Origin of the sequence: Shewanella sp. SM32 (genome assembly GCF_025654235.1) — a bacterium.
Classification (GTDB): Bacteria; Pseudomonadota; Gammaproteobacteria; order Enterobacterales; family Shewanellaceae; genus Shewanella; species Shewanella oncorhynchi.
On the sequence record NZ_JAKKRO010000008.1, the window covers coordinates 1 to 115,343 of the forward strand.

The 115,343-nt window shown below is 45.7% G+C and carries 90 protein-coding genes, 11 tRNA genes and 1 pseudogene; 39 read left to right on the forward strand and 63 right to left on the reverse strand.

Features of this window, described 5'->3' with window-relative positions; all coding sequences use genetic code 11:
• Together L5M10_RS04910 and L5M10_RS04915 are read right to left on the reverse strand one after the other, a co-directional pair.
• Positions 1–155, reverse strand: a pseudogene (locus L5M10_RS04910) (IS4 family transposase); the annotation flags it as partial.
• A gap of 201 nt (positions 156–356) precedes the next feature.
• Positions 357–3,176: a TonB-dependent receptor gene (locus tag L5M10_RS04915; RefSeq protein ID WP_263185560.1), complete on the reverse strand. Its 2,820-nt coding sequence runs from the start codon at positions 3,174–3,176 to the stop codon at positions 357–359.
• Positions 3,177–3,671: 495 nt separating this feature from the next.
• Here L5M10_RS04915 and L5M10_RS04920 point away from each other — a divergent pair, with 495 nt between their 5' ends.
• From L5M10_RS04920 to L5M10_RS04935, 4 genes are all read left to right on the forward strand, one after another.
• Positions 3,672–5,294, forward strand: coding sequence for an alpha-glucosidase (locus L5M10_RS04920; protein ID WP_263254948.1), 1,623 nt, complete (start codon positions 3,672–3,674; stop codon positions 5,292–5,294).
• Positions 5,295–5,435: 141 nt separating this feature from the next.
• Positions 5,436–6,707: a sugar MFS transporter gene (locus L5M10_RS04925; protein WP_173496672.1), complete on the forward strand. Its 1,272-nt coding sequence runs from the start codon at positions 5,436–5,438 to the stop codon at positions 6,705–6,707.
• Positions 6,708–6,850: 143 nt separating this feature from the next.
• Positions 6,851–8,065, forward strand: a complete 1,215-nt coding sequence (locus tag L5M10_RS04930; RefSeq protein WP_173245073.1) for an RsmB/NOP family class I SAM-dependent RNA methyltransferase — start codon at positions 6,851–6,853, stop codon at positions 8,063–8,065.
• A gap of 148 nt (positions 8,066–8,213) precedes the next feature.
• Positions 8,214–10,478 (forward strand): EAL domain-containing protein, encoded by a 2,265-nt coding sequence (locus tag L5M10_RS04935; RefSeq protein WP_263141869.1) that lies wholly within the window; start codon positions 8,214–8,216, stop codon positions 10,476–10,478.
• Between the two features lie 206 nt (positions 10,479–10,684).
• Here L5M10_RS04935 and L5M10_RS04940 read toward each other — a convergent pair whose 3' ends face one another.
• The gene (locus L5M10_RS04940; protein WP_263254949.1) at positions 10,685–11,698 is read right to left on the reverse strand and encodes a D-alanine--D-alanine ligase; all 1,014 of its coding nucleotides are present in this window, start codon (positions 11,696–11,698) and stop codon (positions 10,685–10,687) included.
• 321 nt (positions 11,699–12,019) lie between these two features.
• Between L5M10_RS04940 and L5M10_RS04945 the strand changes: the two genes are divergently transcribed.
• Positions 12,020–12,490 (forward strand): GNAT family N-acetyltransferase, encoded by a 471-nt coding sequence (locus tag L5M10_RS04945; protein WP_263254950.1) that lies wholly within the window; start codon positions 12,020–12,022, stop codon positions 12,488–12,490.
• Between the two features lie 164 nt (positions 12,491–12,654).
• Here the strand turns inward: L5M10_RS04945 and L5M10_RS04950 are convergent, their stop codons facing one another.
• The 10 genes from L5M10_RS04950 to rmuC all read right to left on the reverse strand — a co-directional run bounded on the left by L5M10_RS04950 (position 12,655) and on the right by rmuC (position 32,011).
• A complete protein-coding gene (locus L5M10_RS04950) occupies positions 12,655–13,050 on the reverse strand; it encodes a hypothetical protein (RefSeq protein WP_263254951.1) in 396 nt (131 codons plus the stop codon).
• A gap of 62 nt (positions 13,051–13,112) precedes the next feature.
• Positions 13,113–15,329 (reverse strand): exodeoxyribonuclease V subunit alpha, encoded by a 2,217-nt coding sequence (gene recD, locus L5M10_RS04955; protein ID WP_263254952.1) that lies wholly within the window; start codon positions 15,327–15,329, stop codon positions 13,113–13,115.
• Positions 15,326–19,123, reverse strand: coding sequence for an exodeoxyribonuclease V subunit beta (gene recB, locus L5M10_RS04960; protein WP_263254953.1), 3,798 nt, complete (start codon positions 19,121–19,123; stop codon positions 15,326–15,328). Before recB ends, recD begins: the two co-directional genes overlap by 4 nt.
• Positions 19,120–22,908 (reverse strand): exodeoxyribonuclease V subunit gamma, encoded by a 3,789-nt coding sequence (recC, locus tag L5M10_RS04965; protein WP_263254954.1) that lies wholly within the window; start codon positions 22,906–22,908, stop codon positions 19,120–19,122. Before recC ends, recB begins: the two co-directional genes overlap by 4 nt.
• 155 nt (positions 22,909–23,063) lie before the next feature.
• Positions 23,064–25,223, reverse strand: a complete 2,160-nt coding sequence (locus L5M10_RS04970) for a DUF3488 and DUF4129 domain-containing transglutaminase family protein (RefSeq protein ID WP_263161076.1) — start codon at positions 25,221–25,223, stop codon at positions 23,064–23,066.
• Positions 25,220–26,317, reverse strand: coding sequence for a DUF58 domain-containing protein (locus L5M10_RS04975; protein ID WP_263161078.1), 1,098 nt, complete (start codon positions 26,315–26,317; stop codon positions 25,220–25,222). Before L5M10_RS04975 ends, L5M10_RS04970 begins: the two co-directional genes overlap by 4 nt.
• Before the next feature lie 71 nt (positions 26,318–26,388).
• Positions 26,389–27,300, reverse strand: a complete 912-nt coding sequence (locus tag L5M10_RS04980; RefSeq protein WP_028760026.1) for an AAA family ATPase — start codon at positions 27,298–27,300, stop codon at positions 26,389–26,391.
• Positions 27,301–27,485: 185 nt separating this feature from the next.
• Positions 27,486–28,190, reverse strand: a complete 705-nt coding sequence (locus tag L5M10_RS04985; RefSeq protein ID WP_263254955.1) for an EAL domain-containing protein — start codon at positions 28,188–28,190, stop codon at positions 27,486–27,488.
• A gap of 239 nt (positions 28,191–28,429) precedes the next feature.
• Positions 28,430–30,355: a transglycosylase SLT domain-containing protein gene (locus L5M10_RS04990; RefSeq protein WP_028760024.1), complete on the reverse strand. Its 1,926-nt coding sequence runs from the start codon at positions 30,353–30,355 to the stop codon at positions 28,430–28,432.
• An 81-nt stretch (positions 30,356–30,436) separates the two neighbouring features.
• Positions 30,437–32,011, reverse strand: a complete 1,575-nt coding sequence (gene rmuC / locus L5M10_RS04995) for a DNA recombination protein RmuC (protein WP_263254956.1) — start codon at positions 32,009–32,011, stop codon at positions 30,437–30,439.
• Positions 32,012–32,264: 253 nt separating this feature from the next.
• On the opposite strand from rmuC, the gene msrP reads away from it, so the two are divergent.
• Positions 32,265–33,299 carry a protein-methionine-sulfoxide reductase catalytic subunit MsrP gene (msrP, locus tag L5M10_RS05000; protein ID WP_028760022.1) on the forward strand — a complete coding sequence of 345 codons (1,035 nt, stop codon included), beginning with the start codon at positions 32,265–32,267 and terminating at the stop codon, positions 33,297–33,299.
• Between the two features lie 46 nt (positions 33,300–33,345).
• The gene (gene msrQ / locus L5M10_RS05005; protein ID WP_113939639.1) at positions 33,346–34,008 is read left to right on the forward strand and encodes a protein-methionine-sulfoxide reductase heme-binding subunit MsrQ; all 663 of its coding nucleotides are present in this window, start codon (positions 33,346–33,348) and stop codon (positions 34,006–34,008) included.
• 158 nt (positions 34,009–34,166) lie between these two features.
• Here msrQ and gloA read toward each other — a convergent pair whose 3' ends face one another.
• From gloA to L5M10_RS05075, 14 genes are all read right to left on the reverse strand, one after another.
• On the reverse strand, positions 34,167–34,577 hold the full coding sequence (gene gloA, locus L5M10_RS05010) for a lactoylglutathione lyase (protein WP_006087315.1): 411 nt from the start codon (positions 34,575–34,577) through the stop codon (positions 34,167–34,169).
• Between the two features lie 490 nt (positions 34,578–35,067).
• Positions 35,068–35,709: an endonuclease III gene (gene nth / locus L5M10_RS05015; RefSeq protein ID WP_113939645.1), complete on the reverse strand. Its 642-nt coding sequence runs from the start codon at positions 35,707–35,709 to the stop codon at positions 35,068–35,070.
• A gap of 192 nt (positions 35,710–35,901) precedes the next feature.
• Positions 35,902–36,600: an electron transport complex subunit E gene (locus L5M10_RS05020; protein ID WP_028760019.1), complete on the reverse strand. Its 699-nt coding sequence runs from the start codon at positions 36,598–36,600 to the stop codon at positions 35,902–35,904.
• Positions 36,593–37,231: an electron transport complex subunit RsxG gene (gene rsxG, locus L5M10_RS05025; protein WP_105252444.1), complete on the reverse strand. Its 639-nt coding sequence runs from the start codon at positions 37,229–37,231 to the stop codon at positions 36,593–36,595. The genes L5M10_RS05020 and rsxG overlap by 8 nt, the downstream gene beginning before the upstream one ends.
• Positions 37,232–37,303: 72 nt before the next feature.
• Positions 37,304–38,353 carry an electron transport complex subunit RsxD gene (gene rsxD, locus L5M10_RS05030; RefSeq protein ID WP_263145747.1) on the reverse strand — a complete coding sequence of 350 codons (1,050 nt, stop codon included), beginning with the start codon at positions 38,351–38,353 and terminating at the stop codon, positions 37,304–37,306.
• Between the two features lie 26 nt (positions 38,354–38,379).
• Positions 38,380–40,986: an electron transport complex subunit RsxC gene (gene rsxC, locus L5M10_RS05035; protein ID WP_263254957.1), complete on the reverse strand. Its 2,607-nt coding sequence runs from the start codon at positions 40,984–40,986 to the stop codon at positions 38,380–38,382.
• Positions 40,980–41,579, reverse strand: a complete 600-nt coding sequence (gene rsxB, locus L5M10_RS05040; RefSeq protein ID WP_263254958.1) for an electron transport complex subunit RsxB — start codon at positions 41,577–41,579, stop codon at positions 40,980–40,982. The genes rsxC and rsxB overlap by 7 nt, the downstream gene beginning before the upstream one ends.
• 1 nt (position 41,580) lies before the next feature.
• Entirely contained in the window at positions 41,581–42,159 is a 579-nt protein-coding gene (rsxA, locus tag L5M10_RS05045; RefSeq protein WP_006081543.1) for an electron transport complex subunit RsxA, read from the reverse strand.
• 125 nt (positions 42,160–42,284) lie between these two features.
• Positions 42,285–44,189 (reverse strand): GGDEF domain-containing protein, encoded by a 1,905-nt coding sequence (locus tag L5M10_RS05050; RefSeq protein ID WP_263254959.1) that lies wholly within the window; start codon positions 44,187–44,189, stop codon positions 42,285–42,287.
• A gap of 211 nt (positions 44,190–44,400) precedes the next feature.
• Positions 44,401–44,476, reverse strand: a tRNA-Asn gene (locus tag L5M10_RS05055).
• Between the two features lie 50 nt (positions 44,477–44,526).
• Positions 44,527–44,602, reverse strand: a tRNA-Asn gene (locus tag L5M10_RS05060).
• 43 nt (positions 44,603–44,645) lie between these two features.
• Positions 44,646–44,721: transfer RNA gene (locus tag L5M10_RS05065), tRNA-Asn, on the reverse strand.
• 32 nt (positions 44,722–44,753) lie between these two features.
• Positions 44,754–44,829, reverse strand: a tRNA-Asn gene (locus tag L5M10_RS05070).
• Between the two features lie 57 nt (positions 44,830–44,886).
• Positions 44,887–44,962 (reverse strand) — tRNA-Asn (locus tag L5M10_RS05075).
• Between the two features lie 610 nt (positions 44,963–45,572).
• Here L5M10_RS05075 and L5M10_RS05080 point away from each other — a divergent pair.
• Complete coding sequence (locus tag L5M10_RS05080) at positions 45,573–45,725, forward strand: hypothetical protein (RefSeq protein ID WP_158497640.1); 153 nt, start codon at positions 45,573–45,575, stop codon at positions 45,723–45,725.
• Between the two features lie 305 nt (positions 45,726–46,030).
• A complete protein-coding gene (gene uvrB, locus L5M10_RS05085) occupies positions 46,031–48,037 on the forward strand; it encodes an excinuclease ABC subunit UvrB (protein WP_173496685.1) in 2,007 nt (668 codons plus the stop codon).
• 76 nt (positions 48,038–48,113) lie between these two features.
• Here uvrB and rrtA read toward each other — a convergent pair whose 3' ends face one another.
• Together rrtA and queC are read right to left on the reverse strand one after the other, a co-directional pair.
• Positions 48,114–48,710 carry a rhombosortase gene (gene rrtA, locus L5M10_RS05090; protein WP_263254960.1) on the reverse strand — a complete coding sequence of 199 codons (597 nt, stop codon included), beginning with the start codon at positions 48,708–48,710 and terminating at the stop codon, positions 48,114–48,116.
• Positions 48,707–49,429: a 7-cyano-7-deazaguanine synthase QueC gene (gene queC / locus L5M10_RS05095; protein WP_263254961.1), complete on the reverse strand. Its 723-nt coding sequence runs from the start codon at positions 49,427–49,429 to the stop codon at positions 48,707–48,709. Before queC ends, rrtA begins: the two co-directional genes overlap by 4 nt.
• Before the next feature lie 171 nt (positions 49,430–49,600).
• Between queC and queE the strand changes: the two genes are divergently transcribed.
• Complete coding sequence (gene queE, locus L5M10_RS05100) at positions 49,601–50,269, forward strand: 7-carboxy-7-deazaguanine synthase QueE (RefSeq protein ID WP_113939680.1); 669 nt, start codon at positions 49,601–49,603, stop codon at positions 50,267–50,269.
• A gap of 98 nt (positions 50,270–50,367) precedes the next feature.
• On the opposite strand, the gene L5M10_RS05105 is transcribed toward queE, so the two are convergent.
• From L5M10_RS05105 to L5M10_RS05120, 4 genes are all read right to left on the reverse strand, one after another.
• On the reverse strand, positions 50,368–51,513 hold the full coding sequence (locus tag L5M10_RS05105; RefSeq protein WP_263254962.1) for a PLP-dependent cysteine synthase family protein: 1,146 nt from the start codon (positions 51,511–51,513) through the stop codon (positions 50,368–50,370).
• A gap of 227 nt (positions 51,514–51,740) precedes the next feature.
• A tRNA-Tyr gene (locus tag L5M10_RS05110) sits at positions 51,741–51,825 on the reverse strand.
• Positions 51,826–51,968: 143 nt separating this feature from the next.
• Positions 51,969–52,053 (reverse strand) — tRNA-Tyr (locus L5M10_RS05115).
• Between the two features lie 71 nt (positions 52,054–52,124).
• Positions 52,125–52,209 (reverse strand) — tRNA-Tyr (locus tag L5M10_RS05120).
• 125 nt (positions 52,210–52,334) lie between these two features.
• Here L5M10_RS05120 and L5M10_RS05125 point away from each other — a divergent pair.
• From L5M10_RS05125 to L5M10_RS05135, 3 genes are all read left to right on the forward strand, one after another.
• A complete protein-coding gene (locus L5M10_RS05125) occupies positions 52,335–52,823 on the forward strand; it encodes a VC2046/SO_2500 family protein (protein WP_131524165.1) in 489 nt (162 codons plus the stop codon).
• Positions 52,824–53,031: 208 nt separating this feature from the next.
• Positions 53,032–53,319 carry a DUF406 family protein gene (locus tag L5M10_RS05130; RefSeq protein ID WP_219233569.1) on the forward strand — a complete coding sequence of 96 codons (288 nt, stop codon included), beginning with the start codon at positions 53,032–53,034 and terminating at the stop codon, positions 53,317–53,319.
• Between the two features lie 254 nt (positions 53,320–53,573).
• Positions 53,574–55,757 carry a putative bifunctional diguanylate cyclase/phosphodiesterase gene (locus L5M10_RS05135; RefSeq protein ID WP_263254963.1) on the forward strand — a complete coding sequence of 728 codons (2,184 nt, stop codon included), beginning with the start codon at positions 53,574–53,576 and terminating at the stop codon, positions 55,755–55,757.
• A gap of 173 nt (positions 55,758–55,930) precedes the next feature.
• On the opposite strand, the gene L5M10_RS05140 is transcribed toward L5M10_RS05135, so the two are convergent.
• The gene (locus L5M10_RS05140) at positions 55,931–56,446 is read right to left on the reverse strand and encodes a YchJ family protein (protein ID WP_263254964.1); all 516 of its coding nucleotides are present in this window, start codon (positions 56,444–56,446) and stop codon (positions 55,931–55,933) included.
• A gap of 104 nt (positions 56,447–56,550) precedes the next feature.
• The gene (locus L5M10_RS05145) at positions 56,551–57,126 is read right to left on the reverse strand and encodes a DUF4440 domain-containing protein (RefSeq protein WP_028760004.1); all 576 of its coding nucleotides are present in this window, start codon (positions 57,124–57,126) and stop codon (positions 56,551–56,553) included.
• Positions 57,127–57,244: 118 nt separating this feature from the next.
• On the opposite strand from L5M10_RS05145, the gene smrA reads away from it, so the two are divergent.
• Positions 57,245–57,835 carry a DNA endonuclease SmrA gene (gene smrA, locus L5M10_RS05150; RefSeq protein ID WP_263254965.1) on the forward strand — a complete coding sequence of 197 codons (591 nt, stop codon included), beginning with the start codon at positions 57,245–57,247 and terminating at the stop codon, positions 57,833–57,835.
• An 84-nt stretch (positions 57,836–57,919) separates the two neighbouring features.
• Here the strand turns inward: smrA and L5M10_RS05155 are convergent, their stop codons facing one another.
• Positions 57,920–59,785, reverse strand: coding sequence for a M2 family metallopeptidase (locus L5M10_RS05155; RefSeq protein WP_263254966.1), 1,866 nt, complete (start codon positions 59,783–59,785; stop codon positions 57,920–57,922).
• Positions 59,786–60,005: 220 nt separating this feature from the next.
• On the opposite strand from L5M10_RS05155, the gene L5M10_RS05160 reads away from it, so the two are divergent.
• Together L5M10_RS05160 and L5M10_RS05165 are read left to right on the forward strand one after the other, a co-directional pair.
• The gene (locus L5M10_RS05160) at positions 60,006–60,644 is read left to right on the forward strand and encodes a TetR/AcrR family transcriptional regulator (protein WP_028760001.1); all 639 of its coding nucleotides are present in this window, start codon (positions 60,006–60,008) and stop codon (positions 60,642–60,644) included.
• 16 nt (positions 60,645–60,660) lie between these two features.
• Entirely contained in the window at positions 60,661–62,940 is a 2,280-nt protein-coding gene (locus tag L5M10_RS05165; protein ID WP_028760000.1) for an acyl-CoA dehydrogenase, read from the forward strand.
• 243 nt (positions 62,941–63,183) lie between these two features.
• Here L5M10_RS05165 and pyk read toward each other — a convergent pair whose 3' ends face one another.
• Together pyk and L5M10_RS05175 are read right to left on the reverse strand one after the other, a co-directional pair.
• Positions 63,184–64,623 (reverse strand): pyruvate kinase, encoded by a 1,440-nt coding sequence (gene pyk, locus L5M10_RS05170; protein WP_263236379.1) that lies wholly within the window; start codon positions 64,621–64,623, stop codon positions 63,184–63,186.
• 187 nt (positions 64,624–64,810) lie between these two features.
• On the reverse strand, positions 64,811–65,665 hold the full coding sequence (locus L5M10_RS05175) for a MurR/RpiR family transcriptional regulator (RefSeq protein WP_006081563.1): 855 nt from the start codon (positions 65,663–65,665) through the stop codon (positions 64,811–64,813).
• Positions 65,666–65,977: 312 nt separating this feature from the next.
• On the opposite strand from L5M10_RS05175, the gene zwf reads away from it, so the two are divergent.
• Genes zwf through L5M10_RS05195 form a run of 4 tightly spaced genes read left to right on the forward strand, consistent with a single transcriptional unit; the run spans position 65,978 to position 70,671 of the window.
• A complete protein-coding gene (gene zwf / locus L5M10_RS05180) occupies positions 65,978–67,450 on the forward strand; it encodes a glucose-6-phosphate dehydrogenase (RefSeq protein ID WP_028759998.1) in 1,473 nt (490 codons plus the stop codon).
• Between the two features lie 9 nt (positions 67,451–67,459).
• A complete protein-coding gene (gene pgl, locus L5M10_RS05185; RefSeq protein WP_105252460.1) occupies positions 67,460–68,158 on the forward strand; it encodes a 6-phosphogluconolactonase in 699 nt (232 codons plus the stop codon).
• A 24-nt stretch (positions 68,159–68,182) separates the two neighbouring features.
• Positions 68,183–70,009, forward strand: coding sequence for a phosphogluconate dehydratase (edd, locus tag L5M10_RS05190; RefSeq protein WP_263182370.1), 1,827 nt, complete (start codon positions 68,183–68,185; stop codon positions 70,007–70,009).
• A gap of 20 nt (positions 70,010–70,029) precedes the next feature.
• A complete protein-coding gene (locus L5M10_RS05195) occupies positions 70,030–70,671 on the forward strand; it encodes a bifunctional 4-hydroxy-2-oxoglutarate aldolase/2-dehydro-3-deoxy-phosphogluconate aldolase (protein WP_028759995.1) in 642 nt (213 codons plus the stop codon).
• 186 nt (positions 70,672–70,857) lie between these two features.
• Here L5M10_RS05195 and L5M10_RS05200 read toward each other — a convergent pair whose 3' ends face one another.
• The 3 genes from L5M10_RS05200 to L5M10_RS05210 all read right to left on the reverse strand — a co-directional run bounded on the left by L5M10_RS05200 (position 70,858) and on the right by L5M10_RS05210 (position 74,280).
• Positions 70,858–72,207, reverse strand: coding sequence for an anti-phage deoxyguanosine triphosphatase (locus L5M10_RS05200; RefSeq protein WP_263254967.1), 1,350 nt, complete (start codon positions 72,205–72,207; stop codon positions 70,858–70,860).
• A 25-nt stretch (positions 72,208–72,232) separates the two neighbouring features.
• Positions 72,233–72,820: a 5'-deoxynucleotidase gene (gene yfbR / locus L5M10_RS05205; RefSeq protein WP_263141958.1), complete on the reverse strand. Its 588-nt coding sequence runs from the start codon at positions 72,818–72,820 to the stop codon at positions 72,233–72,235.
• A gap of 245 nt (positions 72,821–73,065) precedes the next feature.
• The gene (locus L5M10_RS05210) at positions 73,066–74,280 is read right to left on the reverse strand and encodes a pyridoxal phosphate-dependent aminotransferase (RefSeq protein WP_263254968.1); all 1,215 of its coding nucleotides are present in this window, start codon (positions 74,278–74,280) and stop codon (positions 73,066–73,068) included.
• Between the two features lie 753 nt (positions 74,281–75,033).
• Between L5M10_RS05210 and L5M10_RS05215 the strand changes: the two genes are divergently transcribed.
• Both L5M10_RS05215 and L5M10_RS05220 read left to right on the forward strand, forming a co-directional pair.
• Positions 75,034–76,416, forward strand: coding sequence for a Na+/H+ antiporter NhaC family protein (locus tag L5M10_RS05215; RefSeq protein WP_113939692.1), 1,383 nt, complete (start codon positions 75,034–75,036; stop codon positions 76,414–76,416).
• Between the two features lie 296 nt (positions 76,417–76,712).
• Positions 76,713–78,047, forward strand: coding sequence for a glutamine synthetase family protein (locus tag L5M10_RS05220; protein WP_263182336.1), 1,335 nt, complete (start codon positions 76,713–76,715; stop codon positions 78,045–78,047).
• A 145-nt stretch (positions 78,048–78,192) separates the two neighbouring features.
• On the opposite strand, the gene efp is transcribed toward L5M10_RS05220, so the two are convergent.
• From efp to L5M10_RS05250, 6 genes are all read right to left on the reverse strand, one after another.
• On the reverse strand, positions 78,193–78,753 hold the full coding sequence (gene efp / locus L5M10_RS05225; RefSeq protein WP_105252465.1) for an elongation factor P: 561 nt from the start codon (positions 78,751–78,753) through the stop codon (positions 78,193–78,195).
• Between the two features lie 45 nt (positions 78,754–78,798).
• Positions 78,799–79,980 carry an elongation factor P maturation arginine rhamnosyltransferase EarP gene (gene earP, locus L5M10_RS05230; protein WP_263254969.1) on the reverse strand — a complete coding sequence of 394 codons (1,182 nt, stop codon included), beginning with the start codon at positions 79,978–79,980 and terminating at the stop codon, positions 78,799–78,801.
• Between the two features lie 111 nt (positions 79,981–80,091).
• Complete coding sequence (fldA, locus tag L5M10_RS05235) at positions 80,092–80,619, reverse strand: flavodoxin FldA (RefSeq protein ID WP_006081576.1); 528 nt, start codon at positions 80,617–80,619, stop codon at positions 80,092–80,094.
• A gap of 54 nt (positions 80,620–80,673) precedes the next feature.
• Entirely contained in the window at positions 80,674–80,946 is a 273-nt protein-coding gene (gene ybfE / locus L5M10_RS05240) for a LexA regulated protein (RefSeq protein WP_006081577.1), read from the reverse strand.
• Between the two features lie 10 nt (positions 80,947–80,956).
• Positions 80,957–81,178, reverse strand: coding sequence for a DUF2788 domain-containing protein (locus tag L5M10_RS05245; RefSeq protein WP_006081578.1), 222 nt, complete (start codon positions 81,176–81,178; stop codon positions 80,957–80,959).
• A gap of 101 nt (positions 81,179–81,279) precedes the next feature.
• Complete coding sequence (locus tag L5M10_RS05250; protein WP_173496693.1) at positions 81,280–82,056, reverse strand: alpha/beta fold hydrolase; 777 nt, start codon at positions 82,054–82,056, stop codon at positions 81,280–81,282.
• A 298-nt stretch (positions 82,057–82,354) separates the two neighbouring features.
• Between L5M10_RS05250 and seqA the strand changes: the two genes are divergently transcribed.
• Together seqA and pgm are read left to right on the forward strand one after the other, a co-directional pair.
• The gene (gene seqA, locus L5M10_RS05255; protein WP_105252468.1) at positions 82,355–82,897 is read left to right on the forward strand and encodes a replication initiation negative regulator SeqA; all 543 of its coding nucleotides are present in this window, start codon (positions 82,355–82,357) and stop codon (positions 82,895–82,897) included.
• 73 nt (positions 82,898–82,970) lie between these two features.
• Positions 82,971–84,623 carry a phosphoglucomutase (alpha-D-glucose-1,6-bisphosphate-dependent) gene (gene pgm, locus L5M10_RS05260; RefSeq protein WP_131524180.1) on the forward strand — a complete coding sequence of 551 codons (1,653 nt, stop codon included), beginning with the start codon at positions 82,971–82,973 and terminating at the stop codon, positions 84,621–84,623.
• Between the two features lie 113 nt (positions 84,624–84,736).
• On the opposite strand, the gene msrA is transcribed toward pgm, so the two are convergent.
• Positions 84,737–85,216: a peptide-methionine (S)-S-oxide reductase MsrA gene (gene msrA, locus L5M10_RS05265; RefSeq protein WP_028759985.1), complete on the reverse strand. Its 480-nt coding sequence runs from the start codon at positions 85,214–85,216 to the stop codon at positions 84,737–84,739.
• 331 nt (positions 85,217–85,547) lie between these two features.
• Between msrA and astE the strand changes: the two genes are divergently transcribed.
• The 5 genes from astE to nadA all read left to right on the forward strand — a co-directional run bounded on the left by astE (position 85,548) and on the right by nadA (position 91,751).
• A complete protein-coding gene (gene astE / locus L5M10_RS05270; RefSeq protein ID WP_173496696.1) occupies positions 85,548–86,582 on the forward strand; it encodes a succinylglutamate desuccinylase in 1,035 nt (344 codons plus the stop codon).
• A 162-nt stretch (positions 86,583–86,744) separates the two neighbouring features.
• Complete coding sequence (locus tag L5M10_RS05275) at positions 86,745–87,923, forward strand: thiamine pyrophosphate-dependent dehydrogenase E1 component subunit alpha (RefSeq protein WP_263254970.1); 1,179 nt, start codon at positions 86,745–86,747, stop codon at positions 87,921–87,923.
• Between the two features lie 3 nt (positions 87,924–87,926).
• The gene (locus L5M10_RS05280) at positions 87,927–88,904 is read left to right on the forward strand and encodes an alpha-ketoacid dehydrogenase subunit beta (RefSeq protein WP_014610632.1); all 978 of its coding nucleotides are present in this window, start codon (positions 87,927–87,929) and stop codon (positions 88,902–88,904) included.
• A 9-nt stretch (positions 88,905–88,913) separates the two neighbouring features.
• Entirely contained in the window at positions 88,914–90,536 is a 1,623-nt protein-coding gene (locus tag L5M10_RS05285; protein WP_263254971.1) for a dihydrolipoyllysine-residue acetyltransferase, read from the forward strand.
• Between the two features lie 132 nt (positions 90,537–90,668).
• On the forward strand, positions 90,669–91,751 hold the full coding sequence (nadA, locus tag L5M10_RS05290) for a quinolinate synthase NadA (protein WP_028759980.1): 1,083 nt from the start codon (positions 90,669–90,671) through the stop codon (positions 91,749–91,751).
• Positions 91,752–91,913: 162 nt separating this feature from the next.
• Here the strand turns inward: nadA and gap are convergent, their stop codons facing one another.
• Positions 91,914–92,924, reverse strand: a complete 1,011-nt coding sequence (gene gap / locus L5M10_RS05295) for a type I glyceraldehyde-3-phosphate dehydrogenase (RefSeq protein WP_006081590.1) — start codon at positions 92,922–92,924, stop codon at positions 91,914–91,916.
• Between the two features lie 201 nt (positions 92,925–93,125).
• Entirely contained in the window at positions 93,126–94,025 is a 900-nt protein-coding gene (locus tag L5M10_RS05300) for a DUF2989 domain-containing protein (RefSeq protein WP_263254972.1), read from the reverse strand.
• A 203-nt stretch (positions 94,026–94,228) separates the two neighbouring features.
• Here L5M10_RS05300 and L5M10_RS05305 point away from each other — a divergent pair, with 203 nt between their 5' ends.
• The 5 genes from L5M10_RS05305 to L5M10_RS05325 all read left to right on the forward strand — a co-directional run bounded on the left by L5M10_RS05305 (position 94,229) and on the right by L5M10_RS05325 (position 97,931).
• A complete protein-coding gene (locus L5M10_RS05305) occupies positions 94,229–95,662 on the forward strand; it encodes a glyceraldehyde-3-phosphate dehydrogenase (RefSeq protein WP_263254973.1) in 1,434 nt (477 codons plus the stop codon).
• A 373-nt stretch (positions 95,663–96,035) separates the two neighbouring features.
• Positions 96,036–96,111 (forward strand) — tRNA-Gly (locus tag L5M10_RS05310).
• Positions 96,112–96,135: 24 nt separating this feature from the next.
• Positions 96,136–96,209 (forward strand) — tRNA-Cys (locus tag L5M10_RS05315).
• Between the two features lie 49 nt (positions 96,210–96,258).
• Positions 96,259–96,345, forward strand: a tRNA-Leu gene (locus L5M10_RS05320).
• A gap of 392 nt (positions 96,346–96,737) precedes the next feature.
• Positions 96,738–97,931 (forward strand): amino acid aminotransferase, encoded by a 1,194-nt coding sequence (locus L5M10_RS05325; protein WP_263161140.1) that lies wholly within the window; start codon positions 96,738–96,740, stop codon positions 97,929–97,931.
• Positions 97,932–98,044: 113 nt separating this feature from the next.
• On the opposite strand, the gene L5M10_RS05330 is transcribed toward L5M10_RS05325, so the two are convergent.
• On the reverse strand, positions 98,045–98,965 hold the full coding sequence (locus L5M10_RS05330; protein WP_113940492.1) for a YvcK family protein: 921 nt from the start codon (positions 98,963–98,965) through the stop codon (positions 98,045–98,047).
• Between the two features lie 310 nt (positions 98,966–99,275).
• Between L5M10_RS05330 and L5M10_RS05335 the strand changes: the two genes are divergently transcribed.
• On the forward strand, positions 99,276–100,088 hold the full coding sequence (locus tag L5M10_RS05335; RefSeq protein ID WP_113940491.1) for a glucosaminidase domain-containing protein: 813 nt from the start codon (positions 99,276–99,278) through the stop codon (positions 100,086–100,088).
• Positions 100,081–100,704 (forward strand): DUF2987 domain-containing protein, encoded by a 624-nt coding sequence (locus tag L5M10_RS05340; protein WP_263161146.1) that lies wholly within the window; start codon positions 100,081–100,083, stop codon positions 100,702–100,704. The genes L5M10_RS05335 and L5M10_RS05340 overlap by 8 nt, the downstream gene beginning before the upstream one ends.
• A gap of 184 nt (positions 100,705–100,888) precedes the next feature.
• Here the strand turns inward: L5M10_RS05340 and ttcA are convergent, their stop codons facing one another.
• The 11 genes from ttcA to ccoN form a co-directional block, all read right to left on the reverse strand.
• The gene (gene ttcA / locus L5M10_RS05345) at positions 100,889–101,857 is read right to left on the reverse strand and encodes a tRNA 2-thiocytidine(32) synthetase TtcA (protein WP_181800873.1); all 969 of its coding nucleotides are present in this window, start codon (positions 101,855–101,857) and stop codon (positions 100,889–100,891) included.
• A gap of 78 nt (positions 101,858–101,935) precedes the next feature.
• Positions 101,936–102,868 (reverse strand): universal stress protein UspE, encoded by a 933-nt coding sequence (gene uspE / locus L5M10_RS05350; RefSeq protein ID WP_028759972.1) that lies wholly within the window; start codon positions 102,866–102,868, stop codon positions 101,936–101,938.
• A 222-nt stretch (positions 102,869–103,090) separates the two neighbouring features.
• The gene (gene etrA / locus L5M10_RS05355; RefSeq protein ID WP_006081599.1) at positions 103,091–103,843 is read right to left on the reverse strand and encodes an electron transport transcriptional regulator EtrA; all 753 of its coding nucleotides are present in this window, start codon (positions 103,841–103,843) and stop codon (positions 103,091–103,093) included.
• 55 nt (positions 103,844–103,898) lie between these two features.
• Positions 103,899–104,591, reverse strand: a complete 693-nt coding sequence (locus tag L5M10_RS05360) for a sulfite exporter TauE/SafE family protein (protein WP_168827705.1) — start codon at positions 104,589–104,591, stop codon at positions 103,899–103,901.
• Positions 104,588–104,836, reverse strand: coding sequence for a cbb3-type cytochrome oxidase assembly protein CcoS (ccoS, locus tag L5M10_RS05365; RefSeq protein WP_263161149.1), 249 nt, complete (start codon positions 104,834–104,836; stop codon positions 104,588–104,590). Before ccoS ends, L5M10_RS05360 begins: the two co-directional genes overlap by 4 nt.
• Before the next feature lie 38 nt (positions 104,837–104,874).
• Positions 104,875–107,274 (reverse strand): heavy metal translocating P-type ATPase, encoded by a 2,400-nt coding sequence (locus L5M10_RS05370; RefSeq protein WP_263161152.1) that lies wholly within the window; start codon positions 107,272–107,274, stop codon positions 104,875–104,877.
• Positions 107,275–107,296: 22 nt separating this feature from the next.
• Positions 107,297–107,776, reverse strand: coding sequence for a FixH family protein (locus tag L5M10_RS05375; protein ID WP_028759968.1), 480 nt, complete (start codon positions 107,774–107,776; stop codon positions 107,297–107,299).
• Between the two features lie 110 nt (positions 107,777–107,886).
• On the reverse strand, positions 107,887–108,855 hold the full coding sequence (gene ccoP / locus L5M10_RS05380) for a cytochrome-c oxidase, cbb3-type subunit III (protein ID WP_263161156.1): 969 nt from the start codon (positions 108,853–108,855) through the stop codon (positions 107,887–107,889).
• Positions 108,855–109,031 (reverse strand): CcoQ/FixQ family Cbb3-type cytochrome c oxidase assembly chaperone, encoded by a 177-nt coding sequence (locus L5M10_RS05385; protein WP_028759966.1) that lies wholly within the window; start codon positions 109,029–109,031, stop codon positions 108,855–108,857. The genes ccoP and L5M10_RS05385 overlap by 1 nt, the downstream gene beginning before the upstream one ends.
• Before the next feature lie 11 nt (positions 109,032–109,042).
• Positions 109,043–109,669, reverse strand: coding sequence for a cytochrome-c oxidase, cbb3-type subunit II (ccoO, locus tag L5M10_RS05390; RefSeq protein WP_028759965.1), 627 nt, complete (start codon positions 109,667–109,669; stop codon positions 109,043–109,045).
• Positions 109,670–109,682: 13 nt separating this feature from the next.
• Entirely contained in the window at positions 109,683–111,119 is a 1,437-nt protein-coding gene (gene ccoN / locus L5M10_RS05395; protein WP_028759964.1) for a cytochrome-c oxidase, cbb3-type subunit I, read from the reverse strand.
• A 224-nt stretch (positions 111,120–111,343) separates the two neighbouring features.
• Between ccoN and L5M10_RS05400 the strand changes: the two genes are divergently transcribed.
• Positions 111,344–111,829, forward strand: a complete 486-nt coding sequence (locus L5M10_RS05400) for a hypothetical protein (RefSeq protein ID WP_206766122.1) — start codon at positions 111,344–111,346, stop codon at positions 111,827–111,829.
• A 60-nt stretch (positions 111,830–111,889) separates the two neighbouring features.
• Here the strand turns inward: L5M10_RS05400 and L5M10_RS05405 are convergent, their stop codons facing one another.
• Positions 111,890–113,461 carry a DUF3369 domain-containing protein gene (locus L5M10_RS05405; protein ID WP_113940482.1) on the reverse strand — a complete coding sequence of 524 codons (1,572 nt, stop codon included), beginning with the start codon at positions 113,459–113,461 and terminating at the stop codon, positions 111,890–111,892.
• A 180-nt stretch (positions 113,462–113,641) separates the two neighbouring features.
• Between L5M10_RS05405 and L5M10_RS05410 the strand changes: the two genes are divergently transcribed.
• Positions 113,642–113,860: a hypothetical protein gene (locus tag L5M10_RS05410; RefSeq protein ID WP_263161160.1), complete on the forward strand. Its 219-nt coding sequence runs from the start codon at positions 113,642–113,644 to the stop codon at positions 113,858–113,860.
• A gap of 61 nt (positions 113,861–113,921) precedes the next feature.
• Entirely contained in the window at positions 113,922–115,217 is a 1,296-nt protein-coding gene (locus L5M10_RS05415) for a tyrosine-type recombinase/integrase (protein ID WP_263254974.1), read from the forward strand.
• The last annotated feature ends 126 nt before the right edge of the window (positions 115,218–115,343 follow it).

Here is a 115,343-nt window from a genome sequence, read left to right on the forward strand (position 1 = left end):
TTTCGACCTAACTCAGTCAAGGTCAGTGTCTTACATTCAATCGTCTTACATTCAATCAGTGCCTTAGAGGCCAGCATCAAGCTGTTTAATCGTTTTAGGTGAAGTTCTGGGCAGTATTGGTGTAAAGAATGTTGTAGGATATTGGCTTCGCGCATCTTGTTGTCCAAGTGTAGTTTTTAGCGAAACCATTTGATCATGCAACAAGATGCGCTTCCACCCTAATTTGATGATTTATTTGTAAATCATCAGGGGATTCTTCAGAGTAAAACGTGCTGGCATGATGAATGTTAGAAATGCTGAAATCTGCATAAGCAAAAGCCTGCTTCTTAATTGAAGCAGGCTTTATTTGGGGTAGTTTATAAAGAGTAACTTAACCCTAGGAAGTACTGTCTACCGAAGTATTGGATTGTTCCTGTTTGATGTTCTTCACCAAAATAGGTTTTGTTCGGCTCATCGGTTAAGTTATTAATTTGGAATAAGAACTTAAGTCCATTTTCCAGTGCGTATGAAGCTTGATAATCCACAATTGTTTCGGCATCGAAGAAAGCAAGTTGTGATTCAACTGCCACTTGTTCTGAAACATAGCTACTACGATATCTCATGCTGACGCGAGTATCGAAACCATCCAGAGTATAGAACAAGGTGGTGTTGAGTACGCTTTCTGATAAACCTGGTAATGGAATGGTTAAGTTTGAACCACTTAAATCTGTGGTAAATTCCACTTCACTGTCTGAATACGAGTAGCTGCCAGTGAAGCCAAGACCGCTGAGTGGCGAGGGCAAGAAATCAAATATTTGGGTATAACCTAACTCAACACCACGAATGTAGCCGCCATTGTCGTTGTTGATTGCAGTTTGATATTGACCCAAATTTTTATTAACAGGATAAGTGACGCCATTATCAACTACTGTATCTGGGACAATAAAACCTTCAGATTCAAAATCAAATTCAGTGATAGTGAAATCGTTGATGAAAGACTTGATGTCTTTATAGAACAGAGCTATCACCACGGCGCCTTCACTGTCTTCGAAATAATGCTCGTAAGACAGATCGAATTGATCGGCATAGAAAGGATCAAGCAAAGGGCTGGTGTTACCCCAGGCATTGTATGTCTTATAGCCTTTGTTTTCGTCGGAATACCAGTTGCCTCGTCCTGACTTCAGCTTATTGATCGGTGGACGAGCCATCACAGAGGCTGCGGCGAAACGCAGTTGATCATTTGACGTCAAGTGGAAGTTGAGGTTGAGTGATGGTAAGTAGTCTGTGTAGGTCTGACCGATTTCATTGCGGATATAGTCAGTGCTGATAACACCCTTTTCGTCCGCGATAGGCTCGCCCAAACCGAAGCCGATTTGTTGCAGACCTGTGCTGTTCTGATCCGTGTGAACCACTCGCAGCCCTAGGTTACCTGTTACTTTGACATCACCCAGATCAAACTCTAGATTGCCCTGTACATATCCTGCCAGTATATCTTCATTAACGGCACCGCTTTGGATCATGGTCCAGTTATCCGACCAGTTAGCCGTCGGATTAAATGGGCCTTGACCCGTCGCTGCCAATTGATTGTTGACCAGCTCCACAGCCTTGTCGAAATCGATCGATAGGAAGCTGGGGTAGCCTGAAAGTTCACCACCGAAATTGACTATATTTGTCATGTCATCATTTAACACCAACACTGGTTGATTGGCGGGGTTAGTGTCAAATTCGAAGCCGTAGCCTGCTTGAGAGCGCTGGGCGTTGAATTCACGTTCTGAGTAGCGCAGACCAAAATCAACTGAAGTTAAGAAACCAGAATCTAATGCATAGTTAAAGTCTAACTTGTAGGCGACAAGATCATTTTGTTGATCGTATGGCCACATACCCACTTCTTTTAAACCCAAGGTCGCGGTATTGGTATAGTCGTTTGAAAAACTGACATCGGCTGGGCTTAAACCATGTAGTTGATAATTAATTGATTCGGCTGAGCGTACTTCATTACCTATATCATCATATAAAACGGCACGAGTACCGCCGTTGACGAACTCACCATCGGCTTTTGAATAGCTCACATCACCTGCGACAGTTAATGCGCCGCCATTGTTCCACTCAATATTGACTGAGCCTGATGTCAGTTCTGAATATTTTGAGTCGTTATCATTGATAACAAAAACGGCAAAGTTATCAGTACCATCAGTTGATACCGTTCCGCCTGTCATAGAACCATTTTCGACAACCGCATCACTAATAGTACCGTTTTTTAATGACTTAACGCGAAAGCCTCGGGCAAAGTTTTCGGAAGTGAATTTTGAATGGAATAAATCACTTTTTACACTGAGATTGTCTGTTGGTTGCCAATGGATAGCCGCCATATAACCATCACGTGTATCATCACCGCCTTTTTGCTGTAACTCAAAACCTTCACTGATTGATTCGGCAGCACCGTCGCCATTGACATCTTTTTTATCGTCGTTGAAACGTAAACCAATGAATTGACTGGCAACATAAGGTTGGTACAAATGGGCATAGCCTAGCGCCACACCGAGTGTATCTTCAAGGAATTTGCCTTGATAGGCAAAGCTAAGACGGTTGCCATATTGATCGGCATCGGAAATCTCATCCGCTCTGTCATTAAAACTGCCGCGAGCATTGATATTAAATGATTGGTCTTTGTCGCTTTTTAAGGGATCTGCGGTTTTTAATTCTACCGTACCGGCGACGCCACCTTCAATCAGCGAGGCTTTTGGTGTTTTATAGACGGCGGCTTGACTAATTAATTCGGATGGATATTGGTCAAACTCAATCGCGCGTTTACCGCCCGTTGTCACTTGTTCGTGTCCATTAAGCGTTGCAAAGACGAAATCACCATCAAGACCTCGAATATTGAGGCCGCTTGCTTGTCCACCAGTGCGCACTGCGGTCACGCCTGGTAAGCGAGTCAGTGCATCAGCGATTGACTGATCGGGAAGGGCGCCAAGATCATCTGCTGAAATCGATTCAGAGACAGTATCTCCAAAGCGTTTATCATTTAGTGATTTGATGACACTGGTTCTAAAGCCTTTAACTTCAATAACCTCAATAGCAGCTTCTTTTGCTTTTGCTTCCTTATCTGTGGTCACTTCATCTGCCGCATAGGAGTGCATACTGGCACCTGCGGCGATGAGCGCTAAGGTTAGCAAACTGGGTTTAAATCGCATCATATCTCTCTTCCCCTTGGAGTCGCTTTATCGCTTTGTAGAGCGTTTTATCGTTATCACCGCGTTATTTTTGCGGCCTTTTTTTGGTATATGGGCGCTTAATTGACTGCATAAGTGCTGCGTTTATGACCAAATTGTTATGCAACGGTGAAGATACTACTCCCGAGTTTCTTAGCTGAACAACAGAGTGCATACGTATTCAATACCTAGCAGAGTTAAGAATAGACTGTGATAGAGGGTGAACTCAGGGAATAAAATGATTTTATTTTGTAATCAAGTGACTGTTACTAAAAAGTAAATTTCATTGTGATGCCATGTGACTATTGGCTGCATCTTCTGCATACGTATGCAGGTGTATTGAACCTTATTTCCCTCTTCACGTATGCTCGGTAACACAAAAGAAGCCGCGATGACTTTACTCTGCAGTAACAAAACGATAACTGTTTGCTTGAGTGTGTTAGGGAAAGTTCGCTGTAGAATAATGATAAAGGGGCAACAATGAGTGAGTTAACGTGGTGGCGTGGTGCAGTGATTTACCAAATTTATCCGCGTAGCCTTTTAGATACCAATGGTGACGGCGTCGGGGATTTACGCGGCATTATTATAAAGCTGGATTACATTGCGAGTCTCAATGTCGACGCCATCTGGATTTCACCTTTCTTTAAATCTCCTATGGCAGATTTTGGCTACGACATCAGTGATTACCGTGAAGTTGACCCTCTTTTTGGCACTATGCATGATTTCGATGAATTGATTGAAAAAGCCCACGGTTTAGGTATTAAGGTCATTATTGATCAAGTATTAAGTCATACCTCGGACCAACATGCGTGGTTTATCGAGAGTCGCGAAAACCGTTCGAATCCCAAGGCGGATTGGTATGTGTGGGCCGATCCTAAGGAAGACGGTACAGCGCCTAACAACTGGCTCGCGATTTTTGGCGGTTGTGCTTGGGAGTGGGAACCGCGCAGACAGCAATACTATTTACATAACTTCCTGCGTAGTCAGCCCGATATTAATTTCCATCATCCCGAAGTGCGCCAAGCTGTGCTGGATAACGTTGAATTTTGGCTTAAAAAGGGGGTAGATGGCTTCCGCTTAGATGCCATTACCTTTTGTTATCACGATGAACTGCTCAGGGATAATCCGGCAAAACCTAAGGATAAACGTCAGGGCCGTGGTTTCAGTGAAGATAACCCTTACGCATATCAATACCATTACTACAATAATGACCGTCCGCAAACCATCGCTTTTATTGAAGATTTACGAAAGCTCATCAATCGCTATCCAGGAGCGGTGACCTTAGGCGAAGTCTCTGCCGAAGATTCTTTGGCTGTAATGGCTGCCTACACTAAGGGCGAAGATCGCCTACATATGGCCTATAGTTTTGAGCTATTAACCGACGATTACAGCGCAAGTTATATTCGCCAAACCGTAGAGGCTTTGGAAGCGAGCATAGGTGATGGCTGGCCATGTTGGGCTATCGGCAATCATGATGTGCAGCGTGTAGCGAGTCGTTGGGGGCAAGGTAAGCAGAATTCAGACATGGTCAAAATGCTTAATGCCATGCTAAGTTCGCTGCGCGGCAGTATATGTAGTTATCAAGGTGAAGAACTCGGTCTAACCGAGGCGCCAATTGAATACCATGAGCTGCAAGATCCCTTTGGCAAAACATTTTGGCCTATGTTTAAGGGGCGTGATGGTTGCCGTACGCCAATGCCGTGGCAGCAAGGCGCTGACTTTAGTGGTTTTAGTGATGTTTTTCCTTGGCTGCCAATTGCACCTGCGCACCAAGCGTTAGCTGTGGATCTACAAGAATCTGATGCTGATTCCATGCTCAATGGTTATCGACGTTTTCTGGCTTGGCGTAAGTTACACCCAGTGTTAGTTGAAGGTGATATTAAATTTGTTGATGCAAAGGAGCCCATTTTGGCCTTTGTTCGCACCTTAGGCGATATAAAAGTGTTCGTGGGATTCAATTTAGGTGATACCGAGGTCGAGTTTGATTTCTCTGCATTTGAACTCAATGAACCGCTGACGGGACACGGCCTTAAAACCGCACAAATAGAACACAATCAGCTGAAGTTTTCGGCATTTACCAGCTTTTATGCAATGTTAAAGTGAAAATGATTCATTTTTATTCGGTTGAAGTGTTATAGATACGGGATCCCAAGCCCACAGTTCGATATAAACCCGCCCACGGGCACCATGGGGAATGTAACCTTAATTAGTTCCTGATAATAAAAACATACAGAGAGAATAACTATGGCGTCATCAATTAATACTGGTAGCTACACGAGCAGCACTGGCGAAAATGGGTCGGGCAGTTATCGTTTTGCCTTGATCTCATTGACTTCACTGTTTTTTATGTGGGGTTTTATCACCTGCTTGAACGATATTCTAATCCCGCATCTTAAAGCTGTGTTTTCACTGAATTATACTCAAGCCATGTTGATCCAGTTTTGTTTCTTCGGTGCTTATTTTCTAGTCTCAATCCCTGCGGGTAACTTAGTGAAAAAGCTGGGTTATCAAAAGGGAATTGTTACAGGTCTCGTGATTGCAAGTATTGGTTGTGCGCTGTTTTATCCTGCGGCGGCCCTCGCTACTTACAACTTGTTCCTCGGTGCATTATTTGTTTTGGCATCCGGTATCACAATCCTGCAAGTGGCAGCTAATCCTTATGTCAATGCCTTAGGCAGTCGCGAAACTGCGTCGAGTCGTTTGAATTTAACGCAAGCGTTCAACGCCTTAGGCACAACGGTTGCGCCGTTTTTTGGTGCTATGTTAATTCTGTCTGTCGCCAGTTCAGTATCAGGCGATTTAGCCCAAGCGAGCGCTGAAGCAGAAGTAGTTAAACTGCCATACCTGTTACTTTCTGGCGCCTTGGCAATTTTAGCGCTGATTTTTGCGAAGTTAGATTTACCTGTGATCCGTGAGCATGATGAAAGTGTTCAAGGTGAAGTTCAGACCCATCTAGGTAAAACCAGTGCCTTACAAAGCAAGCACTTAGTGCTCGGTGCTGTGGGTATTTTCGTGTATGTCGGCGCAGAAGTGTCTATCGGTAGCTTTTTAGTTAGCTTCTTAGGTGAAAGCCATATAGCGGGTATGCCAGAAGCCGAAGCCGCCCATTACATCGCCTATTATTGGGGCGGCGCTATGGTGGGACGTTTCATTGGCTCTGTGGTGATGCAAAAAGTACCAGCGGGCTCAGTGCTTGCATTTAATGCTTTTATGGCGGCACTACTTGTGGTTGCAGCGATGACAACCAGTGGCAGCATTGCTATGTGGGCAATCCTTGGGGTGGGGTTATTTAACTCGATTATGTTCCCAACGATCTTCAGCTTAGCACTTCGTGATTTAGGTCCACACACTTCACAGGGCAGTGGCATTTTGTGTTTGGCGATTGTGGGCGGCGCGATTTTGCCTTTATTCCAAGGCATGTTAGCGGATAATCTTGGCGTTCAGCTCGCCTTTATTCTGCCCGTGATTTGTTATGGTTTTATCCTGTTCTACGGGGCTAAAGGCTCAAAAATGTAATGGGTTAAACTGACTGTGGCAAAAAAGCGATCTTAGGATCGCTTTTTTTATGGCTTTAACCTTAACTCGGCGCCAGCGCGCTTGCGTATTAGGGCCTGACCTCCTATGATCCTCCGGTTTTATCATTCATGGTGACCTTTTAAATGTTGAATTCTCCGCTTTCTGCCAGCTCGAACGAATTAGTGATCAGTATCTTAACTATGGTGCTGAGCCAAGGAAAACCCTTAGATCGGGCCTATTCTCAGCATTTTTCTGGGTTGCAATTGGTACCCGCCGAGCAGGCGCGTATCGCATTAACGACGGGTGATATCCTACGTCGTTTAAATTTATATTGTTATCTGGCGGAAATTAGTCCAGATGAGATGGAGCGTTTTGGCTCTAAATTGCTTAATGCCTGGCATTTATTTCATGGGCTTGAACTGCCTAAAATGCAATATTCGCTGCAAGTTGATGAGGTGCGTTTAGCTGAGCGTATCGAGCAAGCGAAAACTAAGCCTGTGTTGTGGGACGGTTGCCCTGAGTGGCTCGATGTTATGGGCCGTGAGCAACTAGGTGAGTCTTGGGAAAAAGAGCGCGCCGCGTTAAGTACAGCGCCGAAACGTTTTTTACGCGCTAATAGCCTTAAGGTGACTCGTGATGAACTGGCCGCTAAGCTTGCCGCTGAGTTTGTGAGCACGCTCTGTGTTGATGGGGTTGATTCCGCCCTTGAAGTGACCTCCGATTCTGCCTTGTTCCGTACCCAAAGCTTTAAAGATGGCTTATTCGAGCAGCAGGATGCGGGCTCTCAGCGCGTAGCTGCGGCGCTTGATGCCAAGCCGGGGATGAAAGTGATCGATGCTTGCGCGGGTGCGGGCGGTAAAACCTTACACATAGCTGCGCAAATGCAGGGTAAAGGACGCTTGTTGGCCATGGATGTGGAGCAATGGAAACTCGACAAACTCAAAGAGCGTGCCCGTCGTAATGGGGCACACAATGTCGAAACCCGTGTTATCGCCAGCAGTAAAACCATTAAACGCTTAAAGCTCAGTGCCGATAGAGTATTGCTTGATGTGCCTTGCTCTGGTTTGGGTGTATTAAAGCGTAATCCCGATGCAAAATGGCGTGATACCGTAGAGCGTTTACCCGTGTTAATGGAACTGCAAAAACACATTTTGAGCAGTTACAGCCGCATGGTCAAAGTCGGTGGCATAGTCGTCTATGCGACTTGTTCTATCTTCCCTTGCGAGAACCGCGGTCAAGTGGATGCGTTTTTAGCCGAGAACCCCAACTTTCGCCTGATTGAGGATGAAAGTATCAGCCCAGCCGATAGCGGCTTTGATGGCTTTTACCTTGCCAAACTTGAACGTATTCAAGAATAAAGCATTGCTTTTTAGACTAAAGTAAACCTTTTACCGCGCAGGTAAAGGGTTTACTTAATTAACATTAGTGCCTAGAATTTCTTATAAGTTATAAATATTTAACATTGTTAATCAGTATTTATATTGCAACTTTGCTCTTAAGGAAATTATGGCGTACGGCGTTAACCTTCCAGATCTGCTCGATCATGCAGACGTTAAACTCGCCCACAATGTCAGCATAGCTTGTTATAGCAGTATTCTTTCTATGCTGCTCAATGGCGCACCGCTACATGAAATCTTGCACGCCTTAGTCTTAAAAATCGAAGCTCAAAAAGTAGGAACCAGAGGGTCTGTGTTACTGCTCAGTGCTGACGGTAAACGTCTGTTATTAGGTGCCGCCCCCAATTTACCCGACAGTTACAATCAAGCCATTAATGGTGTCGAAATTGGCCCCAATGTGGGTTCTTGTGGCACGGCTGCCTATTATGCGCAGCGTGTCATCGTTGAAGATATCGCCCAACATCCTTACTGGGTTAATTATAAAGAACTGCCATTACGTGCAGGTCTTAAATCTTGCTGGTCAGAACCTATCAAAAATACTCACGGTAAAGTGCTAGGCACATTTGCCATGTACTATGATACGATAAAGTCCCCAACAGAGCAGGATTTAGGACTCATTTCAGAGGCGGCAAGACTGGCGAGTTTAGCCATTGAACGCAGTCGTGCAATGGAATTTCAGCATTTAGCTGTGAAAATTTTTGATCGGTTACCCCTTGCTCTGGTTATTTCCAATTCTGACGATGCAGTTCTCTATGCTAATCCTGCTTTCAGACATATAGTTATCCCTCAAGATACTGATATCGCTAACTTTCATCCTAAGATTTTTTTAGCATCATCCCAATCTAATGAATTAGTGGGGTTATTTGAGCATTTAGCTCAGGACAGAATGTGGCAGGGTGAGTTGGTGGGTCTTAGGGGAAATGGTGAGGAGTTTTATCTTGACCTTATCGTCACGACCTTCCGAGAGTCCAATGGTCAGCAACCCTGTTTTGCATGGCTATTTTCAGACATTAGTGAACGTAAGAAAGCGGCGCAGCTGATTAAGTATCAGGCCAATAATGACTCTCTTACGGGACTTGCTAACCGCAATGCGTTATTCAAGCAGATCCAGGCGTTAATTACCTCCGATAGTTTGACACCCGGCTTTAGTTTTATGTTGATGGATTTAGATAACTTTAAGCAAGTCAACGACACCCATGGCCATGACAAAGGTGATGCACTGTTAGTGCAAGTGGTTAAACAGATCAGCGAGTGTGTCGATGACACTATGGTGTTTGCACGCTTAGGAGGGGATGAGTTTGCCTTGCTATTACCTGGGGTTGTTAACCAGAAAGAATTGGCACAAATTGCAGATACAATTAACAAAAATGTGGCAAAACATTATGTGCTAGCCGATGGAAAAGGTGTTTATAGCTCGGTAAGTATAGGGATTGCACGTTTTCCTGAAGATGCCCTCGATCTTGAACAGTTGTTAAATTGTGCCGATCAGGCCATGTATATTTCTAAGGCAAATGGTCGTAATCGATATCATTTTTTTACTGAACAAATGCAGCTAAATGCCGAGCGTGTTGCTAGCCTTCATAATCAGCTTAAGCAGGCATTAGATCAGCATACCTTCGAGCTTTATTACCAACCTATAGTCAATGCGACCACTGGCCTGATTGTCCGTGCTGAAGTGCTGCTGCGCTGGCAGCATGAGGGAACGTTTATTCCACCCGATGAATTTATTCCCATCGCTGAAAACAGTGGTTTAATCGTTGATATTGGTCGAGATGTTCGCCTTGGTGCTATGCAGACTATTTTAGAGATGCAGGAGCGAAATTGGCCCATTAATTTATCCGTGAATGTCTCGACCTTTGAGTTTTGGTCCCATGAACTACAAGATGCCTTTGTGGAGTCCTTTGCTGCGATTACTGAGCAACTTGAGGTGACAGATTTCCCCTATGACAGATTAACCCTTGAGATCACTGAATCTTTATTGATGAAGCAACATACGTATCTTATTGATGTACTTAATAGTTTGCGAGTTAAAGGGATTAAAATTTCCTTAGATGATTTTGGGACGGGTTACTCATCTCTATCTTATTTAGCTAATTTCCCTATCGATCAAATTAAAATCGATAAGAGCTTTATCGACAGATTAGATGAAGGCAAACGTCACGAAGCGTTGGTGGAGGCCATAGTGCGTTTAAGCCATGCGTTAGATTTAACTGTGACGGCAGAAGGGGTAGAAACTGAGTCCCAGCTTAAATTTGTAATGGCGAATCATATTCAAGAAATTCAAGGCTATTTATTTTATAAGCCTATGCCCAAAGCTGCATTCTTTGCCCTGTTGGCAAAGCAAGCTGAGCTGCATAAGGGTTTTGACGTTTGACCTTGATGTTTGACCTAGATGTGAGGGCGGCTTAATCAGTGATAGTCTGATTTTAATCTAGGGTTTAGATGTAAGGTAAGAATTCAAGTTTTAGATATAAAACATTGAAAAATAATAAATAAAAAGAGCGCCGAGGCGCTCTTTTTATTACTGGAAACAGGTGCAGCACTGAGTCTCTGAGTTTACATTGAGTCAGGTGGCGAGCGCTAAGATTTAGCGGTTATCTGGCTGTTAATCACTAGACTCAAGTATTCAGTAAAGTCATGACCGTGATTTTGCAGCATTTTGGGGAACATAGAAATCGGCGTAGAACCTGGGAAGGTATTGATTTCATTTAGTAAAATTTCATTATCCGCGGTTAAGAAAAAGTCGATGCGCGACAGGTGACGCAATTTCATACCTTTAAATGCCTTGATTGCATAGGCGCGGATTTGTTCACTGATCTCAGTTGACACATGCTGTGCCACCACATCGGTGCGTGCTTTACTGTTTTTGGCATATTTCTCATCGAAGGTGTAGAAGGTGTTGGTATCACAGATGATTTCACCTGGTACTGTCGCCACCACTTCACCGTTGTACTCGTATACTGCGACTTCTAACTCACGGGCTTTAATGGTTTTTTCAACGATAACATAGGGCGCATAGCCGAAAGCATCTTTAAGCACGCCAGCGACTTTATCGCTGTCATCGACTTTATAACAACCAACAGAGGAACCCTGTGAGGCCGCTTTGACGAAGATGGATCCCCATAGTGCTAATGCGGCTTGGGTTTGCTCTATTGCTGCATCATCGAATTGGTTTAGAAAAATATACGGAGTATTCGGAATACCTAAGGCCGAGAACCACATTTTAGCGGTGATCTTATTAAAGCAGTTACTGCTAGCCTCGGATTCACAGCCAAAATAGGGCAGTTGGATCAGGTTAAAATAGGATTGAATGTCACCTGTTTCGCCGGGATAGCCATGAATGCAGGGAATGACGTAATCGACCGGCCATGGGGCTTTGCTCTCATCGCGGAAGCGAATTTCACGGCTATTGGTCAGTTCACAATCATCACCCGCAGCGGTGCGGTATTGACCAAATTTATCCAGTTCGACTCGCAATACACAAAACTGCTCGGATTTTGCCAGTGAGGTTTCAAAATAATTGGCCGACATGAGTGAAATATCGTGTTCGGCACTTCCGCCGCCGCACAGCAAAAGCAGGTTGATCTTAGACATTGTGAGTGATTCCTCAAAGTGAGCAAAATCGGATGACATCGGCCTGTGGCAATACGAATATCATCCTATAGTACAGCCGCTGTCATCTTAGTTTTCTTGCCCCTATGAGTGCAAGGTTTTGCTGACTGATGGCTATTAAGTGGTGAATTTTAACGCATTACATCGCATTGCAAATATGGGGTTGTGCCTTTGTCGGGTTTATTTTGATTTTTGTGGCGTGAGATGGCAATGTCGTTGGACTATTGCTTCGTTACCGTCATCTAAACTGTGCAACCCAGTACGAGTGACATTGACTTTAGGCAGATTACAGCATGGTATCTCATGGTGAATAAAAACATTCGGTTAGCCCGCTTAAAGGATACAGATAGTGTGCAGGTATTACTTGAGCAACTCGGTTATTCTTTGCCCCATGCCGCTTTAGCCCAGACGTTAAGCCAATATCAGCATGACTCTTTGCGCCGCAGTGATGAATTACTGGTGTATGAGCAACATAATGCGCAGGGTGACCTGCAAGTTGTCGCTGTGATGGCCTTAATGTTCTTTGATTATTTCCCCGCCTTGAGTCGTATCTGTCGTATAACCGCAATTGTGGTGGATGCCGACATGCGGGGTCAGGGCGTTGGCTCTCAGTTGATTGCCTTTGCGAAAGAAAGGGGAATGCAAGAGAATTGCCAGTTACTCGAACTCACTACATCGATGCAGCGCATTGCCACACAGCAATACTATGAAAGTATAGGGTTTACCAAAACATCTTTTCGCTACAGCTTAGTTTTGAGCGAACCAAACGGCTAATTCTTGGCTCGAGCGAGCATAATCAGATCCGTTGTCCTTGTGCCTTCGGGTACCGGAAAAACGTTGCGGGTGACATTGATAATTTCAAATTGGTTTTAGCAACTGATAATGTCTGGCCTATAACCGATATTCAGTCATGCGAATTTGTACATTAATACAAAAGCTCAGAGTAAATAGTTCAGATCAAAACAGATGTTTAGCCCTAAGTTATAGGCATGATTTTTATGTAAATTCACCATTAACTCTACATCCATCAGTTGCGCTAAGGTCACTGGTCTCGCTTCCCCGCGCGGTGCGTGGCCAGCATCATTACAGTGTGCTAGGTATAAACGTCGCGTACTTTGATGTATGCCAAAATACGTCATATTACAACGCTGGCTAATCGTTAAATAGGGCTCAAAGTCGAGTGCATATACCTGCATGTCTTGAAATACTGACCACTGGATATAGCGGGTTTTTTCATAATAACGTTTAGGTAAAGCGGCATCTGGTGCTATGGCGTCAAACAAGGCAATAACGGCTTGTAGATCCTTAAGTGTAATAATGTCCTTTTTAATCAATGTTTAAATCCTTAGTTTCATGGTTAGAGTAAATCTAAAAGCCATATCTTAAAATGTAGTTCCTAAAGTGTTCCCCATTGACCACAAAGCTTCATTGACCCCCAAAGGCGGTCGGCAAGACCCGATGCGCGTTGGGTTGCTTGGCTACTGGCCCGCTCGAATACGTGCTGGGTGCCTAAGCAGGTAAAGTGGACTTTAGCGCGGGTGATGGCGGTGTAGACCAACTCTTTGGTCAGCAGTTGCCACTGGGCTAGGCTGGGGCTCGGCGGCAATACTAAGGCCACACGGCTAAATTCGCTGCCTTGGCTCTTGTGTACTGTCATGGCGTAACAGGTTTCATGGCTGGGCAAACGGGCTGGCAAGACTTTTAACAGGCTGCCATCGGCCTTGATAAAGTGCGCCATTAAACGTTCGGGTTTATCTTCATCCTGCAAAATCAATCCGATATCACCGTTAAACAGGCCTAAGTTATAGTCATTGCTTTGGATGATAATGGGCCGACCCAGATAAAACTCCTGTAGCGGTTTAATCAGCTTGGCATTGGCCAGTGCTTGAGTCACATACTGATTAATGCCTTCAACCCCATAATCGCCCGAGCGCATAGCACATAGAATACGGTACTGGTTAAAGCGTTCAATGATGTCAGCTGTGCTTGGATGCTTGCTTAAATCACTATTACTCGTATCGCTATTCAAGGCGCTGAGATAAGTGCCATATTGCTGGCAGGCTTGCTCCAGTAGTAAATTGAGTCCCATATTATTAGCAGGCTCGCTTACTTTGGCTTGGGTTTGGCTTACGACCATACTGTGTTCTAACCAGCTCAATTCTGCAGGTCCCTGTTGCCATACCTGCAAAATACCTTGAAGATCTGCGCGATTGACGGCACTGGCGAGCAGTCCAATCCCTGCATCGCCTTTAAATCTGTGGCTGTGCATTAGCATACATAAGCTATCGCCAAGCTTAGGGGCGTCGCTGGTATAGGGCGTTAACTCAAAACCTGTTAAAGCACTCAGACGCTCGGCTTGTTCCTTGGAATAGCGCATTTGCCACAGAGCAGGGCTGTTTGACGCTATGTTGTTCTGAGCAAGGTTATTGGGATCTACTGGTATTTTAAGTCCCGCACAAATATCGGCGAGCACAGCGCCAGCCTCAACCGAGGCGAGTTGGTCTTGATCGCCGAGTAAAATCAAACTGGCGTGCTCAGGCAGTGCGCTGAGCAGTTTGTACATCATGGGCAAATCGACCATAGAGGCTTCGTCGACGATTAATAAGTCGAGCCTAAGCGGATTACCTTGATGGTGGCGAAAGTGCGGCGAATTGGGGATCACCCCAAGCAGCCTGTGTAAGGTTGATGCCTCCTCTGGAATACGTCCCAGAGCCGTTAAAAAGTCTTGGCTATTTCTATTGCGAGCTTCATCAATAACATTAGCATGGGCGCTGAGTTCCTTCGCCAGACGCGCTTTTGAGGCTTTGATTGATTCGCTTAAGCGAGCCGCAGCTTTTCCCGTTGGCGCGACTAAACGGATTTCCTGCTGTGATTCCATTTGTAGCAATAACAAAAGTTTAGTTACAGTGGTGGTTTTGCCCGTCCCTGGGCCGCCAGTGATCACCGACAGTTTTTTACCCAGCGCTGTGGCCGTGGCGACCTTTTGCCAATCAATAGGTGCTGTGTATTCACTGTTAGTGAGTGAATGGGGATCGCTCACATTGGCAGGGAACAGTTGATCTAACAGTGACCTCAACTTAGCGATTTGCGGTTGCTTTTGGTGGCTTGCTTCTTCAGATAAGTGCTTAGATACGCTTCCTGATAGGCGGATTAAAGAAGCGGCGACTGAGGTTTCAAATTGATGATAACGTTGTAAATAGAGTCTGCCATTATCAAAAATAAGCGGTTTGTTACTGCCCGCTTGGCCGACGGCATCAAAGGTTTGCAAGGTCTCTGTGAGCGCTTCGAGACTTAAACTGATTTTACAATGGCTATTTTGCTCGGCCATGGGATTAAGCGGCACAATATGAGCTAGCACTAGGCAGCTGTGCTGTGAAGATAATTGCTGGCTTAATAGCGCACACAGCAAAATAAACAAGGGCTGTTGGCTGTCGCTTGGATGCAAGTGACTCATTTCGAGTGCGAAATGCCGATCGAGCGGTGTGAGCAGTCGTTCTTGCTCCCACTGTTTTAACAGCTCTGGCAGCGGCGCTGTAAGCTGAATTGCGCCATGATCTATCCATTTCGCCGCTGTGAGTGAATGTGCATTTAGCCCTTGGGTTGAGCGCATCATGCCGTGACTCCTGTATCTATTGCACCAGCCAATCTGCTGTGAAATAAATTGTCATTAAAAAGTGAATCTAGCGCGAGAATAAGTGCCTTCGGCGGCTTGTCGTAGTAAATACCATAGCCGGGATATTGAGCCGACATTCCCCGTAAGAACAAGTAATAACAACCGCCGATGTGGCTGTCGTAGTCATAACTTGGCAGGCGTAAACTCAAATACCTGTGTAGCGCCAATGAATAGAGAATGTACTGCAAATCGTACCTGTGATCGGTTATTGCGCTTTGCAGCGCGCTCTGATGATAGGCATTGATGTTGTCGCCTAAATGATTCGACTTATAGTCGGCGATATAATATTGACCTTGGTATTCAAAGGTTAAATCGATAAAGCCTTTGAGCATGCCCTTGAGATCATCAAACTTAAGTGTCGACTCATAGCCAAACTGCTGCAGTAGTGTATTGAGCTCAATATCTTTAAGTTCGCTTAAGGGTAAATAAAACTCCATTTCGACTAAGGTATTCTGCGGCGATAACTTGGCTAAGCACAGATCTGGATGTTCAGGTTTGACGGCGCTTACGGCTCTTACATGGCTAGTGACCTGCGACTCTAAGGCGTGCGGCATAGCGCCGAGCGGTGCATGCAGCACATCCAAATACCAAGTATGTAATACTGTTTGCCATTCGGGCGCGATACCGTATTGCAGCATGGCTTTAGGCAATTGCAGCGGTAAGTCGATTTCTGCCTGCGTAAAATCAATCTCTTCTAACACTAAATGCATAAAGCTACCGGCATTGGCGCCGCGCTCAAAGTTAAAGCGATTGAGCATGTCATCCTGCAAATCATGACTTGCCTCATCAGGAATTGAGAGTGTTTGCACAGCCGTATATTCAAGCGTACCTAATATTTCATCGTCGGCACCCGGCGCGGTTTTACCATGGCTGGTATTTTTAACTAGGCCTGAATAACTGCCGACTCGCCACGGCGTGCAGTATTGGCGGGTTAAGGTTTTCGCGCTCAGTATTTGTGCTATGTCTTGGCTTGAGGGCAATGGCCGCTCGTCTATGTCATCGGGCACCTTATCAATACTTATGGCTTCCACATTTTGAGCGAGCTGCTGCGCAGCATTGCAGATACGGGCAAAGTCACATTCTGAGTCGCCTATGCCCAATAGATAGCCGATAGCGGTTTCATGTAGCTGACTTTTAAGACCATTTTTAAGCTGACGACTGTGGTTGGTGATATACAAGTAACACAAATACACAGGGCGAGTGAGCGCCACATATAACAGGCGCAAGTCTTCGGCCAAGGTTTCTTGTTTGGCGCGATCCCAACCCTCATCCGTGCCTTCGATATCCCATACTAGCTCTTGCTCACCTGCATCGTTGGTTCTGTGGTACAGCATAGGCGTCGGGCGGCGGCGATTGTCACGGGCTAGGCTGACAAAGGGCACAAAACACACGGGATACTCAAGGCCCTTACTCTTATGGATAGTCACAATTTGCACCAGATTCTGCTCGCTTTCAAGACGCAGCTGCTGTTCATCTGTGCCTGTGTTATCAATCAGTTGCTGTTCATACCAATTGAGCAGGGCACTCATACCATCAAGTTCGGTGGCTTTTTGTTGTAATAGCTCGGCAAGGTGGCGAAAATCCGTCAGGCGGCGCTCGCCGTTTGTGGCATCTTGCTCTTGAGTATCTACCTCTGCACTGGCGGTGTGCAGTAAACGGTCAATCAGTTTAGTGCTATTGGCAAGGCTGAGTAGCGCAGGCATGATGCCGCGTTTCTGCCACACTTGGTGCAAGTTAAAAAACTGCTCTAATAATAGCTGTCTGTGCTCTTCATCTTGGTTAAAGGCATGGATTTGCTCGGCGTTATAACCTAATAATGCCGTGGCTAGGGCGCTGCGCAGTGCCCGTTCATCTTTAGGGTTCGCTAGAGAGCGCAAAATTAACGCCATTTCCCGCGCTTCAAGGGTATCGAACACACTGTCGCGACTTAAAAACACCGCGCCTATGTGGCGTTTACTTAATGCAGTTTTCATCACGGCCGCTTCGTTGCGATCCCGCACTAGGATAGCGATGTCTTTGGCGATCAAAGGCCCTTTCGGGCTGTGGCACTCACCATTGGCTGCATCTGTCAGTAAACGGGTAATTTGTGCCGCCGCATCTTCGGCGAGCAAGTGTCTTGCCGTGGTTTTGTTGAGGCCGTTTTCTGCGCTTTCACTTAAGAGTCTTAATCTTAAGGCGGCGGGGTTTGCGGTTTTTTCAGTGAGGATTTTCCCTTTAGCACTGCTGGGCGTTTTCACGCTATCAAAGGGGATCGATTGACTGATAAAAGGATCGTGATGCTGGCTAAACAGATGGTTGACCCCAGCGACCATGTTTGCGCTTGAGCGGTAGTTGGTATCCAGATGATAGTGGGCCTGCGTATGATGACGGGCCTCAATATAGGTATGGATATCGGCGCCGCGAAAGGCATAAATGGCTTGCTTAGGATCGCCAATCATCAATAGGCTGAGCTTATTTTCAGTATCGTTTTTGCCTTGCTGCTCAAACGAGTAACGGTCTTGGTAGATACCAGAGAAGATCGCAAATTGCAGCGGATCGGTATCTTGGAATTCATCAATAAGCGCGACGGGAAAACGTGTTGCCACGGCTTTGGGCAAGGTTTCATTATTGGCGTTTAACGCGCTCGCTAATGTCGTGAGTAAGTCATCTGGGGTCAGCACATTTTTTTGTTGTTTTTGCTGGGCAAATCGCTCGCTTATGCCGAGTTTCGCACTATATAAAAATGCTGGTTTAATGGCGGCAATCAATGTGGCGAGTTGCTCCATATGATCCATTAGCGGCGCTTCACTCACACTTGGGATCACGCCGCCCTTGTTGAGTTTTAACTCAGACAACGATAAGGCTTCTAACTCTTTCAGCGGCGGTAACCCATGACCGAAGGCGAGCCAGTTATCCAGCGCATCGAACATGGCGGCGAGCTTGGGGTACTTATCCGTTGCTTTGCCAAAGCGGGTGCCATTCAGCGGCAAACTGTGTAGCAATGCCAATAAGCCATCGCGTCCCCTTGGCCAAGCTAATTTAAAGCGCTCTAAACTTTGGCGTAGTGACAGGGCTAAGGCATCAAACTTAAGCGCGGGTTTCAAAGGCTTTGCTTGGCTGGCGCCAAGGAGCGGTCGCAACTGTTTGACTAACCCATCGGGCTCGCCAAATTCCTTGGCAATGATTTGCGCTAAGTAATCGGGCAGCGGATAACAGGCCTCACGCCAAAAATCCCGCACGGCATGGTGCAAAAATTCGCTGTCGTCCAAGGTAAAGTCCGATTCGAACAGCAAGGAAGACTCAAAGGCGAGATCCGATAAAATTCGCTGACAGAAACCGTGAATGGTAAAAATCGCCGCTTCGTCGAGGGATTTAAGGGCGAGATCGAATCGCCTCAGGGCAATGGCGCGATCACTCTCTGGGGTGTTGTCATACAGCGCCTGCACAAAGGGATCGGCAATCGTTAGCCCTAAGAAGCACTTAAAGGCGACTTGAATACGGCGGCGAATACGATCTCTTAGCTCTTCGGTGGCCGCATTGGTGAAGGTAACCACGAGAATTTGTTCGCAGGTGAGCGGCGCAGGAATGCCATCACCAAGCAATAAGCGTAAATAAAGACCTGAAATCGTGTAGGTTTTACCTGTGCCAGCGCTGGCCTCAATAAGACGACTACCGCCAAAGGGCAGAGTGAGAGGATCAAGCGCTTGTGGTGCTGAATGTAAGGCTTGTGTGTTCAACGGCATCTGTTCACTCATGCTTGCTCTCCCTGTGCGCTATCGCGGTTCAAATGTGGTGCGAGAGCTTGTGTGTCAGTCGCGTGTTCATTAGCAGGGCCTTGGCTCATACCATCGTTGAGCGCAAATTCCTCAAGCTGAGCCAGCGTGTCTTTGAGATATAAACTCACCATAGGGCGATAGATACGCTCGGCTAATGCGCCAAAGCTATCCTCAGAGAACTCCTGCGGGAAACTGAATAATCGCTGGTAATGGGGCTCATTTCCTTCTCCAAAAGCAGCTTCACCCAATTGACTCTGCTCATCTAACCATTCGGGTAACGCTTGCTGCAAACGCTCATCGTGCTCACCCTCGCAGCTGACGTAGGCCAGTGATGTGCGCGGCATAAAACACAGTGGGTGTTGCTGGCCTTGATAAAACAACACTAACAAATCGGCCAGTAACGCATGGGCGCGCTCAGCAGTGATTGGCGCTAAGGCGTGGAAATGCCCCATGTCGAGTAGATAGCTTGCATGTGTGTGGCCCATTGCCATTAAACACAGGTGGCGAAGGTACAACCTCAGCACATCGCGACCGTGTGCGCTACCAGGACGGTAATTCACTAACCCCTTAGGGCTGATGTCATCGATACGACCTTGCAGTAACACTTGTTGGGATTTACCCGCCGTGATGGGCAAGTCAAACAGGAGTTTAATATCGGCGTGACTGCTGGCTTGTTCTCCCTTGAGGAACAAGGTTCTGCCAATCAAAGGTTTAATATCATGCTGATATTGGCGCAGTAGCAAATCATCGAAGGGCTGCATGGGCAAAGTGCCACTGGCTTTGAGGCGTTTAATCAGCTCGATATCAGGCTCAGTTAGGCCTTGGCCTATGGCATCGTCGAGTAACTTGGCCTGTAACATATAGCGCTCTAGGGCATTCAAGCTAAAGGGCTCGTCATTATCATCAGCCTGAATATTAAGGCTGAGATCGACTTTTAACGTACGGTTGAAGAAGTACTGCGCCGGATTTCGAAAGAAACGGATCAGGGCTGACACATCCACTTGCTTACTTTGCTGTTGTTCGTGCTCAGAATCTGGCTCTGGCACTGAGTCTTGTTCATCCGCGTCGAGCATGATGCGAGTTTGTGTGCCGATAAAGCGGCCTGCATGTGTGCCCGCAGTGTCCGTATTGGGCGGACACCATTGCAGGCTGTAACTTTGGCCTATGCCTGGGTTATGTTGGCTTATGTTTGAGCCATCTTTGTCATCATTTTTTACTGTGGCTTGATACAACTTAGGATCGAAGGGTTGCAGCGGCTGGTGGCTGACAATTGCGTTATAGAGGGCTTTTTCGGCATCCTCTGGGTCTATGGGGCTTGAAGCGTTTTGCGATTGAGCCAATAGCGTTTCAGGCAAATAGCACAGCTGACAATATTCAATCAGCTCAGAGACGAGCATAGAGGCGATACGTTCAGAGTTATCCCGTTCGCTGCGGCCAATATAGCTGATATACAGTTGTTCTCGCGCCGACAATAAGGCTTCTAAAAACAAATATCTGTCATCGAGGCGGCGGGAGCGATCGCCTTTACGGGCACCAAAGTGTGCCATTAAATCAAAGCCAACGGGATGTTGAACCCTAGGATAAACCCCATCATTCATACCGAGTAAACATACGACCTTAAAAGGAATCGAGCGCATCGGCATTAAGGTACAAAAGTTCACGCTTCCCGCAAGATAACGCTGGCCGACCCGAGATTCGGTTAAGCGTTGATTAAACCACTGTTGCAGCACTTCAATACTGAGGCTCAGTCCGCTTATACGCTCTTGGGTTAGCGCCTCTAGCGGATTTGTCTCTAACGTTTTTGTATCCAAGGGCCTGCCCGCTGACAGTAACTCTTGCTCTAGGGCGGCAATGGCATCGCGGATTTCCTGTAATTGTTCGCGTTCGTCTTCATCTGTGTCGTAGAAGGCATCTAGTAGCTCAGTTAATTCCGCTAAACGCAGGGCGCCCACTTGCGGCAGGGCGAGTATTTGCGCCGTTTCATCGAGCACTTCAATAAAATTGAGTAGCTTACCTAACGCCTGCGCCGATTGGCCTTCGATGCCAGTGACGACAAGATGGTCTTGGTAGAGCGGCGCATCGTCACTCAAGGCGTAACCTAAAATCAGCCTTTTAATACCAAAGGCCCACGAGTTTTGCTCAAACGCTGGCACACCTTGTTTAAGGCGGCTTTGTTCATTGCGGCCCCAGCGCACGCCTGCTTCATCTAACCAGCGGCGGATCAGTTGCAATTCATCGTCATCGAGCTGGAAACGGCGCAAAATGGCGGGCACTTCGAGTATGCTCAAAATGTCGGTCAGACCAAAACGACTTTGATTAATTCCAAGTAAATTTAAAAAGCTATTGATGAGCGGTGATTCCTGCGCTGCGCCGCGATCGGCAATGGCGTAGGGAATGTAATGCAGGCCTTGCTTCGCCGAGAAGACGGCATCGATATAGGGTGCGTAGGCGGCGACATCGGGCATCATGACCACTATGTCTTTGGGTGTCAGGTCGACATTATTGCTGAGTAACTCAAGCAAGTGATCGTGCAGGGTTTCGACTTCCCGCAGTGGGCTGTGACAACTCTTGACTCGAATAGATTCATCGTCGCGCTTAAGCAGGCGTCTGTTCTCGATATTTTGGTACAGCTCGGCATCTGGCCCTAGCACTCTGTCTAAGGTTTGCATCTCTAAAATATCGTATTGCACGCCGTGGAGCATGCTGGCGTTACTGTGTGGCGAGTTGGGATCGTCACAGGGCTCACAATACACATCATCACCAAAGTCGCAGTGTTCGGCGGGGAGCTCAAGCAGCATATCGAGTAATTCACGGCCCATCTTGCCGTTATTGGCAAGCAGCGGGTTACCCACTTCGAGTTTATCTTCCCACAGTTCGGCTAATTGGCGTTTACCCGCATATTGCACCGCCATGCGGGCCCGATTACGGGGATCAACAATGTCACCCCAATAGTGCTGACAGGGGCTTAAACCCAGTACGATCACATCGATACGGCCTGCTAGATGGTAAAGCACTTCAAGGGTTTGCGGCGCCATCGAGGAAATGCCAAACACAAATAGGCGTTGCGGTAATTTGGCGAGTGACGTGTCGGGATTATTCAGCGCGGCAATTAAGTCACTGTGCAGGTTGGCCCTGTGGTAATGGCTTTGATTAAGCTCATCACGATTAAAGGCAATCAGTGCGCGCCATAAAATGGGTTGCCAGCGTTGGTCTTCATTCAGCGGCTTGGTGAGTGATTCGGGATGCTCGTTTTGCTCCCACGCTAAAATCCAATCGGGGCGATACACTAAGTATTGGTCGAAGATATCGGCAATGCGGCCACAGAGTTGGTACAGCTTAATATCGTCAGCCGTCATATCACGGGTGTTGTGCAGTTCACTCGTGTCGGCGGCATTTGTGCTGGATTGCTGATGACTTAGATAGTGTCTCAATGGCCCAAAGGCGTCATCTTGTAACATGCGCGGTAAGAGTTGCATCAGTTTCCACGTCATCGCTGCCTTAGTGAAGGCGTTATCCTTGGGCACATTGGGCAATAAGTCATGGCACAACTGCCAGGTAAAGCTCGATGGCAACGGGAATTCCAATGCGGCGGCAATTCCATTTTGTTTGGCGATTTCGAGGCGTAGCCAAGTCGACATGCCGGGACTCTGCACCAGAATATGCTCGTTACTCAGTAGACGTGCAAAAGCAAGGGGTTGGGTCAGGTAAGCGGCTAAATGGGCGCAGAGCACTTCCATCTGATTGGACTGGATTAACTTTAGCATGTGCAACTCGGCATGGTGACAGTAAAACAATTCTATGTGTTTGATTTATAAGATTCAACACTATTGCAGCTTCTGTGGAATTAACCCGCAATTTTAGGTGTTTATTGGTGCTTGCTCCGATGATGTATCGTCAGTTAAAGCTCAGTTGACGAATGCTAGGCTAGATTGAACTTATCTTTCACTTTGGCTCTGAGCAATAACCAGTTGAGTTGCTTCGCCGCCGCTTTAAATGCGGTTAAATGCGCTTGATAGTCTTTAGCCGGTAAATCTTGGTACTTCAGCGCCACATAACTTTGTGTCAATGTTTGGAACAGCGTGCAAAGCTTTGGTGCACTGTGTTGGTATTGCTCAATAATCTGCTGCGCAAATTGATTTGGTCCATCACTGTCTTTGCGCTTAATGCCATGGTGTGCGAGACGATTACAGATCTGTTGATAACGAGTACTAATGGGATCGCCTTGAACTCTAAAATGTAATAAGCCCGCACTGTAGGCGATATAGAGCACGATAAGGCTGATACAGAGCCCCATAAAGACCGCGATTTTAGTGTGAGTCACATCGCCTAAAATGCCACTGAGCACTTGATTTTGCTTCTCTTGGTTAAAACCCAGTACCCACACGCTCCAGTAATAATCTACGCTGGCAAAACGTTGTCTTAACTCATTGAGCCAAGGCATGGATTTAAATCGTAAGCTACTAAAAGGGCTTTCCTGCAGGTAACTCTGCTCGGGATCAAACTGGGCGTCGAATCCTTGCTCGATACGATTGGGCGCCACCATAGCGGTGGGGTCGAAACGCACCCAACCTTCATCTTCGAGCCAAACCTCAGCCCATGCGTGGGCCATATATTGATACACACTGTAGTAATCCGCTTGCGGATTATATTCCCCACCCTGATAGCCTGTGACCATACGTGCGGGTAAACCTGTGGCCCGCGCCATAAAAATGAAGGCAGCGGCATAGTGCACACAAAAACCGGCTTTGTTTTCAAATAAGAAATCATCCACTTGCTGTGGCCCAAGGGGAGGCGGCGTGAGAGTGTAGAAGAAAGGCTCACTATTAAAGTGGCCCATCATGGCCCATAGTCGTGGCTTAGGCGCGGGATACTGAGTCTTAAACTGCTCAGCTAACGTTAAAGTGCGTGGATTACTTTGGCTCGGCAGTTCGAGGTTAATCTGTCTTTGCCGCGCCGATAGCCTGAGATCCATCTTAGCCTTAGGCCAAGACTCCACTTGATAACTCATTCGCTGATCGACATTGCGCAGCGCTAACAGTCGATAGTCGGGCATATTGACCACGCTATCATCTTGGCTGTAGGCCACATCGAGACCAAATAACCACGGCTGGTGGCTCGGCTCAACAATCACTTGATAACGAATACTATGCTTATCTTGCGCACCTGATGCCATCTCTTGATCTTCACTGCTTATCGGAGCAGGACTATTACTCATGGGATCAGGATTATTGACCATCAAAGCGGGGCTGGGCCGAGAGGGCGGAAACAGCAGCGCATCTTTTTGCAACTGTTTAATCCCCGCGTCTTGGCGCCAAGTGACACCATCATAGTTCTCCATCACGAGGGCGCGCCAATATAACTCGGCATTAATGGGCTTTGCATTGGTAAAACTCGCCCTAAAGGCAAGTTCAGTCGAACGGGTAAGCTTACCTATATCACCAATCGCCAGACTATCGGACAAGCCCGTTTGGGTTTCTTTCATGTTCGGCACTAACCAGAGCGGTGCAAGACGCGGTAACACTAAAAATAACAGCAGCGCGAGGGGAAGGCTCTGGAGTAAAAATTTGCCACCGATCCAAGCCGTGTGTTTTAAGGATTGCTTATCTTGATACAAAGTCACGAGCACGCAGGTATTGATCAGTGTCACCACGAGCAAGTGCGCGGTATTAAGCAGGGATTGATGGTCGATAAAGGTCAGCGCGATAATAAAATAGCCCGCGAGGACGACAACGCGCACATCCCTTTGATTACGCATTTCAATGTATTTTAAGGCATAACCTAACAGCAGCAGATTCACTAGCGCATTGAGTAAGCCGATTTCCTTTGAGACGAGTGCCAGTGTGGTTGCGGCGCCGATTGCAAGACTGGTGACCAAAAAACGCGGTGGTTTTGCCACTTTGCCGACATAAATCCCCACACGCCACAGCAAACAGATAGCGCAAATGCCCAAAGTCCAAGGCGTGGTTTTATCAAATAGTGGGCTTAATACCGCAATATTGGTGATCAATAACCAAAAAAGTGTCTGGCGGCTAATATTGTCGCCGATTTGAGGTGTCGTGCTATTGGCCGCTGACTTCATACTTGCTCCCTCGATGTAGGGATATGACGTTTCTTGCTGGTGGTTTTCGCCGTTTTATTTGAGTGCTTTGCCGCTGATGACGAATTAACGGCTGACGGCGCTAGCTGTGGATACAAGGCAATGGCTTTTTGACAGGCGATCCTATGGTGATTGCCTATCGCGGGCGCGATCAGCACATCGTCTCCCATTGGGTTTTGCAAATGTAAGCCAAAATACTGCTCAAGTTGCGTGAGTTTATTGACTTGCCAGCTTAACTGACCCAATTGGGTTTCGAGGCGTTTGGCATCGGGTCTGAGCCTTAACCAGACGGGATCACCTTGGGGCTGCTGGAATTCTTTAGTCAGCATGCCGCGACCCTGTGCCCATTGTTTCCATGCCACTTGCTTGAGGGATTCGCCGAGCACATGGGGTTTAAGGCCTTTAAACTCATCAATCCCCGATACATGTTTACCCGCGAGTAACAGGGGATCTTGCTCAGACTGAGTATGATCAGCCTCAAGCTGTAGCGGCGCTTCAATCGGCTGGGCAAAGACTAAGTGACTAATGGCTAAATCCACATGGGACCATGCGCGGCAAAGCCCTAAGGGATAGAAGGATTCAATTTTGAGCCGACCCGGTGACACTTGACCCCGCTGATGATACTCAAAGGGCACGAGCGCTTGTTGTTCATCTGTACCAAGGTTCTGCACCGTATAAGTGCGATTATTCGGATAGTTAACTTGTATGTTATGGCCACTATGGTGAGTGCTGATGAGGACGGGAAAAGTTAAGGTTTCGCCCGCATAGACTTCGGGCGGCGTCGTGGCCCGTAAATGTAAGCCAGCCAGATTTTTGTAACTGTAGAGAATGCAGGTATTAAAAAGGCTTAGGAGTAAGATGCTGAGGCCAATGACTAAGTTATTTTGATAGTTAGTGCCGAATAGATATAAAAGTAAAACCAGACCGAGCCAAACTAACCCAAAACCACTCGGCAGAATAAAAATGCTGCGATGGCTTAAGGTTATTTCGGGACTCGGTGGCAAGCGTCTTGCTAACCAACGTTGCCAAATCGGGACTAACGTCGGAATGAAAGTCGGGAGTATCAGTCGTTTCACTTCTGAGTTATTTCCTTAGTTTAATGGGTTAACTGCATACTTTAGCGATATCTCCTCATTACAGTATCTTGCTACATAATAGGGTTAACGCTGGCGAGAATTCGCTCAGATAGGGCTTCACCCTGTAATTGGCTACTGGTTCTGAGTCTATGCTCCGCTACACAACAAAATACCGCTTGCACATCTTCTGGGACTAAATAATGTCGGCCTTCTAAAAAGGCCCATGCCTTAGCCGCTTGTAATAGCGCTTTGGTGGCACGCGGTGATAACCCCACGCTGTCACTTTGGCTACGGGAAAAACTCACTAAGGCCAGAATATAATTGAGTAAGGCATCGGAAGCGCTGACCTTGTCGCACTGCTCTTGCAGTTGCATTAAGGCCATAGGTGTCAGGCATTGGGGCAATTGATCTAAGGTTAAGTGGTTATGATTGCTCTTAAGCATAGCGAGCTCAGCATCGTGGCTTGGATAACCAATAGACAGACGCATCATAAACCTGTCGAGCTGCGATTCTGGTAGCGAAAATGTACCGGATTGATCGGTGGGATTTTGAGTCGCGATCACAAAGAAAGGATTGGGCAATCTGTGGGTGATGCCATCGACGGAAATTTGTTGTTCGGCCATCGCTTCGAGTAAAGCGCTTTGTGTCTTAGGGCTGGCGCGATTAATTTCATCGGCCAAAATCATCTGCTTAAAAATTGGCCCAGGATGAAAGATAAATTGTGCTTGATGTTTATCAAAAATCGATACGCCGAGAATGTCGGCAGGCAGCATGTCACTGGTGAATTGGATCCGCTGATAGCTCAAACCTAAGCTTTGGGCTATACCATGGGAAATACTGGTTTTACCCATGCCGGGTAAGTCTTCAATCAACAGGTGCCCACGGGCGAGAATACAGGCTAGAGCGAGACGAATTTGCCTAGGCTTGCCCAGCAATACTTGTTCGAGTTGTTGTAGTAATTCGCTGATCCCAGATTGTGCCACGGGCGACTCCTAATACATTTGGAAGTGTGCTTAAGGTGCATTTGCAAGCTGATGTGCGTTATCACTATGGCGGATCATCGCCCGTATATCCAGTGGCATTTCTAGTGCTAAATCAATTACTCGACAGCATTAGGTTTGGTCTTGAGTGGGCTGGTGGCGCGAATGTAAACCGTTTTAGCCTGATCTTACGTAAGGCACAGTGCTTGGCTGCTGGTGGGGCGAATAAACCAGGATTTAAACAAAAAGCCTTGGACAAAGTCGACACCGATATCGCGCGCAAAGGCTAAGTGAGCTTCAGTTTCTATGCCTTCTAAAATGCATTGTTTGTGAGTCTTTTTGGCAAAGTTGACCAATGCAATTAATAATTGGGCTCCCTCTGGGTGTGTTATGTGCGTTAACCAATGACGGTCAAATTTAAGATAATCCACGTTCATCATCAGATCGACACTGAGCATGGAGTGGGGCGCACCAATATCATCCAGCGCCACATGTATCTTAGCTTGTTTAAATTGAGTGAATAATTGACTGGCCAGCTGGGCATCGTTAATGCAGGTGTTTTCGATGATCTCGACCGTGACTCGTTCATAGTGGGACAGTGAACGAATGAGCTTGGCGGTATGTGGTCCATCGACGGCGTGGGGATCAACATTGATAAAAATTCGCTGCTGACTCGGCGCATGGATGAGTTGAAATGCCTTGGCTTGATATTCAACTGCAGCGAGTATTTCTGTGGATTCATGCAATTGCTCGAACACAATATTAGGTGCAACCGCATCACCATTAGGCAAGTAAAAGCGTGCTAAGGCTTCATAGCCGTCGATAGCTAAAGTATGAGGATTGACAAAGGGTTGGTATTCGCAGCTAAGCGTTAACGAACTAAGGTTAATCATGGGTGTAATGGGATTCTTAATGCTTTAATACTAATTATTCGCATTTAACGCCCTTCAGTGCAAACAAGTTTTCGATAAAACGGCGTGATTGCTGAATAATTATTCGCTTTGCTAATTATTTGAATTTAGAGAATATCATTTAGAATTTTTGGTGGTTAAAGCATGAGCGTTACCCTAGGGTATGCTGAAAAGTAGGAACTCGATGCAGCTGAGTATCGAGTTCCTTTTCATGTCACGAGTTAGTAAGCAAACTTAAGCTCAGCTTCACTGAATAATGGCTGTGCTTTTTGCTTTTGCGCCTCATAAATCAATCGATAGCTGAGGACGGCTTGAACATATTCACGGGTTTCAGTAAAGGGAATGGCCTCGATAAAGCCCATGGCATCGAGTTTGCCATCTGAGTTTGATAACCAGCGACGCACGCGAGAGGGACCCGCGTTATAGGCCGCCGTGGCGAGGATGCGGTTTTGGTTAAACTCTTTCAACAGCTGGGCATAGTAAGCGCTACCAAGATTGAGGTTAAGCTCTGCGCTGTAGAGATCCTTTGGATCGCTATATCTGGCCCCGTGTTTTTTGGCGGTAGCTTTGGCCGTGGCAGGCATAATTTGCATTAGGCCACGGGCACCTACGCCCGAGGTCGCATAAAGATAGAATGCACTTTCGCGGCGGCTAATCGCACGGATCTCATCGATGTTAACCCTATGCTTTTTGCTGGCGTGCTCAAAACCGGCTTGGTGTGCCATAGGGAAGCGTAGGGGAATATCATCCCACAACTTACCTTGAATACTGGCTTCAACACCAAAATCGTACCAGCCCTGTTCATGGGCATAGCGTCCATAGCGTGCTCGCATCGTATTGTCACTGCGTTTTAGTAGCGACATCCATTCATAGCGAGCATCAAAATAACGGTCGAGCGCCATTAACTCTTGCACGCGCACAAAACCCAGATCATCGGTTAACTTTTGGCTATTGGCATCAACAACAGGCTCAGGGCTTTGATTGAGTGATACCGGTTTATTTAAGAACTGCGCAGCAGCAAAACCGTAAAAATTACGTTCATTACTGATTGTCGCGAGCGCTTTTATGGCGCTTTCAGGCGCTTCTTTGGCATTGGTGCGATAAAGCCAGTATTGCCAACGTTCCTTTGCTAAGGTTTCTGGTTGGAGTAGGTTCAAGTAACGGGCAATACTGCGCATGTCGTGATCGCGGATAGCCCATCTTAAACGGCGCTCAAATAGGTCGTCATTTTTCAGCTCAGTGAGCACATTGTCGACATAGTTTTTATAGTTATCATCTTGTTCAATTAAAATGCGGCGAACAAGGTATTTATCCAGCTGCTGCGCTTGTTCTGGGGTAAAACGATGGGCCTTTTGATACCGTTCATACAAATTAATGGCTTGGTCGAGATCCTTACGGGCAAGGCGTTTTAATCCTGCGGCAACAATGTCACCGACAATGGGATTTTTATCTTTAAACTTTTCGGTATGGCGCAGGCTATTGGGATCTTTATAGACGGCGACTAAACGCTTAGCTTCGTTACTATGGGTGGTGATTTTTTGGGATAAAAAACTCAGTAAACTCGTTTCGCCAGCCTCGAAACTCAGCATCATTCGCGCCCATACGACATCTTGAGTGCGTTTACCGGCTTTGGTCCATGTGTTGAAAAGAGGATCACATTCCTTTGGGCGCGAACCCCCAAATACCCAAAGTGATTGTGCGGCCGCATAAGCCGTTTTTAGATCACCCTTGGCGAGTTTCGCCTCATAGTAATAACACTGCAGGCGGATGTCGGTAGGCGCTTCTGGGGTGATCGCAAGATAATCATTCCAGCGTTTTTGGCTACCAGCGTTGTTTAAATATTTAGACCGCAACCTATTGTACATGGGTGTGGTTTCATATTTTTCAATCAAGGCTTTAGCTGCATAACCCTGTAAGGCATTAAGAGCACCGATGTCGATATCATGATCTAAATAAATCGCGAGCGGATAATTACCTAGTTTTGCCCGTAGGGGTTTATAGGTTGCATAATCTTGCTTCTTCAGGGCTTTTTCGGCCTCAAGAAAGGTTTTCTGCGTTGACGTTAACGCAAGTGCAGCAGGGGCATTCAATGCGCCTGCGAGCAATATTGCACTGGATATAACCACATTTATAACTGCTTTGCACATGGAGCGTTTGCCTCCGGGCATCAAGGTATCAATCGACATGTCCGTATCGATTTGAGGTAATTAATGGGTGTTCAATTCTTGTTATCTATCATTGCACTCGACAGGCTCGATTTCTGTGTCCTTAGTATCGCGGGTATGCGACAGATTAAGTTCAGCGTCGTCATCCTGAGTGTCGTTATCGTCTTGGGCTTCATTGAGTGCTTTTTCTAGCAGCATTTTATCCAGTTGTTTGCTGGTATCGACCCCGAGCTGCTGCATTAAATGGGCTTGACGCACTAGGTTGCCTTTGCCCGATGACAGCTTGTTCATTGCGCTGTGATAGGTTTTTTCTGCATTATCTAAGGCGCGGCCGAGTTTTTCCATGTCTTCAATATAACCACATAACTTGTCGTAAATTCGACCAGCTTGTTTTGCAATGGTTTGTGCGTGTTGATTTTGATATTCGTAGCGCCAAATATTGTTAATTGTGCGCAGGGCCACCAACAAATTCGTTGGACTAACGAGCATGATATTCTGCTCAAGGGCAAAATTGACTAGGCTAGGATCATGCTCTAACGCCAGTAAAAATGCCGGTTCTATAGGAATAAACATCAATACATAATCGAGACTCTTAAGCCCGTGCAGATGTTGATAATCCTTTTGACTTAAACCTTTAATGTGACTGCGAATTGAAATGACATGCTCGTTAATCGCCTGTTGGCGCAGTGCCGGATCTTCACTGTTGAAGTAGCGCTCATAACTGACCAATGACATCTTAGCATCGATGACTACATCTTTATTTTCTGGCAGATGCACAATCACATCCGGCTTAAAGCGCTTACCGCTATCATCCTTGAGATCTTGCTGAGTATGGTACTCATGGCCTTCACGTAGGCCGCTTTCCTGCAGTACGCGATCGAGGATCACTTCACCCCAGTTACCTTGCTGCTTGTTATCACCCTTGAGCGCTTTGGTCAGGTTGATGGCATCTTGGCTCATCTTCAGATTGAGCTCCCTTAAGTGCTCAAGCTGATGTTTGAGGGCGCTGCGCTCGGATTGTTCGTGGGTGTAGGATTCACGAATTTGCTGTCTGAATCCTTCAAGCTGTTGTTTTAATGGCCCAAGTACGCCTTCGAGTTGGCTGGCATTTTGGTGCTTAAAGTTTTCGCTACGTTCTTCAAAAATACGGTTTGCGAGGTTTTCAAATTGGGTTTGTAAACGCACTTCGGCCGATTCTAAGCTGGCAATTTTATCCTGCAGCGATTCTTGCTGGGCATCGGCCTTGGCTTGAATGGTTTGCTGCATGGCATTGGATTTCGACAGGGCTAATTGGATCTCTAACTGACGGCGCTGGCTATCATTTAATTGCTGCTCTAAGGTGGGCACGCGTTCGGCTAAGGCCTCGGCTTTGCCCAGTTGTTCAATTTTGAGCTCAAGGCGTTGTTGGTATTGACGTAATTGCGCTTCTTTGTCATCAACCAAAATTTGCTGTTGTGCTAAGGATAATTCTGCATCTTCATTTACTTGACGCATTTCTTGCTCAAGTTGGTCTTTGTGTAGTTGCCAGCGTTGGCGGGTGAGTCTTTGATTGAGCAGAGCACCGATCAACAGGCCTAAGAAGGCAATGGCGAGAAGGCCGATGATTTCGGCGACAGAAAAAGATTGAGAAAATGGCATGATCAATAGCACTCCTTTAGCTTTGGCGCTTAGGTTCGCATGCCCCCCAACAGGCTTCAAGCCCTTTAATCAACTATATCTGCGCTTAATGCTTGAATGAGCAAGTCTTATACGTTTAAGGTGAATTTATTCACGGGTGGAAAGTTTTTCTGGCTTTTACCTGTCTATATAAGAGTAAGCGATACAGACGAGCGCCAGAGAAGGTTTTTATCGCAACTCGGTGACTTTAATCATTGGATGGTAGAGGTGTCAATTGGCTAAACATTCCCGTTTTACCCCAGGTATTCTTAAAAAAGCGCAGTGGCACATGCAAGACAACCAAGTGACGCCCGAAGCGGTATTTCGCTCGCGTCGGCAAATTGTAAAAGCCATGGGACTCGGTGCTATCGGTGCCAGTGTGCCCGGTTATGTGCAGGCTGGATTATTCGATCTATTTGGCGATCAACCTAAGTCCTCATTTATCACTACGCCACTGACGTTTCAATCCAATAAGCAGTACGGTGACGCCGATGTGTTAACCCCGTTTGATAAAGTGACGCAGCATAATAATTTCTACGAATTTGGTACGGACAAGCAAGATCCCTTCAATAATGCCCAAGGCTTTAAAGTCGACCCTTGGCAACTGCGTATCGAAGGTGAAGTTGAACGGCCCATGACCTTAGATTTTAATGATCTGACTAAAATGTTCCCGCTTGAGGAGCGTAACTATCGCCTGCGCTGCGTTGAAGCTTGGTCTATGGTGATCCCTTGGGTGGGGTTCCCGCTGGCGGCATTATTGAAAAAAGTTGGCGTCACCAGTAAGGGCAAGTATGTCGCCTTTGAAACCGCCTTCGATCCCGAACAAATGCCGGGGCAGAAGAGCCGATTAATGGGGGGAGGTATTCATTATCCCTATGTTGAAGGCCTCACGATAGCCGAAGCTATGAACGATTTAACCTTAATGTCGGTCGGTTTGTACGGCAAAACCCTGCCACCGCAGAACGGCGCGCCCATTCGCTTAGTGGTGCCGTGGAAATATGGCTTTAAGAGCATTAAATCAATCGTGCGAATTCGCGTCATGGATAAACAACCGCCGACCAGCTGGAATCAGCTTGCCTCACACGAGTATGGATTTTATGCCAACGTTAATCCGGCGGTGGATCATCCGCGCTGGTCGCAGGCCACAGAGCGTCGTATCGGCGAGGGGGGATTGTTTTCAGCAACCCGCATCGATACCCAGCCGTTCAACGGTTACGGCGAGTTTGTGGCTTCACTGTATGACGGCATGGATCTGAGGAAATACTATTGATGATTGGTTTGTTGTTTGGGGATTCGCTATTAAGCGGGGACAAACTATGTTGAGATTAACCGCTAAGCACTTGTTTTGGCTAAAGGCGTTATTTCATTTGTTGGGTTTAGTGCCCATCGTCTACCTTGTGCTCACAGTGGTGCTTGGCCGTGCGGGTGGCGATCCCGTGCAGCACATTATTCACTACACAGGCATAGGCGCATTAAATGCGCTAGCGGCGACCTTACTGATCTCACCGATTGCCAAGTTGACCAAGCAAGGGCTGTTGATGCAGACCCGCCGTTTAGTGGGGTTATATGTGTTTGCCTATGCCACTTTACATATTTTGGCCTTTTTTAGTTTAGATCTGTTGTTTGCTTGGGAATTACTGTTTAGTGAAGTGGTAAAACGGCCGTATATTTTAGTCGGCGCTGTGGCTTATCTTATCGTTTCCGCTTTGGCGATAACTTCGTTTAAAGCCTTGATGCGTAAGATGGGACGTCGTTGGCAAACCTTGCACTATGGGGTGTATTTAGTCGCGATATTGGCGCCAATCCATTTTTACTGGTCGGTAAAATCGGAAATCATCGAGCCGAGTCTGTATATCGTAGGTTTTAGTGTGTTGCTGCTGTGGCGCACGCCTTGGTTTAAACGTCATTTCAGCCGTAAAGTGGCGAACAAAACCGAGCGAAAGCTGACACAAGATAAAGCTTCGATAAAGTCGGTTTAGACGTATGGCGCGAGCAGTAAATCACTGGCTTGATTTATGTTTCTTTGTGCCTAACGTGAGATCTAAAGTATAAAAACAAAAATGCCGAATGAAGATCCGGCATTTTTCGCTGAATAAATAGTCTTGCTCAGCTATTTTTCGGGTTCAGTTGACAGGACTTAACCTAAACCTTGAGTCGCTGATTTCATTTGAATAAACTCAATTTTATAACCGTCTGGATCTTCAACAAATGCAATCTCAGTGGTACCACCAGCGACAGGACCTGGGGCGCGAGTCACTTTGCCACCGGCTGCGGCAATAGCAGCGCAACGGGCGTAGATATCTTCATCACCAATTGCTAAGTGGCCAAAGCCTGTGCCTAAATCGTATTTGTCAGTGCCCCAGTTATAGGTCAGTTCAACCACGGCTTGGCCTGTGGATTCTTCACCATAACCCACGAAAGCTAAAGAATATTTGTACTCTGGATTTTCAGAGGTGCGAAGTAGTTTCATGCCGAGCACTTCAGTATAAAAAGCAATACTGCGTTCTAAGTTACCGACGCGGATCATAGTATGTAATAGTTGCGACATAGGTCCTCTCTCTAAATAGATTACGGGGTGGAGTATACCAAAAATCCGTAGATGGACCTCGATAAATGTCAGCCATTGTTTTTACAGCGCTTGACCCAGATTAACGCTTAGGATAGGGAAATGATTGTCTGTAAGAGGAATTTTCAGGATTTAGAAGAGAAAATTGCCGATAAATTGGCTATCGCTCACAAAACACAGATACAAACATGGGTTTTTATCACTGGGTTGATAATAATGTAGCTATACCAACTAGGAGAGTGAATGATGAACACCGAACTTAAAATGGCTTTAGGCACCACAGTTGTTATTGCTTTATTTTTCAGTGCGTTCTTTGTTTCAATGTTTTAACGACTAATACAAGTTTGAGTTAACCCAGTTCCAAGTTAAGCAAAAAGCCGCTATTGCGGCTTTTTGTTTGTTTGAAATTCAGTCTAATCAATGTGAAAACAACACTGAAACGTCAATTTGCTCCACTCAGTTGATTCGAAGCTTATTCTTCAGGGTATATTTTTTCTTTAAAATCACACAAGTCTTCAATGATACAGCTGCCACAGCGGGGTTTGCGCGCAAGGCAAGTGTAGCGTCCGTGCAGGATAAACCAGTGGTGTACATCGACTTTAAACTCCGCCGGCACGACTTTTAGCATTTTCTCTTCCACTTCGACTACGTTCTTGCCGGGCGCGAATTTAGTGCGATTGGCGAGGCGGAAAATATGGGTGTCGACGGCGATGGTTGGCCAACCAAACGCAGTGTTTAGTACCACGTTAGCCGTCTTGCGGCCAACGCCGGGCAGAGATTCTAGGGCTTCGCGGTTTTCTGGTACTTCGCCATTGTACTTTTCAATCAAGATCTCACAGGCTTTGATCACATTGATGGCTTTGTTGTTGTATAAGCCTATGGTTTTTATGTATTGCTTTAAACCCTCTACGCCAAGGGCATAAATGCTGTGGGCTGTGTTTGCCACAGGAAAGAGCTTGTCTGTTGCCTTGTTGACACTCACATCTGTTGCTTGGGCCGATAACGTCACTGCCACTAGCAGTTCGAAGGGACTTGAAAAATTGAGTTCGGTTTCAGGTTTGGGATTGTTATCGCGAAGACGAGTGAGGATCTGGATACGTTTTTCTTGATTCATGTACGATTCCTGCGCTGTGGTGGGTTTCAACTCTCAACCGTTCATTATCACTATCTTATTAATGATGATTGATGAGTTTACAACCCACGTTCGCTGATTTTCTTATGCTTTGAGTTTTGCCGCTAATCATGTGCTAGGCACACATTAAACGCGTTAACACGAGCGCCATAATGCCTGTCGTTACTTGAAAGCCTAACCTACCTTAGTGATCCGTGCGCGGGTAACACTCGGCTCTGCGGCGACTTGAGGTTGGCGTTCTTTGACTTTTTTATCAATCACATTTTTCAATGCAATCAATAATCCCATCACGATAAATGCGCCGGGTGGCAGCATAGCAAGGAGAAATGGGGTATCGACTTGCCATAGATGCATGGTTAACGATTTAGCCCATGGGCCGAGCAGTTGATCCGCACCATCAAACAGTGTGCCTTGACCTAAGATTTCCCGCGTTGCGCCCAGCACTGTAAGCACTAAAGTAAAACCAAGGCCCATCATTAGACCATCGAAGGCGGCACTAAACGCATTATTACGCGAGGCAAAGGCTTCGGCGCGGCCGATGATGATGCAGTTCGTCACAATTAATGGCAGGAAGATCCCAAGGGATAAATACAGGCCGTAGGCATAGGCATTAATGAGCAGTTGCACTGTGGTGACTAGCGCGGCGATGATCATCACAAACACAGGAATACGAATTTCTTTGGGCACATAGTCGCGCACCAGTGACACCAAAATGTTAGAGCCAATCAGCACCAGCATAGTGGCTAGACCAAGGCCAAGGGCGTTAGTGATCGTTGCAGTAACCGCGAGTAGCGGACATAAACCTAACAGTTGCACTAGGCCTGGGTTGTTTTTCCACAGTCCTTGCCACGCAATTTCGCGATAATTAGTCATGGTTGGCCTCACAATTTAGCGGCTGGCTGAAAATTTGTGCTTGGTTAGTGCTGAAATACCATACCGCGTTTTTGACTGCTTTAACATAAGCGCGCGGGGTAATGGTTGCACCGGTAAATTGGTCAAAATCGCCGCCATCTTTTTTAACTAACCATTGCTTATCATCTGCAGAGCCCAACACTTTACCAACAAACTGAGTGACCCAATTCGATTTACGTAGTTCAATTTTGTCACCCAGCCCAGGGGTTTCTTGATGGGACAAGGTACGTACGCCTAAGACTTCACCTTGGATATTAATCCCAACAATTAATTTGATATTACCGCTATAGCCATCGGGTGCTATGGCTTCCATGGCGATAGCGACAGGCTTGCCTGCATGGGTAGCAATATAGGCCGGCATTGGACTATCCGTGCCTAATGCTTCTTTGTTTAATAGCAAGGTACACTGAGCGGTAAGCTCGTTATCATGTATTTCATCAGGGATTAATTGTTGCAATACTCGCATCAATTCCTGTTGTTCTTGCTGCTTAATCTTGTCAAAGGTTTGTTGATTGACCGCGGCGACGAGACCCGTGCAAATCAAGGCAAACAGTGCCAATAAAAAACCATTTTTAATCATCGGATTTTTCAACTCTTTTTCCTTAAGCTCTCGTTGCCAGCAGAATGACATTATCTTGTAGCATGACTAGTCCGCCCAATGGCCTTAGCTAGCTGAATGACCATAGGTGCGTGGACGCACATAGTAGTCAATAAAAGGGGCGCAGAGGTTAGCCAATAACACGGCAAAGGCAAAGGCGTCAGGGTAACCGCCTTTAATGCGGATGATATACACCAACACACCAATTAACGCGCCGAAGATAATGCGACCTCGGGGGCTGGTTGCAGCTGTGACGGGATCGGTTGCGATAAAAAATGCCGCTAACATGGTCGCGCCAGAAAACAAATGTAATAGGGGACTGCCTTGGGTATCGGGCGACAGTAAGAAACCGATACTTGATGCAACAAAGAGCCCCAATAACACGCCAGTACTGATGTGCCAACGAATGGCTTTCAGTTTAAGTAACACTAAACCGCCAGCCAGATAAGCTAAATTCACCCAGAACCAACCTACGCCTGTGCTGCCATCAAAAATGGCTTTAGTCAGGCTTTCTGTGGTGGTTAATCCTAGGGATAAATCGGTTTTAAGGGTATCGAGTGGCGTCGCCATTGCGATGCCATCTATCCCTAAACGAAACTGTTCCAAGTTAACGTGGGCGCCAATGTTGAAGATAAGTTGCAAGCTCTCAGCTAGGCTAGGTGAATGCAGCGCAACGGTACTCGGTGCTATCCAAGTGGTCATTTGCACTGGGAATGAGATTAGCAGCAATACATACGCCGCCATTGCAGGGTTAAACAGGTTATGGCCTAAACCGCCGTAAAGGTGCTTAACGATAACGATCGCAAAGGCGGTGCCCATCACTATCATCCACCAAGGTGCTAGGGGAGGAATGGCGACACCAATCAAGATTGCGGTCAGCATGGCGCTGTTATCGCTAAGGCTGGCTTTGATATTACGATTGCGAAGTTTCATCACCGCGGCCTCACAACTTAAGGCTACGAGGATCGCCAGCAGGACTTGCACGAGTGTGCCCCAGCCAAAAAAGGCGCATTGCACCACAAGGCCCGGCAGTAAACATAAAATCACCCTTTGCATCACAGTTGAGGTTTGCAAATTACGTGTGACATGGGGTGATGAGGCTATTTTAAACGCCATTGTGTTCCCTTTTTATCATTCTGTTCTTAATCATTAGCAACATTTGAATCGCTCGAAACTTCGGTTTGTTGAGCGAGTGCCGCTTTTTTGGCTTTTGCCTTGGCTATGGTGGCAGCAATCCGCGCTTTTTTAAGCTCATCGCCTGATAAGGCTGCCGTTTCAATGGGTTCTGCAATTTGTTCTGCGGATGGTAAAACGGCTTCGGGTTTAGCTGCGACGGCGTCAAGTGCTGCTATCGACGGCGATGCCACGTTCGTTTTAGTTTGAATGTCGTCAACTGACGTGGACTCTGCCTCTAAATCAGACTTAGGCTCAACAATTGACGCCGCTGCTTTTTTCGCTTTGGCACGAGCAACTGCGGCAGCCACTTTCGCCTTTTTAATCGCTTCAGCGTCGTTAACGTCAGTAGCGGCAGCTTCTTTATCATCATTCACATCTGCTTGAACGCTAGTTGCGGAATCAACTGCCGGAGTCGCGGTCTGAGTTAAATCATTGTCAGCATTTGTCTCAACTTGCTTCGCGGCTTTTTTCGCTTTAGCACGGGCAACCGCGGCGGCTACTTTGGCTTTCTTAATCGCTTCTGAATCATTAACGTCACTAACGATAATTTCAGTATTGCTAACTTCAATATCACTAGCGGCGGTTTCTGCTTGCTGCGCCGCTTTCTTGGCTTTTGCCCGCGCGACTGCGGCAGCTACTTTGGCCTTTTTATCATCGGCAGCGCTGGCTTCTGGTGTACTGTCAGCCGTTTCAAGCGGCGCGGTATCGGCTTGCTGAGCCGCCTTTTTAGCTTTGGCGCGAGCAATGGCCGCGGCGACTTTGTCTTTCTGAGATAACGGTGCTTCTTGCGCGATTGCATCTGTTGCTAAGAAGGATTCATCACTGGCATCAACATTCACCACATTGTTTGTATCTGCACCATTTGTATCAGCACCATTGGCATTCACTTGGGCGGCTTTCTTCGCCTTAGCGCGGGCTATGGCTGCGGCAACGGCAGCTTTACCCTTGGGCGCGTCTGTCGTATCAGTGCTTATTACGTTTGATTGATGATTCAATGATTCTTCAGTCGACAACTCTTCAGTTGCTGATTGTGCCGCTGCGGCTTTTTTCGCGGCGATCCGTGCCATGGCTTCGGCGACGGCATTTTTATCCGTGCCAGTCATAGTCGCTTGTCGGCGCTCTGCGGCTTCTTTGGCCTTAGCTTCACGGGCAAGCTTTTCTTCTTCAAGACGCGCTAAACGGGCATCGAAACGCTGTTTAGCGCGCTCCGCTTGTTGCTTTTCATCGGCGGCTTGTTTAAGTGCAGACTTGGCAATACGGTAATACTCGACTAAGGGAATATCACTCGGGCAGACGTAACTACAACAACCGCATTCAATACAATCCTTTAGATTGTAGCTGGCAGCTTTGTCATATTCTTCGGCCTTGGCGTGCCAAAAGAGTTGCTGTGGCAATAAGAGTGCAGGGCAGGCATTGGCGCATTCGCCGCAGCGGATACAGGCTTTTTCTTCTGGCGTAGTTCCTATTTCTTGGCTGCTTGGCACCAGAATACAGTTAGTACCTTTTAAAATAGGCACTTGGATATTCGCCAACGCATGGCCCATCATAGGCCCGCCAATAATCACCTTTTGTTCCGGCTCTGGCGTGAACTCAGTCGCAGCTAGCACATGCTCAACAGGTGTGCCTATCGGTAACCAGTAGTTCCCCGGTTTACCTACATTTTTGCCCGTCACAGTCACAACGCGCTCAATCAGCGGTTTACCTTGAGTAACTGCTTGATGAATCGCAAAGGCAGTGCCGACGTTATGCACGACGATACCGAGTTTGGCGGGAATCGCGCCCGAGGGCACTTCGCGGCCAGTAATTATTTGAATTAACTGCTTTTCACCACCAGAAGGATATTTTGTCGGAATGACCGTTACCCGAATGCTGTCCGCTGGGAGCCCACATTGGACGACTGCAGCTTGCATGGCTTTGGCCGCTTCTGGCTTATTATCTTCAATGGCGATAACAATGCGTTTTGGCGTTAATAACCGATGAATAATGCCAATACCGGCGAGGATATCTTGGCTGTATTCGCGCATTAATCTGTCATCGGCGCTGATATAAGGTTCGCACTCGACGCCGTTGATGATGACTAAATCAATTTCACTGACCGGATTAAGCTTAATATGAGTTGGAAACGCCGCGCCGCCCATGCCTGCAATGCCAGCAGCACGGATCTTATCGATCATCTGTTGATGGGTTAAATCATCAAGCTCATTTTGCACCAGCTCACACCAAGTGTCTTTGCCATCGGCTTGGATAACGCAAGTGTTAACTGGCAATGCTGAGGCGTGGTTACTTGCCCTTGGCTCAATGGCAACGATAGTGCCCGATGTCGGCGCATGCACAGGTAAATGCCAAATGGAGGTACCTTGAGTTAACGGTGTGCCTTTTAATACGCTATCGCCGATGTTTACCGCAAGTGTGCAATTTTCACCGACTTGAGGGATGGGCACTAAGTACGTATTGGCTAAGGGCAGTTGGCTAATCGGCGTCGCGTTCGAGAGGAATTTGACTTCGGGTGGATGTATACCACCGGGTGAGCGCCAAAGGGTTCCTTTATCTAATTGATCTAATAAAGTTAACACCGCTTTTCCTCTTCTGACTGTGGGTCTTGGATCTGAATCTCTTGAATGAGAGTCACTGGGATGGCATTTAAGCGCCAGTTCCAATTTTTAAGATTCTGGGTGACTGGGATCATATCAATACAATCGACGGGACAAGGCTCAACACAGAGATCGCAACCCGTGCAATCGGTTGTCAGCACAGTATGCATAAGCTTACCTGCACCGATAATCGCATCCACGGGGCAGGCTTGAATACACTTAGTGCAGCCAATACATTCGTCTTCACGTATGTAGGCGACCTTTTTCACTTGAGATTGTGCTTCGGCATTCAGTGGCTCTGGCTCGACGCCCATCAGGGTCGCCAGTTTTTCCATGGTGGCTGTGCCGCCGGGAGGGCATTTGTTGACTTTATCACCGTTGGCAATCGCTTCAGCGTAAGGGCGACAGCCAGGGTAACCACATTGACCACATTGGGTTTGTGGCAGAATCGCTTCGAGTTCATCAACAATCGGATTGCCTTCAACCTTAAATTTAACGGCGGCAAAACCGAGTAATAGTCCAAAGACTAATGCCAATAGGGTCAACAATATGACTGCAATTAAAATTCCGGACATCTTACTTAACCAATCCTGTGAATCCCATAAAGGCGAGGGACATAAGACCTGCGGTGATCATCGCTATGGCGCCGCCTTTGAAAGGTAAGGGGACATCTGCGGCTGCTAAACGTTCGCGCATCGCCGAGAAGAGAATTAACACTAATGAGAAGCCTAACGCAGCACCAAAGCCATAGATAGCCGATTGGATAAAATCGTGCTTCTCGTTAACGTTCAATAGGGCAACACCCAACACAGCACAGTTAGTTGTGATCAGCGGCAGGTAAATCCCTAAAGCGCGATGCAGTGCAGCACTGGTTTTTTGCACCACCATTTCAGTAAATTGCACCACAACCGCAATCACTAAAATGAAGCTCATGGTTCGCAGGTAGCTCAGATCAAAGGGCAATAGTAGATACTGGTTGACGAGGTAACTGAGAATTGAGGCTAACGTCAGCACAAAAGTGGTCGCCATAGACATGCCAATAGCGGACTCCAGTTTACTGGAGACCCCCATAAAAGGACACAAGCCTAAGAATTTCACTAAAACGAAATTGTTGACCAGTACTGTACTGATCAACAAGAGGAGATATTCAGTCATCTCAATACTTTTCTAAACGGATCTTGGCCGTATTATCGACTTTTCCGTTTGCATAAACAACATATAGAATGCAGGGTTAACCATCTTTACTGTAAATTTTGGCGACGAATTAACCCGTTAAAGTATTAAATTTGATCTGTAATCGCCATGGCTTGGGGCTGTGCTATGTAATAGCCTTGCAATCCATCAACTAAGAGTTTTTCGAGGGTGAGTTTTTCTTCTTGGCGTTCGACGCTGGTCGCAATAACCCGAATGCCTATCCGTCTTGCAACATCCACCATCATACGGACGAAGAACTTATTATTGCTGTCTTCATCAATGTTCGATGTGTAGCTGCCATCAAGCTTTATGTAGTCTGGGCGCACTTCACTGAAGAATTTGAAGGACGTAAAGCTCATGCCAAAACGCTCTATCGACACCCGTGATCCAACGCTATGTATTTCGCGAACGAACTTATAGCTTGCCCCTAAGTTAGACTGCATACCGGACTCATTGATCTCAAATACTAAGCGTGAGGCGATGTATTTTTGCTTGCCTAAAATGTCCTTTAGCCAAGCGAGAAACATATCTTGATGCGCAGAAAATGCGCTGATATTGATGCCAAAGTTACCCGAAATGGTCGGGTTTTCCTTAAGCATTCTTAATGCACTGATCACCACCAGTTTATCTAATTCAGAACTCATACCGTGACGTTCGGCCATAGCGATCACTGTGGTGGTCGGTAAAAACTTACCTTCGCTATTGTAAAAGCGCGCCAACAACTCACGGTAAACCTCTACATCAGTTCGGCAGGGCTGAATTGGCTGTTGGTAGAATTTTAATGCTTGGCGAGTGACTAAATCATTGATCGCCATTTTCCAGCGATCATCACCAAACTGCTCGTCACCATTGAGTTTTTCTTGGATATGATAGCTATTAGGCCCAAGGGTCTGCGCTATGCTGACTGCGGTATCCGCAATCGTCAGTAAATTAACCGCATCGGTACCTTGATGATAGGGCACTAAACCGATATGGGCGACAGATTCCGCTTTTGTCATCTGCAAATATTCATCGAGATAAATTTTTAATTGATCTAAAAATTTTGGCGCATCCTTCAGCATGACATCAGGAATAAAGATGGCAAAATCAGCGCTCGATACCCTGAAACATTCTGCATCTGAATACTTACTACAGGCTTTGCGGATACAATTTGCCACCCTTGAAAGATAATCATCCCCCGCAGTTCGCCCTTGTTTTTGATTGATTTGCGCAAGCTCCGTGGCCTTAACCATTGTCATCAGCCCCAATTGAGGAATATCGGGATTACTTATGGTTTCTAATTTTTGGGTAAAGCGCTGGCGACTACCAAAACCTGTCACTGTGTCTTGATAGGCCGCTTTATGCAGCTTTTCATTCTCTTGATTGAGTTTATCGATTTGGGCTTTAAGTTGAAGACGACACTCTTCAAGGGATATTCCAATGGGGTTGAGCTCACCTGTGAGTTTTGATGATGCGACAGCAGAAAAACCTAACTCAGGTATTTTTGAAATATAATCAGCAGCATAACGTATCGCCGCCCTATGTTTTGACATTAACAGAATAAACACTAACAGCAAGATAAGGTAAGCCACCAGTAACATGACACCGAGCTTTTGAGTATGACTAATCGAAGTTTCAATCGCTTGGTTTGCACTGAGTTTGACTTGTAAACGACCGGTTGCCAATTTTTGTGTATGACTGAGCTCGATAGAAAATAAACGGGCTAAAGGATGAGGATGTTGGCTGTCTAAACGACCTTCGGTATAACTCAGTTGGCCATCGGTATCATCAATATATTGGAAAAATTGGAATGGGTAATTTTCAGAAAGCTTTTTGAAGAGTTCGGCGCCATCACCTTGCCATTGTTGGTAGCGGGTTAAACTGGTTTTAAAGCTATCCAGTTCTTGCTGTTGTTGGATTTGTAATTGGCTATTTTCGCTTTGATAAACCCAAGCAAAAAGACCTAAGAAAATAAGCAGTAAAAAAATTGGATATGATTTTGACATGGCCATAAAAATCCGCTCTATTTTTTTGGGTGAGCTCAAACAGGATAAGTTTAAGTCAAGAATACTTAACTGCAGCTATCTGTGTGATGACACTCATAAATTTTTATTAATAAGCTGATAACAGTGTAACTGCATTTGCTTAAAAACAAAACGGAAAAGAATAGGGTAACTAGAAGTCAGAAGAGGCAAAGACATGGGAACAAAACGAAGAATAAATTGGCTCCCCTGACTGGACTTGAACCAGTGACATACGGATTAACAGTCCGCCGTTCTACCGACTGAACTACAGGGGAGTAGAGGGTGCGATATTGCTATCGACTTAACAGAAATAACACTTTTTAAATGGCTCCCCTGACTGGACTTGAACCAGTGACATACGGATTAACAGTCCGCCGTTCTACCGACTGAACTACAGGGGAATCGAGGTGCGATATTACTATCGACTTTTTAGCTTGCTTAAATTGGCTCCCCTGACTGGACTTGAACCAGTGACATACGGATTAACAGTCCGCCGTTCTACCGACTGAACTACAGGGGAATCATTTTAATACTTCAGCTTGATAATGTAATTGGCTCCCCTGACTGGACTTGAACCAGTGACATACGGATTAACAGTCCGCCGTTCTACCGACTGAACTACAGGGGAATTGTTTACAACTTATCTTACTGCTTGTTCTAACTCATTTTTATCATGTGCTTAAAGTGGCTCCCCTGACTGGACTTGAACCAGTGACATACGGATTAACAGTCCGCCGTTCTACCGACTGAACTACAGGGGAATCGTTTCACACAATCGTAGCGACTCGTTGAGAACGGAGCGCATAGTAAAACGCTCTGTTGGATGAGTCAACTCGAGTTACTAAAAAAAGTGTAATTATGCTGTTAAGTGCTCATCTAATGTGCATCGTGGTGCAGAATTCGACATTTTTCGTGAAAAACCACTTAACAATTCGCAATATAGCCATAATTGAGTCCATCGTTTTTAAGCGGTGATTCTATGAAATTGAAATCATTCGCTAAATAATCGACACCGTTTTCGGTACTTGGTCGAGTACTTAAGACTCAAACCGCTCAAAAAAGGATCTCAGGTGGGGTAATGTGAATTTACTCAGTTCTTTATACCGATAGAAAACGTGGGTTATCTTTTTGCCGTTAAAGCCCGTTTTTCTGTTTTAACAAGTTTGCTGTTGTTGATGGAGGTGTTAATTGAGGCTTTATCGAATTAGCGTGAGCTGTTTTTCAAATTAAGTGATGCGCTTCACTGTAAGTTGTGGCACCAGATGCGCGACTACAGCTCGCGTTAATTACAGTTAGTGAAATTGATACAAGTAGCAACATTTATCAAATGTAATTAAATTACTAAATGCCGAGAGACGGTTGTTAAGACACATGACAGCCTCCAATCCCGCGTGGTTTCTAGGTTATTTCGACTTATCAACAAAATCTGTGGATAACCCTGTGAGTTGTCCTGAAAAATGGCCGCCAAAGCCTTGGGGTATGGGCGGCGGACTTAAAATGCACTATTTTGGGGTTCAAAAATAAATTTAAGCATTATCAAATGCATACTAAAAGCAAGTGGTTTTTGTTGAGGGTGAAAACAAGGTTGCAATTTTGTAATCGAACGAAATTGATTTCTTGTGTATTAAATTGGCATTTTTGCTTAGTTTGCGGGTGTTTTGTGAGCAAAAAACGCTGAAAACGCCTTAGTTTAAAAGTTTCATGTTTCTTCCTTTAAATTGTCATCTTGCGGTTTTAGATCGTATTGATATGACGACAGGAAGGATAACTGTGGAGCTTAGTCGGTGACTTGATTAGAATGGGGCGACTCACTAAAAGGATATGTGCGCGTGTCAGAATCTGTTTTTCAGCTTGAATCGCAATTCGCCCCCGCAGGCGACCAACCTACAGCGATTGCCAAATTAGTCGATGGACTCGAAGCGGGTCTGGCCTGCCAAACCTTACTCGGGGTGACGGGCTCAGGTAAAACCTTCACGATTGCCAATGTAATCCAAAAGTTAGGCCGGCCCACGATTATCATGGCGCCTAATAAAACCTTGGCGGCGCAGCTTTATGGCGAGATGAAAGAGTTCTTTCCCCATAATGCGGTCGAGTATTTCGTTTCTTACTACGATTACTACCAGCCCGAAGCCTATGTACCTGCATCAAATACCTTTATCGAAAAGGACGCTTCGGTTAATGCTCACATTGAGCAGATGCGTTTATCCGCCACTAAGGCGCTGTTAGAGCGTAAAGATGTGGTGCTGATTGCTTCGGTGTCGGCTATTTATGGCTTGGGCGATCCCGATTCCTATTTAAAAATGTTGCTGCATCTACGCCAAGGCGATGTGATGGGGCAGCGTGACATCTTAATTCGTCTCAGTGAATTGCAGTACAAGCGCAATGATATTGAGCTACAACGTGGTACTTATCGTGTGCGCGGTGAAGTGATTGATATTTTCCCCGCCGATTCTGAGCGTAATGCTATTAGAGTCGAGTTGTTCGACGATGAGATTGAACGCTTAAGTGAGTTTGACCCGTTAACGGGCCATATTATTAAACGTATCGCACGTACGACGGTTTACCCTAAAACACACTATGTCACGCCGCGGGAAAAAATCATCGCCGCCACTGAGTTTATTAAAGAAGAACTACGCGAGCGTAAGCAATATCTACTCGATAACAACAAGTTAATTGAAGCCCAGCGTATCCATGAGCGGGTGCAATACGATGTGGAAATGATGGTGGAGTTGGGTTACTGCTCTGGCATCGAAAACTACTCGCGCTATTTGTCTGGCCGCGCACCGGGGGAAGGGCCACCAACCTTGCTCGACTATTTGCCTGCCGACGGCTTATTAATTATCGATGAATCCCATGTGACTGTGCCGCAAATCGGCGCTATGTACAAAGGTGACCGTTCCCGTAAAACCACACTTGTGGAATACGGTTTCCGCTTACCGTCCGCCTTGGATAACCGGCCGCTCAAGTTTGAAGAGTTTGAGCAATTGATGCCGCAAACTATCTATGTGTCGGCAACACCGAGTGCCTACGAGCTGGAAAAGAGCGAAGGCGAGATTGCTGAGCAGGTCGTGCGGCCAACGGGATTACTCGATCCTGAATTAGAAGTGCGCCCCGTTGGGACCCAAGTGGACGATTTATTGTCTGAAATCGCCAAGCGAGTGGCCGTCAATGAGCGGGTGCTAGTGACGACGCTGACTAAGCGTATGTCGGAGGATTTGACTGAATACCTCGACGAACATGGCGTAAAAGTGCGTTATCTGCATTCGGACATAGACACTGTCGAACGGGTTGAGATCATCCGCGATCTGCGTTTAGGTAAGTTTGATGTATTGGTTGGGATCAACTTATTGCGCGAAGGCTTAGATATGCCTGAAGTGTCATTGGTGTGTATTTTAGATGCCGATAAAGAGGGCTTCTTGCGCTCTGAGCGCTCGCTCATCCAAACGATTGGCCGCGCGGCGCGTAACGTCAATGGTAAAGTGATCCTCTATGCCGATCGCATCACCAATTCGATGGAGAAAGCGATAGGTGAAACTGACCGACGTCGTGAACGTCAGCGGGCGCACAACTTAAAACACGGTATCACGCCTAAGGGCGTCGTTAAACGGATCACCGATGTGATGGATGTGGATGATAGCCGCGACAGTAAAGCTGTGTATGGCAAAGTGGCTGAGCCTAAGTCCCATTATCATAAAGCCGATGCGGCAGAGTTGAGCCATCAAATCGATCAGCTTGAGAAGAAGATGCATGAACATGCGCGCAACTTAGAGTTTGAACAAGCGGCGGCAATGCGTGATGAAGTCAAGCACCTGCGGGACCTGTTGATCAAAGCCTAGATTTATTCTTACGCTCAGCATTAAAAAAGCCGTCCAGCAATCATGCTGCGACGGCTTTTTAATATCTTGACTTGGGTTAAGCAGGGACTTTTGATGGGCTCATTTTTAGCTTGATAAACACCGCTAAAGCGCAAATCAGCCCGCAGATTAAACCGACCAAATGCGCCTCAGTTGCTACGCGCGCACCTATCATGGCGGTGACATCACTGCTGGCACCATAAAGCTGTTCGTAACCGACCTTGATGATAACGCCAACGAGCAGCAGATAGCCTGAGCGCAGCTTACGGACAATATCCTGCACTGCGCCGTAGGCGAACAAACCATGCAACATACCGCTTAAGCCGACATAACCGAGCAATTGCGGATAGCCTAAATACAAGCCTATACCTTCAAGTAAACATAACACGAAAAATAGTGCACTTAAGTCTTTGAGATGATAATGAAAATGGTGCAAAAATAGCACCACCCACAGCCCTGCAAGGTTCATCAATAGATGCCATTGATTCGTGTGCAGTAAATTTCCACTGATTAATCGCCACCATTCACCCTCACTAATTGCACTGCGGCGATAGGCGAGTAAGTTATCGACATCGGGGCTTGCTAAGCCTGCGGCATACAAACCCGCACAGATCAGACTCACCATCAGCGCGACCCAATAGGGACTGCGTGTCATGCTTTAGGCTCGCTGGCGTCAACCTCAGCCATAACTGCTGCTTTATTCTGTAGATAGTCATCTAATCCACGTTTGCGAAGATGACAGGCAGGGCAATCACCACAGCCATCGCCAATCACGCCGTTATAACAGGTGAGAGTATGGTGGCGAACCAGATCAAGTTGCTGATATTTATCCGCCAGTGCCCAGGTTTGCGCCTTATTGAGCCACATTAAAGGCGTGATGATTTTTAGTTGTTTATTCATGCCTTGAACTAAGGCGGATTCCATCGCTTTGACAAAATCGTTACGACAATCAGGGTAGCCTGAAAAATCGGTTTCACACACGCCTGTGATAATCGCCTGCGCTCCTAATTGATAGGCATAAATGCCTGCAAGCGTTAAAAATAGAATATTACGGCCGGGCACGAAGGTATTGGGTAAGCCATTTTCCATCAACTCGTGTGAAACGGGTATTGCATCACGGGTGAGGGCTGAAATAGCTAACTCATTGAGTAAGGTGACATCCATGACTTTATGGCTGGTGATCTTCAAGCGTTTTGCTAAGGATTTGGCAACTTCAATTTCTTCGCGGTGGCGTTGACCGTAGTCAAAAGTGATCCCATGTACTTCATCGTACTGGGTTAGGGCTTGAATAAGGCAAGTTGTTGAGTCTTGTCCGCCACTGAATACCACCACTGCTTTGGACACCACTGTTTTTGACACTAAGCTCGTTGACATAAAGGATTTCACTTCACCGTAGAACAGGTATTAATAGGGCGTTAGTGTAACTCAGGCCATTGGGCTTGCAAACTCTGACTATAGGGTCGAAATAGGCTTTCTCGGCGCAAAAACTTGCAGCTCAAGCTAAAATCCACTATAAATGCCGCCCCAGAAAAGTGGAACGTCAGTATGAATTACCCTGTCAACGAAGTATTTGAAACCATTCAAGGTGAAGGTGTATTTACCGGAGTGCCCGCCATATTTGTCCGCCTACAAGGTTGTCCCGTGGGATGTGCTTGGTGCGATACGAAACAGACATGGGATGTGCTTGAAGCCAATAAGGTCTCGCCAGAGCAAGTGATTACCGTGGACGGCACCATTGGTCGCTGGGCTGATCATACGGCGCAAAGTCTTATCGCTGCCTTTCTCGCTAAAGGTTTTACTGCGCGGCATATCGTGATCACCGGCGGTGAGCCTTGTATGTATGATTTACGCGAATTAACCGAGACCTTGCACAGTCAAGGCTTTGCGACTCAAATCGAAACCAGTGGCACCTTCGAAATCAACTGTGCTGATGACACTTGGGTGACAGTATCACCCAAGGTGAACATGAAAGGGGGCTATCAGGTATTAGCACAGGCGCTGAACCGTGCCAATGAGATTAAGCATCCTATCGCTACTGAAAATCACATCGATGAACTTGATGAGTTACTGCAAGACATCGATATTTCAGCGAAAACGATTTGCCTGCAGCCGATTAGTCAAAAGCCTAGAGCGACAGAACTGGCGATGAAAGTGTGTATCGCCCGTAATTGGCGCTTATCGATCCAGACCCATAAGTATTTGAATATTGATTAATGCTAATCTGCAAAGCATAAAAAACGCCTCACAGTTGTGGGGCGTTTTTTATGGTGGATGTTTTGTGGATTCTAAACCTAACGACTTAATACAGTTGCTTAAACAAGCTCACTTAACTGGCCGAAATGATTAAATGCTGCAAGTTGGCGCTGATAGGGCGCAATATCGCCGATGTTAGCTGTAATCCAATCTGTATCGTAATAAGTATCAAGGTAACGCTCACCCGAGTCACAAATGAGGGTTACTATTGAGCCTTGCTCTCCACGCGCTTGCATTTGTACCGCCAGTTGCAATGCACCGTACAGGTTGGTTCCTGTGGATGCGCCGGTTTTACGGCCAATCAATTGTTCTAACCAATGAATCGTCGCCACTGATGCGGCGTCGGGAATTTGCAGCATAGTATCTACAACTCCAGGAATAAACGATGGCTCGACTCTCGGTCGACCTATGCCTTCAATCTTACTGCCATTGCAACAGGTTAAGCTGGCATCGCCGCTCTGATAGAAATCAAAAAAAACGGAGTTTTGCGGGTCGACCACGCAAAGTTGTGTTGCCAACCTCTGATAGCGAATGTAGCGGCCTATGGTCGCCGATGTGCCGCCAGTGCCTGGGCTCATCACTATCCAGCGCGGGATCGTGTGTGGCTCGCGCTCCATCTGATTGAAGATAGAGTTGGCTATGTTGTTATTACCGCGCCAGTCGGTTGCACGCTCGGCGTAGGTGAATTGATCCATATAATGGCCGCCAAGCTCTGCGGCAAGGCGCGCCGATTCTGCGTAAATCTCACTGGAATGATCGACAAAATGACATTGACCGCCATAGAAAGTGATCTGCTCAATCTTCTTTTTAGCTGTGCTTTTGGGCATTACGGCAATAAAAGGTAAACCGAGTAAGCGGGCAAAGTAGGCTTCAGAAATCGCCGTGCTGCCCGATGAGGATTCGATAATCGGCGTGCCTTGCTTAATCCAGCCGTTACACAGGGCATAGAGGAAGAGTGAGCGGGCGAGGCGATGCTTTAAGCTGCCTGTCGGGTGGGTACTTTCATCTTTGAGATAAATATCTATGCCATCGAGCATAGGTAATTCAAGCTTAATCAAGTGGGTATCGGCGCTGCGCTGAAAATCCGCTTCAATCTTGCCTATCGCGTGGGCTTCCCATGTGGGGCAGAGTCTGTGAGCGCTGTGAGAATCCACTGGTGGTTGAATCGTGTTAGAAATCATAGTAGTCACATCGAAAGGGATCATTTTCAGAGCATATCACAGGGACGGGCAAAGCGGTTTTATTGGATGAGCTTGAAGTCATTCGCTTAAAGTAGAACACGACGTAATTGAAATCAAAAATGTCGTCCACCAAGAAGTTTACTTAATATAGAAATGCCAAGAATTTAATCAGATTAAGCTGGAACAGTCAGATTAAGTTGGAAAAGACTATGCGGAAGTGGAACAAGAAGAATATGCGAGGGTGAAAGAAATGGTGGAGGGAGAAGGATTCGAACCTTCGAAGGCTGAGCCGTCAGATTTACAGTCTGATCCCTTTGGCCACTCGGGAACCCCTCCACAAACTTTCTTTTTAGTTTTACAACTAACTTTTAAAATTGTCTTTCAAAACATCATCAATAACGGACTTGTTTATCAAGACAAAACTAAACATTGGCCATGTTTAGCTTTTGAAAAATGATTATCTGCGTTAGAGATAAAGATGGTGGAGGGAGAAGGATTCGAACCTTCGAAGGCTGAGCCGTCAGATTTACAGTCTGATCCCTTTGGCCACTCGGGAACCCCTCCACGAATACCTTTAACGCTTTTGTAAAACTCTACATCATTTTTGAACAACACGATAAAACTTGCAGTGCAAATGGTGGAGGGAGAAGGATTCGAACCTTCGAAGGCTGAGCCGTCAGATTTACAGTCTGATCCCTTTGGCCACTCGGGAACCCCTCCTCAATTGCGGCCGCCATAGTAGTCAGAAACCTTTTCCATGTAAATACCCAATTTAAAAATATTCCTAAAGTTATGTATCAAATGGTCGATTAACTAACAACGAATTGTTTTGACGATGTTTTTTTATGCAAATTGATGTTCCTTTAGTCAACGAAGCCCAAATTGGCACCCGCTTAAACGCGGCGATAGAAAACGACAGACGGGGTGAATTCGCCCTGTTGCTGTCGTTACTGTCGGTTGACGCTCGGGATATGGCACAATTCCAATGGCAAAATGAACTTGATATGGCGCAAAAATTACAACGTCAGTTCGAATTGCCACCGCAGCAAAGTTTAATGGCGGATTTATCGTCTGCTGAGCCTGTGGTTGATAACAGCAGTATTTTTATGGCTCAAGGTCCACGTGCGTTTCAATTACAACAAGCATTGCGACCGGAAGCCTTAGTCATCCGTGGCGGCGAGTCAGTCGCAATGGCAGAAGCGCTAAGTAACTGTGACCATGTGACTCAGCTGAGGCAAAGGGGCCAACTAACCGCACCCAAAGTCGAGATCATGCACTTTGCTGATCAATTGGCAATCCAACGTAATCTTGTGCCTTTGCTCGCTTCAGCCTAAGGCCGTCTTCCCGCAAGTGGTCTTCAATACCCATCGGGTCAATCTGATCCATTTCGATAAATAAGCGTGAGCTAAAGCCAGTTATCTTGAAGCTTAATTACCTATAATTCGTATTAACCTATCGAGTTAAAATTTACCGCGTTAAAAATTTAACGAGCATATTTTAGTGATGCCGTTAATCAGTCGCTCTATACATTAAGGAATACAGATGAAAGGCATAATAGAAGCACAGAGCCCGACAGTGAATGACACTTGCACCGATTGCGGCAGCTTTGTCGATATCGGCGCCGTTATTGATGAGCACGATACGTTATTGACGTTAAATTTTGTTGGCGATAGCGCTCAAGCGGATGCTGAAAGCATGGCAACACGCGCTCAAACTCGATTTGCTGAAGTGCAAACTGAATTTGTGACTAAAGCTGAAGGCGTCGACTTACTGCTGACCTTCAATGTCAGCGCGGAAAAAATGATTTTTCAATTGGAAAACGGCCTGTAATTTTTAAAGCAGCACTTTAGTTTTTAGTCGGTTATGGATATCCGGAAATCGCGCTAATTGCCTAAAAATGCTGCTATTGTTAACCAAATTGTAATAAATTGTAATAAATTGTGCCACATGTTGCTGTGCTTACAACAGTTAGTGTAATCTGCCTCCAAATAAGAATAATTCAATCAGCTTAATTCTAAATTTCAAGGTAAGTTTGCTAACAGCAAAGACCTTTAGCCCAACACGAAGTTTTGTAGGGAACCAGCGTGAAGCGACGTCAGCATCAGCATTTATTGGAGTCTTTGGTACAGTCAACTGCAAAACAGCAGGGCGATTTCACAAAGACGGCAGAGTTAACCACAGAGTTGTTGTGCCAGAATTTAGCGGTTTCTTTGGTATCAGTGTGGACTTTTTCATCTGATCAACAAACCCAATCACTCGTCGCACAATTTGGTTCTATGATGTTGCAAGACATTCATAGACCTAAGTTATTACAAGATTGCCCCCGGTATGTACACGAGCTCAAAACTCTGCGCCATATCGATGCAGGCAATGCCCTTACCGATCCACGTTTAAGTGAATTGGCTGAGTGCTATTTTATCCCGAGGCAAATCAACTCGAGTCTTGACATCGCCATTCGTATCAATGGCCATCTCGAAGGTGTGCTCTGCATCGAACGGGCACAATTGACTCCCCACTGGCATGACAGTGAAATTCACCTCGGGTGCCAGATGGCTGACCAATTAGCCCTGACCTTAGCGACAAAACACAGCTACGATAAAGAAGAAAGCTTGAGTTTATTTCGCTGTGCCACTGAACAATCGCGACAAATCAGTATGTTAATTAATCTGCATACTGAAAAAGTCGAGTATGTGAATCAGGCGCACAGTGAAATCACCGGCATGCCCCGTGAGCAGATTATCGGCGCGAATATTCGTGAGTTGGCTTTTTTCAAGCAGCATGCCCAATTAGCCGAGCAAACCCTAGCGCAAATCTTTAGGGGCGAAATTGCCAAAGGCGAAGTGCAGTTTAGTCGTGCCGATGGCAGTCGTTATTGGCTGACATACGTGCTGAGTCAGTTCATTACCGATCGCGGTAATCATTATGCCTTGGTCTCGTGTGAAGAAAATACCGACGAGCATAACTATAAGTCAGAGCTTGAACGGCTTGCTTGGCGTTGTGGATTAACGGGACTACATAACCGTACTCATTTTAATCGAGTCCTTGAACGTACCACGAAGGGACTGTTGTTATTAGTTGATTTAGTGGGATTTAAGCGTTTTAACGATACCTATGGCCATGAAAATGGCGATAGCTTGTTGATAGAAATTGCCCGCCGTTTGAAACATTTTTCTGAGATTAATAAGGCCACTGAAATTGCTCGCGTCGGCAGCGATGAATTTGCAGTGCTGTTGACCGATGATAATGCGGTTTACGATCTCGATTATTTTAGTACGCGCCTGTATCAACATCTTGCCATGCCTATTTTAATCGGCCGCGAGCAAGTCGAACCAAAGCCTGCTTTAGCTGTGGTTGATATTGCCTCTGTGGCGAGTTTGTTTGCTCCATTAACCTGTGCCGATATTGCAGTGCAGTATGCTAAAAAGAAAAAAGGCACTGCAATCCAAGTATTTAACAGCACGTTATTGAGTGCATTTAAAGAGGATGCGCAGATAGAACGTGATTTACACAGTGCGATCCGTGGCCGTCAGTTTGAGCTTTATTATCAGCCTCTGAGGGATCTTGAGCAGAATACCTATATTGGCGCCGAAGCCTTAATCCGTTGGCATCATCCTAAAAGAGGCGTGTTATTTCCAGCTTCCTTTATTGATATTGCTGAGCAGTCGGGGATGATTAATTCTATCGGCAGTTGGGTTTTAGAGGCCGCATGTCGACAATTAAACCTATGGCAGCATCATAATGCAGATATGACAATGCATGTGAATGTGTCGGCCCGCCAGTTCTTCAGTGGTAATTTATTCGAGCAAGTGTGGCAGTTGTTGACGCGTTATCGCTTGAAACCTAAGACGTTAATCTTAGAGATCACTGAGACTGAATTGATGGGTGATATTCGCCACGCGACCTTGTTATGCCAAGAATTAGCGGAATTAGGCGTAGGGCTCGCGATTGACGATTTTGGGACGGGTTACTGCTCTATGCGTTATTTGAAGCAGTTTCCGATCAGTAAACTTAAGATTGATCGTTCGTTTATTTCAGATCTTACCGTCAGCCGTGAAAGTCGTGAAATTGTGTCAGCCATTATCGCCATGGCGAATGCATTAAATATATCTTTAACGGCAGAAGGGGTTGAAACCCTTGAGCAAGAAGCGTTTTTAGCGAAAAGTTTTTGCCATCAGGCACAGGGTTATCTCTATAGCCCTGCATTACGGGAGCCTGAGTTTGCACAATTTATCTTGTCGGCTAAAAGCGCTTCGGTCATAACCCACTAAAGTTACACATAACCAACTAAGTCACAATTATTTCAAATGTGCTGCTCACGATAAAATAAAGGCAACCTAGGTTTGTAATCTAGGTTGCCTTTATTATTCATCTCTGTGCTTGTTCAATCAGCACTATAAACCTTCACCGTCATTCTCCAGTGCAGTTCAGCACTGTATACCTATTAAGATTTTAAGCAGCATTGTTTGAATTTTTTGCCACTATGGCAAATACAGAGATCATTTCTACCGGGTAATTTAGCCGTCATTTGCTGGCCTTGGCTGTAATACCAGCGACTTGCTTGGTAGATAAATTCGGATCGCTCATAGATAGCATCAATTTCACCATCGAGCTTATACCAAGCTTTAAAAGTAACAGTGCCATGTCGTTGTTCAGCTATCGCCGCTTGAGCATTGTGGCTTGGTGTTTCAGTACTGCTCTGTACATCTAATCCTAGCCAATGTGGGTGAGGGCCAGTAGTGAGGCTCGTGAGAGTAAGGCCATTTAGATGGTCAGGGTGATGTGTTTTTAAAATGTAATCAAAATTTTTCAATACAAATGCGCAGTAGCGTGAGCGCATAAGCTGTTCAGGTGTACGGGCAATCACTTGCCCAGAGTCTACATGCGTATGCAGTGGACCACAGCAATCTTGATAGCTTAGCCCACTGCCACAGGGGCAGGTTTGTTTAGTTGTAGTCATATTAGCTAAATCTTTAATTTAATTGTATTTGTATAAATTTATTCGATTTCTATCTAAATGCGTTAGATGTGAGATAGTCCATTTAAACGTAATAGGCATTAACATTAGGGTAATTTTTTACCCGCAGGTAAAGGCGGAAATTGGCGACCATAATACAAGTTAGGCACTGGTTTCGCATTCAGATAATAGCTAGGTTCTGCGCGGTTATTGGTATCTAAGCTCACTTTCCATTGGGTGGATGAGACTTTTTCTGTACCAATAGCAAATTTGCCCGCAAATTCACTCACAGGTTCGCCAGTTTCTTGTGCTGGGTAAAATCGAACCAAATAATAGCCTGTATCTATTGCACCATTACCGATAATTTTGCGTTTAGTAATGCGGAAATCCACGTCGATAGTGGCTTTTTTGGCGCGGATTTTATCGAAAAACTTCTTGTAAATGGCGACAATATTGTCTCGTCCATAGTAAATTTCTTTACTTTGACTCTCAGATAAGTAGCTAGCGTCATCAGCGTAAATCTCACGGGTCACCTCAGGGGACAATTGATTAAAAGCGCTAATAAACAAAGGGTAATTAGCGTTGATCAATTGATCATCAGTGGATTTTGTATGAGTTTTAGCTGGATTGGCTAAGCTTGGCAGTGACAATAAGCACATCAGGACTAGCGGCAAAAATTTCATTACTTTATTCTAATCTGGCAATCATGGCGTCACTATAATGGAGGCGCCCGCTGAACTAAAGCCTTGAATGTTTACAAAGTGTGTTTCTGTACAAGAGTGTGAAGTAAAGGAGCTTGCCATGCTGGATGATGAATCAGCACTGTTTTTTGAGGAAATGGCTGGAGTCGTGCCACTAAAAGGCGATATGCCAGTGGTAAATTTAGCACCGAAAGCGTTGACGGCTGAGCAAATACACAGACGCGATGCTTTACAACGGGAAGCCTTCCTAGCGTGTATGCCACTGGATTTAAAAGCGTTTCCACAGCAAGCGCCAGATGACATTGTGAGCTTTAAGCGTGAGGGGGTACAAGGCGGCGTTTTTAAACGACTCCGAATGGGGCAATACAGCATCAAGATGGAGCTTGATGTGCATGCTTATCGGTTAAACCAAGCTCGTGATGCCGTTCTTAACTATTTACTGGCAGCGCAGGCACATGGTGAACGCTGTGTCATGTTGATCCACGGTAAAGGCTATCAGAGTCAACCCTTTGCGGGATTGCTCAAATCCGCTGTATGCTATTGGTTGTCACAACTCGACATGGTGCTTGCCTATCATTCGGCGAAAACCGAGCAGGGCGGTGCTGGGGCACTTTATGTGATGTTAACTAAGTCAGAACAGCTTAAGTTTGAAAACCGTGAAGCCAATCGTAAAGGCATGGGATGGCGTTAGATTAAACAGATAAGTATTGAATAAAAATGCCCAATTTTATTGGGCATTTTGTTTTATGTTATTGGGTGATAATTTAATTACCCCTTACCAACCACACTGGCGGTTTGCGGTGGTATTTTGCTCATCTAACCATGTTTTAAGTGGGGCGAAGTAATCGAGCACCGCTTTTGCATCCATGGTTTCTTTGCCGGTGACTTCTTTCAATGCTTCTGGCCAAGGTTTACTTAAGCCTAACTCGAGCATCTTATTGAGTTTCTCTCCCGCGGCTTGATTGCCATAAATACTGCATCTGTGTACCGGACCTTTATCGCCTGCAGTTTCACATAGCGCTTGATGGAATTGGAATTGCAAAATATGCGCTAGGAAGTAACGGGTGTAGGGTACATTGCCTGGTACATGGTATTTAGCACCCGGATCAAAATCTGCTTCACTACGTTCAGTCGGTGCTTTTACGCCTTGGTATTTTTCCCTCAGATCCCACCAAGCTTGGTTATATTGGGCAGACGTGATTTCGCCGCTAAACACTTTCCAGCGCCACTGATCTATCATCAGGCCAAAGGGCAAGAAAGCAATTTTGTCTAAGGCTTGTTTTAGTAAAAGGCCGATATCCTTAGATGTATCAGGTACTTCTTCTAATAAGCCGATTTGCTTTAAATAGCTTGGCGTGATCGACAGTGCAATCGTGTCACCAATTGCTTCATGGAAACCGTCGTTAGCGCTGTTTTTAAACAGGAATGGTTGTTGCTTATAAGCGCGTTGATAGAAGTTATGCCCAAGTTCGTGGTGGATAACGCTAAAATCTTCGGCGGTTTTTTGGATACACATTTTAATGCGAATATCGTCGAGATTATCGAGATCCCATGCCGAAGCGTGACAAACCACATCACGGTCCTTTGGCTGAACGAATAGAGAGCGTGCCCAAAAACTTTCTGGCAATGGTGCGAACCCTAATGATGTGAAGAAGCCTTCGGCTTGTTTCACCATTTTATGCTCGTCATAGCCTTTCTTTGCCAGTAACTCAGTGACATCGTAACCTGGATCGGCATTGTTAGGGGCGACGAGATCATACACATTACCCCATTGCTGGGCCCACATGTTGCCAAGTAAGTGTGCCGGGATGGGGCCTGTGGTCGGTGCGACGGTATCGCCGTACTCTTTATTCAATTCTCCCCGTACGTAGCAGTGCAAGGATTCATAAAGTGGCTTAACTTGGCCCCAAAGACGGTCGAGTTCCTGTGAAAAGTCATCGGGCTTCATATCGTATTGACTGCGCCATAGTTCAGACAGGTTGGCATAACCGAGATCCTTTGCGCCTTCATTGGCCAGTTCAACTTCGCGTTGAAACAAGGGGCGCATGGGTTTAGCGATTTCACGCCAGCCTTTCCACGCTTCCAGTAATTTTACGGGATCACGTGATTCGGCCATTAAGCTCGATAGCTCAGGCTGAGTCATACACTTGCCGTCGGCAAAACAGTATTTACCTTTGCCGTATAAGCCATTTAATTCTGAACTAATTTGCGCCAGCTCGGTATTCTTCGCAGGATCGAGCGGCGCGGGTAACACTAACGCACTGCGCAGGATATTGAGCTTGCGGGCATTAATGGAATCGAGTTGCACATTGGCATACTTAGCCGCCTCGGTTGCAAATTTTACCGACGCGGCACTGACCTTTTCGCCGACTGCGGCAGACAGGGCCGCGGTATCATCAGTAATAAAGTTGCTGTAAATCCACTCGGCGCGATTAGATTCAATCGATAATTCGGCCATCTTGGCTTCAGCATCGTTAATAAAAGCAATGGCTTGTGCTTTATCTGGGGCGGTATTGATGACAGCTGCTTCTGCTGTAGCTGTTTTGTCTGTTTTACTTTGTGCATCATTACAGGCCGTTAATCCCAGCGCGAGTGCCACTGTGAGGGCGATTTTACTGCGACGATTCAATGAAATAACCATGTCTAGTTGTCCTTGTTGTTTTTGTGTTACACAGTTTACCTAAACCACTGGGTTATTGCACAAGGGTTAATTGACTTGTTTTTAACACTTATTCGGACATGTACGACATACCGCTTGTATCACAGACTAGAAAGCGGTGAATTTGTCCAATTTTTGTTTGACATCCTAGGTGCCAATGTTTAATTTAAACGAGTGTTTTAAATTAATTCAAGGTCACGGAATGGCAAGTCGATCCGATACAAAAACTAGAATACTTGATGCCGCAGAAAAACTGTTCGCCGAACGGGGCTTTTCTGAGACCTCCTTGCGACTCATTACCAGCAAAGCTGAGGTGAATTTAGCATCGGTCAATTATCACTTTGGTTCTAAAAAAGAGCTGATCCGTGCAGTGTTAGCCCGCTATTTAGACGTGTTTATGCCTGCCGCTTCAAGCCAAATTCATCGTTTAAATGCCGCTCCAGCACAAGCAACACTCGAAGAGATCCTGTCTTCTTTGGTCGATCCTTTATTGGATTTAAACGCGCTACGTACCGAAGGCACCACGATCTTCCTGCAGCTTTTAGGCCGTGGCTATATCGAAAGCCAAGGGCATTTACGTTGGTTTATCACTACCCATTACGGCCAGCATCTGGATGCTTTTGTTAAAGCCGTTTCGGCCAGTGCACCACATATTCCACCCGCTGAAATGTTTTGGCGCTTACACTTTACCTTAGGCACTATCGTGTTCACTATGGCGTCCGCTGATGCCCTAAATGACATTGCTGCTGCTGAGTTTGGTGAGCATAACGACATCGAAGCCGTGATCCGTAAAGTGATCCCCTACATGGCGGCTGGCGTATCAGTCCCCGTTTCTTCTTAATTAAAAGGTCTTGATAATGTTGACGATTATAATTCTTGCCCTGATAGCCATTGTCGTGTTGTTTGCGGTGAAAAATATCCGGATGCAGTTTATTACCCGCCCAGTTTTTAGTTTTTTCAAGAAGGTCTTGCCGCCACTTTCCGATACCGAGCGTGAAGCGATGGAAGCGGGTGATGTATGGTGGGAAGGGGAGTTATTTCGCGGAAATCCTAACTGGAATACCTTGCATAGCTATGGCAAACCCACGCTAACTGCAGAAGAAAAAGACTTTATTGATAATCAAGTGATGACAGCACTGACGATGATCGATGATTTCGACATAGTTCATAACCGCAAGGATTTACCGCCAGAGCTGTGGGAATACTTTAAGAAAGAAGGTTTCTTCGCACTGATCATTCCGAAGAAATTCGGTGGTAAAGCTTTCTCTGCCTATGCTAACTCTACCATTGTCAGCAAATTAGCCAGCCGCAGCGTAAGCGCTGCTGTTACAGTAATGGTGCCGAACTCTTTAGGCCCTGGTGAGTTGCTGACCCACTATGGTACGAGCGAGCAGAAAGAACGTTGGTTACCTGCTTTAGCTAAAGGCGATGAAATTCCTTGTTTTGCATTAACTGGTCCAGAAGCGGGCAGTGATGCCGGCGCTATCCCCGATGTAGGTATTGTGTGTCGTGATATTTTCAACGGCGAAGAAATGCTTGGGCTTAAACTTACATGGGATAAGCGTTATATCACGCTGGCTCCTGTAGCAACAGTTCTGGGTTTAGCGTTCCAAATGCGCGATCCTGAAGGTCTGCTTGGCGATAAGAAAAACTTAGGCATTACCTGTGCGTTGATCCCAACGGATCATCCTGGTGTGGTTATTGGTCGTCGTCATAATCCGCTGGGTATGGCGTTTATGAACGGTACTACTCAAGGTAAAGAAGTGTTTATTCCGCTCGATTGGATTATCGGTGGCCCTGAGTTTGCCGGTAAAGGCTGGCGTATGCTGGTTGAGTGTCTGTCAGCGGGCCGCGGTATTTCATTGCCAGCATTGGCAACGGCTTCTGGTCACATGGCGACGAAGACGACAACGGCTTACAGCTATGTGCGTCACCAGTTTGGTATGGCAATTGGCCAGTTTGAAGGGGTGCAAGAAGCGCTGGCGCGTATTATTGCCAACACTTATCAGTTAGAAGCCGCACGCCGTTTAACAACCACGGGTATCGATCTTAAAGTCAAACCTTCGGTCGTGACCGCGATAGCTAAGTACCACATGACTGAATTAGGCCGTTCAGTGATGAACGATGCCATGGATATTCAATCGGGTAAGGGCATTCAATTAGGACCTAAAAACTATTTAGGCCACCCTTATATGTCGAATCCAATTTCGATCACTGTGGAAGGCGCGAATATTCTAACCCGCTCATTGATGATTTTTGGTCAAGGTGCGACTCGCTGCCATCCTTACGTACTTGCCGAAATGGAAGCCGCAGCGATGGAAAACCAACATGAAGCCTTAGAGCGTTTTGATGCGTTATTAATGGGTCACATGGGTTATGCCACGCGTAATGCTTTCAGTGCTTTGTTTAGCGCGTTAAGCGGTAGCCGTTTTGGCAGTGCGCCAGTGAGCGGTGAAACTAAGCAGTACTATAAAGATATGTCGCGTATTTCGTCTGCATTAGCCTTAATGACAGATTTATCTATGCTGATCATGGGCGGCGATTTAAAACGCAAAGAAATGCTGTCTGCACGTATGGGTGATGTGCTCAGCCAGTTGTATTTAGGCTCAGCGACCTTGAAGTTATTTGAAGATAATGGCCGTCAACAGGACGATTTGCCTGCGGTACGTTATGTAATGGCCAATCGTTTGCACTTGGCGGCTAAAGCGTTGGAAGACACGATTCGTAACTTCCCAAGCCGTCCTGTGGCATGGTTACTGCGTGGCTTAATCTTCCCGCTGGGTAATCACTTCACTGCACCGAGCGACAAAATGGCGACCGATTTAGTTAGCGGCATGTTGAAGCCTGGCCCAGCTCGTGAACGTATTACGTTCCTATGTCCTGAATTTGAAGGGGATAAGGGTGGTATTGCTGAAGTTGAGCAAGCATTTATCGCGCAATATGCCTGTAAAGATATCTATAAAAAACTGAAGAAAGCACAGCGTGCCGGTGAGTTGCCAGCAAAAGTGCCGAATCTAGTCTTGTTTGCAAAAGCACTCGAGACTGGCGTTATCACTGCCGACGAAGAACAAAAGTTACAGCATGCTGATAAGCTGCGCTTAGCGGCAATTAATGTGAATGATTTCGAAGCGTTATAGTGATTGTTAGTGTTTGATGTTAGCGTTTAATGTTAGTGCAGTTTGGTCTAAGCGGTGTTAAGTTCGATGGCTACTCCGCTTGGGTCGCTTAGATTTCCCCCAGCAATGAGAGACCGATAAATCAGCACCAACAGAAATCTGCACTTACAGAAAACAGTCAATATAAAAAAACCACCTTCATGAGGTGGTTTTTTATTGGCTGTTTTCTAACGAGCTTGAGTTGTTAGAAGAAGCTTAAGCAACCTAAGCTACGATCAACACTTTACAGGTGTTAGTGCCGCCGATCGTTTCCATTGCATCGCCTTTGGTCATCAGCACCATATCACCGCTATTCAAATAACCAGCCGCTGTTAATGCTTCTAACGCTTTTTGCGCTAGCTCATCGGCTGGGTGGATAGTTGAATCGAAGTAGATTGGCAACACGCCGCGGTACAAGGCCATTTTGGCTAAGGTTGTTGCGTGACGTGATAAACCCAGGATTGGCAGTGAAGAACTGATACGAGACATCAACTGTGGTGTTGCACCCGATTCAGTCAGAGCGATAATCGCCTTAACGCCTTCTAGGTGGTTTGCTGCATACATAGTTGATAGTGCAATGGTTTCTTCAACTGAAGTGAAACGCACATCTAATCTATGTTTAGACACAATCACACTTGGGTGAGATTCAGCGCCAACACACACGTTTGCCATTGCCTTAACGGTTTCTTCTGGGAAGTCACCGGCAGCAGTTTCAGCAGATAACATCACAGCATCGGTACCATCAAGCACAGCGTTCGCCACGTCCATCACTTCGGCGCGGGTTGGCATTGGGCTTGAAATCATCGATTCCATCATCTGAGTGGCAGTGATGACGACTTTATTCAGTTGGCGTGAACGGGCGATTAACTTCTTCTGCACTGCAACGAGTGCAGCATCACCAATTTCAACACCTAAGTCACCACGGGCAACCATAACAACGTCAGACGCTAAGATAACATCGTCCATAGCCGCATCGGTCGCAACGGCTTCAGCACGTTCTACTTTAGCCACGATCAAGGCATTGCAACCGGCTTGACGGGCAAGATCACGGGCGTAATCTAAATCAGCACCACTGCGCGGGAAAGACACGGCTAAATAATCCACTTGGATCATTGCCGCAGTCAAAATGTCAGCTTTGTCTTTTTCGGTTAGCGCAGCAGCAGAAAGTCCGCCGCCTTGCTTGTTAATACCTTTGTTGTTAGATAAAGGGCCCGCCACAGTCACTGTGGTATGCACTTTACGGCCTTCAACACGCTCAACGCGTAATTGAACACGGCCATCATCTAACATCAGGATATCATCAACAGTCACATCGTCTGGCAATTGCTTGTAATCGATACCCACTTGGGTCTCGTCGCCTTCACCTTTGGCTAACTCGGCATCAAGTACATAGGCTTGACCTAATACGAGTTGTACTTTCTTATTGTCTTTGAAAGTAGAAACGCGGATTTTAGGGCCTTGTAAGTCACCAAGAATGGCCACATGAACGCCTAACTCTTTAGCGATTTCGCGCGCTTGAGTTGCTCGTTTTAGATGATCTTCGGGGGAACCGTGGGAGAAATTAAGACGTACAACGTTTGCACCTGCCGCTATGATGCGGCGTAGGTTATCATCACGATCTGTAGCGGGACCTAGAGTGGTGACGATTTTGGTTCTGCGGAACATAAGGATACTCCGTTAAAGTTAAAAAAAATCTTGGGACTATATTACCATGCAATTCCAAATTTTGTAGTAAAGTTACAATCAAATTGATCTAAAGTTATGTATGAAAATTGTGAGGTATCGCTGATATTTGCACGATAAATGGCTAGGTTAAGGATCAACACTAGCCATTTTTAGAAAAGGAAGTGAGTTACAGTATCGGATCTTTATTGATGCGAGACTCTTTTAACACTTCTTTCACTCGTTTCAAATTATCGCGGAAACGTGGGCCTCTACGTAAGGTAAAACCCGTTGCCAATACATCTATAGTGACTAATTGGGCTAAACGCGAGGCCATAGGTAAATACATGTCAGTATCTTCTGGCACTTCCATTGTCACGGGCAGTGTACATTCCATTGACAGAGGCGAGTTGCGGGCGGTAATACCAATCACAGCTGCACCATTTTCTCTCGCTAAACGCGCTATTTCAATCAATGACTTAGTGCGGCCAGTGTGGGAAATCAATACCACCACATCGCCCTCATTACTGTTAATACAGCTCATGCGTTGCATTAGAACATCGTCAAAACAGATGACAGGCACATTAAAGCGGAAGAATTTATTTTGCGCGTCATGGGCAACTGAAGCGGATGCGCCTAGGCCAAAAAAGGAAATAGTCTTAGCTTGAGTGAGAATATCAACGGCTTTATTAATGGCTGAAATGTCTAGGCTTTGACGTGCGGTATCGAGCGAAGCCATTGAAGATTCGAATATTTTTGTCGTGTAAGACTCAGTCGAATCATCTTCTTCAACGTGGCGGCTCACATAAGGTGTACCGTTCGCAAGACTTTGTGCTAGATGTAACTTAAAATCAGGGAAACCTTTAGTATCTAAGCGGCGGCAGAAACGATTCACAGTAGGTTCACTGACATCTGCCATCTTAGCCAGTGTGGCGATGCTAGAATGTATAGCTGTCTGTGGTGATGCTAAGATCACCTCTGCAACTTTGCGTTCTGATTTACTAAAATGGGTGAGGCTTTTTTGAACCTTTTCTAGGGTATTCATACGCGTATGTCCGCTAAATTGAGAATGTAATTTTATTTATTTTTATTTCGTGGGAGCAGATCAAGACTGGCAGCCCACTAATAGACTCTATGTAGTAACTTTTCAGTACAATTTTGAAATAAGACTTTACTACCTTCAGTAATTTAAGCACAAAAAGCATATCAGATTTATGCAGCAAGTGACTAGTTAGCTAGAATGTTAATATTTATAAAAATAGATGCATTTAACAAATTCTGTTGTTATATTACAACAAAAGTGTGGATTTCTTCATCGACATGAAGGGACACGACATACAAAGGAGATCGTAACGCAATGGGCAAAACAACATCAGGCGCCAAAGCTTGTGACTTCGTACTCTTTGGTACTAAAGGCGATTTGGCACGACGCAAGTTGTTACCTTCTTTATACCAGCTAGATAAAGCTGAACTTCTCGATAAAGATACGAAAGTGATCGGTGTCGCGAAAGACGAGTTTACTCAAGATGAGTTTATCGAATTAGTCACGCTTGCATTAAACACCTTCGTGAAAGAGCCTTTGTGCGAAGAGACTCTCCAACGTTTCCTGTCCCGCTGCCACTATATAGGCACTAACTTTACCGATTCAGCGGGCTACAGTGCCTTCCATGATCTGCTCAAACCAGAAGAGCGCGTTATGGTCAGTTACTTTGCTACGCCACCTGCAATATTCGGCGACATTTGCCGTTGTTTGCATGAACAAGATCTTATCCACCCAGATTCACGCGTGGTGCTCGAAAAGCCCATCGGCTCAGATTTAGACTCTTCTCGCGTTATCAATGACCAAGTTTCCGCTTACTTCAAAGAACGTCAGGTTTACCGTATCGACCATTACTTAGGTAAAGAAACCGTACAGAACTTGATTGCACTGCGTTTTGCTAACTCTTTATTTGCCTCTAAGTGGGACAACCGTACGATTGACCACGTCCAGATCACAGTCGCAGAAGAAGTGGGCATCGAAGGCCGTTGGGGTTACTTCGACAAAGCGGGTCAGATGCGTGACATGATCCAAAACCATTTGCTGCAAGTGTTAACGCTCGTTGCCATGGACCCACCCGTTAACTTAGATGCTGACAGCATCCGTGATGAAAAAGTTAAAGTGCTTAAATCACTGCGTCCGATTAATTCAGACAATGTGTATGAAAATACCGTACGCGGTCAGTACAGCGCAGGCTTCTTAAAGGGCAGCCCAGTCCCGGGTTATTTAGAAGAAGAAGGCGCCAACCTTCAATCACACACAGAAACCTTCGTGGCGATCCGCGTGGATATAGACAACTGGCGTTGGGCGGGCGTGCCTTTCTATTTACGTAGCGGTAAACGTATGCCGTTTAAGAGCTCTGAAATTGTGGTGTATTTCAAAAACCCACCGCATAACTTATATCGCTCAAGCTACCGTAATCTGCCACCGAACAAGCTGACGATCCGTCTGCAGCCCCATGAAGGGGTTGAAATCCAGATGATGAACAAAGTGCCAGGTTTGGAGCAAAAACAACGTCTACAAACCACTAAACTCGATTTGAGCTTCTCCGATACCTTTAAAAATGAACGCATCGCCGATGCCTACGAGCGTCTATTACTCGAAGCTATGCTCGGTAATCAAGCGCTGTTCGTGCGCCGCGACGAAGTCGAGCAGGCATGGACTTGGGTGGATGGTATTATCCAATCGTGGGAACAAAGCAACGAAAAACCAAAACCTTATCCTGCGGGTACTTGGGGTCCAGTTGCGTCAGTTGCTTTGATCACCAAAGATGGCCGTTCGTGGGACGAGTAGGAGACTTTGATGATTAAAGAAACCGTATTCAAATCTTTCGATACGCCAAGTGCGTTAGAACAACAGCTTGCGAATAGAATTGCGAGCCAGTTGCAGGAAGCCGTCGATGCCCGCGGAAAAGCGAGCTTAGTCGTTTCCGGTGGTTCGACGCCGCTTAAGTTATTTCAACTATTGAGCATGAAATCCATCGATTGGAGTGATGTTTATATCACGCTTGCCGATGAGCGCTGGGTTGAAGCCGACGCCGATGCTTCTAATGAGCGTCTCGTGCGTGAACATTTATTACAAAACCGTGCGGCGAATGCCAAATTCCGCGGTTTAAAAAACATGTTTTCGACTGCAGAAGCGGGCGCCGATATGGCCGCCGAGTCCTTGTCTAACTTCCCACGTCCTTTTGATGTGGTGGTGTTAGGCATGGGTAACGATGGTCATACCTGCTCTTGGTTTCCCTGCAGTGCTGAGCTTGAAAATGCGCTCACAACCCAAGCCCTGTGTGTGGCGACGAACCCCACCACAGCGCCCCATGGTAGAATTACGCTCTCTAAGAGTGCGATTCTGAACAGCAGACAAATTTATCTGCACTTGGTCGGGGAACAGAAATTATCCGTATATCGTCAAGCGTTAGAAAGTGATGATGTCCATGCTATGCCTATCAGAGCCGTATTAGCGCAGCGTAAAACGCCCGTTGATGTGTTCTGGAGCGCTTAAGGAGTCACTATGCACTCAGTAGAAATACACTCAGTAGTTCAAGCTGTTACCGACAGAATTATTGCCCGTAGCAAAGCGTCACGTGAAGGTTATCTCGCCGCATTGAATGATGCTCGTAACCATGGTGTACACCGTAGCTCATTGAGCTGTGGCAACTTAGCCCATGGTTTTGCCGCCTGTAATCCAGACGACAAAAATGCATTGCGTCAATTGAATAAGGCGAACATCGGCATAGTGACGGCATTTAACGATATGTTATCTGCGCACCAACCCTATGAAAGCTATCCTGAATTGCTTAAAAAAGCCTGTCAGGAAGTCGGCAGTGTTGCACAAGTGGCGGGCGGTGTTCCGGCCATGTGTGACGGTGTGACTCAAGGTCAACCCGGTATGGAATTGAGCTTACTGAGTCGTGAAGTGATTGCGATGGCAACGGCTGTGGGCTTGTCTCACAACATGTTTGATGGCGCTTTACTGCTCGGCATTTGCGATAAAATCGTACCAGGTTTGCTTATCGGCGCCTTAAGCTTTGGTCACTTGCCTATGTTATTCGTGCCTGCTGGGCCGATGAAATCAGGTATCCCGAACAAAGAAAAAGCCCGTATTCGTCAGCAATTTGCCCAAGGTAAAGTGGATCGCGCGCAACTGTTAGAAGCTGAAGCCCAGTCTTACCACAGTGCAGGAACCTGTACTTTCTACGGCACGGCAAACTCGAATCAGTTGATGCTTGAAGTGATGGGCCTGCAGTTACCTGGCTCGTCATTTGTGAATCCTGATGATCCACTGCGCGAAGCGTTAAATAAGATGGCAGCTAAGCAAGTGTGTCGTTTAACCGAAATGGGCACCCAATATACCCCAATCGGTGAAGTGGTCAGCGAAAAATCTGTGGTTAACGGCATTGTGGCACTTTTGGCTACTGGCGGTTCTACTAACTTGACGATGCACATTGTCGCCGCGGCTCGTGCTGCCGGTATTATTGTGAACTGGGATGATTTTTCTGAATTATCCGATGCTGTACCATTAGTGGCGCGCGTGTATCCAAACGGTCATGCCGATATTAATCATTTCCATGCAGCCGGTGGCATGGCGTACTTAATCAAAGAATTGCTCGATGCGGGGCTATTGCATGAAGATGTGGATACCGTTGCGGGTTTTGGTTTACGCCGTTATACCCAAGAGCCAAGGCTGCTCGACGGTGAACTGCGCTGGGTCGATGGTCCAACGACTAGCTTAGATACTGAAGTGTTAACGTCAGTCGCATCACCTTTCCAAGGCAACGGTGGCTTAAAATTACTCAAAGGTAACTTAGGCCGCGCTGTGATCAAAGTGTCAGCAGTACAAGAACAACATCGTGTCGTTGAAGCGCCCGCAGTGGTGATTGACGATCAAAACAAACTCGATGCCTTGTTCCAAGCCGGTGCTTTGGATAGAGATTGTGTTGTGGTGGTTAAAGGTCAAGGCCCGAAAGCTAACGGTATGCCAGAACTGCACAAGTTAACCCCATTATTGGGAACGCTTCAGGACAAAGGCTTTAAAGTCGCGCTGCTGACCGACGGTCGCATGTCTGGTGCGTCGGGTAAAGTCCCTGCGGCCATTCATTTAACGCCAGAAGCCTTAGATGGCGGTTTAATTGCCAAAGTCCAAGATGGCGACTTGATCCGTGTCGATGCGTTAACAGGCGAACTGAGCCTGCTTGTCTCTGAAGCTGAACTTGCCACCAGAGCCGCGGGAATTGTGGATTTACATCGCTCACGTTATGGCATGGGCCGCGAGTTATTTAGTGCGCTACGTTCAAATCTAAGTAGTCCAGAAACTGGTGCGCGTTGTACTAATGCCATCGATGAACTTTATTAATACAAAGGAAGAATAACGCAATGCTTGAGAATAACTGGTCACTACAGCCACAAGATATTTTTAAACGCAGCCCTATTGTTCCTGTTATGGTGATTAACAAGATTGAACATGCGGTGCCATTAGCGCGAGCACTGGTTGCCGGCGGCATTAGCGTGTTAGAAGTGACTTTGCGTACGCCTTGTGCACTCGAAGCTATCACTAAAATCGCCAAAGAAGTGCCTGAGGCCTTAGTCGGCGCAGGGACTATCTTAAACGAAGCTCAGCTTGATCTTGCGATTGCCGCGGGTGCGCAGTTTATTATTACCCCAGGCGCGACGGTTGAACTGCTCAAAGCGGGTATGCATGGTCCAATCCCTTTAATTCCAGGGGTTGCGAGCATTTCAGAAGTGATGACGGGGATGGCGCTCGGTTACACCCACTTTAAATTCTTCCCAGCTGAAGCTTCGGGTGGTGTTGATGCTCTTAAAGCCTTCTCGGGTCCGCTAGCGGATATTCGCTTCTGCCCAACAGGTGGCATTACGCCAAGCAGCTATAAAGATTATTTAGCGCTGAAAAACGTCGATTGTATTGGTGGTAGTTGGATTGCGCCAACGGATGCAATGGAACACGGCGATTGGGATCGTATCACTCAACTTTGTAAAGATGCCATTGGCGCTTTATAAATCGAGTTTGAAATAGTGACAAAATAAAAAACCACCACAAGGTGGTTTTTTGTCTTTTATCTTTCGCATTTTGATAAAGAACGGCTGCGATCGCTGACTCTGTAGAAAGTCTGGTTTTTACAGTAACACGAGCATTTACAAACAGTCTGGCTTTATAGCAAGTCGGGCCGCGCAATGTCTGCTTGCCTACATTTCCTTGCTCAGTTCTACATTTGAGCCGGCTTTTGGGCTAAACAACTGCTGATATAGTCTGCCTGCAAACTCATCTGTCATCCCCGAAATATAGTCCGCCAACACTCTGTGACTGTTTAAACCTTGTTGCTCACTTTCGCGCCAGCGCTCTTGGGTGTTCAGTGGCAGTAAACGCTCGGGATCGGAAGCGAAGGCTTCGAATAAGCCCATCACAATCTGCTGGCCTTTATATTCGAGCATTTGGATTTCGGGTTTACGAATAACGTATTTATAAACCAGTTGCTTGAGCACATTGAGCGCAATGGCAAATTCCGGCTCTAACGTCGCATTAAAGCGCAATAATGGTTCTTCGAACACGTCATCTTCTGAGATAACAATAGCGGTGACAAAGCCATTAACGAGTGTGCCTATGGCATCTTTACGCAAGTGATGCTCATGGGAAAACAGCTTATTACCAATATCGGCAAGCTCTTGTCGTATCCACGCATCACTGCTGTTCGTCAGTGTCGGCGCCACATCTTGATGCCACTGGGACGCTGTGACTATGCCCATCACAATCGCATCTTCGAGATCGTGTACCGCATAGGCGATGTCATCAGCCAGTTCCATAATCGAGCAATCGAAGGATTTAAACTGGGTTCGCAGATGTGGATAGTGGTGCAGGGCGGGGTGTGAACCTTGCTGTGTCGAGGTAAAACGACGGCTATCTGCCTCAGACAAAGGCTCAAGTACCCAAGCGAAGATGTCGTTATCATCGTCGAAAATGCCCTTAACCGGCGGCCATTGTGACGGTTTTAACTGTCTGTGGTTGGTGATTTCACTATGCTCGCCCGCGACAAATAGCTTCGAGTGCGGCGCTGGGTATTTTAAAATCCCGAGCATGGTACGCCGACATAAGTTCATCCCAAAATCTAAAGTGTAGGGCTCAAGTTTCGATAAAATACGAAAGGTTTGGCCATTGCCTTCAAAGCCGCCGTGGTCGCGCATCATGTAATTTAATGCCACTTCGCCACCGTGGCCGAAGGGAGGATGACCAATATCGTGGGCCAAGCACAGGGACTCTAATAAGCTCATAGAGCAAAGCAGTTGTTTATGTTGTGGATATTTGCGTCTGAGCTGCGCGGCTATGCCAGTGCCAATTTGCGAGACTTCGAGTGAGTGGGTTAATCGGGTGCGATAGAAGTCATTCATGCCAACACCGAGCACTTGAGTCTTGGCCTGAAGGCGGCGAAAGGCGGCCGAGTGGAGAATACGCGCCCTGTCTCTTTGATAGGGGCTACGGTGATCAAAGCGCCGTTGTTTATCTTCACCATGACGGCGTTCTTGCCAAACACTTGAAGTCATATGCATTCCTAGCGAGAGTGGAAAATCAAAGCATCTTGTTAATTTCGTCTAAATTCAAGGTGAAACTGGGCACAAAGCAGCTCATAAAATACTGTACTGCGGGATCTGGATTTGTCGCCAGCATGTCTTCGAGACGCTTACGGGCAGTATTGAATTCACTGTTGCCAGCGCGGTTTTCCTCAAGGCATTTAAGATAGGCACACAGAGTATCAGCCGATTTCACTATGGTCTTGTAAACGGGATCGGCGTAATCGCTGATGAACAGATTGCGATAATCTTCTTTAAATTCCTCAGGTACCATATCTAACATGCGCTGCTCGGCAATCGCCTCAATCTTTTTATACTCGGCTTCAATTTCTTTATTGAAGTATTTCACTGGCGTCGGTAAGTCACCGGTGAGAATTTCACTGGCATCGTGAAAAATCGCCAGACTCGTGGCTTGATGGGGATCGAGCGTCGTGCCGAATTTCTTATTACTAATGATCACTAGTGCATGGGCTACCATGGCAACTTGAAGCGAGTGTTCTTGAACATTTTCAGTGCGAACGTTGTACATCAAAGGCCAGCGTTGGATAAGTTTCATGCGAGCTAAATGGGCAAATAAGTGACTCATAGTTTTCCTGTTAAAAGTGGGCAAGTATATGACTTATGGTTTGCCAGCTAATGAGTGAATAGAAAGGCGACAAGCTGCATTGGAAGACATGAAACGAGTGAATAGGCAGTATTGACGCTAATGAAGTCTTAGATTATCACAGCCTTGGATGACACGTGAGCATGAGCGTAGAGGATTTAAATAAATAGCTAAAAATAAAGCGACCACTAGGATCGCTTTATGTCTCAAACCGTTAAAGGGATATTCTATTGTCGATAGTTTTCGAGGAAGGCACCAAACTCGGTAAATGCTTTCTTCAGATCTTCTTTATAGGGCAAGAAAACCACTCGTAAATGGTCGGGATCAGGCCAGTTAAAGGCCGTGCCGTGCACTAACAGAATTTTCTTTTCTCTGAGCAAATCCAGCACTAAACGCTCATCATCCCTTAGGTTGAATTTCTTCATATCCAGTTTCGGGAAGGCATAGAGTGCGCCCTTGGGTTTTTTAACGCTCACACCTGGAATTTGGTTAAGTAATTCGTAACAGGCATCCCTTTGGACTGTGAGGCGGCCATTAGGCAAAATAAGCTCGTTAATACTCTGATAACCGCCGAGCGCGGTTTGAATCGCATGTTGATTGGGCACGTTTGCACAGAGGCGCATCGAGGACAGCATTTCTAAGCCTTCGATGTAACTTTTAGCTGCCTTAAGATTGCCAGATAACATCATCCAACCAACACGAAATCCTGCTGCACGATAAGCCTTTGATAAACCGTTAAAAGTAACAGTTAAGATATCATCTGATAGACCCGCAGCAGGAATATGCTTGGCTTCGTCGTATAAAATTTTATCGTAAATTTCATCGGCAAAAAGGATCAGATCATGTTGACGACAAAGTTCAACTACTTGCAGCAGTAATTCTCTGCTGTATACCGCTCCGGTTGGGTTGTTCGGGTTAATCAGCACTATGCCGCGAGTACGTGATGAAATTTTACTTTTAATGTCGTTGAGATCGGGGAACCAGTCCGCTTCTTCATCACAGCGATAATGCACAGCCTTGCCGCCCGCGAGATTCGCCGCAGCCGTCCACAGGGGATAGTCTGGTGAGGGGATTAAGATCTCATCATCGGTATTTAGCAAGCCTTGCATTGCCATCATAATGAGTTCTGAAACGCCGTTGCCTATATAGATATCTTCGATATCGACACCAAAAATCCCTTGGGCTTGATAATGCTGCACTATGGCCTTACGGGCAGAGAATAATCCTTTTGACTCACAGTAGCCTTGGGCACTGGGTAAATTGAGGATCACATCGCGCACAATTTCTTCAGGCGCTTCGAAACCGAAGGGGGCCGGATTACCAATGTTGAGTTTGAGGATTCGATGCCCCTCGTCTTCTAAACGTCGGGCTTCCTTGTGCACTGGGCCGCGGATGTCATAGCAAACGGTATCCAGCTTGTTGGATTTGATGATAGGGCGCATTTACACCTCGGAACATGCATAAAGTTTTGGCTTAAGTTAGCGCACCATAACGAAATTTCATTGCAGATGAAAGGGGGGATAAGCACAGAATTGCGCTTTTTTTATAAATATCGCTCAGTTAAATATGCTTTAACAGTCGATTAAAGAAATCTGCACAAGTTTTATATTCTGATATTGGTATGATTTTGAGATTGTTTATCTATTGGGTCGGTAGGGAATCTTGTTTATGTTTTTTCATTTCGAAAGATGAAAATGCGTTTTCATTAGCTGACTCATATTTGATTTCTCTATATTAGCCATATCAATCGTGACAGAAGTAAATGTATTTTAGCGGATACTTAATGGTTGATTTTTAACCACAGATTTTTGATAAGGTAAACTTATGCAAGCGGCATTTTATCTTGTGATAATTAGGCATATTTATTGAATGCTTATTAAGCTAAGAAGATCATAAATGTTTAAGTTACAATGGCGTTAAAAGTCTTATATATTATACGGTTATGTAAAATTGTCTCGCGGGAAATAAATTTATTTTCTATCAAGTTAAATTTATAGTTGACTCAATATTCGATGCGCTTTATTTTCTGCGCGATGTTTTTGGCAAGGCACCTTAGATAGCAAGCAATTAGCGGGTTTTATCTTCAGGGTTAGTCATCATGAAGCAGCTGTGTTGACGTTCTGAATCGTGTTGATTTCAGACGTTATTCTAAAACCATTTGCCTTTTAGGCGATTTATTTAGAGGACCTAAGTGCATGTCTGAACCGACAGCGTTAAGTCTCATTCCACCTTTGGTGGTATTGGTGTTAGCTATTTGGTTACGCCGTCCTATTTTATCTTTGATCATAGGTGCGGTAACCGGTTTCCTGTTACTCGATCCCAGTCAAGTCTTAAACAATTTTGCTAGTGTGTCATTGAAGGTTATGGCCGATGAAACCATAGGTTGGTTGATTCTGGTGTGTGGTGGTTTTGGTGCGCTCATCGCACTTTTAGTACGAACTGGCGGCGCCTTAGCGTTTGGCCGCAATGCACTTAAATTGGCGAAAGGACCTAAATCTTCCTTATTAATGACTTTTATCCTTGGGATCGTGATTTTTATCGATGACTATCTCAATGCGTTGACCGTGGGTGAAACCATGAAGCGTGTAACGGATAAATTTAAAGTGTCCCGTGAAATGCTCGCCTATGTCGTGGACTCCACCGCCGCGCCCGTGTGCGTGTTAGTGCCATTATCGACTTGGGCGGTATTTTTTGGTGGATTACTGGTGGATAACGGTGTGGCAGCCGAAGGTCAAGGCATTGCAGTTTATATGCAAGCCATTCCTTACATGCTTTATGCTTGGTTAGCTGTGGCTATGGTGCTACTTGTCGCATTAGGTATTGTGCCCGCCATTGGTCCAATGAAGACTGCGCAGCTGCGCGCTGCCCAAGGTGAACCCGCGGAAGCGCAAGTGGATTTCGACCAAGTTCAAACTTCGGATGAATATGCGGTTAAAGCCATAGAAGAGGAATTTAAGCACGCCGATAATCAGGGCAAACTGCATAACTTTTTAGTACCTATTGGTTTGTTAGTTGCCTTTACCGTGTACTTTGATATCGACGTGTGGAAAGGCTTGCTGGCGACCTTAGTTATCACGATTCCTTATTATGCAGTGCAGCGTTTGATGCCATTTTCAGAGATGATGGACCAAATGATCGATGGCTTTAAAAGCATGCTACCGGCCATTAGCACTGTGATTGCGGCGTTTGTGTTTAAGGATGTGTGCGATCAGTTGTTACTGCCGCAGTATGTCATTGAGTCATTAAGCCCATTTATGACACCTAAATTGCTGCCTGCGGTAGTGTTTTTATCTATGGCTATACTCGCGTTTGCCACAGGTTCGAGCTGGGGTATATTTGCCGTGACGATTCCTATCGTGATGCCATTAGCGCAAGCGGTTGGGGCGGACATCCCATTAGTCATTGGGGCCTTATTGTCTGCATCATCATTTGGTAGCCAAGCGTGCTTCTACTCAGATTCAACCGTATTGGCCGCCCAAGGCTCAGGTTGTAACTTAGTGAGCCATGCTGTGACTCAGTTACCTTATGCACTTATCGCAGCAGTAATAGCATTTATCGGCTTTATTGTGATTGCATAACTTCTGTCACGATTAATATAAGAAACCAGCTACGGCTGGTTTTTTTATGTCTGCCATAATTAGGTTAGACGGCTAGAGTGAGTAAAAGGTGAATAAAGAGTGATGAGGCTTGAACTAGGATAAACACGATTACACTGTTAAATGAAGATTTCCAACTGATGTCAAATTATATTTTACGAAATTGTCATTTATATTTTACATATTTCATCATCGCCATGTAGCTTTTCAAATCAAAGCCTGATTATACTTTGCATCCTTCAGGGCATTATTTTCAACATTAGTGGCAAACGAATCAAATGGACTCAACTCTTCTTACTGCGTTTTTCGAGCACGGCACAATACGTGATGTCGAGTGTTTATTCCCTGATATTTCAGGCTATCCAAGGGGAAAGCTTATGCCAGCCCGAAGTTTTGCTCAGGGTGCTGAATTACGTATTGCCCAAGCGATTTCGATGCAAGCGATTACCGGTGAGTATTCCTACGATCCTGTTTTCCCTGATGCTGATCCTGATCTTTTACTCGTCCCCGATTACAGCACTCTCAAGATGATCCCATGGAGCACAGTGCCGCGCGCATTTGCCATCCATGACTGCGTATTACTGGATGGTAATTTATGTCCATTTGCGCCGCGCTCTATGTTAAAAAATGTGCTGGCTCGTTACCAAGCCTTGGGGTTAACCCCTGTGGTGGCACCCGAGATTGAATTTTATCTTACGGAGGCGAATACCGATCCGAGTGTTCCGTATCAGGCGCCCATTTCAAAAAGTGGCCGAGTTGAAAATGGTCAATCCGCGTTTAGCATGAATATGCTCAATGAACTCGCACCATTTTGGGATGAGTTTAATGCCGCCATCGATGCGATTGGGATTAAAGGTGATACTTGGATCCATGAAATGGGGCTATCACAATATGAAATTAACTTAGTGCATGGTGATCCGTTGGCTCTTGCAGATCAAGCCTTTATGTTCAAATATGCCGCGAAAGAAATCGCCATAAAACATGGTTTGAATGCGATTTTTATGGCAAAACCCATAGCGGGTCAACCCGGCAGTTCTATGCATTTACATCAAAGTGTCGTCGATGAGAAAGGTCATAATATTTTCAGCCATGCAGATGGTAGCGACACTGACCGTTTTCACCACTACATCGGCGGATTACAAAAGTATCTACCTGATTTAATGTTGTTATTCGCACCCAATATCAATTCATTTAGACGTTACATTTCCGGCAGTCAAGCGCCGATTAATTTAAGTTGGGGCGTTGATAATCGCACCACTGGCTTACGTGTGCCATTGAGTGCTCCGGTGGCGAGACGGGTAGAGAATCGCATTGCGGGCGCCGATGCTAATCCGTACCTGATGATTGCCGCATCTTTGGCAGCGGGCCTTGCCGGAATAGAAGAAAAATTATCGCCAAGTGCACCAGAAACCGGGAGCGCCTACGATAGCAGCCATGACCTAGCGCAGACATTTTTAGCTGCGTTAACGCAAATGCGCCAAAGTGATTCGGCACGACGCTTACTCGGGGACGATTTTGTCACTGGCTTTGTATCGGTGAAGGAAATTGAATTCCAAAGTTATTTGAGTGAGATAGGGGCTTGGGAGCGACGTTTCTTAGGGCCGCAATGCTAACGCTTTTATGAATAAGGGAATTATTACTTATAAAAGTTTTACCCCTTCAATGACTTAAGAGTCTTAAAAATGTTCAACTAAAAAATAGCAACAAAAAAGCCAGTGCAAGCACTGGCTTTTCTTTGTCTGGAAACGAGAAGGGCGATTAAACGCGCTTCTTGAATTCACCAGTACGAGTGTCGATTTCAATTTTGTCGCCTACTTTCACGAAGTCAGCAACACTTACTGTGCCACCGCCAGTGATAGTCGCTGGCTTCATTACTTTACCTGAAGTATCGCCACGAGCTGAAGGCTCAGTGTAGATCACTTCACGGACGATAGTGGTTGGCATTTCAACAGAGATAGCTTTGCCATCATAGAAAGTCACTTGGCAAGTTTCTTCCATACCGTCAACGATATAAGCCGCTGCATCACCTAGGTTTTCAGCTTCTACGTCGTATTGGTTGTATTCTGCATCCATGAATACAAACATAGGATCTGCAAAGTAAGAATATGTGCAGTCAAGACGATCTAGGATGATGTCTTCTAACTTATCTTCACCTTTGAAAGTCGTTTCAGTACCAGAGTTAAGCAGTAAGTTTTTCAACTTTAACTTAACGATAGCAGCGTTACGGCCAGAACGAGTTGTTTCAGTTTTCTGCACAACCCATGGGCTGCCATCTAACATGATCACGTTACCAGGACGGATTTCATGAGCAGTTTTCATTACACTATTTCCTATATTTAGATTTTTCTGTTTTCGCGCAGTATCTTAGCTGTTTTTAACGAACTGAACTAGTCGAGTAGCGAGATCTGCAGCATTTAATGCATTAATTGGCCATTGTTTAGCATGGTGATGCAACAAGGGCAAATTAACAGGATTAAGGTTTTGCCAGTTAAGGCTCACGGCTGATTGCTGTGCTTGGTTGAACGCGAGATTCAATTCAGACCAATAACAAGCAATTTTAGGTGGCAGATTATCGCAGTAAAGTTTGAGAAAAGCTTCTAATTTTACGAGGTGATAATCATCTTCTTGGGGATAAATGTGCCAAATGAAGGGTTTTGCGGCCCATTGGGCACGTAAAAAGGAATCTTCACCGCGCACGATATTAAAATCACAGCTCCAGAGCAGGCGATCAAACCCCTGTTGGTCTGTCATAGGTAAAATGTGCAGGGTTAAATTGCCATGATTTATCTGTTGACCCGGCACTAGAGCGGCAATTTCACAGGGCAGTAAATGTGTCAGACTGTTTAAGCTACGCCCCTTGGGGATCAGCGCATGGATTTTTTCTACCGATTGCTGCCATAACTCACATAATGCGGGTAGCGCCTCGGTCTCATAGCTAAAAACGCTAATAACAGTGTCTTGTGCCTGAATGTCCTTAAGACCTAGATCAGTAAAAAGCTGCAATTTATTGGCAGTATCAGCTTGCCAAGCATCACGCTCTGCAAACAAATTTTGCTCGCAAATGAGTCCACCCGTTTTGGCGCTAAAACCGGGAAAGTAGAAATACTTCTTCAAACCATTGGCTTGTAACGATGGCAAACCATGGCAGCCTTCAACCCAATCCTCAGCACTTAAATACTCTAAATTCAGCCAGACAGGTACAGATTTTGGGGCGTTCTGATGTAAATAAACCAGCTGCGCTTTTACCTGTTCGGGTAATTCACAGGCAAAGGCTTCGATGAGCACAGCTCCTGCGACAAACGCTACAGGCAAACGCTCTTTCCAATGAATAATATTCACACCATTGAAGGTTTGAGTGGCTTTTAGTGGTTCAAGTGTCGGTAAAATATGGGAGAAGCTTGCGAGGTCGTCGACCCACAAATTAACTGGAATGTGGTACTCATTAGCCATTTGTTTGGCTAAACGCCAAGTGACGCCAATATCGCCATAGTTATCGACGACGGTACAAAAGATATCCCAATGGGTGGAGCTGGGTGTGTTGGTCATGAGTGTGGTATGTCGTTATTCTTAGTTACAACAAGTAGATAGTTGCAACAAGTAGAAATATATGCATAAAAAAAGCGGCGTTAAGCCGCTTTAATCAAATGGTTAACAGAATTAATCTTCTAATTCAGCTAAACACATTTCTTCGTAAATTTGCTTAACCCAAGCATCAACACGTTCTTCAGTCAGCTCTGGCTGGCGATCTTCATCGATACCTAAACCAATAAAGTGGTCGTCATCGACTTGACCTTTAGAGGCTTCAAAATTGTAGCTTGCAGTTGGCCAATGGCCGATGATGATGCCACCACGGGCCTGAACAATATCGCCAACCATGCCCATAGCATCAAGGAAGTACTCAGCGTAGTCTTCTTGATCACCACAACCAAAAATAGCGACAAGTTTGTCAGTAAAATCAATTTGCTCTAATTCAGGGAAGAAATCATCCCAGTCACATTGCGCTTCACCGTAATACCAGGTCGGGATGCCGAACAGCAGCAAGTCATACTCTGCAATCTGTTCTTTGGTACTTTTGGCGATATCTTTCACCTCAACCATTTTTTTACCCAGTTTTTTCTGGATCATCTTGGCTACAGCTTCGGTGTTACCTGTGTCGCTACCGAAAAAAAGACCTACAGTTGCCATTGTCTATCCTTTAATGTCTAGTTCACTTATTAGGTTAATCTTGCTGGTACTCGTTCAGCACTCAACTTGTTGCTGAAGAATTAATTCGATTAACTGGCTACGGCTGATGTTACTGGCCAATGCCTGCTCATTCAAGGCGTCATACAAATCTTGTGACACCTTTAACTCTATTCGCTTTAATCCGTTGGCTTTATCGCGCTGGATTTGATTGCGTTTGTTGACCTTAAGCTGTTGGCTACGGGACAAAGGATTACTTCTTGGGCGGCCCCGGCGCTTTTCATTGGCAAAAAGGTCAATAGTGGTTCTGTCTGTCGCTTCTTTTGCCATGTTCTTATTGTTAACCGATCCCTGAGCCTTCCCAAGTGATCTGGATAATACCTTTTACAATAAACCCGGCGCAGCCGAGAAATAACACTAACCAAACAATAAATCGACCAAATTTTGGCACGTTACCTTGTTTAAGCACATCGTGGATGGCCATGCCGATAAAGAAAAATATCGAGGCAAAAAACAGGTTCAGGCCGATGGTTTCAATTTGTTCCATGTACTGAGATAACATACTTTCTTAGTCCTTGAGAGTGTTCTAAGGCCAAAAGAGGCGCGAATATATCACAACAAGATGGCGGCTGCCATATGCTTTCGGTCGAGTTTGCTGCTGATTTACATTGAATGTTTGTCAATAAATTCAGACACGATCCGGTTAAAAATGACGGGTTTTTGCGCATGCAACCAATGACCACATCCTTCAAGTGTTTTTGCCTGTGCCGCGGGGAATTGCGCCATGATAGCGCTTCTGTGCTCGCTAGTGACATAATTTGAGTCGCCGCCGCGAATAAACAGACTTGGTCCAGCATAGCTTTGTACTGGATTTAGTGTCTGATTTTGCCAGCCAATAATATTAGGATAACAAGCCTTTAGACCACTTAAGTTCATTTTCCAACGAAAACCAGTATCAGTGCGTTGTAGATTTTTGAGTAAAAATTGTGCCGTTGCTTCGTCAATACCATTGTCAATTAAGTGGTTTAGGGCAAAGCGTCTGTCGGTATGGCCTTCTAAGGGCAGGCTTTCTAATGCCGCAAACACTGTGTCGTGTCTTGGCTCATAGGCGACGGGGGCGATATCGGCTGCCACCATACTGATAATGCGCTCAGGAAAGGCTAACGCCGTCGCCATGGCGATTTTACCCCCCATGGAGTGACCCACAATATGGGCGCGTTCAATAGCCAGTTCGTCGAGCAAGCTGATCATTGCAGTGGCGAGGCGAGGGTAGTCCATTTGATCCCAATGCTCACTTAAACCATGATTGGGCACATCGACACGAATAACTTGATACTGATTTTCTAATACTTGCCCTAGACCTTTGAGGTTATCTAGATTACCGAACAAGCCGTGGATCAAGAGCACTGCGGGTCCTTGGCCTGTAGAAACAAAGTTCATGGTGATTCCTGTTGGAGATTTTTAGCTTAGCGTGACGCGAATTGTGCCCTTAATGCCGTTGGCTTGACAAGTCAGTTGCTATTTCTATAGTGGGGGCGGCCAGTAACTTGTGTGCTTTTTCGGCAATTGTCGATTAACTGCTAGTTTGCTGTGCTATTTCCCGCACTTTTAGAATAATGGCGCTTTATCAGATTGATAGAGATAGATACACTGGTAACAGATCGCAATGATCTGCCCCGATCGCTGTGGTACACTTTTTTCGGTTAAGCCTGTTGAATAACAAAGGATAATTAAGGTTATGAAATATATCGAAGTAGATGAAGAGCTCTATCGTCATATTGCCAGCAAAACAGAACGAATTGGTGAGAGCGCCTCTGACATTCTTCGTCGATTACTCGGCCTGTCCGTCGATGCGGTCGAACAACCTCAGCCTTTGGCGATTAGCCAACCGAGCCTTGAAGCTGAACCTATTCAGCCCGTCGCGGCGCAAACAGTGCCAGCAGTGAATGATTTTAGTCGCTTAGTCGATGAACATCAGTTATCGCAGCAAAAAGGCGCAGTAGGTCGTTTTCTGTTTTTGCTCGAAAGTTTGTATCAATTAGCCCCAGAGCAATTCTCACAAATTTTGCAGATCCAAGGGCGCGATCGTTTGTATTTTGCTCGCTCTAAGGAGCAACTGCTCGAAGCGAGTGCTTCGGCTAACCCAAAAGAAATTGGTACAAGTGGTTTCTGGGTAACGAGTAACAACAATACCGCCAAGAAACGCACTATTTTATCGGAAGTTTTAGTGCAATTTGGTTGTGATGCGACAGTAGCAGCGGGTATCGCCGAGCGCGTTTAATCCGCGGATGAGCCAAGTTAGTACGACATTTTTCTACTTTTTCTAATTGTAATTGAGTGCAGGAGAGCCATCGGTGGCAATACATCAAAGGGCAGGACAAATCGCTAATCAGACGGATCTGGTCAATATTCCAAAACTGATGAGCCATTATTACAGCATCACGCCAAATATGGATGACGTACAACAACGCGTCACCTTTGGCACTTCTGGGCACAGAGGCTGCGCCTTCAATGGCAGTTTTAACCAACAACACATTTGGGCGATTACCCAAGCTGTAGTGGACTACCGTCAATCGGCAAATATCGATGGGCCGCTGATCCTTGGGATTGACACCCATGCGTTATCCTATGCGGCCTATTTGTCGGCAATTGAAGTGCTGGCGGCAAATAAAGTCACAGTGAAAATCCAACAGAACGACGGATTTACACCTACGCCAGTGGTTTCCCATGGGGTGATTTGCGCCAATCGCGAAGCCAATATTACGGGTGCTGCATTGTCCGATGGTTTGATCATTACGCCTTCCCACAATCCGCCTCAGGACGGTGGCATCAAGTACAATCCACCCCATGGTGGACCGGCCGAAGGTAATATCACGGCTTGGATTGAATCGCGGGCCAATGATTACCTGCGCCAAGCATTAGTTGGCGTGCAAAAATCAGCCTATGCCGATGCGCTGACTTCGGGTTATGTGCAAGCCATTGACTTGATTACACCCTATGTGGCTGATTTAGAAAATGTTATCGACATGCAGGCGATTGCCAACGCTAAGCTGCGCATCGGCGTTGACCCGCTCGGTGGTTCAGGGATTTTCTATTGGGCACCGATTGCCGCGCGTTATGGGCTCGATATCACGTTAGTTAATGATAAAGTTGACCCAAGCTTTAGCTTTATGCCGCTGGATAAAGACGGCAAAATCCGCATGGATTGCTCATCTCCCTACGCGATGGCCGGGTTACTCGCCCATAAAGAATCCTTTGATTTATGCCTTGGTAATGATCCCGACTATGACCGTCACGGCATAGTTTGCCCTGGTACGGGTTTGATGGATCCGAATCATTATCTTGCGGTCGCTATCGATTATTTACTGACACACAGACCAGATTGGAGCGATACCTTAGCCATAGGTAAAACCTTAGTATCGAGTGCGCTTATCGATAAAATCTGTGCTTTCCACGGCAAAAAGTTACTCGAAGTGCCAGTGGGCTTTAAGTGGTTTGTCGACGGTTTAGCCGAAGCCACAATCGCCTTTGGCGGTGAAGAGAGTGCTGGCGCGGCATTTTTACGCCGTGATGGCAGTACATGGTGCACAGATAAAGACGGCTTCATTTTAGGGTTACTTGCCGCAGAAATTCTTGCGGTGACAGGGAAAACCCCAGGTCAGCGTCACCGAGAGTTAGTAAAACAATTTGGCCAAAGTTTCTATAAGCGTATCGATAGCCCAATCAGTCTTGAAAACAAAGCCAAGTTTGCTTTGCTCAATGCTGACACCTTAAATGCCACTGTGCTTGCCGGTGAGACAATCGAAAACGTGTTAACCCATGCGCCAGGCAATAATGCGGCGATTGGCGGCATCAAAGTTACCACAGCTAATGGGTGGTTTGCGGCGCGTCCATCGGGCACTGAAGCGTTATTTAAAATCTACGGCGAAAGTTTTATCAGTGAGCAGCATTTGGCTGAGATCATCAAAGATGCGCAGGCATTAATTGATAAGGCGCTAAACGCTTAATGCAGCAGTAGGTTTATAAAGTATCAAAAAACAAACGCACTCAGATTTGAGTGCGTTTTTGTTTGTATCTAATTCAGCTGTGAGTAGTTGATCTAATACTGATTTGACTGTATTTAGTACTCGATATGACAACTCGGTAAGTTATTCTTATCGATGTAATTTTGGTGATATTCCTCAGCAACATGGAACTGTTGCAGTGGCACTATTTCAGTGACGATATGGCGTAATCCCCAACGGCCCGAGCGGGCAAAAGCTAACTTTGAGGCTTCTGCGGCCGCTTTTTGCTCTCGGTCGTGGAAGAAAATGGTACTGCGATATTGAGTGCCAATATCTCCGCCTTGCATGTTCAGACTCGTTGGATTGTGGTTTTTCCAAAATACATCGAGCAAGTCTTCATAACTGACAAGGGCGGGATCGAATTCCACTTGCACCACTTCGGCATGGCCCGTTTTGCCTTTTTTGACTTCTTCATAGGTTGTCGCCGCATTATTGCCGCCCATATAGCCGCAGGTGGCATTCGATACGCCGTTCACTTGTCTAAAAAAATACTCTACGCCCCAGAAACAGCCGGCACCAAAGGTTGCTAACGCCATAATTAAATCCAATAGAAGTCTAGATGGCTAAGGATTGTGATAAAACTTGAGTGCAAAAGCAAGCCTCAAGCTGGAATATTTATCATGGGAAATTCTTAGGGAATGTCCTGAGAATTTAACAATCAGCTTAGTTGAATGTCATTCCGCTTAAAACTGGGTCCTACGGCAATAAATGTCTGAGAACAGCACTAAAAACATGTGTTAGTATTGAAGCCGTTTTTTAGGTGCGAGTGAGACTAACCGCGGTGAGAAAAATGCTTAAGAGGTTATTTACTGCCAGCACTTATGTTATTGCGCCAATACTGTTACACACCATTATAAGGAGAATTCTGTGTTACAAGCTCTGTTAGATTCAAAGGATTTTTTAGCGCTCACCTTAGCCCATCCTGAACAGTTCGATGGCGAATTTTCATTTAACTTAGGCGATCATACTCAAGTGGAAGTGTGGGATACCGGTGTTATTGTTTTCGAACCAATACAGAATGAAGGAAAAGATATTGTGCTTTCCTGCGGTGTTCACGGTAACGAGACCGCGCCCATTGAACTCTGCAATAGCTTAATTAAACAACTTCTACAGCAAAAGATCATCGCAAAGCAGCGCACTTTATTTCTCATTGGTAACCCATTAGCGATTAATAACGGCACGCGGATTATTGACGAAAACATGAATCGTCTCTTTAGTGGTGAGCATTCCAATCCACCAGGGTTAGTGAACCCTGAGCGAGTACGCGCAAAAAAACTCGAAGCCTATGTCGATCGTTTTTATACTACGGTTGCCGATGGACGTCAGCGCATCCATTATGATTTGCACACGGCGATGCGCGCCTCGAAGCATGAAAAGTTCGCTATCTATCCCTACCGTCCAGGGCGCGCCTTTAGCGGCGAGCAAATTATGTTTTTAGCCGCAAGCGGCGTCGATACAGTACTTTTCCACCACGAACCGACCACGACCTTCAGTTATTTTTCCTCTGAACGCTACGGTGCCGATGCCTTTACCATTGAGCTTGGCAAAGTGTATCCCATGGGGCAGAACGACATGACGCGTTTTATCGCGACCCATGAAATGTTCATGCGCTTGATCACCGCTAAGCCGTTGGAGCTGGATGCATTTGATGCCGATAAGGTTAACTTGTACCAAGTGTGCCGCGTCATCAATAAACATTTCGATGATTTTGAATTTACCTTCGCAACTGATGTCGAAAACTTCAGATCTTTCCCGAAGGGCTTTGTTTTAGCGCGGGAAGGTGGGCAAGAAATTAAAGTGGAACATGAGTTTGAGTCTGTCGTGTTCCCTAATGCCAAAGTGCCTATTGGCAATCGCACTGTGATTTGCCTGATCCCTGCGGTGAATGCGGACGTGCGTTAGGCTTGTAAAGCAATATATACATGCGTGGCAGGGATAACTTGTGGTTTGAGCTATGCCAATGGTTGATAGGTAGTTTACGTTAACGTAATGTTCGTCGGGCATATTCGTATAAACAGACGCATCAAAACGCTTTGATGCGTAATGAGATAACAAGAGCACAATATGAGCAAAGCAACACTCAACACTGATACAGTGCACCGTGTCGGCTTCTTGGATAAGGCATCGCTACACATTCCTATCCTTCGAATTCTACAAGCCGACGGCACCACTTATGAAACCGCGGTTTTGCCTGTGATAGATGAAACCTTAGCCACTAAAATTTACGATACCTGTGTATTCACTCGGGTACTTGATGAACGTATGCTTGGTGCCCAGCGCCAAGGGCGCATCAGCTTCTACATGACCTGTACGGGTGAAGAAGCAGCGATTGTCGGCAGTGTGGCCGCACTCGATCAAGAAGATGTGATCCTCGCGCAATATCGCGAGCATGCGGCGCTGCGTTATCGCGGCTTTACCACTGAACAGTTTATGAATCAGATGTTCAGTAACGAGAAAGATCTTGGTAAAGGTCGCCAAATGCCAATCCATTACGGCAGTGCGGCATTGCATTATCAAACGATTTCTTCACCGTTAGCCACGCAAATCCCGCAGGCGACCGGTGTGGGCTACAGCTTAAAAATGCAAGGTAAGCGCAAAGTCGCGGTTTGTTATTTTGGCGAAGGCGCTGCATCGGAAGGGGATTTTCATGCTGGCCTAAACATGGCCGCGGTACTGAAATGCCCAGTGATTTTCTTCTGTCGTAACAATGGCTACGCCATTTCAACGCCCACCGAAGAGCAGTTTGCCGGTAACGGTATTGCCAGCCGTGGTGTCGGTTATGGCATGCACACCATTCGTGTTGATGGTAATGACATGTTGGCCGTGTTAGCGGCAACCCAGCAAGCCCGCGCCTATGCGATTGAGCATAATGCGCCTGTGCTGATTGAAGCCATGACTTACCGTCTCGGCGCACACTCTTCTTCAGACGATCCCTCTGGTTATCGCTCGAAAGATGAAGAAGCCAAGTGGCAGCAACACGATCCGGTTAAACGCTTCAAATTATGGCTTATCAACAAAGGTTGGTTGGCTGAAGCGGATGATGTGAAACGGCATGAGAAATATCGTGAAGAAGTATTGGCTGCGGTAAAAGTGGCTGAAAAAATTCCTGTGCCTATGCTGGATGAAATTATTGAAGATGTGTACGACAAGCCGACGCCAGTACTGAGAAAGCAACTCGCCGATCTTAAAGAACATATCAAAAAATATCCGCAAGCCTATCCAAAAAGTGCAGGGAGACTATAAGCCGTGGCTGAAATGAATATGTTACAGGCCGTCAATGAGGCCTTGTCGATTGCCATGCAAGCCGATGAACGCATGGTCGTTTTTGGTGAAGATGTGGGCCACTTTGGCGGGGTATTTCGCGCCACTTCCGGTCTTCAAGAAAAATTCGGTCGCGCTCGCTGCTTTAATACGCCGCTGACAGAGCAAGGTATTGCCGGTTTTGCCAATGGTTTAGCCTCAAATGGCATGACTGCCGTGGCTGAAATCCAATTCGCCGATTATATCTTTCCGGCGTTCGATCAAATCGTCAACGAGTCGGCTAAGTTCCGCTACCGCAGCGGTAATGAGTTCGATGTCGGTGGATTAGTGTTCCGTACGCCCTATGGCGGCGGTATCGCGGGCGGACATTATCACTCGCAATCACCCGAAGCCTATTTTACCCAGACGCCGGGGTTAAAAGTCGTGGTACCACGCAACCCTGAGCAAGCCAAAGGACTGCTGTTGGCGTCAATCCGTGACAAAAACCCGGTGATCTTCTTTGAGCCTAAGCGTTTATATCGCGCATCGGTTGGCGAAGTGCCAGCGGGCGATTATGAAATCGAACTGGGCAAGGCTGAAGTGGTTCGCGAAGGTAAAGACATCACCTTAGTGGCGTGGGGCGCGCAAATGGAAATCCTTGAAAAAGCCGCCGACATGGCCGCTAAAGAAGGGATCTCCTGCGAAGTTATCGATTTACGCACCTTGTCACCCTGGGATATCGATACCGTTGCCGATTCTGTCAAAAAGACCGGACGTTTATTGGTTAACCATGAAGCGCCATTAACCGGTGGTTTTGCCGGTGAAATTGCGGCGACGATTCAGCAAGAATGCTTCTTGTATCTAGAGTCGCCCATTAGCCGCGTTTGTGGTTTAGATACCCCGTATCCACTCGTCCATGAAAAAGAATATATGCCCGATGCGCTTAAGACCTTTGAAGCCATCAAAGCATCAGTGACCTTCTAGGAGTCCGGTATGATTAAAGATTTTATTTTGCCGGACATTGGTGAAGGCGTTGTTGAATGTGAACTCGTTGAATGGCTGGTGAAAGAAGGCGACACTGTCGTTGAAGATCAGCCGATTGCCGATGTCATGACAGACAAAGCCTTAGTGCAAATCCCTGCGCCTTTTGCGGGCGTGGTCACTAAGCTGTATTACGCGAAGGGCGATATTGCGAAAGTGCATGCGCCGCTCTATGCCGTAAAAATTGAAGATGCCGTTGAAATCGCAGGCGAATCTGTTACGGCTGAACCTGCTGCGACGACTGCAAAAGTGACTGAGCCAGTGGCAGTCACAAACGCGACCACGTCATCCCATTCATCAGTCAGCATTGAAGAGTTTTTACTCCCAGATATTGGCGAAGGCATTGTTGAATGTGAGCTAGTCGAATGGTTGGTAAGTGAAGGTGATTGGGTTGAGGAAGATCAACCGATTGCCGACGTGATGACAGATAAAGCGCTGGTGCAAATTCCTGCCATTAAAGCGGGTAAAATTGCCAAACTGCATTATCGCAAAGGTCAGCTAGCTAAAGTACATGCGCCTTTATTTGCCATTGAAGTTGAACAGGCGGCTTTTGCACCTGCAGCGACAACAAATACAGATACAGTGGCCAATGCGGCACCTGCAGCGCAGGCTGTGAATGCAGAGCCTGCTCGTCAAGGTAAAGCCTTAGCCAGCCCCGCAGTTCGTCGTATGGCGCGGTCGTTAGATATCGATTTGAGCCAAGTACCTGGCACAGGAAAGCACGGCCGTGTGTATAAGGAAGACATCACTCGCTTCCAACAAGGCGCGAGCAATGTTTCTGCTCCAAGTGTGGCTCAGGTAAAAGAGGCGCCAGTTCATGCGACTCAAGCATCTCAAACCCAAGTTCCAACATCCATAGTGACTCAACGCGCTGACACGGTTGAGCCTATTCGCGGCGTAAAAGCTGTGATGGCACGCATGATGGTGGAATCTGTGTCGAGCATTCCGCACTTTACCTATTGCGAAGAGTTTGATTTAACAGACTTAGTTGCATTGCGTGAAAGCATGAAAGTGAAGTATTCGTCTGATGAAGTGAAGCTGACCATGATGCCTTTCTTCATGAAGTCAATGTCGCTCGCGTTAGGTCAGTTCCCTGTGATGAACAGTCAAGTGAATGCTGATTGCACTGAACTAACTTACAAGGCACGTCACAATATCGGCATGGCAGTGGATTCTAAAGTCGGTCTCTTGGTGCCCAACATCAAAGATGTGCAGGATAAGAGCATTTTAGAAGTGGCGGCAGAAATCACCCGCCTGACCCAAGCTGCCCGCAGCGGCCGCGTGGCGCCAGCGGATCTGAAAGACGGCACTATATCTATTTCTAACATTGGCGCTCTAGGTGGCACAGTGGCGACGCCTATCATCAACAAACCTGAGGTGGCGATTGTGGCCTTAGGTAAGTTGCAAACCCTACCACGCTTTAACGCGAAAGGGGAAGTCGAAGCCCGCCAAATCATGCAAGTGAGCTGGTCAGGTGACCATAGAGTGATCGATGGCGGCACCATTGCTCGCTTCTGTAATCTGTGGAAACAGTATCTTGAGCAGCCTCAAGAGATGTTATTAGCGATGCGCTAAGCCACTGGCACGAATAACTGACACTAAAAGGACGCTAAAAGCGTCCTTTTTTATTTGCTTTGCACAAATGGGTTAATCTTTTGATCCCGATTACGTATAATTCCCGAACGTAGTTATCCTGATGGATGTGTTATGAGTCAGTTAGCCCCCAGCCCATTTGCTCCAACAATAGAAACCATTGATTACCCGTTTCCGCCTAAACCAGTGCCTTTGTCCGATGCGCAAAAAGCCGATTACAAGGCGCGTATCAAGCAACTGCTCATTGAAAAAGATGCCGTTCTGGTTGCCCACTATTATACCGATCCTGAAATCCAAGCCCTTGCCGAAGAGACTGGCGGCTGCGTTTCAGACTCCTTAGAAATGGCGCGCTTTGGCCGCGATCACCCAGCAAAAACCTTAATCGTTGCTGGGGTCAAGTTTATGGGCGAAACCGCCAAGATTTTAAGCCCAGAAAAAACCATTTTAATGCCGACCTTAGAAGCAACCTGTTCATTGGACTTAGGTTGCCCAATCGATAAGTTCAGCGCTTTCTGCGACGCGCACCCAGATCATACTGTGGTGGTTTACGCCAATACTTCGGCTGCGGTTAAAGCGCGCGCCGATTGGGTGGTGACCTCCAGTATTGCCCTTGAAATCGTAGAGCACTTAGACAGCGAAGGCAAAAAGATCATTTGGGGACCCGATCGTCATTTAGGCAGCTATATTGCCAAGCAGACGGGCGCCGACATGTTGATGTGGCAGGGCGATTGTATCGTTCACGACGAGTTTAAATCTAATGCGCTGCGCGATATGAAAAGCGTTTACCCAGATGCGGCTATTCTTGTGCATCCTGAGTCGCCAGCCAGTGTGGTGGCGATGGCCGATGCAGTTGGCTCGACCAGTCAACTGATTAAAGCAGCGCAGACCATGCCAAATGAGCGTTTTATCGTGGCAACCGATCGCGGCATTTTTTATAAAATGCAGCAGGCGGCGCCAGGTAAAATTTTAATTGAAGCGCCAACGGGCGGGAATGGCGCAACCTGTAAGAGCTGTGCCCACTGTCCTTGGATGGCGATGAACGGTTTGCAGGCAATTGAAGCGTCACTCGCCGACAGCGATAAAACCACCCATGAGATTTTTGTGGATGAAGACTTAAGAGTTAAAGCGCTTATCCCACTGACGCGTATGCTGGATTTTGCCAAGACACTGAATATGAAAGTGAAGGGTAATGCCTAAGCCCATTATTTAGCTTTTCTTCAGCCTAATAAAAATCCCCGCCATAGAGTGGGGATTTTTATGTCTGTTGTTTTTATTAAAACTAAGGCAATAAAAAGCCCCGCAAATGCGAGGCTTAATTGAGTAACGCGGAATCTAGTGACTAGATTACTTTACGCTTACTTACTTGGCGTTCATCAGGGCAACCGCGTTATCTAACATACGGTTACTAAATCCCCACTCGTTATCATACCAAGACATCACTTTCACTAAACGACCGTTTACACGGGTTTGAGTTGCGTCAAAGTTTGAAGAAAACGCATTGTGGTTAAAGTCGATAGACACCAATGGCTCTTTGTTTACCGCTAACACTTCGCTCAATGGCGCAACGCTGGCAGCACGTTCAATAATGGCATTCACTTCTTCAACTGTAGTGTCACGGGCAGCGATGAAAGATAAATCCACGAGTGATACGTTAACTGTAGGTACACGAACCGCTAAACCGTCGAATTTACCTTGTAATTCAGGTACAACCAAACCTACAGCAGCAGCTGCGCCAGTTTTAGTTGGGATCATTGACAGTGCCGCAGCACGGGCACGACGTAAATCTGTGTGGTACACGTCAGATAAACGTTGATCGTTGGTATAAGCGTGAATGGTGGTCATCAGGCCTGATTCGATACCAATCTCGTCATTTAACGGCTTAGCAAAAGGGGCTAAACAGTTTGTTGTACAAGAAGCATTTGAAATCACTGTCATGTCTGACGTCAGCACGTTGTTGTTCACACCGTAAACAACTGTGGCATCGACGTTTTTGCCTGGAGCAGAAATAATCACTTTCTTCGCGCCAGCGGTTAAATGTGGTTGAACGGTTTCTTTAGAAGTGAAGATACCGGTACATTCGAACACCACGTCTACTTGCAACTCAGCCCATGGTAGTTTTGCAGGATCACGTTCTTGGAAAGTGAGGATCTTATCGCCATTCACATAAATAGCTTCGGCATCATGGTCAACTTTCGCATTGAAACGACCATGAACAGAATCGTATTTTGTCAGGTGAGCGTTGATTGAAGCGTCGCCTAAATCATTAATAGCGACAATCTTGATTGGATAAGCTTTTTCGCTTTCGTACAAGGCGCGTAATACGTTTCTACCGATACGGCCATAGCCATTTATTGCTACACGGATAGTCATCTCATATCCCTCTGGTGATTATAAAATTCAACTGGTAGTAAAATTACCAAACTGACAGCTATCGTCAAGTTAAATCGGCATTTTACCGCTGTCTTGATTAACAAATTAGGTATTTTTTTTACATCGGTCGCGAAATCGCCATTTTTCACGCGTTAATTGGGTAAAAAATTACAAGATGGCAAACATTTTGCCATCAGTTGCTTAGTTTACTTTTTCGACAGGCGCAGGCGGCACCACCTCAGTTACAGTTGGCGCTTGGGCAACCGCTTGAGGATCAAGCCATTGTCTTACTGGACTCATAGAATAAGTGCCCTTTTTTAGCACATCGATAAGGGCTTGGGCTTTTAGATCGAGTTCAGTCGCCAGCGTTTTATTGCCACCGAGCAAGGCTAGCATTTTTTCCTCAGAATACTTCTGCTGCGTAAGTAGTAAATTTGCTTTCGTCAGCATATAGGATTTATCTAAAACTTGTTGCTGGCGATAGGCAGATGCGAGCCCAAGTAACCAGTTAACGTCGAAATCATCGTAATGGATCTCCGCAAAGACTTTAAGATAGAGTTGTTGCGCTTTGATGGCATTTCGATTGCTGTAATAGGTTGCGACTTGGGCAAGTAGAAAGGGGTCAGTCACTTCGCCGGCGTTTTCCTGTTCTAATAATCTATTTAACGCTGCGGTATCGCCAAAGCGAGTCCATTGGTAATAGGACATAAAAGGGTCTTGCCGTTCACGGGTTTGATCTTGTAGTAAACTTAAATTTTGAGTGCTTAGTCTAAAGGCTCTGGCTCTATCTGCTGTGCGATTGGTGTGGATGATATGCTGAACGCCAGAGGCGAGTTCAATACAACGGCTGTAATCCTCAAGGTAGGTTAATTGTGAGTAGAGCTGCTTACCTGTGAGGTTTTCGTTGTCTTTTAACTTGTAGCGGTTTTGGATAAGTTTGGTCTTTTCAGTCAAACACCAGCTGTCCTTATGCAAATCGGCACAAATTTCAGGATTATTTTTACAAATTACTGAGATATTTCGGTCATTATCACAACCGAAAAGACCGAAAAAGCTCATCCCTAAGGTAAATGATGTAATTATTACTAGATTTTGTCTCAAAACACTCTCCAAACGATAATTTTTCTAATAAAATTACAGATTTACAGAAAATATCTTACTGGCAACAAAGCGCGACTTTCATTACAATGGCGCCGACCAAAACAGGGTTTTCCCTAAAACCCGCATTAGATTATTGGTCTTTTCGTCATGTTACTCAAACCTTTCAGTACATTTTATTGAAAAGTGAGATAAAGGATCTGTAAATGAGCGCTGATAAACACCTACAAAGTTGGCAAGAACGTTTTGAAATGGCAGAGGCGATGCAGCCTTTGTTAGGCAAGTTGTACCGTAACCAAGGCGTTGAAGTCGTGGTCTACGGCAAGCCGTTACTCAATGCTTCTACGATTGAAATCATTAAAGCGCACCGTTTAGTTCGTCGTCATGTCGGTGAAAAATTGCGTTTACGCGAGAGTTTCCCCTTCGTTCAAGCTTTGAGCAAACTCGCAGTTAAACAATGTAAAGTGGATATTGGTAAACTCGCTGTCAATTACTGGCGCGACCATACTGATGTCAGCGAAATTGAAAGCTATATGGCAAAAGAATTGGCCGATGCTATCGACCATGCCGATGATGTCGCACCGCGTGACGTCGTGCTTTATGGTTTTGGCCGTATCGGTCGCTTATTGGCACGCTTGCTGATTGAACGCACAGGTCGCAGCAATAAGTTAAGGTTACGCGCTATCGTTTTACGTGGCGGTAAGAAAGGCGATTTAGAAAAACGCGCGAGTTTACTGCGTCGTGACTCAGTCCATGGCCCTTTCAATGGCTCTGTTGAAGTTGACGAAGAGAACAACGCCATCATAGCCAACGGCACTTATATCCAAGTGATCTATGCTAATTCACCCGACGAAGTGGATTACACTAAATACGACATCAATGATGCATTGATTGTTGATAATACAGGTATTTGGAAAGATGAAGCGGGTCTTGGTTTACACCTTAAGAGCCCAGGTGCCAGCAAAGTATTACTGACGGCTCCTGCAAAAGGCGCGATTAAGAACATTGTTTACGGTGTGAACGAAGGCGATATTACCCCTGAAGACATTATCGTTTCAGCGGCGAGTTGTACCACCAATGCTATTACGCCAGTACTGAAAGCTGTGAATGATAAATATGGTATCGAGAATGGTCACGTTGAAACGATTCATTCTTATACCAACGATCAAAACCTGATTGATAACTATCATACCGCTGACCGTCGTGGCCGTAGTGCACCATTAAACATGGTGATCACTGAAACGGGTGCAGCAAAAGCGGTTGCTAAAGCTTTACCTGCATTAGCTGGTAAGTTAACTGGTAACGCGATTCGTGTGCCGACGCCTAACGTCTCTATGGCGATCATCAGCATGAACCTGAATGCTGAGACCAGTAAAGATGAGCTTAACGAGTATCTGAAAGATACGGCGCTACAATCACCACTGCAAAATCAAATTGACTACACAGACTCTACTGAGATTGTATCGAGCGATTTAGTCGGTTCTCGCTACGCGGGTGTGGTTGATTCACAAGCGACTATTGCAGAAGGCAAGCGTGCCATTCTTTATGTATGGTATGACAACGAATTTGGTTACAGTTGCCAAGTGGTTGGCGTAATGCAAACGATGTTAGGTTTAATGACGCTATCTCTACCTGCGTAAATTGCCCACGTAGGTTTTGCTCGAGTGATTAATGACTTTGCTTAACCTTTGAATAAAGCGCCCAATAGGGCGCTTTTGTTTTTCTATACTTCTACAATTTTATTGGACTCGACTCCATAGCTCACCATGATCCCTTGTTTATCTGCCGCGTTTAATTAGCGGTAGCATCGGCATCAGTATCGGTACAAAGCCTAAATTGATGAATGAAACATCAACTTTACTGAGGTGTGGCGGTTTATTGGGCAAACGATACGGCTTAGATCATTTTTTAAAAATTGTTGATTGACTCTGAGGTCTAAATCGGTAGAATGCCAATCCGCAGTCAGGGGAAAGCATGCCGAGCATGAGTTCAAATGATTAAGCGCAATGATAGGCGACATTAGCTCAGTTGGTAGAGCGATACCTTGCCAAGGTATAGGTCATCGGTTCGAACCCGATATGTCGCTCCAAATTTTAATAAATTTGGCAGTTTGGGCGCGATGGCAGAATGGCTATGCTGCGGATTGCAAATCCGTCGATCTCGGTTCGACTCCGGGTCGCGCCTCCATAGATTAAAGTATTAATGACACGATTCCCGTCGTTAATATAAAGAGTTTGCCCGAGTGGTGGAATCGGTAGACACAAGGGATTTAAAATCCCTCGCTGGTAACAGCGTGCCAGTTCAAGTCTGGCCTCGGGTACCAAAAAACAGAAAAGCCCTGACTGATGTCAGGGCTTTTTTGCTTTATAACTTCTACACCCACATTTCATGATTCTTAATCTAGTATCACTACAGCTATAGATTGGTTAGGCCCAAGCCCACTATTTTATTCATTCAGTATTGCGACTTCTGACCTGTTTCTTTTCTACAATATAAAACTGAGTGATTTTGTGATCTAGATGTTGTAAATCGCTTTATTTAAGTAATGTCACTATTTGGCTAATAATTGCGTAATAAAATGTACTTTTTATTGTTGAATCGACAATAGTGTAATAATTTCCCTAAGAAGGGACTTAAGTCGCTATTACCCCCTTAAAGACAGTGGTATAAATAAGCCGAAATTTCCCCTACACGCGCATATTAGGATACGTAGTCATGATTTTCTCTCAAGTATTACTCGCACCCGCTGATCCAATTCTTGGTTTAACCGATACCTTTAAAGCTGATCCGCGTCAGGATAAAGTTAATCTTGGTGTTGGCATTTATAAGGATGAGGCAGGACAGACTCCCGTTCTGGCTTCAGTGAAAAAAGCCGAGGCCATTTTACTTGAGCAAGAGAAGACCAAAAACTACTTAGGCATTGAAGGCGTTCAAGCTTATAACCGTGTAGTACAAACATTGTTGTTTGGCGAAGGCAGTGCATTAATTTCTTCTGGCCGTGCTGCCACAGCGCAAGCACCTGGTGGTACAGGAGCACTGCGTATTGCTGCTGAGTTTTTACTGCGTAATACCGATTCGCACACTATTTGGGTGAGCAATCCAACGTGGGCCAACCATCAAAATATTTTTGAAACGGCGGGTTTAACGGTTAAAGAGTACGGTTATTACAAAGCAGAAGCCCATGACATCGATTTCGATACCATGATGACTGACTTGTCTCACGCCAATGCGGACGATGTCGTGCTGCTACACGGTTGCTGCCATAACCCAACGGGTATCGATTTAACGTTGGCGCAATGGGAACTTGTTGCTCAATTGTGTGCTGATAAGAAACTCGTGCCACTGTTTGACTTTGCTTATCAGGGTTTTGGTGCTGGCATTGAAGAAGATGCGGCAGGTCTGCGTTTAGTCGCGTCTAAAGTGTCTGAGTTGCTGGTCGCTAACTCTTTCTCTAAAAACTTTGGTCTATACAACGAGCGTATTGGCGCCGTGACTGTGGTGGCTGAAGATGCTGATGCTGCCGTACGTGCTTTTAGCCAAGTGAAACGTACCATACGCGCCAATTATTCTAATCCGCCAGCCCACGGCGCACTGATCGTCAGCACGATATTAAATGATGCAGCTCTGAAAGCCATGTGGGTGCAGGAAGTCAAAGAGATGCGTGAACGTATCGCCGAAATGCGTACTCTGTTTGTTGATAGCTTAAAGGCTGAGGGCGTGACTCAGGACTTCAGTTTTATTTCTCGCCAAAATGGCATGTTCAGTTTCTCAGGTTTAAACAAAGCCCAAGTGGCACGTTTGAAAGACGAATTTGGTGTTTATATTGTCGGCTCTGGACGCATTAGCGTTGCAGGCATGACTAAGACGAATATGCCTGTCATCTGTAAAGCCATAGCACAAGTGTTGTAATGGTTATTGCAGCCTTATAGACAGACTAAAGGGACATTCCTTTTAGCTTTACAGTATAAAGGACAGCATTTGCTGTCCTTTATTATTTCGATTGAATGATTAACAGGTCAGAGCTAGCAGGCAAGCGGTTGTTGAGTGAGATCATTGAGTCGCAGCAGGGCGCTTAATGCATCTAATAAATTAGCTTGATCATGTAGATTGGGATTATGGCGATTCTTCAACGGAAAATAGTTAATCAGTGGCCCTAAACGCGTTTGTTCACCGTGGCGAAGTACTTTGTGAATAATGGGCTTACCAATCACCTGGTGACACCAAGCGATACGTTGCTCAATGCTAAACCGACCCGCGGGTGAGGCCTCTTCGGCAAGGTTATCGATAAAGATCACCTGCGCTTTAGTTGCAGCGAGGCTTTTCGCGAACTTAGGTAACAGCAGTGGCGGCATGATACTGGTTAAGAAGCTGCCAGGGCCTAGGATAACTAAATCTGCGTGCCGAACGGCCTCACAGGCTTCAAAGGTGGCATCGACCTGTGGCTCAAGGCAGAGCGCGATGGGCGCTTCATTCATACTGTCGACATTAATTTCCCCAAAGACTTTACTGCCACAAGCTTGCAGGGCCACTAAGTGAGTGGGCTGCTCTGACATGGGAATAAGTTGGGTTTCTATCTTAAGTAAGTTACGGATGAGATTAACCGCTTCTAATGGACGAACGCAGAGTTGATCAAGAGCCAGTAAGATTAAATTACCTAAATTATGGCCACTGAGTTCAGTGGCTCCTTGGAAACGGTATTCAAACAATTGCGAGCCAACGGAAGGACGATTAGCTAAATGGGATAAGCAGTTACGTAAATCACCCCAAGCAATGCAGTCTTGTTCGGCTCTCAGTCGACCAGTAGAACCGCCATTATCAGTGGTGGCGACAATCCCTGTAAGGCGGTTGCCTAAAAAATCGAGCGAGGATAATACTCGGCCTAAACCATGGCCTCCGCCGATGGCGACGACACGTTCAAATTGATTTAACATCAAATGCTGCATCTGGGTTTTTCCTTCCTGAATACCCGAAAATTTAATGTCATAGCCATCCATTGTCGCTATAAGCGGGATGACTCATGAGCCGTTGTGCAATGGTGATAACGCTAAGGAACCTTAGTATAAATACTCAGTCAAATGCTTGCATCTATAAATGACGGCGTAATAGCAAGCTCGACTCGATAATGGTGCCTCAGGCGTAATATTGTACCTGAGTTCGTGATCATGATGATGGGCAAATTTCGTGAAATCTGACAAATAGCTTATAATCCGGCCTTTATTTGCCCAATAAGGGCGTTACACCTAAGGTGAATGATTGAAAACGGGTAGAATCGGTTCGTTTACATTGGCATTAGCCATGGTCATAGTGGCGATTTTTGCATTACGAGTTTGGATCATTCCTCACTCGAATGACTCATCCGCTATTGCGCCCCAATTCGTTAGCGATGTCGATCCTGTTACGCAAGTCCCTGACTTTTCAGCGATCAGCGACATTACCGAAAAGAAGAAAGCTTTTTTTGATTTCCTGCGGCCGATTGTTCAGCAACAGAATGCCATTATCTTGATGGAGCGTGGCTTTATCAATGAGATGCTTGCCTTAGTCGATAATGGTAAGAGTTTATCTGATACTGAATTAGCGCAGATCAATGCGTTATTTGATAAATACCAATATCCGGCGCGTAACGTAGATGCTAAGTCATTAGCAAGCTTACTTAAACGTGTCGATATCGTGCCGGAATCTATGGTGTTAATTCAAGCCGCGAATGAATCGGGTTGGGGGAGTTCACGTTTTGCCAGAGAAGGTTTTAACTTTTTTGGTGAATGGTGTTTTACTTCTGGCTGCGGCATAGTGCCGTCCTCACGTGGTTCGGGTAAAAGTCATGAGGTGAAAGTGTTTTCATCGGTCGATGAATCGGTTTCATCCTATATGCGTAATTTAAACTCTAATACTGCCTATGCGTTATTTCGCTCTATTCGAGCAGATTTACGTTCACAGGAGCTAGAGCCAACAGCGGATCAATTGATTTACGGTTTAGTGAATTATTCTGAAAGACAAGAAGCTTATATTGATGAGCTGCTTGATATGTTACGTCATAATGAAAAATATTTGGTGAATGTCGATGTATAAAAAACTGTTGTTTAGTAGCCTGTTTTTGTTGGCAACTAGCGCCGCTGCAGAAACTGTATCCCTTGAATATAAAGGCTTTTATGATAGGTTAAAACAAGTCAATAAAGGCGGTTATCAACTCGTGGAAGTGGCTTTTAGTGTTCCAATGCAAAAGAATTGTTTGATCCAAAGTGGTTCTATTTCCAGTGAAAAAACCTCAACGCCACTGACGTATACTGATGCTCAGCGGTTATTCATTCCCTTAGATGATGATTTAAAAGATCAGCGAGCCTTGGTTAATCTGCATTTCGCTGGCAGCGCTGAGGGATGTGGTATTGCAATGCAAGTGAGAGCAAAACAGACATTAGCCGAGTACGATAAAACGCGCTTACAACAAATCATGACTGAGATGGACACGCTGCTCGGTGCTATGCAAGGCTTCCCGATGCGTTATTTTAGGGAATCCATTACTGGCTTAAACTTTGAATTCTCACCTGAACAAGAAGTCTATGTACTCCTTAATGGCCGTGAAGAAGCGATAAAAGGCAGTTATAAATTAGCCGCTAATGAGCTTGAAAGCATCACCACGCTAAGCTTCAGTGCCCAGCCATTAGTGTTGAGTCCTTGGGTGAAGTAATCATCTTTGTATCTTGAATAGGTGTCTTGAGATAAGCGATTCAGAAGCGCTGGCTCAAAGATAAACTTATTCTGTAGCCATAAAAATGCCCACATTAAGTGGGCATTTTTGTTGTGTTAATTTATCTTGTTTACTTTCGTTGCGTTAACTTCTCTTACTGAATAGGCGCTAAATTCAGTCTAAGTTAGACTTCGTAAGTGTTAACAATATCAATGCGTTTTGCTGCATCCAAATCGATACGACCACTATTGGCGATATCAAGAAAATCGAATGCAGGCAGATTGGCTTCAGCAACATCACCACGCATAGGCGCATCTGGGTCACGTGTTAGAGACACAAAGTCGAACTGTTCACGGTCAACACCCTGTGATGGTGCGGTGTTTTGCATGGCGGTGAAAATCGTTTCAATGCGTCCGGGGTATTGTTTATCCCATTGATTCAGCATGTCTTTGACTGCGGCGCGTTTTAAGTTTTCCTGTGAGCCACACAAGTTGCATGGAATGATTGGAAATTCTTTTAAGCTTGCATATTCTTCGAGATCTTTCTCGCGACAATAGGCTAGGGGACGTATGACGATATTAGCGCCATCATCCGACAGCAGCTTTGGCGGCATTGCTTTCATCTTACCGCCAAAGAACATATTTAAGAACAAGGTCTCGATAATGTCATCCCTGTGATGGCCTAGGGCGATTTTAGTGGCGCCGATACGCTGAGCAAAGCCATAAAGCGTGCCGCGGCGAAGGCGAGAGCATAGGGAGCAGGTGGTTTTACCCTCAGGGATTTTGTCTTTCACTATCGAGTAAGTATCTTTCTCGAGGATGTGATATGGCACATTGAGCTTATCGAGATAGGCGGGCAATACATGTTCAGGGAAGCCAGGTTGCTTCTGATCTAAATTAACCGCAATGATTTCAAACTGAATGGGCGCGCGTTGCTGCAGATTCATCAAAATATCGAGCATGGCGTAGCTGTCTTTACCGCCACTGAGGCAGCACATGATCTTATCGCCATCTTCAATCATATTGTAATCGGCAATCGCGCTGCCCACTTCACGACGAAGCCGCTTCTGTAATTTATTCAGACGGGTAGTTTGTTTTTTTGATAATTCTTCCGGCATAGGATTTGCCGTAACTTCAGATATAGCTTCAAGCATAAAAAAGCGCCCAGTAACACAGTTTCAGGGCGCGTATTATTCCAGCTATCTTTGGCGGGGTAAAGAGCCGCGTATTGCTTAGGCTTCTTCTAACGGTGATTTATAACCGTCGGGCTTTATAGCCAATAAATCGCAGTTGATGCTATCGATAACATGTTCAGCGGTATTGCCTATCAATGCTGCTGAAAATCCGGTACGGCCGACAGTCCCTAGGATCACCAATTCAGCATCAAGTTTTTCAGCAAGCTCAGGGATCACATCCTCTGGTAAACCTTCTTTTACATGGCAATGACTTGGATTAATATCATAAGCGCTCGCAAGATAACTCACGCGCTGCTCATGCTGCATGCGAATGGTTTCGTTGTATGACTGGGCATCAAAGTCAGGAAGCTCGATGGCTAAGTTAACTGGCGTGCCGGGATAACCATTAACTAAATGTACTTCAGCAGAGAACTTTTTCGCCAAATCTTTTGCATGTTCAATAATTTTACCGTTAAGCATTTGATGATCGGTATCTTCGGTTGCCACATTCACAGCACAGAGGATTTTGCCCGCGGCTGGCCAGTCATGGGCTTTCACCATCAACACTGGCACAGGGGCTTTACGCATTAAATGCCAATCAGTTGGAGTGAAAATCACCGCTTTGAGTTTGTCATGGGCATGGGTGCCTTTAACAATCAAATCGTATTGCCCTGAAATGGCATGATTAATAATGCTTTCAAAGGGGCGGTTATGCCAAATGACTTGAGTATCGATATTGAGTTGCAGATGAGTATAAGCGGCGAGTAAGTCTTGGATCCAGGCGAGCCGTTGATCTATGACACCTTGACGCATGGCTTCGCGTTCTTGATTCGACAGAATCGAAGTCATTTCGTAAGAGAAGTCGAAGATAGAAAGAAACACAGTGACTTGAGCGTTGCATTTACTGGCCAAGGCGACCGCTCGTGCAAGGGCAACTTGATTCTCAGTGGTAGGGTCAACCACAACCAGTATTTTTTGATAATCCTTCATGGGAGGTTCCTTTAGTCATAGGCTCAATATCATCATGAGCCTTTGGCAGTGAGCTGTATTGTTCTAGATCAAACTCATTTGAAATTGATTAAAACTCGCTTAAAAATCATGCCTTAATCTGCATGACATGTCTAGCAAGCACAGCTTTCACCATTAAACTGTTATGCTATTGGCGACAATTATTTAGGCTTGACCTCTCACGGTTAATGCTCTTGCGATTGACTATCTCGCGATGCGAGAATTACCCGCTAACAGATTTAGCTCTTGCGAGTCGAGGATAGTGATGTACTTACCCTTAACCTCAATCAAGCCTGACTTTTGGAAGCGTCCAAGTAAGCGGCTGATGGTTTCAACGGTTAAACCGAGATAATTGCCAATGTCACCGCGGGTCATGGTTAAACGAAATTCTTTAGGTGAGAAACCACGACTGCCGAAACGATTTGCTAAATTGCTGATAAACGCTGCTAGACGTTCTTCGGCATTTTTCTTACTGAGCAGCAGGATCATTTCTTGATCGCTCATGATCTCATTACTCATTAGACGCATGATCTGCTGACGTAACTTAGGCATAGTGCCCGAAAGTTCATCGAGGATATTAAAGGGGATTTCACAAACCATAGAGGTTTCGAGGGCCTGTGCAAAACTCTGATGTAACTGAGCGTGAATACCATCAAAACCAATCACATCACCCGCAAGATGGAAGCCAGTTATCTGCTCATCACCTTGCTCGGTAATAGTGTAACTTTTGATGGTGCCAGAGCGGATCGCAAACAGGGATTTCAACGCATCTCCTGACTTAAAAATTTGCTCGCCTTTCTGGATTGGCTTTTTACGCTCAATAATATCATCGAGCTGATCTAGCTCACTTGCATTGAGGGTAAAAGGAATACAAAGGGTACCCATACTGCAATCGTGACAATGGATTGTGCATCCGCTAGCGGCAGGACGACGATTCTTATTTTGTTCAATTGTCATGTTGATTCTCAAGTTAATCCACTGCTGCCATGTTAAACCAATTCACGCACTTGGGCTAGTTTAGCTGCGCGAGTGCGATATATAAAGTTTGACCACCAAAGGCAATTAACAGTAAGCCGCTCAATAGTCTAACGGTTTTCTTTTGTACCCATGCAGCAAGGCGTTTTGCCGCCACGCCAGCACTTAATAGGGCGGGTAAAGTACCCAAGCCAAAGGCTAACATAATCAAGGCGCCTTGGCTGGCAGAGCCAGATGCAACCGACCAAGTTAAGGTGCTATAGACGAGGCCGCAGGGGAGCCAGCCCCAAATGAATCCCGCCATGACTGCTTGGCTCGGATTCTTGATTGGAACAAGGCGCTGCGCTAGCGGTTTTAAATATTGCCATAGCCATTGACCTACACGCTCAATTTGCACTATTCCAACCCAAATTTTAGCGATGTAAAGTCCTGTTGCGATCATCATCAGTCCGGCAATCATGCGCAGGACAATCAGATAAATATCCAGCTCAAATAAGCGACCAAGACCTGCCGACGATGCGCCCACTAAGCCGCCCGCTAAGGTATAACTTAAAATACGGCCTAAATTGTAACTCAGTAAATATTTAAGCTGATGGGCCAGCTGGTTACCTATTTTAGGATGAGGGATTTGGGCGGAAAAAGCGCCCACTAAACCGCCACACATACCAAAACAATGTGCTGCTCCCATCAAGCCGACGAGAAAGGCACCGGTGACATTGTACTCAATCACAAAAGCATGCCTTTTTGCTGATTTTTTATTGCTTGCTGCGCTACGACGTCATCTTTTTCTGCTGTTGACTGAATGGCGGGGGTAGCTAGATGGCCTGGTTTATCAGTATTTTCATCAAACAATATAGAAACACTTTGACGGTCAAGATCATCAAATTGCTCAGATTTCACTGCCCAAAAAAATACCATTACCGCGATGGCGACGAAGATCATGGCAATGGGGATAAGCACATAAATAATTTCCATAATGACCTCTTACTATCTGGTTAAACGTTTTATTGTGATCACACTTTTACCCGTAATAATCTCAGGCTATTACCGACCACAATCAAAGAACTCGCCGACATGCCAATCGCGGCAATATAAGGTGCCACATGACCAGTGACGGCTAAAGGCAAGATAAGGGCGTTGTAACCCAGCGCCCAAGCTAAATTTTGTTTAATAATTTGCGTGGTCAGTTTAGCGACCGCGACAGCTTGGGTGAAACGGGATAGATGATCGCCCAGTAAAATCAAATCGGCACTGTTTTTGGCAATCGCACTGCCACTGCCCATGGCGACCGACAAATCAGCCCCCGCAAGTACAGGCGCATCATTGATGCCATCGCCAAACATCGCCACGCGAGTATGCTGTTGTAATTTCGTTACTAGGGCAAGTTTACCCGCGGGCGTTAATCCGCTGTGCACATCTTCAATTCCCAGCTCTTTGGCCAGTTGATGCACATGTCCGGAGCTATCGCCGCTAGCGATACTGATGCGACAACCTTGTTGCTTTAATATTTCAATCGTGGCCTTACTGTCTTGACGAATATTGTCTTGGATCTCAAAGCTGGCAAGCACTTCAAGCTGCTCATTGGCTGAGCGTGCTAACCAAATCTTTTGGGTTGGGTCCTGAGTATCGATACGTGCACCAGTAAATACAGCATTACCAATTAAATAGTCAGTCCCCTCGATACGGCCTCGAACACCAAAGCCGACTTCATGGTGAACTTGCTCCGCGACCAAGGTATTATCGGCAAATAGGGCAAATGCAGCCGCAATCGGATGGCGAGAGCCCGTTTCCAGCGCCGCTGCAATGGCTAAGGCCTGCGTCTTTGTTAAATCGGCCATGCACTGCGTTTGCCCGATAGAGAGCGTACCACAGGTAAGGGTGCCAGTTTTATCAAAGACCACATGTTTAATCTGCGGCAGTTTTTCAAATACGCCGGCTTTGCGGGTAATGATCCCAAGACGGGTAAAAATGGCGGTTGCACAGGTGACGGCGGTCGGTGTCGCTAGCGCTAAGGCACAAGGACAAGTGGCGACCAGAACCGATAACGTTACCCAAAAGGCATCCTCTGGGGAAATCTGTTGCCAAACCAAATAAGTCATCGTCGCGATTGTTAGAATCGTACCCGAGAAATAGCGGGATAATTTATCGGCTAATAGGGCTATCGCAGGTTTTGTATTGGATGCCAGCTCCTGCAGTCGAATAATTTCCGCCACGAGTTGGTCTTGCCCTAACGCGGTAACTTTAACTTTTATCGGTTGATCGACGTTGATAGTGCCAGCGTACACTTGCTGATCTTGCTGCTTTTCAATGGGCATTTGCTCACCAGTGAGCATAGCTTCATTGATGTTTGTGTGGCCTTCAATCACCACACCATCGGCCGCAACCATTTCCCCTGGTTTCACAAGGATCACATCATTGAGGCGTAACTTTTTGGCCGGAATTTCTTCTTGACCATTTTCGGTGACTAAGTGTGCAGTGAGCGGCACCAATTTATGTAAATTACTGGAGCTGACCGAGGCCTTTTGTCTTGCCTTTTGCTCGAAGTAACGCCCAAGTAACAAAAAGAAAGTAAACATGGATACGGATTCAAAATACACTTCGCCTGTGCCATTCACTGTGGCAAAACAGCTTGCGGTATAGGCACCACCAATGGCAATCGAAACAGACACATCCATATTGAGTTTGCCGCTGAGCAGGGTACGAATGGCGCTAAAATAGAAGGGTTGCGCCGAATAAAGCACCACAGGCGTTGCAAAAATCATGCTAACCCAGCGGAAATAGTCCCGATACTGCACGTCTAAATCGGTGAAGTAGCCAGTATAAAGGGCGAGGGCGAACATCATGACTTGCATAGTCGCAAAGCCAGCTAAGCCTAAACGCAGTAAAAATTTGCGACTATTGAGTTTATTGTTGAGCTCTTGTTCGTCAACTTGGTAGGGCGCGGCTTGATAGCCGATACGACTAATTTGTCCGAGAATATCGCTAAGTTTTACCTTGCGTTTATCCCAACTGATCATAGCGCGTTGGGTGGTTGAGTTGACTAGCACTTGGCTCACGCCCGCGAGTTGTTTGACTTTGTGTTCAATTAACCAAGCACAGGCGGCACAGGTGATACCATCGATGGAGAGTGACACTGATTCGACATTGTCCTCAGAATGCACAAAGTCTTGCTGCACTTCGGGCAAGTCATAGGCGCTAAATTGCGTTAATGCTTCGGGGACCAGGGCATTCTGTTTACTGCCAGGCTCAGTGCGGAACTTGTAATAACTGAGTAATCCCGCATCGACAATCGCTTGAGAAACCGCCTGGCAGCCAGGGCAACACATCAGTTCATCACGGTCATTAATGCGAGTCACAAACTGCTGGCCCGTCAGAACGGGCTCTTGGCAGTGAAAACAACTTGGATACGTCATAGCGCTACTTATTTAACCACAATCAATTTAGCCAAAGTTGGACGTGATCTTTTAATTCAACGCGTTGGTGAATTCGCCATTTACCGTCGTAGCTTTCGAGGCGAACTTCCCAAGGGCCGGTTAGGGTAGAAGGGATGGTAATGCGATACACATTACTGGCATCGGCCGTCGCAGTGAGTTTCATATCTCTGTCGGCAATGGTTGGATGATAGAACTCAACTTTCAAGGCAGCTTGATATGCAGGTCCCCCTTGCTGCGTCAGTAAAATCTCATTATTGGCTTGATCGAGTGAAAAATTCATGCCTATTTGTTTGGCATACTTCACTTTACTTAAGTCCATATTAATGGCTTTGCCATCTTTGTAGTAATCCTCGGCGACTAAAGAGTCCGAGTTCGTAAGGGCAATTTTTAGTGTGGTAAAACTTGCGACGACGGCACATAAAGGAAGAATAATTAGAAACCAAGGCCAGAACTGCTTATACCAGGCTTGTTGTTCGCTCATGTCAGATACCCATTCAAAAAATTTGCGCCATTTTACCGTTAAAAGACGGTTTTAGCACTTTAAAAAAAAGGCCTCGAAGTCTTCGAGGCCTTAGTGTTACTTATACCTAATTACTTGTTTGACAAGCTATAAACATAAGCTGTAATGACGTGAACTTTCTCTTCACCGAGAACGTCTTTCCATGCTGGCATCACACCTGCGCGACCATGTTTAATGGTCTCTTCGATCATGCCACGGCTACCGCCATATAACCAAACATCGTCAGTTAAGTTAGGAGCACCCATAAACTTGTTGCCTTTAGCGTCCATACCATGACACGCAAAACAACCTTTCATGAATGAGCCTTGACCTTGGGCTGCGAGTTTCTCGTCATGCTCACGACCAGACAATTTAACAACGTATTCAGCTAAACCAGCAATCTCGCTATCTTCGATTGGCAAACCACCTTTGGGTGGCATCATGCCATGACGACCTGCCATGATAGTGGTCTTAATCGTGGCTAATTCACCACCATATAACCAGTCACCATCGGTAAGATTAGGGAAGCCTTTGCTACCACGTGCATCAGAACCATGGCACTGAGCACAGTTTTGCAGGAACAAACGGCCACCCACTTTCAACGCTTCTTGGTTTTTCACTAATTCTTCTAGTGGTGTTGCCAAGTAAGCTGCGAAGATTGGGCCATATTTTTCATCAGCGTGTTTTACTTCTTGATCATACTGAACATAAAGACCTTCTTTTGCTGCTAGCTCAATCGCTGCAGCAGAATCGGCTTTAATGCCATGCTCTGTACCGATACTCTGGTTAGAACTCGTCCAGCCTAATAAGCCTTTGTAGTTACCTAAACCAGGAAATAGTGCCAAATAGATCAAGCCAAACACGATAGTGATATAGAACATATAACTCCACCATTTTGGCAGTGGGTTATTGAGTTCTTCAATACCGTCGAAACTGTGACCCATGGATTCGCCTTCTTTTATGTCAGTGGTGTTCTTAGAACACACACGCAGTAATAGAAAACAACCCGCGATCACGACTAACGAGAGTACAGTAATCCAAACACTCCAGAAGCTACTCATCACTTATTCTCTCCTGAGTCCTTCGATACCTTGTTGACTTCCTCATCGGAAAACACAAGGTTAGCTGCTTCATCAAATGATTTTTGACGACGCGAGCTATATGCCCAAGCAAATATACCGACGAAGGTCAGCATCACAATGATGGTTAAAATGCCTTGTAATGTGCCGTAATCCATATATTGCCTCCTTATTTGAGTGCGTGACCCAAAGACTGAAGATATGCAATCAAGGCGTCCATTTCTGTCTTACCTGCAACAGCTTGCTGTGCGCCTGCGATTTCTTCATCGGTATAAAGATCATTACCTTTGTAACCGCCTTTATGCAGGTTACGTAGGATAGTCATCTTGTCACCCGTTAGTTTGCCGTCTAACTTGTTTTCGGCTAACCATGGGAACCCTGGCATATTCGATTGAGGAACTACAGCACGAGGATCGATTAAGTGAACTTCATGCCATTTATCGCTATAACGACCGCCAACACGTGCAAGATCAGGACCCGTACGCTTAGAACCCCATTGGAATGGATGATCCCAAACTGATTCGCCCGCGACAGAGTAGTGACCATAACGCTCAGTTTCTGCACGTAAAGGACGGATCATCTGGCTGTGACAGTTATAACAACCTTCACGAACATAAATGTCACGACCTTCAATTTGCAGGGCAGTGTATGGCTTTAAACCTTCAACTGGCTCAGTCGTATCTTTTTGAAAAATCAACGGTGTGATTTCAACGAGACTACCGAAGCTGATAGCGATAACGGTAAAAATCGCTAACAAACCGATGTTTTTTTCAACTATCTCATGATTAAATTTCATCGAGTTTGCTCCTTTAAGCCGCTGTTGGTTCAGCCAATGCTGGCAATGAATCTTTAGAGGCTTTCACAGTACGGATCACGTTATATGCCATGATCAGCATACCGGTCAGGAAGAAACAACCGCCAAGGAAACGTACGAAGTAGAAAGGATAAGAAGCTTCCAGACTTTCAACAAAGCTATAAGTTAAAGTACCGTCAGCATTCACTGCGCGCCACATCAGACCTTGCATTACACCTGAAATCCACATAGAGACGATGTAAAGCACAGTACCAATAGTCGCTAACCAGAAATGGACGTTAATTAACTTGATACTGTACATACGGCCGTGACCGAACAATACAGGTATCAAGTGATACAGAGAACCGATTGACACCATTGCAACCCAGCCTAGCGCGCCGGAGTGAACGTGACCGATAGTCCAGTCTGTATAGTGTGATAATGCGTTAACTGTCTTAATTGCCATCATAGGGCCTTCAAAGGTAGACATACCGTAGAAAGACAGAGAAACAACTAAGAAACGTAACACAGGGTCAGTACGCAGTTTATGCCAAGCACCAGACAAGGTCATGATACCGTTAATCATACCGCCCCAAGAAGGTGCGAATAGGATCAGTGACATCACCATACCTAAAGACTGAGTCCAGTCAGGTAAAGCTGTGTAATGTAAGTGGTGAGGACCAGCCCAGATATACAGTGCGATCAGTGCCCAGAAGTGGACAATAGAAAGACGGTAAGAGTACACAGGACGACCTGCTTGCTTAGGTACGAAGTAATACATCATCCCCAAGAAGCCTGCGGTTAATAAGAAACCTACAGCGTTATGACCATACCACCACTGCACCATAGCATCGACAGCGCCGCTATACAGAGAGTATGACTTGAACAGACTGACTGGTACTGCCATAGAGTTAACTATGTGAAGTACGGCAACGGTAATAATAAAGGCACCAAAGAACCAGTTCGCCACATAAATATGCGAAGTTGTTCGTTTGATAATAGTACCGAAGAACACGATAGCGTAGGACACCCAAACGATAGTAATTGCGATATCGATAGGCCATTCTAATTCAGCGTATTCTTTTCCTTGGGTGAAACCCATTGGTAAAGAGATAGCTGCTGACAGAATGATGGCTTGCCATCCCCAAAACGTAAATGCGGCTAACTTAGGTGCAAATAGTCGGGTTTGACAGGTGCGTTGTACGACATAATAGGATGTTGCAAAAAGGGCTGATGTACCGAACGCGAAGATCACCGCATTGGTGTGTAATGGTCGCAAGCGACTATACGTTAACCAAGGAGTGTCAAAGTTCAGCTGAGGCCAGATTAACTGAGCCGCAATTAATACGCCGACTGACATACCAACAATACCCCACAAAACTGTGGTTAAGGCAAATTGGCGGACAATGGCGTAATTGTAATCAGCGCCTGTTGGCTGGGAATGGTTCATCATAATGCTTCCACTGCTTATTACTTTTACTTTTAGTAAAGACAAGCTTTACCTGTTATAAATGACATAAAACTCAGCCTCCCTATTAAGGTTGCTGAGTGATGTCAATGCGTTACCCTGCATATTTTTGCTCAAATATGAGGTTTCGCAATGATACTTGAGCCATATCAAAAAAGATACCAAAGAAGGGGTGTGGAAAGTTGATCTAGATCAACCTACGCCATAGAATGTTAACATATTGCATCATAAGGTTAATCTTTGTGCTAACTCGTCTGAGTCCCTATTTATTTATCGCATTATTTAGCTTCAATCTCACAGCTTGTAAGGAAGATGCAAAGCAAGTCACACTTAAAAGCAGTCTTGATCCTTCACTTTGCCAATTTTCTAAGGGGGATTGTGTTAAAAAAGTTGGGGATGTTGAGCTCACTTTTCGCTTGTCACCAGGGAGTGCACCAAGCGAAAAGCCATTGACATTACAGTTGTTATCTTCCATGCCAATTTCTAATGTGCAAATCCGCTTAGAAGGAAGAGACATGTTTATGGGCGTTATTCCTGTAAATGTGAAGCAAACTGACGAAATGACTTATATCGGTCAGTTAGTCTACGGTTCTTGTAGTAGTGGCTACATGGTTTGGCGTGGCTTTGTGAGTTTTAGCGTTAATGGTGAAACTAAAACGGCTGTTTTTGATTTTCTCGCAGATGACAATGGTTAGATATATCTTTGAAAGTGCCTGATATGGATTTCTAAACATCAAGACAATCAACTATACAGATTAGTGATCCTTCCAGTTTTCTTTTACTTTGACAAAAATATCTACATTTTCAATAAAGAGCTGTAATAAGTGAGGATCAAAGTGTGTTGCCGCCCCTTTACGCATTTCAGCTAAAACCTCTTCTAAAGGCCAAGCTGTTTTATAGCAGCGGGCATGGGAAAGGGCATCAAACACATCTGCGATTGCCACAATCCGCGAGAAAATGTGAATTTCGTCTTGTTTTAGATTTGCAGGATAACCAGAACCATCATATTTTTCATGATGTTGCAGTGCAATAATTGATGCGGCCTTTAGTATTGGTCGCTCAGAATTTGCAAGAATTTGATGGCCAATCATAGGGTGCTGACGCATAACTTTCCATTCTTCGTCATCTAATTTGCCGGGTTTAAGTAGGACAGCATCGGGGATCGCAATTTTACCTATGTCATGCATTGGTGAGGCACGGCGTAGTAAATCGGCTTCGTATTCACTTAAACCGGCTAGTAATGCTAATTGAGAACAATACTCCGCCATACGTTTCACATGATTGGCAGCTTCTTTCGAGCGGCTTTCAACAACATCACCTAAACGTAAAATAAGCTCTGATTGTGTATCTTCCACCTCCTGATTGAGCAGCAAATTTTCAAAAGCTATGCCCACGTTGATGGCAAAAATATCAATGAGTTTCTTATCAAGATCATCAATTCTATCAATACCATCCATATAAAGTAGATTGATTAAACCGCCTTTGGTGGGAAAGTAACCGATAAAGCAATTGTCTTCATAAAGGCACCGCTGTTGGGTGAGCGCACTGCGCAGTAGACGATCAATATGTTCAGGTAGTTGCGTAATGTGGGATTTATTAGCAAATTGGCCAGTACCAGCAAGGATTTCTATATTGACAGGTTCAACATGACCACTAATCGCATCAATTGCATTACAAGTCAGCAGTAGCGTTTCTGAATCGAGATTAAGTAGAGTGGCCACTTGAGTCAGTAGCCCATCGGCGAATTTATGCAGGGTGCGCAGTTCAAATAATCCTGAGGTAGCTTCTAGTACTCTTTCTAAGCCCTTACGATGATTTATTTGGGTGCGCCTTGCTTGCTCGATTTCCATGATATCGCGATAAGAGCGAAGGGCTGAGTAGACGCTGGTCATCAGTTTACGGGAATCCAGTTCAGCTTTTGCTTTGTAATCATTGATATCGTAATTGACGATAACGTCTTCTTCAGGTGCTTGCCCTGGCTGGCCTGTACGTAAGATCAATCGAGTGGTTTTATTCAATAATTCTTCACGGATCCACTTTACTAGTTCTAACCCTGCATGGTCACTTTCCATGACAACATCAATAAAGGCAATGGCGATGTCATGTTCTTGATTGAGTAATTCTTTTGCTTGTTCGGCACTATAAGCATTGATAAAGGTGAGGGCACGGCCATCAAGTTTAAAGCGGGAGAGGGCAAGCTTAGTGACGGTATGAACATCAGGTTCATCATCGACCACTAATACCTTCCAAGGAATACCAGACTCTGTTGTCTCGGTAGACTTTTTACCGGAAAAAAGAGGGTTTTTCTTTGCAAGATCAATCAGCATCCGATACCTCATTCAAGTAAAAATAATGATCACATAATCAGTGTAGTAGACACATTTCAAAGCGGTGCAAAATCTTGCATAAAATAACGAGGTGAGTGGCAATCCTTAAATTACATTGTTGATAACAATTCTCATTTGTGTATTCTATTACTATCAAACAATGATAGGGAGGGAAAGGGCATGACGAATCGAATTAACTTATCAATTTCAGCGCATAAATTGGCACAGCTGATACATGATGGACACATCTGCGCATCTGACTTCACGTGCTTAGATAGCCAATCGAAACAGCAAGTGTGGCAGCTATGCTTGATCTGTTGCAAAAAGCGTATTACTTGTCAGCAATGTTCATTTTCAAGTTGCGCTAAAAATCTGATATATCTTGATGCCGATAAATAACATTATCGGCATTTGCGTTTAAGTATTATCATACAAGAAACTCTTATAATTCAGATGTAATATGCAACTTCCTCCAGTAATCCCGCTATTTGACTCATTTGAATTCATACAAGTTGGCAATAGTGTTGTTAACCAATATATCACCCAAATCAGCATGAAAAAGGTGGCTGATGCGGGCTTAGTGATCGAACACGCCAGTGATTGGTTGTTTGAGCAAAAGCATAACGAAAACAACTATAAAGCCTATCGCAGCGAGCTCACTACGTTTCTGCATTGGTGTTTTGATGTGGTTTCAATGTCGCCCATTGAAGTCACACGCAAAGACATGAGCCATTACGTTGATTACTGCCAAGCGCCGCCGATAGCACTGATTGGCTATTTTAATGTGCCGCAGTTCAAGTTTGATAAAATGCATGATGAACGGGTTCCAAACCCGCAATGGCGGCCATTTGTAGGTAAAAAACGACTCGGACAAATCCAGCCTTATGCGTTAAGCGACAATGCGTTAAAAACAAAAATGGCCATCTTGTCTTCGTTTTATTCGTATCTGACAAGTGAAGAATATTGTGAGCGGAATCCTGCTCAAATCTGGCTTAATCACAGTCGATTTGCAGCAAATAGGCAATATCAGCGTCAAAGTCATGAAGATGAAAATAGTCTCGCATTCACTGAATTACAGTGGTCATATATTATGACGACCGTTACTGGACTTGCAGAAGAATTTCCTGAGTTACATCAAAGAAGTTTATTCCTCGTTACATTGATTTATTGCTGTTATTTACGCATTTCAGATGTGTCTGCACGTGCAGGTTATTCGCCGGTGATGAACCAGTTTAAGCGTAATCAGCAAACGGGCATCTGGAGTTTTCATATTCCGTTGAGTAAAGGTGGTAAAAGACGCAGTGTTGCGATTTCAAAAGCCTTGCTCGATGCGTTAGTCAAATATCGTCAGTTTTTAGGATTAACGGATTATCCTGGACCAAACGAAAATCATCCTTTGTTTGTACGGCACAAAGCTGCTGGACGCGGTCGAGATGTTGGTATCCTCAATGCCAATCTTGGTATTCGTCATGTCCGCGATGAAATTCAAAAAATAATTAATCTGGCTGCAGAACGTATAGAAATCGATGGCTTTACACAAGATGCGGCGCAGATGCGCAAACTTACTGCCCACAATATTCGTCACACTGGCATTACGCACGATATCAACATTAACCGCAGACCGTTATCCCATGTACAAGCCGATGCTGGTCACGAAAGTATCGACACTACATCGCAATATTTGCACACAAGCCAAATTGAACGTCATGAAAGTGCATTTAACAAACCAATCGATCATTTGAAAGGTATAGAGTGATTCCATACAAARCTGCGCACAATGTGATCTCACGTTATGTAAAACTGCTTTTTTTTGTAGCATCCGGACATAAAAAAACAGCCCTGAAAGGGCTGAGTTTTGCATAACTTGGATTGTGCGAAGTTA

Excerpts from the sequence above, each read along its gene's own strand:
- L5M10_RS04915 (WP_263185560.1), bottom strand. The coding sequence starts at position 3,176 with ATGATGCGATTTAAACCCAGTTTGCTAACCTTAGCGCTCATCGCCGCA.
- L5M10_RS04920 (WP_263254948.1), top strand. The coding sequence starts at position 3,672 with ATGAGTGAGTTAACGTGGTGGCGTGGTGCAGTGATTTACCAAATTTAT.
- L5M10_RS04925 (WP_173496672.1), top strand. The coding sequence starts at position 5,436 with ATGGCGTCATCAATTAATACTGGTAGCTACACGAGCAGCACTGGCGAA.
- L5M10_RS04930 (WP_173245073.1), top strand. The coding sequence starts at position 6,851 with ATGTTGAATTCTCCGCTTTCTGCCAGCTCGAACGAATTAGTGATCAGT.
- L5M10_RS04935 (WP_263141869.1), top strand. The coding sequence starts at position 8,214 with ATGGCGTACGGCGTTAACCTTCCAGATCTGCTCGATCATGCAGACGTT.
- L5M10_RS04940 (WP_263254949.1), bottom strand. The coding sequence starts at position 11,698 with ATGTCTAAGATCAACCTGCTTTTGCTGTGCGGCGGCGGAAGTGCCGAA.
- L5M10_RS04945 (WP_263254950.1), top strand. The coding sequence starts at position 12,020 with ATGGTGAATAAAAACATTCGGTTAGCCCGCTTAAAGGATACAGATAGT.
- recD (WP_263254952.1), bottom strand. The coding sequence starts at position 15,329 with ATGATGCGCTCAACCCAAGGGCTAAATGCACATTCACTCACAGCGGCG.
- recB (WP_263254953.1), bottom strand. The coding sequence starts at position 19,123 with ATGAGTGAACAGATGCCGTTGAACACACAAGCCTTACATTCAGCACCA.
- recC (WP_263254954.1), bottom strand. The coding sequence starts at position 22,908 with ATGCTAAAGTTAATCCAGTCCAATCAGATGGAAGTGCTCTGCGCCCAT.
- L5M10_RS04970 (WP_263161076.1), bottom strand. The coding sequence starts at position 25,223 with ATGAAGTCAGCGGCCAATAGCACGACACCTCAAATCGGCGACAATATT.
- L5M10_RS04985 (WP_263254955.1), bottom strand. The coding sequence starts at position 28,190 with ATGATTAACCTTAGTTCGTTAACGCTTAGCTGCGAATACCAACCCTTT.
- L5M10_RS04990 (WP_028760024.1), bottom strand. The coding sequence starts at position 30,355 with ATGTGCAAAGCAGTTATAAATGTGGTTATATCCAGTGCAATATTGCTC.
- rmuC (WP_263254956.1), bottom strand. The coding sequence starts at position 32,011 with ATGCCATTTTCTCAATCTTTTTCTGTCGCCGAAATCATCGGCCTTCTC.
- msrQ (WP_113939639.1), top strand. The coding sequence starts at position 33,346 with ATGTTGAGATTAACCGCTAAGCACTTGTTTTGGCTAAAGGCGTTATTT.
- gloA (WP_006087315.1), bottom strand. The coding sequence starts at position 34,577 with ATGTCGCAACTATTACATACTATGATCCGCGTCGGTAACTTAGAACGC.
- nth (WP_113939645.1), bottom strand. The coding sequence starts at position 35,709 with ATGAATCAAGAAAAACGTATCCAGATCCTCACTCGTCTTCGCGATAAC.
- L5M10_RS05020 (WP_028760019.1), bottom strand. The coding sequence starts at position 36,600 with ATGACTAATTATCGCGAAATTGCGTGGCAAGGACTGTGGAAAAACAAC.
- rsxD (WP_263145747.1), bottom strand. The coding sequence starts at position 38,353 with ATGGCGTTTAAAATAGCCTCATCACCCCATGTCACACGTAATTTGCAA.
- rsxB (WP_263254958.1), bottom strand. The coding sequence starts at position 41,579 with ATGTCCGGAATTTTAATTGCAGTCATATTGTTGACCCTATTGGCATTA.
- rsxA (WP_006081543.1), bottom strand. The coding sequence starts at position 42,159 with ATGACTGAATATCTCCTCTTGTTGATCAGTACAGTACTGGTCAACAAT.
- L5M10_RS05050 (WP_263254959.1), bottom strand. The coding sequence starts at position 44,189 with ATGGCCATGTCAAAATCATATCCAATTTTTTTACTGCTTATTTTCTTA.
- L5M10_RS05080 (WP_158497640.1), top strand. The coding sequence starts at position 45,573 with ATGACAGCCTCCAATCCCGCGTGGTTTCTAGGTTATTTCGACTTATCA.
- rrtA (WP_263254960.1), bottom strand. The coding sequence starts at position 48,710 with ATGACACGCAGTCCCTATTGGGTCGCGCTGATGGTGAGTCTGATCTGT.
- queC (WP_263254961.1), bottom strand. The coding sequence starts at position 49,429 with ATGTCAACGAGCTTAGTGTCAAAAACAGTGGTGTCCAAAGCAGTGGTG.
- queE (WP_113939680.1), top strand. The coding sequence starts at position 49,601 with ATGAATTACCCTGTCAACGAAGTATTTGAAACCATTCAAGGTGAAGGT.
- L5M10_RS05105 (WP_263254962.1), bottom strand. The coding sequence starts at position 51,513 with ATGATCCCTTTCGATGTGACTACTATGATTTCTAACACGATTCAACCA.
- L5M10_RS05125 (WP_131524165.1), top strand. The coding sequence starts at position 52,335 with ATGCAAATTGATGTTCCTTTAGTCAACGAAGCCCAAATTGGCACCCGC.
- L5M10_RS05130 (WP_219233569.1), top strand. The coding sequence starts at position 53,032 with ATGAAAGGCATAATAGAAGCACAGAGCCCGACAGTGAATGACACTTGC.
- L5M10_RS05140 (WP_263254964.1), bottom strand. The coding sequence starts at position 56,446 with ATGACTACAACTAAACAAACCTGCCCCTGTGGCAGTGGGCTAAGCTAT.
- L5M10_RS05145 (WP_028760004.1), bottom strand. The coding sequence starts at position 57,126 with ATGAAATTTTTGCCGCTAGTCCTGATGTGCTTATTGTCACTGCCAAGC.
- smrA (WP_263254965.1), top strand. The coding sequence starts at position 57,245 with ATGCTGGATGATGAATCAGCACTGTTTTTTGAGGAAATGGCTGGAGTC.
- L5M10_RS05155 (WP_263254966.1), bottom strand. The coding sequence starts at position 59,785 with ATGGTTATTTCATTGAATCGTCGCAGTAAAATCGCCCTCACAGTGGCA.
- L5M10_RS05160 (WP_028760001.1), top strand. The coding sequence starts at position 60,006 with ATGGCAAGTCGATCCGATACAAAAACTAGAATACTTGATGCCGCAGAA.
- L5M10_RS05165 (WP_028760000.1), top strand. The coding sequence starts at position 60,661 with ATGTTGACGATTATAATTCTTGCCCTGATAGCCATTGTCGTGTTGTTT.
- pyk (WP_263236379.1), bottom strand. The coding sequence starts at position 64,623 with ATGTTCCGCAGAACCAAAATCGTCACCACTCTAGGTCCCGCTACAGAT.
- L5M10_RS05175 (WP_006081563.1), bottom strand. The coding sequence starts at position 65,665 with ATGAATACCCTAGAAAAGGTTCAAAAAAGCCTCACCCATTTTAGTAAA.
- zwf (WP_028759998.1), top strand. The coding sequence starts at position 65,978 with ATGGGCAAAACAACATCAGGCGCCAAAGCTTGTGACTTCGTACTCTTT.
- pgl (WP_105252460.1), top strand. The coding sequence starts at position 67,460 with ATGATTAAAGAAACCGTATTCAAATCTTTCGATACGCCAAGTGCGTTA.
- L5M10_RS05195 (WP_028759995.1), top strand. The coding sequence starts at position 70,030 with ATGCTTGAGAATAACTGGTCACTACAGCCACAAGATATTTTTAAACGC.
- L5M10_RS05200 (WP_263254967.1), bottom strand. The coding sequence starts at position 72,207 with ATGACTTCAAGTGTTTGGCAAGAACGCCGTCATGGTGAAGATAAACAA.
- yfbR (WP_263141958.1), bottom strand. The coding sequence starts at position 72,820 with ATGAGTCACTTATTTGCCCATTTAGCTCGCATGAAACTTATCCAACGC.
- L5M10_RS05210 (WP_263254968.1), bottom strand. The coding sequence starts at position 74,280 with ATGCGCCCTATCATCAAATCCAACAAGCTGGATACCGTTTGCTATGAC.
- L5M10_RS05215 (WP_113939692.1), top strand. The coding sequence starts at position 75,034 with ATGTCTGAACCGACAGCGTTAAGTCTCATTCCACCTTTGGTGGTATTG.
- L5M10_RS05220 (WP_263182336.1), top strand. The coding sequence starts at position 76,713 with ATGGACTCAACTCTTCTTACTGCGTTTTTCGAGCACGGCACAATACGT.
- efp (WP_105252465.1), bottom strand. The coding sequence starts at position 78,753 with ATGAAAACTGCTCATGAAATCCGTCCTGGTAACGTGATCATGTTAGAT.
- earP (WP_263254969.1), bottom strand. The coding sequence starts at position 79,980 with ATGACCAACACACCCAGCTCCACCCATTGGGATATCTTTTGTACCGTC.
- fldA (WP_006081576.1), bottom strand. The coding sequence starts at position 80,619 with ATGGCAACTGTAGGTCTTTTTTTCGGTAGCGACACAGGTAACACCGAA.
- ybfE (WP_006081577.1), bottom strand. The coding sequence starts at position 80,946 with ATGGCAAAAGAAGCGACAGACAGAACCACTATTGACCTTTTTGCCAAT.
- L5M10_RS05245 (WP_006081578.1), bottom strand. The coding sequence starts at position 81,178 with ATGTTATCTCAGTACATGGAACAAATTGAAACCATCGGCCTGAACCTG.
- L5M10_RS05250 (WP_173496693.1), bottom strand. The coding sequence starts at position 82,056 with ATGAACTTTGTTTCTACAGGCCAAGGACCCGCAGTGCTCTTGATCCAC.
- seqA (WP_105252468.1), top strand. The coding sequence starts at position 82,355 with ATGAAATATATCGAAGTAGATGAAGAGCTCTATCGTCATATTGCCAGC.
- msrA (WP_028759985.1), bottom strand. The coding sequence starts at position 85,216 with ATGGCGTTAGCAACCTTTGGTGCCGGCTGTTTCTGGGGCGTAGAGTAT.
- L5M10_RS05275 (WP_263254970.1), top strand. The coding sequence starts at position 86,745 with ATGAGCAAAGCAACACTCAACACTGATACAGTGCACCGTGTCGGCTTC.
- L5M10_RS05285 (WP_263254971.1), top strand. The coding sequence starts at position 88,914 with ATGATTAAAGATTTTATTTTGCCGGACATTGGTGAAGGCGTTGTTGAA.
- nadA (WP_028759980.1), top strand. The coding sequence starts at position 90,669 with ATGAGTCAGTTAGCCCCCAGCCCATTTGCTCCAACAATAGAAACCATT.
- gap (WP_006081590.1), bottom strand. The coding sequence starts at position 92,924 with ATGACTATCCGTGTAGCAATAAATGGCTATGGCCGTATCGGTAGAAAC.
- L5M10_RS05305 (WP_263254973.1), top strand. The coding sequence starts at position 94,229 with ATGAGCGCTGATAAACACCTACAAAGTTGGCAAGAACGTTTTGAAATG.
- L5M10_RS05325 (WP_263161140.1), top strand. The coding sequence starts at position 96,738 with ATGATTTTCTCTCAAGTATTACTCGCACCCGCTGATCCAATTCTTGGT.
- L5M10_RS05330 (WP_113940492.1), bottom strand. The coding sequence starts at position 98,965 with ATGCAGCATTTGATGTTAAATCAATTTGAACGTGTCGTCGCCATCGGC.
- L5M10_RS05340 (WP_263161146.1), top strand. The coding sequence starts at position 100,081 with ATGTATAAAAAACTGTTGTTTAGTAGCCTGTTTTTGTTGGCAACTAGC.
- ttcA (WP_181800873.1), bottom strand. The coding sequence starts at position 101,857 with ATGCTTGAAGCTATATCTGAAGTTACGGCAAATCCTATGCCGGAAGAA.
- uspE (WP_028759972.1), bottom strand. The coding sequence starts at position 102,868 with ATGAAGGATTATCAAAAAATACTGGTTGTGGTTGACCCTACCACTGAG.
- etrA (WP_006081599.1), bottom strand. The coding sequence starts at position 103,843 with ATGACAATTGAACAAAATAAGAATCGTCGTCCTGCCGCTAGCGGATGC.
- ccoS (WP_263161149.1), bottom strand. The coding sequence starts at position 104,836 with ATGGAAATTATTTATGTGCTTATCCCCATTGCCATGATCTTCGTCGCC.
- L5M10_RS05370 (WP_263161152.1), bottom strand. The coding sequence starts at position 107,274 with ATGACGTATCCAAGTTGTTTTCACTGCCAAGAGCCCGTTCTGACGGGC.
- L5M10_RS05375 (WP_028759968.1), bottom strand. The coding sequence starts at position 107,776 with ATGAGCGAACAACAAGCCTGGTATAAGCAGTTCTGGCCTTGGTTTCTA.
- ccoP (WP_263161156.1), bottom strand. The coding sequence starts at position 108,855 with ATGAGTAGCTTCTGGAGTGTTTGGATTACTGTACTCTCGTTAGTCGTG.
- L5M10_RS05385 (WP_028759966.1), bottom strand. The coding sequence starts at position 109,031 with ATGGATTACGGCACATTACAAGGCATTTTAACCATCATTGTGATGCTG.
- ccoO (WP_028759965.1), bottom strand. The coding sequence starts at position 109,669 with ATGAAATTTAATCATGAGATAGTTGAAAAAAACATCGGTTTGTTAGCG.
- ccoN (WP_028759964.1), bottom strand. The coding sequence starts at position 111,119 with ATGATGAACCATTCCCAGCCAACAGGCGCTGATTACAATTACGCCATT.
- L5M10_RS05400 (WP_206766122.1), top strand. The coding sequence starts at position 111,344 with ATGTTAACATATTGCATCATAAGGTTAATCTTTGTGCTAACTCGTCTG.
- L5M10_RS05405 (WP_113940482.1), bottom strand. The coding sequence starts at position 113,461 with ATGCTGATTGATCTTGCAAAGAAAAACCCTCTTTTTTCCGGTAAAAAG.
- L5M10_RS05410 (WP_263161160.1), top strand. The coding sequence starts at position 113,642 with ATGACGAATCGAATTAACTTATCAATTTCAGCGCATAAATTGGCACAG.
- L5M10_RS05415 (WP_263254974.1), top strand. The coding sequence starts at position 113,922 with ATGCAACTTCCTCCAGTAATCCCGCTATTTGACTCATTTGAATTCATA.